The following is a 113,943-nucleotide window of genomic DNA, read 5'->3' as shown; positions in this document are numbered from 1 at the left end:
AGCGAGCCGCCGCCACCGACCAGCCACGGGTTGAACGCGCAGGTCAGCTGCGGGTTCTGCACCGGGTCGAGCGCGCGAAGCGCGATCGAGAGGGCACGCGGTGAGTACATCATCGTCAGGTGATCGGAGATGTCCTGCTCGCAGCCGTCCTGCAGGGTGATGTTGTGGACCGTCGCCCCCGGACCGGCCTTCATGAAGGTCAGTTCGTAGGGGTTGGTCACCTCGTCGTAGCGGGTGCCGACGATGGTGTAGTCGACACCGGCGACGGTGTCACCGCCGGCATTGAGGTTGTTGACGAAATCCGAGCCGATGGTCTGCTGGATACCCGCGTGCCCGACGAAGATCTCGATCGGACCCAGGATGTCGATGCCCAGGTTGTTGATCATGCGGCCCAGGGCGCCGATGCCGTCGAGGCTGGTGCCGTGGTGGGTGGCGCCGAAGGTGATCAGCTTGTTGACCTTGGCCGCGCCGCCCTCGAACTTCGTGTAGTAGTTCGCCATCGACCCACCTTGTGAGTGCGCGACGATGTCGACCTCGTCGGAACCGGTCGCGGCGAGCACGCGATCGACGAACGCCGCGGTCTGCTTGGCCGAATCCTCGATGTAGCCGGTGCCCATGACGCCGGGCAGGAATGAACCGAGGCCGCCGCCCTCCATGATGTTGGAGCGACCGTAGTTGAACGTGAACGTGCAGTAGCCGGCGTCCTTGATGGGCTGGCCCATGTAGGCGTAACCGTTGTAGGCGTTCATCCAGGTGCCGTGCAGCAGCACGACCGGGCGAGGGTGCTCGGCGGTCGGCTTGCAGTTCCAGTCGTTCGTCCCGGGCGCGGCCGCATCGGGGTTGCCAAGGCCGTAGGCGAACGCGGCGAGGAACGCCGTCGACTCCGGTCCGTACGCACCGGGATCGGAGGAATAGCCACCCGAGGAACCCGAGCTGGAGCCCGAACCGCCGTAGCAGTCACCGGACCCGTTACCGGATCCGGCGCCACTGCCGGAGGTGCACGCCGACCCGGAGCCGGCGACCTGCCGGCCTTCGGAGATGATGCCGGCAAGATCCTGCTCGGTCGGCGCCGAGGCGGGAGCCGCGCTCGCCCCCGGCCCGGTGAACACCATGGAGAGGGCGCCGACTCCGGCGAATACCGCCGTGTGCAGCGTGCGCCTGCGACTGGGAGATTTCATGTGTTGACTTGTCTTCCTGTGCGATTCGAATATTCGTCGCCCTTTTCTTCCGGGAGAACGAATGGCTTGTCGAAACCGCCCAAAACATAAGCCGCAGAATTACTTACGAGACGATTGTCACGCGTGGTCTGGGTAGGTCACCACAGCCCCTCGAAAAGTGCCATGACAGGGCACAGGAAAATGTTCAGCACTCGCTGCGCGCCGCGACTCCGAGAAGTCGCTCGTCGAGCCACAGCACCGCCTCCGGATAGCCGGTCGCCGCGCCGATGATGTGCTCACCGAGCACGCCGCGATACACCGCGTTCGCCCCGAGTTCGCACTGCTCATCGTAGAGATTGCGCGCACCCTCGGCGGGAATCCACCACTCTTGGTCACCGTTGTAGATGTAGAGCGGAGTCGACGACCGCATTCCTTGCATCCGGGTGATCTCGTAGATCTCGGTGGCCAGTTCCGAACGCAGCGGATCGGCGATGTTGGCGCCCACATCGATCGGCAGGTGCAAGATTCCCGGCACCGCGAACACGCTGGCGCACGTATCTTTCATGATCGAGGTGGTGACCCAGCGCCCGAGATTGTTCATCGCGGCGAGGATTTCGGGTCGCTCCCGGCCGATCGCGAAGGTCGCGGCCATAAATATTCCGGATGCGAGGTTGGCATTCATACTGCGCGAAAGGATTTCGAAGTCGGCGGGCACCCCGCCCAGCGCCGCGCCGACGATGACGTCGGCCAGTTCCGGTGCGTAGGAATCGATCAGCTTGGCCGCACCGTGGGTGGCGATGGCGCCACCGGAATAGCCGGTCATCGCGAATCGGCTGTCGCCGTAGGCCGCCGGGTCGACACCACGCACCGCCCGGATCGCGTCGAGCACCGCGTGCCCGGCGACATACGGTTCGGCGTACGCCATCCACGGGCCCTCGTGGTCGGGCACCAGGACCGCGTACCCGCGCAGGACCGCCAGTTGCGTCGTCGGCGGAATGAACTCTGTGGAGCTCGACTGCGATGTCAGGCCGTGCGCCAGCGAGTAGCCGGGAGTGCACTTGCGACCCAGCGCGTCGATGGGCAGGTTGTTCACCAGCACAGGGCGATCCCCCGGCCCGGTCCACTCGGTGGCGGGCACGATCAGGGTCGCGGTGGCGTAGGACGATCTGCCGTGGGCGTCGTCGGTGCGGAATTTCAGCAGCGTCGCCGAGCGGATGGGGACCAGGGTCAACCAGGCCGCGGTCGCGGTGACGTCGCGGGATTCGATCAGATCGCCGGGCGACAACTCGTCGAGCCCGGCAGGCCACTGGTCGAAGATCGGATCGCCGACCGCCGACGGGAGCACCGCCGCGTGCAGTGCCGCGAGTTCGGCCGCCGGATCGGCGGCGTTCGCCGGGATCGGCGACGGAATCACCTGGTCGATCCAGCGCTGCAGATCGGGCAGGAAACCGGGTGTCCCCACCTGCGGCACCGGGAATTCCTGGGTCGGTGGCGGCTCGGCGGCCGCCGTGCCTGCCGCGAAGGAGCCGAGCAGCAGCATCGAACCGACAAGTACTCGAACAGATCTCATGGCACACACGCCTTCGGGTGGCAACGGATTCGTCGATGACGTGCCACTATGCGGTGCTCCGACCCCCGCCGAAACTCCCCCACCGCGCCGTCGTCAGATCCTTCACGCTACGGGGCGCGGCGAACCGGCTTCGGCGTTGTGCCCGAGTCGTGTGCGCAATGCCGCTGTATCGCAACAAGAATCGTCCGTGACGACGCGAATCGGCCCGGATCCGCTTCGGGGCGAGCGGATCCGGGCCGATCGAACCGGCTCAGCAGGTGCTGGGCGCCGGTTCCCCCTGCAGCCGGGCATCGAGCCAACTCAGCGCGGAAGGCAGTCCGAGCACAGCTGCGGTCAGATGGTCCGGGGTCGGTGTCTGCTGACTGACAACCTTGGCGCCCGCGGCACACCAGCGATGGATGGTGGAGGTGATCGCGTCGACCGGGATGAGGCCGTCGATCGGCGAATGCCATTCGAAGACGGGCATTGTCGGCGCGCCCGGATACAGCTCGAGGCTGTTCTCCTCCACCACAGAGCGAGCTTCGGGATCCTCCACCAGTGAGGTGGTGGCCGCGAAGTCGAGGATGCCGCGCCCGGCTCCCGCCCCGAGGATGTCGTTGGTGCAGGCGTCACGGATCGACGCGCGGGCGGCCAGACCGCTGGCATTCATCTGATCGCTGATCGGGAACCGTTGGGGGTATTCCCGTTCGAGCCCGATCCCCGCAGCCAGCGCGAGACCGAACACCGGATGTGAACCGAAGCCGAGCCCCTCGAGCATCGACACCAGGTTCATCGGCACCCCGCCCATCGCCGCCCCCGCGATCTCGAGCTCGGGCGCGTACTCGGGCTGCAATGCCGCCGCCCACGCCGTCGCCATGCCGCCACCGGAGTACCCCGCCATCGCGACCCGGCTGCCGCCGACCCGCAACTGCTCGACCTGGCGCACCGCGCGGATACCGTCGAGGGTCACCTGGCCGCCCAATTTCGCTGCCCCGTAGGCGAAATTCGGTCCGAGGTGGTCGGGCACGGCCATCGTCCAGCCGCGCTTGAGCGCGTAGTTCCAGGCCACCGCCTCGCGCACCATCAGGTCCGGATCGTCGGTGTAGAGGACCTTGGAGACCGAGCAGCGCGTGCCGAGACCGTTGATGATGTGCTGGTAGGACAGCACGGGGGCGTCGGTGCGGTGATTGTTCGGCTGCAGCACCGTCGTCGTCGCGGCGATCGGGTCACCCGCGGAATTGGTGGACCGGAACTGGATCAGGGTGATGGTGGTGTCGGGGAACATGGCCAGCGCCGGCATCTGCCGTACGCCGAGTACGTCGCCGGGCTTGTGCTCGGCCAGGTCGGCCGGCTGGCTGTAGAAGGGGTCGGGGTCGGCAGTCGGGTACAGCGGTGTGGTGTGGCCTGCCGCGGCGGGGACCACGGTGAGCACCGCTGCCGCCAGGCAGACCAATAGTGTTCGGCCCGGCCTGCTGTGTCGTGCCGCGGCATCCCAGATCATGCGGCTGTCCCTCCCGTGTCGCTGCTGTCGAGACCGATCTTCGCCGGTACCGTGGCTCCTCGTCGACGGGTCGCCGCGAACATCGGCGGAGCTCACAACCTCACCTGTGTGCGGTTGTGACCGGAGGCAGGACGCCGATATGCGGGCGCACCGCCGCGGCGACAGGTGGATTGTGAGATCTCCAAGCGAAATCGGAACGTGTTCCTCTCGATGGTGCAAGACCTACCGTCGAGTAGGAAGGCGCTCACCAGTGCCGGGGCGAAAGGAGCACGCCATGATTCCCACCGACGAGAACATCGCCGCCACCCTCCACCGCATCGACCCGAACGAGATACCGACCCGGCGGATCACGGTCTACTTCGACGGCCCCACCCCCGAGGACGCACTGGTCCTGGAATACGCCGCGACCCAGGCCGAGGCGTGGGAGTTCACCTCGGCGGCCGTACATTCCGGCCTGCTGGTGACCGTCGACGGCAATGTCGGCCCCGGCCTGCGCCGGTTGCCCTGCCGGTCGCTGTGGCACTGACGCTCGCGGCGCGGCCTCGCCGGCCGCACTAAGCTGGCACGGCGGGCGCTGCTCGGCCCGCGGTGACAGAAAGGGCATTCGTGACACGGTGGCAGTTCCCGCTCGCACTGGCCGCGGCGGCCGTCCTCACCGGCTGCGGCTCGGCGGACACCACCGAGGTCGCCACCGCACCCAGCACCACCGCCCCGACGACGACCACCACGAAGCGGGTGCCCGCCACCATCGCGCCGCCCACCACCACTGTCGACCCCTACGCGGGCCTGCCCCTGATCGATCACGTGACCTGGACCGAGAACGTCGACGGCCCCCGTCTGCTCGTCTTCCCCACCCAGGCGGGCCGCAAAACCGCCGCGCCCGGCACCGACGAACTCGCGTGGCAGGAAGTACGTGCCCTCGACGCCGACGCCGACGCGCCGGGGATGCGCGACCAGTTCGTGTGTCACTGGGTCTGGGCCAGGATGGTAGCGCCCGACAAGCCGAGCTGGAATCTCGAACCGTGGCGCCCCGTAGTCGGATATCAGGCCACGGTGGCGGCGAACTGCAATCCCGGCGGCCCCGAACGCTGATAGGAGCATCCCATGCGCATCGTCATCGCCGGTGGACACGGCAAAATCGCTCTCCTGCTCGCCCAGGTACTCACCCGGCGCGGCGATCACGTCCACGCGCTCATCCGTGAACCCGGCCAAGCCGCCGATATCGCCGCGACCGGCGGCGTGCCGGTCATCTACGACATGGAACGCGACACCCCCGCCGACCTCGCGGCGGCGGTCGCAGGTTCGGACGCGGTGGTGTTCGCCGCGGGCGCGGGCGCGGGCAGCGGTGCCGCGCGCAAGTACACGGTCGACCTCAACGGTTCGGTACAGCTGGCCGACGCCGCCGAGCACACGGGCGTCGCGCGGTTCGTCCAGATCTCGACGATGGGCGCGGGCAGTCCGCCCGCCCCGGGGACCGATGAGGTGTGGGCCGCCTATATCGACGCCAAGACCCGCGCCGAGGAGGACCTGCGGACTCGCGCGCTGGCGTGGACGATCCTGCGACCGGGCCGGCTCACCGACACCGAAGGCAACGGTCTGATCACGCTCGGACCACCGCCTATTCCGCGCGATTCGGTGCCACGCGCCGATGTCGCCGCGACACTCGCGTCGATCTTGGTCGCGGACAACACTTTTCGGCGCACACTGGAGCTGGTCTCCGGATCGGAGACGATCGAGTCAGCCGTCGCGGCCATTTGATAGCCGCAAATTAACTATCACAACATATTTCGCCTGCTGAGCGCGATTGTCGTCAAGTCGTGCCGCATTGTCGCCACCTGATGAACACAACCAGCCGCCGGTCACGCCACTATTCGAGCGCCACATTTGACGGAGGTGGTGGCGCCACCCTGGATTCGCCGCTCAGAAGCCGGGAAATGCACCGCATCGAGACGGAATCGATCGTGCAGATGTGCTTGCATCTGAAAGTCTCTCCGTCCTAAACTCAGGGCCGCAACACAATTCAGGGGATAGTCAGGGGAGGCCGCGAGCGGCACACCCGGGGCCAAGATTGCCTTGGGTTTGCCACTGCCTGAGAAGCACAGGGGCATTCACATGAACAACACCACGAGCCGTTTCGGTTTCGCCGATCGCGCGGCGGCCGATCACCCCGGCTCCGCTCGATGGTCGAGGGAAAGCGCGGTCGCCTTCGTCATCGACGCCGTGGAATCCACCGGCGCGGCGACCCGCAACGATTTCGATATCGACCGGATCGTGACCACCGCGCACGAACTGGCCGATGACTGGGATCTGCAAACGCTGACTCCCGATACTTTCTGGCGTATCGCCGCCGGCTGTATCCGGTACTGACCGCGAATCGGTACCCGCCGATCGACTGCCCCGCCTCTCGCGCGCAGTCCGATCAGCTCTCCGTGTTCGAGTCCGCCCGACCGATCAACTCCGCTCGGCTGTCAGTCCCGCTCGGCTGTCAGTCCCGCTCGGCGTAGGACAGCAGTATCTCGCGTGAGCGATCCGGCCGTTCGGCTTGGACGCTGAGCTGATCCATCACCGACAGATACATCGCGAGGTCCTGGCGGCGCTCGAGGTAGAGCGCGCTGGTGAGTTGCTCGAGGTAGACGATATCGGGCAGTTCCGGCTCGCCGAAGCGCAGAATGCTGAACGAACTACCCGCCGCCGCGTGCCCGCCCGCCGAGTACGGCAGCACCTGCACCGTCACGTTCGGCAGTTCCGAGAGCTCGGCCAGGTAGCGAAGCTGGGCCCGGTGCACCTCACGCCCGCCGATCGGACGATGCAGCACGGCTTCGTCGATCACCGCCCACACCACCGGCGGGTCGACCCGGCGCAGGACATCCTGGCGTAACTGCCGAACCTGGACCCGGCGATCGGTTTCGGCGTCGTCGAAACCGAGGGTGACGATCGCCCTGGTGTACTCCGGCGTCTGTAGCAGGCCGGGTACCAGCTGTGCTTCGTAGGTGCGGATCTGGCTGGCCGCCTGCTCGAGCCCGAGGTAGGTGCTGAACCAGGACGGCAGCAGGTCGCTGTAGCGATGCCACCAGCCGGGTTCGCTTGCCTGCCTGGCCAACTCGAAGAACGAGGTGCGTTCCACCGGGTCGTGCACGCCGTAGAGCGTGAGCAGATCCCGGATGTCGCGTTCCTTGAAACCGGTGCGGCCCAGCTCGAGTCGGCTGATCTTGGCGTGCGAGCCGCGGATCGCGTCACCCGCGGCCTCGCGGGTGATGCCTTTGCCCTCGCGTAGCTTGCGCAACTGGCCACCGAGCGCGATACGCAACACGGTGGGGCCACGGTCGACAACAGGTTGTACGCGACCGATCTCGTCGGGTTCAGCCGTCATGGACCCAGATCCTACCGATTACCCGGTGAGGTAGTCGAACTCTCCGGCCTTCGCGCCGCGGATGAATGCGTCGATCTCGGGCCGGGTGTAGAAGATCACCGACCCCTGCGGGTCGCGCGAGTTGCGTACGGCGACCGAGCCGTCGGCGGCTTCGGCGACCTCGACACAGTTGCCGCTGGGGTTGCTGTAGGTGCTTTTGCGCCACGCGCCGTCTCCGGGGCGTTCACGCTGATCATGCTGCATTCCGGACATACCGCACTCCTCGTTGTCGAATGATGCCCACCGGTACGAAAATTGCAGATGCACGCACAAACGTTCTTGCATCTGCCTTGCGCGATGGGGACATTAACACGCGAAACGCCACCGCGCACCGGTCGGTACTTACCCGGCGTCATGACCGCGGCCAGGCGCCGACCGTCTCGTCCAGCCCCCTGAATTCGTAAGCGCCGCAACCCCATCGCGAGCCGACACGGCCGCAACGAGCGTGCAGATGTGCTTGCATTCGAAAATGAACCGCCCGTAGACTCAGGCCGCAAGATCACCGGGAGGTACCTCGGCTCCCCCAGCCGGGCGGGCCTCCCGTCGCCGAATGGGAGGGGACTCGATGAGCAGTCCGTTTCAGCGACACCTCAGTGCCGCAGGTGTACCGCCCACGGCGTGTAGCGACGAGCCGAACGGGCTCACCTACCGTCAGGCGCGCGAGATGCTGAGCCAACACGACATCCATGGTCCGCAGTGCCGTCAGTGGCTGGCCGCTGCCGCGTACCTGTCCGCGGGGCTGGACGACGAATAGTGCGGTCGTAACGTCTTCGTGCTGGTCAGACCGATTCCGACAGGTCATGCTGGTGGGCGACGATCGATCCGGACAGGTGGTGCGCGTATGCGGATAGCGGAGATCCTGCGCAACAAGGGCAGGGCGGTCACGACCGTGCCGCCGCAGACCACCGTGCGCGACCTGCTCGCGGCACTGGCCGACCACAATATCGGCGCGGTGGTCGTTTCCCCCGATGGCGCCGTGATCACGGGCATCGTCTCCGAACGCGATGTGGTGCGTCATCTGCACGTCCACGGCGCCGCGCTGCTGGACCGGCCGGTCACCGACATCATGACCGCCCGGGTTCGCACCTGTGGGCCCGATGAGGACGTGTCCTCGCTGCGCGATGTGATGACCGAGCACCGGATCCGGCACATGCCGGTGGTGAAGTCCGACCGGCTCGTCGGCATCGTCAGTATCGGTGACGTGGTGAAGAGCGAGATCACCGAACTGGCCGCCGAACGTGAACACCTCGTCGAGTACCTGCAGGGCAACTACTGAGCCCGATACCGACCGGCGACACCGAAAAGCCTTGCGCCTGAGAATTCTTCGCGAGCAGTACCAGAAACGTGCGTATCGTTGAGCGGGTGCACCCCGTCCGGCCCGAGCTCGCCGCCGCCTCGGTGATCCGGCACGCGCCCACCCCGGTGCCCGCCTCGATTCGCACGCGGTTTCCGGCCCTGGCCGATCCCGCGGTGGTCTACCTCGACAGTGCCGCGACGACGCAGAAGCCCGACACCGTCATCGCGGCTGTCACCGATTACCACCGCGAGCACACCGCCAACGCGGGCCGCGGCACCTACGGCTGGGCCACCGCGCTGTCGGCGCGGATCGCCGCCGCCCGGACCCGGGCGGCCGGTTTCCTCGGCGCGCACCACGTCGACGAGATCGTGTTCACCAGCGGAGCCACCGCCGCACTCGGCGCGATCGCGCACAGTTGGGGCCTGGCCGAGCTCGACGACGGCGACGAGATCCTCTACAACCCGGCCGATCACGCCGCCAATGTGCTGCCGTGGCACCACCTGCGCGACACCCTCGCCAGGTTCGGCCGCCGAATCGTGTTGCGGCCCTATCGCAGCACCGCGACCGGCGAAGCCGACATCGAGGACATCCTCGCGCGGGTCGGTCCGCGCACCCGTCTGATCACCACCAGCCACCTCCATCACGTGTACGGCGGGCTCACCACCCTCGAGGAACTGCACGGCCGGATCGACCCCGAGATCCTGCTGTGCTTCGACTGCTCGCAGAGCGGAGGGCACCTCCCGGTCGACGTGACCGCGCTGCGTGCCGATTTCGCGGTCTTCGCGGGACACAAGATGTTCGGTGCGCCCGGGATCGGCCTGCTGTACTGCCACCGCCGGGTGCACGACAGGCTGCGGCCCTTCCTGCCCGGCGGGAACACCGGGGTCAGGATCACCGAAACCGGTCTCGTCGGCACCGGAATGCCCGAGCTGCTCGAGGGCGGTACCCACAACATCCCCGGGATCCTGTCCCTGGCACCAGCTTTCGACCTCCTCGACGAGCTCGACCGATTCGCTGTCGCCGAGCACAACCGGGTGCTCACCCTGCGGCTCATCGACGGCCTGCGCGAGGTTCCCGGGCTCGACTTCCTTCCCGGGCCCGCCCACGCCACGTGCGCCGTCGGCTATGGGATCGTCTCGTTCACCCTCGACACGATCAGCGCGGCCGACCTCGGGTTCGTCCTGGCCGATGCCGGCTTCCTGGTGCGAACCGGAGCGCATTGCGTGCCCTCGGCCGATGCCGGGAACGGTTCGGTGCGGGTGAGTACCCACCTCTACAACACCCTCGACGAGATCGACCGATTCGTCGCCTGCGTGTCCGGCATCGCCGGCCACGGGCGCTGAACGACCTGTCCTTCAAGCCCCCGACGCCGAGGAGGAACGATGGGCTCGCCCACCGTGCAGCACTACGATCGTCGCGCCGCGTCGCGGGTACTGGCCCGCCTGGCCGCTCCCGGACTGTTCGCCGCCACCGAACCGGCGCCCGTGACCCGAATCACTTACCGCGCCAGGGCATTACAGCCTGAATCGGGTGCCGCGCTCACACAGTCCCAGCGGATGTACCTGGAACGGTTCATGCGCCCGTGCCGCCCGGATCAGGTGACCAGCGCGACCCACCGCCTCACGTGGACCGACAGCGCGGGCATTCCCAACACCGGGTACTTCCACACCGCGGGCGCGGGCCCCGAACTCGCGGTGCTCGCGCGGGAAACAGTCCTCGCGCTGTGGCATTCGCTGGCGGCATCCGGACTCCCGGCGCGCGCCGCGGCCCTCCCCGCCCACGATCACGGCGTTCTTTCCGCGACCACCACCGATCACGATCCGCACGAGATCTTCCGGGTCGGTATCGAGGCAACAGGGCGCGCACTGGTCCAGCACGGGCTGATCGCCGCCGACACCCCCTATCGCGGGCTCGTCGAATTCGCCACCGGGATGCGTGATTGCGGCATCTTCACCGCCGTCGCCACCCGCTGGTTCTGGGAATTGCAGGCATCGACCTTCCGGCGCGGCATGATCCCGGTGCGCTTTGCCACCCAGCCCGACGGGTCCGTGCGCTACACCGCCGACTCGATCGCCGTCCTGCGCGCGATGAAAGACGCCACCATCGCCGACGCGCACGCGGTGATGCTGCGCGCGACCAGCGAGGAGGGACTCGAGACCGAAGCGGCCGTCGCGAAATACCACGACGACCTCGACCTGATCTCACGGCAATACGCGCTGCTGCCCGCCGACACGCGACCCACCTGTCTCGCGGCAACCCAGCACGACGTCGACGGCGCCGGTGTGCACATTCTCGCCACGGTCGTCGATCAGTTCGTCGAGACGTTCGCCGCGCTGACAGGTTCGGTGGAAGTGCTCCAGGACCTGACCGAGGAACAGCCGGGCACCGCACCCAACGGCGACGACGGCGTCTTCTACGTTCCCGATATGAGCTGCCGACATTGTGTGCGCACGATCACCGCTCTGCTCGAGTCGATGGAGATCCCGGTCGTCGAGATCGATCTGGAGTCCAAGCGGGTGATCGCCCGGATCCGCAGTCCGCGCAACAGGTTCCGTGTCTTCGAGGCATTGCGCGATGGCGGCTACAACCCGGTCGACGACGTGCCGGCGCGGGTGCCCGGCGCGTCGGTGGGATGATCCCGCCCGCCGTTCCCGCCGCGCTGCATCCGCTCGTCGCCGCGTTCCTCACCGATCGCGACGGCGTGCGCGCCGCGCAGCGCCGCTACGGCTCCCCCGTGCATCTGGTGTTCCCGCAGATCTTCACCGCCAACCTCGCCGCACTGCGCGCCGTGCTCGACAACGCAGCGGTCCGGCATCGAATCTGCTATGCGCACAAAGTGAATCGCTCGGCGGCGTTCGCCCACACGGCCGCGCACGCGGGAATCGCCGTCGATGTGGCGTCCACGGGGGAACTGCGTTCCGCGCTGTCCGCCGGATTCCCCGCCGATCGCATCGAGGTGACCGGGCCCAAGGGCGCCACGCTGCTGCGGGCCGCGTTGACGGCCGCGGCGACGGTCAATGTCGACAACCTCTGGGAACTCGCGACCCTGGCCGAGCTGGCGTCCCCGGCGGCGGCTGTCCCGGTGTTGCTGCGTATTTCGGGATTCTCCGGCAGCTCACCGAGCCGGTTCGGTATCGACCTCGCCGACGTGGCCACGGCGCTGGAGCTGCTGGTACGCCACCGAGACCGGCTGCGGCTGCTGGGATTCGCCTTTCACCTCGATACCGCTGCCACCGCGGAACGGGTCAACGCCGTGGGCGACTGTCTGGAACTGATCGAACGGGCCTACGCGCACGGCCTGACGCCGACGGTGCTCGATATCGGCGGCGGCCTGCGCCAGGTCTTCACCGCCGATGCCGGGGGGTACGACGCCTACGACCACGCACTGCGGGCGGGCCTGCTCGGGCGTGGCCCCGCGATGCACTGGGGCAACAACACTTTCGGCTATCACGTCGCCGAGGGAATGGTGCACGGCGCACCGGTGTTCCACAAGTACGCCAATACCGAACCCGCCGCCGACATCCTCGCCGAACTGCTCGCCGCGCCGCTGCCCGGGCACGGTGGACGGGCGCTGGCGGCGGTCCTCACCGACAATCTCCTCCATCTGTGGCTCGAACCGGGCAAAGCGCTGGTCGACCAGGCAGGCATCACCGTGGCCCAGGTCGAGTTCGTCAAACAGGCAGGCAACGGCGCGACGCTGGTCCATCTGGATCTCAGCCGCGACACCGTCACCGCCGCCGACCAGGAGGTGCTCATCGATCCGATCGTGCTGGCCGACGTAGCCGAGCCGCGCCCGGCCGGGGTGTATTTCGCCGGGCACCTGTGTCTCGAGCGCGATCTGATCACCCAGCGGCAGGTGCGAGTTCAGCAGCTACCGTCCCCCGGCGATCCGGTGGTGTTCCCCAATACCGCCGCCTACCACACGGACCTGTCGGCCGCGCAGGCCGGCATGCACCCGACACCCGCGAAAGTCGCTGTGCTGCACCGAGAAGGACAGTTCGTGCTGTGCCCTGACGCCGACTATCGGCCCGGGGGCCGGTGATGGTCTACACCCACATCACCGAGCTGATCGGCAACACCCCCTTGCTGCGCCTGGACCCCGCCGTCCACGGGCTGCCCGAGGTCGAGCTGTACGCGAAACTGGAGTCGCACAACCCCTTCGGTTCGGTGAAGGACCGCGTCGCCTGGGCGATGATCCGCGACGACCTCGAGCGTGTGCGCGCGGGCGGGCAGTCGTTCATCGAGGCGTCGAGCGGCAACACCGCCAAAGCGCTACGGGTACTCGGCGCACTGCACGGCATCCCGTTGCGCGCGGTCACCAACCGGATCCGGGTGAGCGAGGTCCGCCAACTGCTGCAACTGCTCGGGACCGAGATCGTGGAACTTCCCGGCCTGTCCGAATGCCCTGATCCCCATGCCGCCGATGATGTTTCGGCGGTGATCGAGCAGACCATCGGTCAGGCGCCCGACCACTGGTATCACCCCTCGCAATACACGAACGAGCGCAATATCGCCGCCCATCACGACGGCACCGGCACCGAGATCGCCACCGACCTCGCGAACGCGAGCATCGACCACCTGGACTACCTGATCGGCGGACTCGGCACCACCGGCTCCACCCGAGGCACCGCCACCGCCCTGCTCGCCCACCATCCGGGCCTGCGCACCGTGGGGGTGGTGTCGGACCGCTTCGATTTCATCCCCGGTATCCGCTCCGAGCGCGAGATGTGGGACGTCGGCCTGTTCCGGCCCGATTTCTACGACGAGATCGTCACCGTCGACTCCGCCGCGGCCATCGAGTCGACCCTCGACCTGATGCGAGGCTACGGCGTGCTCGCCGGACCCACCAGCGGCGCGGGCTATTGCGCCGCCCTTCGCACCCTGGCCGCGGCACCACGCCCCGAGGGCAGAGCACTGGTGGCCGTGCTGATCGTGTGCGACCGGATCGAACCGTATCTGTCCTATCTCGCCAAACGCAGGCCGGAGCTGTTCGGCAAGCCCACCGGGCCCCCGCCCCCGAGCCCCGACGACACCACGCCGACGCTGTCCCCCGCCGAGCTGGCCGAACTCGACCGCACCGCCAGACCCACCGTCGTCGATACCCGCGGCGCGATGGCCTACCGCGTCGGGCATGTCCCGGGCGCGCTCAACATCCGCGACGACCAGCTCGACGAGATGCTCACCCAGGGCGTGCCGTTTCCGCGGTCCCGGCCGGTGGTGTTCGTGTGCCCGGTCGGGGAAACCTCGCTGCGTTTCGCCGCGGTGGCCCACCGCGCGGGTTACGAGGCGTTCAGCCTCGCGGGCGGCATCGTCGCGTGGCGCGACGCCGGATACGCGATGGAGCGCGGCGGCTGATCAGACGAGCACCCGGGTGGCGCGGCGCGCGGTGCTCAGCGCACAACCGCGCCCGGTGGTCGCCAGCAGCACTGTGAGCGGTCCGCGATACCCGTCGGCGAGCAGCCCGACGACCGCGCGGAAGCGCGCCACGAACTGCTGCGCGGTCGCCTCGTCGAACCGGGCGATCGGGTAGATGAACGACCCGTCGACCCCGGCGGGCGCTCCGAGCGGATCGTAGTGGTCGGTGAGCCCGAACTCGAGGTCGTGCTTGGCCCTGACCACCCCGGTCGGCACCTCGGTGATCGAAAGCCCCTGTGCGGGAGTGCTTTCGACGGGCGTGCGCGGCGCCCCCGCTCGCTGCAGGATGAGGGTGGCCTGGAACAGCGGCAGCGCTGCGTCCTGCGGCAGGCAGCGCTTGAGGCGTGGGTTGGGGGTATCGGGGTGGGCGTACGCGGCTAGCGCGACCCGGCGCACCTGATCGAGGAGTTCGCCGACATCGGCGGCACGGTCGAGGCGCACGCGCATCAGCACATCAGCGGAGAAGTTGCCGACGAGATCGTCGAGCAGGCGGTGATCGCGACCCGAAACCGCCGTGGCGACCGTGACATCGGCGCTGCGCGCGAACGCGCCGACGGTGAGCGCGAACGCGGTCTGTAACACCATGAACAGGCTCGCCCGCCCCTCCTGCGCCATCCGCAGCAGCCCGGCATGGGTCGAGGCGTCGAACGAAATCGGCAGCAGCGCACCGGCGACCGGGTCGATCGGGGCCGCGGGGAGCTCACGCACGGGCAGGTCGAGCAGGGCGGGGCGGCCGGCCAGCGCATTGGCCCAGTACCTCAGCTGATGGGTGGCCCGGCTCCACTCGTCGGTGAACTCGCCGAGCTGCTCGTGCTTCCACAGGGTGTAGTCGATGTAGCTGATCGGCAGCGGCGGCCAGTGCGGGGTGGTACCGGCGCGACAGGCCAGGTAGGCGGTGACGAGATCGCGGATCAGCGGGCCCATCGAGCGGCCGTCGACCGAGATGTGGTGCACGACAAGGGCGAGCACCACATCGTCGGGCCCGAGCACGAACAGCCGCGCCCGCACCGGCAGGTCGCGGGCGAGGTCGAAGGGCTGCCCGGCCAGCGCGGCGACGGCGGGGGCGAGTTCGGCTTCGCCGACGCCGCATTCGGCCACATCGAGGACGACATCGTCGGGGTCGACGACGCACTGAGCCGGGCCGAGCTCGGTCGCCGGAAACCGGGTGCGCAGCGGAACATGGCGACCGACAAGAAGTTTCAGCGCCGCCCGCAGTGCTGCCACGTCGACCGACGCGCCACGCAAGCGCATCGCCCGCGCGACATTCCAGTCCGCCGACCGGCCGAGTCGCGCGGCATGCCACATCCGCTCCTGCGCGGGCGCCAGCGGCACATGGGCCGGACACGGTCGCGGGCCGAGCACCGGTGACGCGGCGGGGCGCGCACACACCGGGTCGCTCCCGGTGCGCGCCGTCGCCGACAAAACGCCACTACCGGCGCCGTATCCCCCCGATCTGCTCCCCACACCGGGGTCCGACACGCGTCCACAACCTCCACACCGTTTCGACAGGTGAGCAACGCTAATGAGCCGATGTGAACACGCAGTTACCGGATCGTGACCATGCTCGGTCAGGCCGCCCGCATCGCGAATCCCAAGATTTCGCCGACTATCCACTTTCCGGGCGAAATCGCCCAAAAGCCGCGTTAGAGTAGCGACGGGAAGCGGAGCGAGGAGTCTGTTGGTGTCCATCGGGAAATTGGTGTCGTTCGACGGTTCACGGGGTTTCGGATTCATCCGGCCCGATGACGGCGGGCCCGATGTATTCGTCCACGTCAACGACATCGGTCTCGACGAGGACGAGCTGCGCCAGGGTCGCCTGTTCGAATTCGATGTGACCGAAGGCGATCGGGGTCCCAAGGCGATCAACCTGACCGGGGTCGGACAGCCCCCCGCCGCTCCCAAGACGCGCAAGGGCGGCGACCGGCTCGGTCCCGACGAACTGCGTCAGCAGATCACCGAATTGCTGCTGGAAGCGTCCCCCGCGCTCACCGCGGCCGAGATCATCACCATCCGCGACCGGTTCACCACCTTCGCCGACGAGCACGGCTGGCTCGACAGCTGATCTCGTTCCCGGGCCGCTGTCGCGCCCGCCGATGAACTCCGGCGCGGACTCGGCGAGCGCGACAGGCACACACTCGATGTCCGCGCACGTGTCGGTCCCCCGTCCTACGATCGCCTCACACACCGATGAATCGGGCGTGCTCGCATCGTCGACACGGGTGAACACACCCGCGAGGAGGATCGGATGGATCTACCGGTGATGCCGCCAGTGCGCCCCATGCTGGCCAAGTCGACGCCGTCGCTGCCGCGCGAACCAGGACTCAGCTATGAGCCGAAGTGGGACGGCTTCCGCTGCGTCGTGTTCCGCGACGGTGACGAGATCGAACTCGGCTCCCGCAACGACCGCCCGCTCACCCGGTACTTCCCCGAGCTGGCCGAGCTGCTGAAGGAGGCGCTGCCGCAACGCTGCGTCGTCGACGGGGAGATCGTGGTCGTCACCGATCACGGCCTCGATTTCGACACCTTGCAGCAGCGGTTGCATCCGGCCGCGTCGCGGGTCACCAAGCTCGCAGCGGAGACACCGGCCAGTTTCGTCGCCTTCGACCTGCTCGCCCTCGGCGATCGCGATCTCACCACCGCACCGTTCGCGCAGCGGCGCCGCGAGCTCGAGTCGTTGCTCGACGCCGCGCCCGGCCGGATCCATCTCACGCCGATCACCCAGGATCCCGACGTGGCTCAGGACTGGTTCACCCGCTTCGAAGGCGCGGGCTTCGACGGCGTGATGGCCAAGTCCGACGAGCTGGCCTACCTGCAGGACAAGCGCGTGATGCTCAAGATCAAGCACGAGCGCACCGCCGACTGCGTGGTCGCCGGTTACCGGATGCACAAGGACGGCGAAGGCGTCGGTTCGCTGCTGCTCGGCCTGTTCGACGACGAGGGCAATCTGCACCATGTCGGGGTGGCGTCGAGTTTCACCGCGGCCCGGCGCCGCGAATTGCTCGGCGAGCTGGCGCCGTTGCGCGAGAACGCGCTCGACGACCATCCGTGGCGCAACTGGGCCGACGCCGCCGCGCAGGCGAACGCCGACGGCAAGATGCCCGGCGGGCAGAGCCGCTGGAGCGGGGGCAAGGATCTGTCGTGGGAGCCGCTGCGGCCCGAGCTGGTCGCCGAAGTGCGCTACGAGCACGTGCAGTCGGGACGGTTCCGCCACGGCGGGCGGCTGGCGCGGTTCCGCGCCGACCGGACCCCCGATTCGTGCACTTACGCCCAGCTCGACGAAGTGGCGCCCGCCGAGCTCGACGCAATCTTCGGAGTCGGCCGATGAGCGCCGCGGTGGAACTCGACATCGACGGCCGGACGCTGACCATCAGCAATCCCGACAAGGTCTACTTCACCAAACGCGGCGAGACCAAGCTCGATCTGGTCAACTACTACCGCGCTGTGGCCGAACCGCTGCTCGGCGTGATCGGCGGCAGGCCGCTACTGCTGGAACGCTATCCCGACGGCGCGTCGGGCAAATCGTGGTTCCAGAAGCGGGTACCGAAGTCCGCGCCGGATTGGTTGCAGACCGTGGAGGTGTCGACCCCCAACGGCACCACCAGCGACGCGCTGGTGGCCCACGATCTCGCGCACATCCTGTGGGCGGTGAATCAGGGCTGTCTCGGTTTTCACGTGTGGCCCAATCACGTTCCGGATCTGCGGATCGCCGACGAACTACGCATCGACCTCGATCCCTCGCCCGGGATCGGTTTCGATGATCTGCGCCGGGCTGCGGTGCTCACCCGCGAACTGCTGGCCGAACTCGGCGTCGACTCGTCCATCAAGACCTCGGGATCACGCGGCCTGCACATCTACGCGGCGCTGGAACCGCGCTGGGACGGCTACGAGGTGCGGGCCGCCGCGGTGGCGCTGGCCAGGGAGCTCGAGCGCAGGCATCCCGAGCAGATCACCGCGCAGTGGTGGAAGGAGGAACGCGGCTCGCGGGTGTTCATCGATTTCAACCAGAACGCCCCGCACAAGACCGTGTTCGGCGCCTGGTCGGTGCGGCCGAAGGTCGGCGGTCAGGTGTCGACACCGATCACCTGGGCCGAACTCGACACCGTCGTCCCCGATGAGCTCACCCTGGCCACCGTGCCCGCCCGCCTCGCCGAGTCGGGTGATCCCTGGGCGAACCGGGCACCGCAATCGATCGAACCGCTGCTGACGATGTCGGAGCGCGATATGGCAGCGGGGCTGATGGACGCACCGTGGCCACCGCAGTATCCGAAGATGCCCAATGAGCCGCCGCGCGTGCAACCGAGCCGGGCCAAGAAGGAGTGAGAACCTATTCGGTGGTCCACGGCGACCAGACCGCGGCGCTGCCCTTGCCCTCGCACACGAGCGCGTGGTTGTCGGAGGTACGGCCCGATTTGTCCACCGAGGGATCGCATTTCGCCCCCGCGGTGTAGTAGGACCCCGATACCTTGAACGGCCCTGACCAGGTATGACCACTCGGTCCGCGCAGACACAGCAATGTCGCACCGTCTGCCGCGACGCCGAGCAGACCGGCCTTCTCCGCGGTGCACTCCGTGCCCTTCTCGACCACGCCGCTCTTCTCGCCGCCGCCCGCGGGGCTCGTCACCGGGACGGCCTCGGTCACCGTCGGTGCCGTGTGCGAGGTCACCGACACCGGCGTCGGCGTGGTGGTCGCCGCCGACTGGGCGAGTGCCGGCATCGACACGTCCAACCCACCGAATACGGCGAGCCCGATCGCTGCCGCGACCGCCACCTCGGAGATACCGAGCAGCAGTGCCAGCACCGCGATCCCCCGCCCGCGCGGATGCCCGAACGACAGCAGCCCGAACACGATCGCGATCGGGAACAGCAGCACCAGCGCGGCGGCCAGCGCCACCATCGAGTAAGGATTCACGCGCGGTTGGTCACCGCGGCGACCGCCGCTCGCACTGTCCGCGCTCACCTGCGGCCAGCGCTGGCCGTCCCAACGCCGATCGTCGGACTCCTGCTCGGGGTCGTCATCCCATTCCTCGTACCGTGCCATCAACCCCGGGTCCCTCTCCGATCTCCCCGGGCGCACAACGAAACAGGTGCGGCGCCGGGTTTGCGACGAGAATAAGGAGTAAAAGCCCGGTAGCACAGCTCAAACGCGAAATAGGGTCACAGTGACATAACGTGTCAACTCGCGCGAGCCCCCTGGTAACGAACCGGCTAACACCCTTACCCCGGCGGACGGAACAGGTTCATGCTGGTCATCAGGTACACCATTGCGCGCACCCCTGAGCTCGCGAGGAGGACTCATGTCCGACAGCACGCCGTCGGCAGACCGCGCCTGGCATGCCCAGGCCGGTGATCTGCTGGCCGACGATTACAACGTTCCCGGCATCATCATGTGCGCGATCGGGGTCGTCGGGCTCGCGTGCACCCTCGTCGCGGCGGGTACCGAGCACACCGGATGGGCCGTGCTGGCCGGGATCATGACGTTACTTTTCCTCGGCGGCGGTGTCGGTGCGCTGATGTTCGAGCATCACCGGGAGAAGAAGATCGAGCAGATGCTCGGCCGCACCGGGCACGCGCCCGGCCATGCCGGACCCCAGCGCTACAGTGCCGCCGCGATCGCGATGCGGCGCTCGGGTCGCGCGCTCGATTCCTAGCGCCCGCCCGATTCCCCGGTCGGTTCCGGCTCGGTGATCAGCACGCTGGGAATCGTCACGGTGATCATCGTGAGCAAGGTGTCGGCCAGCAGTTGATGCACCTGCGCTCTGGTGAGGGTGCCGCGGGTGATCCATTCGCGCCCGGCGACTTTCACCAGACCCGCGTAGGCCAGGACCAGTGCGCGCAAAGGCGCACTGTCTGCCAGATCGGCGCGCCCGATCATCACCAGCATGCGTTCGGCGGCGGCATCGTCGGCCTGATCGAGGATCTGCTGCACCTCGGGGTCGTCGCCGACACCCTCGTGGCTGGTCACCTTCACCCAGGTGGTGCCGTGCTCGGCGATGGTGTCGAGCAGCCAGCCCACGATCGCGTCGACCCGCTCACCCGGTGTGCCGTCGGGAATGGACACCTTGTCCTGACGCGGCAGGGTCACCATGCGACGCACCACCGCCAGATACAGGTCGCGCTTGTTGCCGAAGTAGTGGTTGATCAGGCCACGGGCCACCCCCGCGCGCTGGGCCAGTTCCGCGGTCGACACCGCCGCGTAGGGCCGCTCACCGAACATGTCGATGGCACACGCCAGGATCTGCGCTCGTCGCTCGTCGGGTTCGAGCCTGCGCCTGCGCGGCGCGTCTGCGGTGTCGGTGTCCAGCGGGGAAATCGCGGTTCTCCGTCGAGTTCGAGAGCCGTCGCGCGGTTGCGGCGACGGCCCATCACGATACCCAGCGGGTCGCTCGCGCGGCCAATGCGACAATAGATGTCGTCCACCGCTCCCGCACGAAGGAATGTCGCACTCCCCGATGACCGAGAACATGATCGATCCGGATGAGTTGGCGACCTGTCTGCGGGTACTGGAACGCGCCGGGCAGCTGGAGAAGGAACACCCCGACTCCATCGCCGTGCAGCGCGCCGTCGGGCACATGTTCAAAAAGCTCAAGCACCGCCGTCGCATCGAGGCCAGGGAGCAGATCTCCTCGAACGACCGCGCCGTCATCGCCGCGACCGCGACAGGGTCCCCGCAGCGCATCGACGACGAGACCGCGGGCATCCCGATCAGCTCGTCCACCTCGGGCGCCAGCGCGGGCACCCTGCTCAAGGCGCGTCCCTGCTACATCTGCAAGCAGAAGTACACCCAGGTCGACGCGTTCTACCATCAGCTGTGCCCCGAGTGCGCGGCCGCGAGCCACACCAAGCGCGACGCCCGCACCGACCTGTCCGGCAAACGCGCCCTGCTCACCGGCGGTCGCGCCAAGATCGGCATGTACATCGCGTTGCGGCTGCTGCGCGACGGTGCGCACACCACCATCACCACCCGATTCCCCAACGATGCGATCCGCCGCTTCGCCGCCATGGAGGACAGCGCCGACTGGCTGCACCGGCTGCGCATCGTCGGCATCGATCTGCGTGACCCCGCGCAGGTCGTGGCGCTGGCCGACGACGTCGCCGCCCAGGGCCCCCTCGACATCCTGATCAACAACGCGGCCCAGACGGTGCGTCGATCGGCCGGCGCCTACAGCGCCCTGGTCGACGCCGAGACCGCGCCGCTGCCCGCGGGCGTCCTGCCGGAGATGGTCACGTTCGGCAAGACCATGCAGGCCCACCCGACCGCACTCACCGCCTCGCTCACGCCGTCGCTGTCGGCCACCGATGTCGCCGAACTCGCGCTGGTCGCCGGTTCGGCCACCCCGGAGCGGATCGCGGCGGGCGTGGCCATCGACGCCGGTGGTCTGGTGCCCGATCTGGCGCACACCAACAGCTGGGTGCAGACCGTCGGCGAGGTGGAGGCCACCGAGCTGCTCGAGGTGCAGCTGTGCAATTCGGTCGCCCCGTTCATCCTGGTGTCACGGTTGCGGCCTGCCCTGGCCGCCGCGGCGGGCCGGCGCAAGTACGTGGTCAACGTCTCGGCGATGGAAGGCCAGTTCGGGCGCGGCTACAAGGGCCCGGGGCACCCGCACACGAACATGGCCAAGGCCGCGCTCAACATGCTCACCCGCACCAGCGCCCTCGAGATGTTCGAGGCCGACTCGATCCTGATGACCGCGGTCGACACCGGCTGGATCACCGACGAACGCCCGCACTTCACCAAGGTCCGCCTCGCCGAGGAGGGCTTCCACGCCCCGCTCGATCTCGTCGACGGCGCCGCACGCGTCTACGACCCGATTGTGCAGGGCGAGGACGGCGTGGACCTCTACGGCTGCTTCCTCAAGGATTACCGGCCTTCACCCTGGTGACGCAAGCGATGCCGAACCGGAATGATGATCATGATGCCGCCCGGGGAGCACGGTACATATCCTGAATAGGTGCCGTTCCGGGTGCTGGCCGACGTTCTCGCCGTCACCCACGTCGCGTTCATCGCGTACGTGGTCGCCGGCGGCTTCCTGGCGTGGCGATGGCCACGCACGATCGGCCTGCACGCACTCGCCGTGGCATGGGGCTTCGGCACCATCCTGATCGGCTTCGACTGCCCGCTCACCTACGCCGAGAACTGGGCGCGCAGGCAAGCGGGGGTGGGCGAGCTGCCCGCCGCCGGCTTCATCGACCACTACCTCACCGGGGTGATCTACCCCGACAGCGCGCTCGGCTTGGTGCGCGCACTGGCGGCACTGACGGTGCTCGTGTCGTGGCTCGGCTACGCGCGCCTGTACCAGCGCCGGCTCAGTTCACGTGCCGTGTGATCTCCTGCGCCACCGCGGCGTGCTGTTCGTCGAGGTAGAAGTGCCCGCCACCGAACGTGCGCAGGCTGAACGGCCCGTCGGTGACCGCACGCCACTGTTCGGCCTGGGCCACCGTGGTCGTCGGATCCTCGGTACTCACCAAGGCGACGACCGGGCAGCTCAGCTGTGCTCCCGGGCGACGCCGATAGGTCTCGACCGCCTGGTAGTCGGCGCGCACGGCGGGCAGCACGAGATCGGCCAGGCCCGGTTCGGTACGCAGCAGCCGCACCGGTGCGGGATCGTTCGCCAGCCGCTCCAGCTCGTCGATGAGCGCGGTGTCCGACCCGGTGTGTAGCTGTCCGGTTTCGACGAATTCCGGTGCGGGACGCCCGGAGACGATGAGGACGCGGGGCGGTTGTCCGGCGGCGGCGAGTCGCAGCGCGGTCTCGTAGGCCACGGTCGCGCCCATGCTGTGCCCGAACAGCGCGCGAGCCGGTCCCGCCTGACGCGCGATGTCCGCGGCGATCCGGTCGGCGAGCAGATGCAGGTCGGTGATCGTCGGATCGTCGAGCCGGTCCTGTCTGCCCGGATACTGCACCGCCGTCACTTCCACACCGGCGCCGACGTGTCGCGCCAACTCCCGATAGAAGGTCGCCGATCCCCCGCCGGGCGGAAAACACGTCAAACGCCCGCGTGCCACCGCGTCCGATCGCAGGATCCGAACCCACTCCGTCGCAGCTGTATTCACGCCCACATCACGCTCCTCACCCTCTTCACCGCAACTAGGCTGGTCGATGTGACCACCGCGCAGCAGCTCGTCCACGCCTACGAGGCGGGACTGGGACTCCCGCCGTCGAGCGATGCCGACGTGCCGGATCCCGGTGCGCGGTTGGCGGCCACCCTACCGGTATGGGCGCTCGCGGCGGGTTCGGTCGCGGCAGTGAGCGCGGCCGCCAACCGGGTCAGAGTCGCGCACGGCCTGCCCGCGCGCCCCGTTCGCCTCGATGCCGACCGGGTGACCGCGGCGTTCAGCAGTGAACGGCTGTTCCGGCGAGGCGGTAGCGCGCCCGCGTTCTTCGCCGAGCTGTCGGGCTTCTTTCCCACCGCCGACGGATGGGTGCGCACCCACGCGAACTACCCACACCACCGGCAACGATTGCTGCGCGCGCTCGACCTCCCGGACCCCGGAGACGCCACCCAGCTCACCGCCCGGTTTTCCGCGATGAAGGGCGCCGAGATCGAAGACGCCGCCGCTGCCGTGGGCGCCATCGCGGCACGAGTGCGCACCGAGGGCGAATGGGCCGACAGCCCGATGGGCCGCGCGGCCGCCCTCGGGCCCTTGGCCGCCGTCGATGCGCGCGACGCGCGCACGCCCACCACGCCGTGGCCAGGTGCGGGCGAGCGCATGGCGACCATCGAGCGACCACTGAGCGGCCTTCGCGTGCTCGACCTCACCCGCGTCCTCGCGGGCCCGGTGGCCACCCGGACGCTGGCCTTGCTCGGCGCCGACGTGCTGCGGATCGACCCACCGCACCTGCCCGAGATCGACTGGCAGTTCTCCGACAACGGCCAGGGCAAACGCTCTACCTTGCTCGACCTGCGCACCGACCTGGCGACCTTCGAGATCCTCCTCGACGAGGCCGATGTACTGGTCACCGGCTACCGCCCGGGTGCCCTCGCCGCGGCCGGTGTCCGCGCTGCCCGACGTCCCGGCTTGATCGAGGCCTCGGTCTCCGCCTGGGGTACGGGCGGACCGTGGGGCGCGCGTCGAGGTTTCGACAGCATCGTCCAAGCGGTGTCCGGCATTTCGTTGCTCGAGGGAACGCCGGATCGGCCCGGCGCACTGCCCGCGCAGGCACTCGACCACGGGTCGGGCTACCTGCTGGCCGCCGCCGTCATGGATGCCCTGCTGGCTCGCGCCGACGACGGGTTCGGCCGCAACGTCCGAGTTTCCCTGGCACGCACCGCATCCTGGCTCCTGGCCGCGGACGACCGCTGCCCCGACCACCCCGCACCGACCCCGCCGGAGCCGGCGTCGACCGTCACGCACAGCGAACTGATCACGGCCGCACCGGCATTCGCCGACTACGACGACTATCGCTGGCCCGCGCCACCCTACGGATCAGCGCAGCCGTTCTGGGTCGAAGCGCCCGATCACTACCACCGCCCGTGACCAGCCGGGTCACTTCCCGGCGAGCGCCCGGATCGCCACCGTGAGCTGATCACCATCGACAGCCACCTCACCCGGGTCCAGCAGCCACAGCATCCCGAGCCCCTGGGCGATCACGAAATACATCCGCCCGATCGCCGCGGCCTGTGCCGCGTCGAGCTCGGGGTGGGCCGCCTGCACATGGGCGCCGAGGTCGGCGAACGCCCCGGACAGCTGATCGCCCAGCTGCGCCCGCGCGTCGTCGGAGCGCACGATCCGCACGATGTTCTCCAGGCTGGCCAGCATCGCCTCGTGATTGCCTGCGAACACCTCGGGCATCCCGTTCCACAGCAGCGCGAGCCCCTCCAGCGGTGACTTTCCGGTGCCTGCGGCGATCAGCTCGTCCATCGCATCGCCCATCCCGGTGCCGAGCGCCTCACTCAATGCCTCGGTGACGAGGCGATCCTTCGACCCGAAGTGGTAGCCGATCGCGGCCAGGCTCACCCCCGCCGCGGCGGCGATATCACGTGCGGTCGCCTTCGCGACGCCGCGCTCGAGAATCACTTTGCGCGCCCCCGCCAGGAGATCTTCTCTGTTTCCCATGCTCAGCAGCCTACCCGATCGTCTCAGACGTTTGTTCTAGACAGACGTGCAAATCTCTGTTAGACATATGTCTAAGACATTCGTACATCAGACGGGAAACACATCATGAGCATCACCAGCACCCTCCACGTTCTCGTCTCCGGCGGCGGCATCGCCGGCAACGCGGTCGCACTCCAGTTGCTGCGCAACGGCATTCGCACCACCGTTGTCGAGCGCGCCGCGGTCCCCCGCCCCGGCGGCCAGGCCGTCGACCTGCGCGGCCCGAGCAAGGAAGCCGCGGAGCGGATGGGCCTGATGGAGGGCATCGCCAAGTACCAGCTCGACGAGCGCGGCATGTCCTACATCGACGGCGACGGCAAGATCTACGCCAGGATGGCGATGGAGGACTTCGACGGACAGGGCGCCGTCGCCGAAATCGAGATCACCCGGGGCGACCTCAATCACGTGCTCCTCGACGCGCTGGCCACCGCCGACAACGGTCAGCTGGACTACCGCTACGGCGAGTGGATCGACCAGGTCGCCCAGGACGACACCGGCGTGGACGTCACGTTCGCCTCCGGGGCCACCGAGCGGTTCGACCTGGTGATCGGCGCCGACGGCATCCACTCGGCGACGCGGCGACTGGTCTTCGGGCCCGAGGAGAAGTTCAGCACCAACCTCGGCGGCTACGGCGCCTTCTTCACCATGCCCAAGCCCGCCGATGTGGAGCCCGGCTGGTTCAGCATGCGCCTGGTGCCCGGCGCCATGCTCGGCATCCGTCCCGACGCCGACCCGAGCACCGCCAAGGCGATCATCACCATGCGCACCGAGCCGGACCCGGCGCTGCGCCGCGACGTCGACGCTCAGCGCGCGCTGATCAGGAAGACGATCGGCGACGCGGGCTGGCATGCCCCCGCCGTCCTCGCGGCGATGGAGTCCACCCCCGACTTCTACTTCGACGAAGTCGCCCGCGTCGACGTTCCCGAATTGTCCGTCGGCCGCGTGACACTGATCGGCGACGCGGGCTACTGCGGCTCACCGCTGACCGGCATGGGCACCGCGATGGCCATCGTGGGCGCCTACATCCTGGCCGCCGAGATCGCGGCCACCCCGGCCGATCTGGCCGCCGCGCAGCAGCGCTACCAGGACAAGATCTCGCCGTTCCTCGACAAGGCCAAGGAGATCCCCGGTGGCGGCATGGCGATGATGATCCCGAAGTCCCCGCTGTTGACGCGGCTCGCCAAGACGAACGTGCGGCTGATGATGTCGCGCCCGATGCGTCCGCTCACCAAGAAGATCTTCTTCGGCCACACCGAGGAATTCGCCCTCCCGACCTACTGACCCACCCGCAGACTGGCCGCGGACCTCGACAGGCCCGCGGCTACTCTCGATGACGTGCCGCAGAAGATCATCCTCGACGTCGATACCGGAATCGACGACTCCCTGGCCATCCTGTATCTGCTGGCCTGCGACGAGGCCGAGATCATCGGCATCGCGGCCACCGCGGGCAACGTGGACGGCGCCCAGGTCGCGGCGAACACCCTGGCGATGCTCGACCTGGGCCGGGCCCCCGAGATCGAGGTGGCGCTCGGTGCGGCCGAGCCGCTCGCCGTCCCCTTGCGTACCACCGAGGACACCCACGGTCCGCAGGGACTCGGCTACGCCGAGCTGCCCGTGTCCTCGCGGGCGCTGTCGTCCCGATCGGCGGCCCAGCTCTGGGTGGACCTGGTCCGTGCCGCTCCGGGCGAGGTGATCGGCCTGTGTACCGGTCCGCTGACCAATCTCGCACTGGCCCTGCGCATCGAACCCGAGCTGCCGCGTCTGCTGAACCGTCTCGTCATCATGGGCGGCGCGTTCAACCATCCCGGCAATACGACTCCGACCAACGAGTGGAACATCCACGTCGACCCCGAAGCGGCCAAGGAAGTGTTCGACGCCTTCTCGGCGGCGCCACCGGAGCGCAGGCCGCTGGTGTGCGCACTGGATATCACCGAGTCCATCGAGATGCTGCCCGAACATCTCGTTCTGCTCGCACAGGCGGCACACAGCGCTCCGATCGAGCATGTCGGTGCGGGTGATCCCCCCGAATTCCGTTCGGCGGCCGGCAATCCGATCATCCGCTATCTCACCGACGCGGTGCGGTTCTATTTCGACTTCCACCACCAGTACGACCTGGGATATCTGGCTCACATGCACGACCCGTTCGCGGCCGCGGTCGCGCTCGACCCGGCCTCGGTGACCACCCGCCCGGCCACCGTCGACGTGGAGCTGGCCGGCACCATCACCCGTGCCACCACGGTCGCCGACTGGGCGGGCATGTGGGGCCGGGAACCCAATGCCGACATCGTGATCGGCACCGACCCCGCCGTCTTCTTCGAACGCCTCGTCACCCGCGTCGGCGCCCTGGCCCGCCGCCTCTACCCGGAGCAGTCATGACCGTAGACACTGTCGCCTACCTCGCCGGCTTCCGCGCGCGCTACCAGCTGCCCGCGATCATCGACGTCCACACCCATTTCATGCCCGACCAGGTGATGCGCAAGGTCTGGGCCTACTTCGACACCGCGGGGCCACTGACGGGCCGTCCGTGGCCGATCACCTATCGCGACGACGAACAGGTGCGCCTGAAGACCCTGCGCGACTTCGGCATCCGGGCGTTCACCTCCCTGGTGTACCCGCACAAGCCGGAGATGGGCGCCTGGCTCAACGACTGGACCGCCGAGTTCGCCGCACGCACCCCCGATTGCCTGCACACCGCCACCTTCTACCCCGAGCCGGACGCGCCGCGCTACGTCCGCGAGGCCATCGACCGTGGCGCGCGAGTGTTCAAGGTGCACATCCAGGTCGGCGCGTTCTCGCCCTTGGATCCGCTGCTCGACCCGGTATGGGCGATCCTCGCCGAAACCGGCACGCCCGTTCTGATCCACTGCGGATCGGGCCCCGCCCCCGGCGAATTCACCGGGCCCGCGCCCATCGCCGAACTCCTGCGGCGCTTCCCGACCCTGCGCTTGATCATCGCGCACATGGGGACCCCCGAGTACAGCGAGTTCCTCGACCTGGCCGAGCAGTACCCGCGGCTCTACCTCGACACCACCATGGTGTGGACCGATTTCAGCGAAGGCGATGCGCCCTTCCCGCCCGCCGAACGAGAACGCCTGCGCCGCTTCGCCGATCGCATTCTGTTCGGCAGCGACTTCCCCAATATCCCGTATCCTTATGCCGAATCCGTCGCCGCACTGGAACGCCTGGACCTCGGTCCGGAGTGGCTGCGCAAGGTCTGCCACGACAACGCGGCGCGGTTGTTCGAGCTCGACTGATCAGGCGGGGATCTCCATCCCCTCGGCCAGCAGCGGCCAGGAGTTCTTGAAGGCCTTCTGCCAGTAGCCCCACGAGTGGGTGCCCTGGGTCGACAGGTCGAAGGTCGCGGGAATGTCCAGTTCTTCCAGGCGATTCTGCAGGTTCTTGGTGCACCAGCGGGTCGTGGCCTCGATGACGCCGCCGACGACGATCTGGTTGGCCAACCCGACCGGGCCCCAGGTCACCAGGTGCGAGTCGCCGAGCTTGTCGAACTCGCCGGGCAGGCCGTTGCCGTTCGAGACGTAGAGCTTGGTGCCGCGCAGCCCCTCGGCGTTCACGACGGGGTCGTTGGCCGCCCAGGCCGGATCACCGGGCGGACCGTACATGTTCGACGCGTCGCCGCCGCCGGTTCCGACCACGACATTGACGAACTGCCTGCCCACCGGGTCGCTGATCTGGGCGCAGCCGCTGTAGGCGGCGACCGAGCGGAACAGTCCCGGTTTCGCGATCGCCAGCTGTAGCACGGAGGTGGCCGTCATCGAGTTCGCCGCGATCGCGTTCCTGCCCGTCGTGGCGAACATCGTGTCGACGAGCGTGGGCAGTTCGTCGAGGAAGAAGGTCCGCCATTTGTTCACGCCCAGCATCGGATCCGGCTCGCGCCAGTCGGTGTAGTAGCTCCACGCGCCACCGATCGGCATGACGACGTTGACGTCCTTGCCCGCCAAGAAGCCGACGACGTCGGTGTTCTGTTCCCAGGTGGCAGTGTCCTCGCCGCCGCCCGCGCCGTTCAGCCCCACTCCCCTCGTGGTGTCCGGTAACCGAGCACGCACCGTCCACTTCGCGTCACCGTCCGCGCCCGTGCCGACAGCGAGGCTGCCCCCGGCGAGTTCGGCGCGCTCGCGCATCCCGACGATCCCGTGTCCCGGCGGCGCCGTCGCCCGCTCGCGACCGCTGTTGACGACTTCGAGGGTGATCGCGCCGTCGCGCCTGATGATCGCGAACCGCACCGGCACCGCACGATCCGCGTGCTTCATCACATTGGTCAGCGACTCCTGCACCAGACGCAACAGCGTGAGCCTGCTGATCGCGTCGAGCCCGCCGAGGTCGGTGTCGACCTCGGCCACGACAGTGAACCCGGCAGCACGAACCCGAGTGAGCGCCGCCTCGACCTCGGTCGTGACCGCGTCGGTGTCGACCAGGGCGACGGCGCCGAGGGCCGGATCGCGCAGAGCAGCGAGCAAGCGGCGAATGTCGGCGAGCGCATCGGCCGCGGTGACGCGCACATCGTCGAGCACCGCGGTCACGCGCGGATCGGCTTCGCGCACAACATGTCCCGCCACCGAGGTCCGCAGCACGATCGAGGCCATGTGGTGAGCGACCACATCGTGGAGTTCCCTGGCCAGCGCGGCGCGCTCGTCGAGGCGGGTACGCGCTTGCGCTTCCTCGGCGCGCAGGCGCAGATTCTGCGCCAGGTCACGCTGCCCACGCAGGTACAACCCGAGCAGCAACGGAAGTCCCACATAGGCCGCGGCCTCGACGAGGGTCGACGCCCGCCCGATCGAGCTGTCGTGTAAACCGACCCGCCCGAGCGTCACAGCCGCGGCCCAGCCCGCGGTCGCCACCGCGACGGTCGACCACCGGTGCGTGCGCGCCACCACATCGACCAGGGCCACCGCGCCGAGGTACGGCGCCAGCCCGGACACTCCCCAGGCGTCGGTGCGCAGCATCGGCACGGCCAGCGCCGACAGTGCGAGCGACACCGCGAGCGGCCACCGAGCGCCGGCCGGAAACACCACGGCCGCGGTCATCGCCAAAAGCCAGTAGTGCGGCGGCACGCGGTACTGGCCCGGGTAGGTGCTGGCCAGCAGCAACACCGGGATCAGCGCCAGCGGCAGCCACCGCAGCAGCCCTCGCCAGTCACGGTGGGCGCGGATGTCGATCACGCCCCCACGGTAAGCGACCGAGTGGTTCGGACCGCGCGAGCGGGCGGTCGGCGCGCCCGCGCGGGAACCGGCGGGAGCCGCGACGGAGCTCAGTCGGCGAGCCGTTCTGGATCGGCTCGGACTATCAGGCGACCCGCGTGTGCGCAAGGGCCGCGCGGGTGGAATCCGGCGGTCCGGGTCGGGCCGTTCGGCGGAGTCCCCGCCGCCGCCGCCGAACGAAGCTGGAGGTTCCCGCACAGAAGGAGCACACGTGGTCTCGCGACGAGGATTTCTCACCGGGCTCGCCCTCGCACCGGTGGCTTACGCGGCCGGGTGCTCGATCCGACCTTCGGCACCTGGTTCGGCAGCCGGGTCGACCCGGCCGCTACCGATCCCACCGCTGGCCGCGTCCACCGTCGGCGCGGACGGCATCCGCCGATTCACGCTGCGAGCCCAGCCGGGCACGACCGAGATGATCCGGGGCAAGCAGACCCCGACATGGGGGTACAGCGGTTCGGTCCTCGGCCCCACCGTGCGGGCTCGACGCGGCGAGAAAGTCGCCTTCACCATCACCAACGACCTGCCCGAACCCACTTCGGTGCACTGGCACGGCATGCACCTGCCCGCGAAGTTCGACGGTGGCCCCCATCAGATGATCGCGCCCGGTGCGCAGTGGGCGCCGCAGTGGACCGTGCAGCAGCAGGCCGCGACGCTCTGGTACCACCCACATCCGCACGGCGCGACCGAAAAGCATGTCCACCGCGGCCTTTCGGGCTTGTTCCTGATCGACGACGACGCGTCGGACGCCTTGGATCTGCCGAAAGACTATGGCGTCGACGACATTCCGCTGGTGATCCAGGATCGCCGGTTCACCGCCGACGGTGCCCTCGACGAATCCGACGCCACCGATGTCGGCCTGCTCGGCGACACGATCGTCACCAACGGCATCGCGAACGCCCACCTGCCCGTCACCACCGACCGGGTCCGGTTGCGGATCCTCAACGGCTCGTCGGGCCGGCTCTACCAGCTCGCCTTCGGCGACGGCAGGGCGTTCCAGCTCATCGCCACCGACGGCGGTCTGCTCTCGCAACCCGTTGCGCTGACCCGGATTCAGCTCAGCCCCGGCGAGCGGGTCGAGCTGGTGGTCGCCCTCGGTCCGGACGAGAACGTCACGTTACGGTCGCTGCCGATCACCGAGCGCGCGGGTATCGACCGCGCGGGCGAGTTCGGTTTCGACGACACCTTCGACATCCTGACACTGCGTGCCGCCGCCACCGTGCGACCCTCCGCGGCACTACCGACGACGCTGATCCCGATGCCCGCCCTCGCCGCCGCGACCACCCCACCGAGCCGTTCGTTCGACCTCCAATGGTTCATGATCAACAACCGCCGCATGGACATGAACCGCATCGACATGACCATCCCCGTCGACACCACCGAAGTCTGGACGGTCCGCAACAAGGACAACTGGCCCCACAACTTCCACGTCCACGATGTCCAATTCCAGATCGTCGCCGTCGACGGAACACCGCCTCCTCCAGCCCTTTCCGGCTGGAAGGACACCGTCTATACCGCACCGGGCGCCACCTACACCCTGGCCATGCATTTCGCCGACCACACCGACCCCACCTATCCCTACATGTACCACTGCCACCTGCTCCACCACGAAGACCAGGGCATGATGGGCCAGTTCCTGGTGCTGGCCCCCGGGCAGCAAGCCGCACCCGCGCGCATGGACATGGACACGGACATGGGAGCCATGGATCACGGCGGATCGTGACTACAGTCGAGGGATGGGCATCGAGTGTTCTGACATCGTTGCAACACCCAGGGCCGACGTTTTCGCCTGGTTCGCCCGTCGCGGTGCGTTCACGCGATTGGCGCCGCCGTGGCAGCCGGTCACCCTGATCTCCGAAGCCGATTCGCTGGCCACCGGGCGAGCGGTGCTCGGCCTGCCCGGCGGGCTGCGCTGGATCGCTCAACACGACCCCGAGCAGTACCGGCCGCCCGAGCGGTTCGCCGACGCCGTCGCGGCGGGTGGACCGGCCTCGCTGCCGGTCTCCCGGCTGTTGCCGTGGCAGCACGTCCACGAGTTCGCCGAGGTCGACGCCACGCACACCCGTGTCATCGATCGGGTGCGGACGCCGATTCCGGAGTCGGTGTTGCGGCCGATGTTCGATTACCGCTATCGCCAGCTCACCGACGATCTGGCGAGCCACCGCCGTGCGGCGCAGGCCGGCTTGGGGCCGACGACGATCGCGATGACCGGCGCGTCGGGGCTGGTCGGCTCCGCGCTGAGCGCCTTCCTCAGCACCGGCGGCCACCGCGTGGTGCGGTTGGTCCGCCATCCCGCACAGCATCCCGACGAACGACAGTGGGACCCCGACGCGCCCGCCGCCGACCTGCTCGCCGACATCGATGCCGTGGTGCATCTGGCCGGGGCATCGATCGCGGGCCGATTCACCGCCGCGCACCGGCGTGCGGTGGCCGACAGCCGCATCGAGCCGACCCGGCGGCTCGCCGAGCTGGCCGCGGCTTCGGGCGTCGAAACCTTCGTCAGCGCCTCCGCCATCGGTTATTACGGCTATGACCGTGGCGAGCAGGCGCTGACCGAGAAGTCCGAGCGCGGTGACGGATTCCTGGCCGATGTGGTCGAACAGTGGGAGGACGCGTGCGAGCCCGCCGCGGTGGGCGGAGTGCGGGTGGTGCGGGTGCGTACCGGCATCGTGCAGTCTCCGCGTGGGGGCACCCTGCGGTTGCTGCGGCCGTTGTTCAGCGCCGGTCTCGGCGGGCGGATCGGGGACGGCCGGCAGTGGTTGTCATGGATCGGCATCGACGATCTCGTCGATGTCTACCATCGCGCCCTCTGGGACGACACGCTGGCTGGTCCGGTCAATGCCGTTGCGCCACAGCCGGTTCGCAATAGTGAGTACACCCGCGTGCTGGCGCGAGTGCTGCATCGCCCGGCGCTGCTGCCGGTCCCGAGCTTCGGCCCGGCAGTACTGCTGGGCAAGCAGGGCGCGCGCGAACTCGCCGAGGCCAGTCAGCGGGTGACGCCGACCCAGCTGACGAAGGCCGGGCACGTCTTCCGGAGCGAGGATCTGGAGCAGACGCTGCGGCACCTGCTGGGGCGGACGGCGGGCTGACACGGTCCGGCACCGGTCCTCGCGAGCGGACGATCCGTGTCAGCGGGTTCGCCGACGTGGGATTCGACTATTTCCTGTATCGCATCGCCTGCGCATCGTTCGATGGCGGCCAGGTCAGATCGCGCGGTGGCGCCCAGCCAGGAACGCGGTTGATCGGCGACACCGAGGCGGAAACATGATGTACCCGAACGCATTCAGCGCAGCGCGTCGACCGCGGCCGCCAGGCTACCGATCCGCTCGACCGTGTCGGGCAACAGCGCGGCGTCCCAGCCCGGCCCCCCGACGAGCACCCGGGCACCGGACCCCGCACAGGCCAGCACCGCCGAGGTCAACGCGGTCGACTCACGTTGCGACCACAGCAGCACCGAGGCCTCGTTCGAATGCCGGGCGAGCGCATCGGACAACGCGACCGTCGGCACGTCGGCGCCCAGCATGCGCGCACCTACCCCGGCCTGCGCCAAGGCGGCACGCAGCACGTCGAGGGGCAGCGAATGCGTTTCGCCGCTCGTGCACGCGAGCAGCACGGGCGCGCTGCTCCGCGCCGGTTTCACCTGTTGCATGACCGCCGCGATGGACCATGACAGCAGGTGTTCGACGTCGATGCATCCCTCACCGCCGCCCTGGCGCGCGACGATATCGGTGAACGCGGGGCGGCACAGAGCCTCCCAGGTCTGCACGACGCCATGAGCCCGCACATGGGCGTCCAGATGGGCGCAGACGGTGGTGGTGTCCAGCGCGAACGCCGCGTCGAGCAGGCCGGCACGGTCACCGAGGGCCGGCGCTGGCCCACGGGCCGCCGCCGCGGCCCCGGCGGGACTCGCGCCCCCGCCGATCAGCTCGAGCATGTGCTCGAGCACGGCGATATCGGTGTCGGTGTAGAGCCGATGGCGGCCGGGCCGGTCCTGGGCGGGACCGATGCCGTAGCGGCGATTCCAGCTCCGCAGGGTCGCGGTCGGGATGCCGAGGCGGTCGGCCACCGCGCGAACCGTGAAACCGGCCGCGGCGGAGACAGGAGCAGAACCGGCGGGCATCGCCTCATTCTGCCCGGAACGCCTCGACGGGCGCGTCACGGCCCGGCCTCCGCGCGTCGGCGCCCGGTCGCGCCCGTCGAGCCGGCAACCCGCTGAACCGTCCGCATCATGCATCAATAGTGCATCAATTGCTGTTAGCATGGAAGAACACCGACTACGCGAGGAGTTTCCTGTGCGCACCCGATTCGGCCCGTGGAGCACCGCCTTGCTGATCGCCGCCGGCCTCACCGTGGCAGGCTCCGGCTCCGCGGCCGCCGCGCCACCCGCGCCGGTGCCGAGTCTGGACCTCGACCGCTATCTCGGCGATTGGCACCAGCTCGCGGCAGTACCGCAGGTGTTCAACCTCAATTGCGCGCGCGACACCTCCGCGAACTACAGCCTCGACGCGCGCGGCGACATCGCCGTCCACAATCGCTGCCACACCTGGAGTGGCGGCGTCGACGAGATCCGCGGCACCGCGACGGTGAACGACCCGGTCACGAACGCGCAACTGCACGTGAGCTTTCCGGGTGTCGCCGGCCAGGACGGGCGCGAGGGACCGACCAACTACCTGGTGACCGCACTCGGCCCGGACTACTCCTGGGCCCTGGTCACCTCGCCGAGCAGATTGTCGGGTTTCGTCCTCTCCCGCACCCCGGCCCTGGACGAGAGCACCTGGCAGCGGATCGACGAGGCGATCAGAATCGCGGGCCAGGACCCGTGCGTCTACCTCACCTCACCCACGACCGGCGGCCGCGAGGGTGTGCTGCCCCTCTGCGCACGATGAGCGTCGCGATCGCCCTGTTCACCCGTGACCTGCGCGTTCACGACAATCCGGTGCTCACCGCTGCGGCTCGCGAGGCCGACCGGGTGGTACCACTGTTCGTCGTCGACGAGGTACTGGTGCCCGATCGCTGCCCGCCCAATCGCGCGCACTTCCTCGCCGCCGCACTCGCCGAACTCGACAAGGAGCTGCGCGCGCTCGGCGGCACGCTCGTCGTGCGCCGCGGCGCGGTGGCCGATGTCCTCGACCAGGTGATCGAGGAGACCGGCGCCACGAGCGTGCACCTGGCCGAGGATGTCAGCCGCTACAGCAGGCAGCGCGAGCAGGCGTTGCGCCGCAACCCTGACACCGTCGTGCACTGCCATTCCGGTTCTGTCACAGCCACCTCCGCCGAACTCGTCCCGTCGACCGGACGCGATCACTTCGCCGTCTTCACCCCCTATTTCCGGCGCTGGAGCGCGGCCCACCGCCGCACTCCGCTACCCGCGCCCCGGTCGCTGTCGGTGCCACCGGTCCGGAGTGAGGCGCTGCCTCAGCCGGCGGATCTCGGTTCCGGGCGACCGTCGCCACAATTGCGGGTCGGCGGGGAATCCACCGGACGTGCGCTGCTGCACGACTGGCTCGACGGCCCGATCACCGACTATGCCCGCGACAACGACGACCTCGCCGCCGACGCGACCTCCAGGCTCTCGCCGTACCTCCACTTCGGATGCGTGTCCCCCACCGAGGTGGTGCGCCGGGTCGATACGGCGACCGACGGCGGACTCGCCTTCGTCCGCCAGCTGGCCTGGCGCGATTTCCATCATCAGGTGCTCGCCGCCCGTCCCGATGCCGCCTGGTCGGACTACCGCACGCGGGTGACCGCGGGCCCCGACGACGAACAGGCCGTCGCGGCCTGGCGAGACGGGCGCACCGGGTACCCGATCGTCGACGCGGGCATGCGGCAGCTCCGTGCGGAAGGCTGGATGCCGGGGCGAGCTCGGCTGATCGCGGCGAGCTTTCTCGCCAAGTCGCTGCGCCAGGACTGGCGGGTCGGCGCGGCCCACTTCCTGCGCTGGCTCGTCGACGCCGACCTCGCCAACAATCAGCTCAACTGGCAGTGGGTCGCGGGCACCGGCACCGACACCCGGCCCAACCGGGTCCTCAATCCGCTGCGCCAGGCCGAGCGCTACGACCCCGACGGCGTCTATGTGCGGCGGTGGCTGCCCGAACTGGCGCACCTGCCCGGCGCGAGCATTCACCGACCGTGGCGCGCGGCCGTCGAGCCGGCGGACTATCCCGCACCGATCATCGACTGCGTGGGCAGCTAGACCGATGAATTCCGGCTGCGGAGGTCGTCTTCTCCACAGACGCAACCGCAGAGGAGTCGCCATGCCGCTTCATGGTCAGGGATCGCCCGAGCGCAGGGTCGCCGTCGGTGACGTCGACCTGTGTGTGAGCACCTTCGGGGACCGGCGCCATCCGCCGGTGCTACTGCCGAGCACGTCGAGACTGTTCTGGGAGGACCGGTTCTGCGACCGGCTCGCCGGCGCGGGCCGGTTCGTGCTGCGCTACGACATTCGCGATACCGGCCGGTCGACCGCCTCCGCGCCGGGCGCTCCCGGCTACAGCCTCCGGGATCTGGGCGCGGATCTCGTCGGGCTGATGGATGTCTTCGAACTTCCGCGAGCCCACCTGGTGGGTTTCTCGGTGGCCGGATGGATCTGTCAGCTCGCTGCCCTCGACCACCCCGATCGGGTGTCCGCCCTGACTCTGATCAACACCCGTCCGACCGCCCCCGGCCCGGCGGACCCTGATCTGCCCGAGCACTCGGACCGGATCATGGCGTTCTTCACCGACAGACCCCACCCTGACTGGTCCGACCGGGCGGCGGTGATCGATTACGGCGTGGAACAGGCCCGGGTACGCGCGGGCACACACGGATTCGACGAACTGCGGGCGCGCCGGCACGCGACCCACATGGTCGACCGCACCACCGACATGGCCTCCAGCGTGCTCAACCTGGCATATGTCGAGGCCGGCGACCGGTGGCGGGAACGTCTGGGCGAGATCGCCGTGCCGACCCTGGTCGCGCACGGCACCGATGACCCGTTCTTTCCCTACGGCAACGGCGAGGCCATGGCTCGCGAGATCCCCGGCGCCGATCTGCTCGCGCTGACCGGCATCGGCCACGAACTTCCCGACGTCACGTGGGATCGACTGCTCGCCGCCATGCTGGTCCTCCACGCGAAACCGGTACCCGAGGACGGGTCGTCCGGTTCGACGCCCGGGCGCTAGCACCGTGTCGAAAATATCGACGGCCATGGTCGGCAATCCGAACTACCGAGCCAGCCGAACTCCGTTGCATCCAACATCTACGCGGCACCTCGCCGCCTCGACGGAAGTGACGGAAACACCATGCGATCCTTGCCGAAAACCCTCGTTGCGGCGTTGCTCCTCGGCTCGGCACTCGGCCTCTCGGCCTGTTCCGACGACGACTCGAGCACCACCGCCGCGACCTCCTCCGCGCCGATGACCACGGCGCCGATGACCACCGGCGCGTCCGCCGCCGCCGACCTCGTCGGGCCCGGCTGCGCGGAATACGCCGCCCAGGTGCCCAGTGGACCCGGCTCGGTCAGCGGGATGGCCCAGGAGCCGGTCGCCGTCGCCGCGTCCAACAACCCGATGCTCACCACGTTGACCTCGGCGGTCTCGGGCAAACTCAATCCCGACGTCAATCTCGTCGACACCCTCAACGGTGGCCAGTTCACCGTCTTCGCGCCCGTCGACTCGGCGTTCGCGAAGATCGATCCGGCCACGATCGACTCGTTGAAGACCGACTCGGCTACGCTCACCTCGATTCTCACCTATCACGTGGTGCCGGGCCAGATCTCGCCGCAGAGCATCGCGGGCACGCACAAGACAGTCCAGGGCGCCGACGTGACGGTCAGCGGCTCCGGTGACACGTTGAAGGTCGGCGCCGCGAACGTGATCTGCGGTGGCGTGCGCACCGCTAACGCCACCGTGTACATGATCGACAGCGTGCTCATGCCGCCCGCGGCGTGATGACGGCGACGGCGCTTTTTCCGGCGTCGCCGCGGAAATTTCTCGGCGGCGCCCATCCGAACCCGAAGGCAGGCCGAAATCCCTCTCATGCTGATGCAAGCAGGGACCATCCGATGACGGCCCGGCGCGGCTCCGCACCGATCAACCTGCGATCGGTCACCGAGCCCGCTCCGGCCTGCCCGACGGGCGACCGCCGCGACCATGCCGTCCAGGAGCGGCTGGTCGACCTGCTCGACGACGTCGCGGCAGGCGATCGGGCAGCGTTCGCCGAGTTCTACCGCGCCACCAGCCCGCGGGTGTTCGGTCTCGCGCTCCGCGTGGTGCGCAACCACGGCGCCGCCGAGGACATCACTCAGGAGGTGTTCCTTCAGGTCTGGTCGCTGGCGGGACAGTACGACGCGACCAAGGCCAGCCCGATCGGCTGGCTGATGATGCTGACCCATCGGCGCGCGGTCGACCGGGTACGGGCCGAGCAGTCGGCCACCCGCCGCGACATCGTGTTCGGCCACGCCCATCTCGGCCGCGACCACGACGTCGTGGCCGAGGAGGTCACCCAGCGACTCGACGAGCAGTCGGTGCTGGACTGTCTGCAGACCATGACCGAACTCCAGCGCCAAGCGGTGGCGCTGGCGTACTACGGCGGGCGCACCTATCTCGAGGTCTCCGAGACCTTGGCGGTGCCGTTGCCGACGGTGAAGAGCCGCATCAAAGACGGCCTGAAAAGGCTCGAGAACTGTTTGACCGGAGGGAATACCCGATGAGCGAGACCGATCGGCGGACCCCTTGGTCGTGGCTGGACGAGGCCTACCCCTACGCCATCGACGCCCTGGATCCACCCCAGCGACAGGCGCTCGAGGAGTGGCTCGACGCCGCAGGCCCCGACCGGGTGGCCGAGTTCCAGGCCGCCGTCCGCCGCATCCAGGAGACGATGGCGGACCTGACCGTGTTCGACTCGGTCCCGCCACCGGCACGCCTCGAATCCGCACTGATGCGAGCACTGGACCGATACGACACCCAGGCGTCTCCGCTCCTACGGCGCGGCGCGCCCGGCAGGAGATGGCACCTTCGATGGTTGACCGTCGCCGCCGCGGCGATCGTGGCGGTCGGCGCCGGTGTAGGTATCGGGGTGGTGATCGAACGCGCGAACGACGGTACGGGTGCGGTCACCGCGCAGCAGGTGCTCGACCAGCCCGACAGCCGGGAGTCCTCGGTGGCCGTCACCGGTGGCGGCGCGATGACGGTGTACGAGTCGAAGTCGCTGGGCGCGGCCGCGGTGTCGTTCCAGGACATGCCCGCGCTGCCTGCCGATCGCGCGTACCAGCTGTGGCTGATCCGCGCGGGCACCCCGACATCGGTGGCGGTGATGGACGGTCCGGCCTCGGTCGTGACCACGGTCGACGTCGCCGACACGCTCGCGGTGACGGTCGAACCCGCCGGTGGTTCGACCGGGCCGACCACCTCCCCGATCGTCAGCATGACAGTCGGCTGACCTGCTGCGGCGGGCCGTGCCGACACTCGAACCCCAGGAGTGACAGCATGGTCCGCCGTTTCAGCTTCACCCATCGCCATCCGGGCCGACTCGCGGCGGCAGCCGCGGCCGCGGCCGCCGCCGCGCTGGTCCTCGGGGTCGGACACTTCGTCGCCGTGTTCATCGATCCGGTGTCCTCCCCCTTCTTCGTCCTCGGTGCCACCGTTGTCGATCACACGCCGAAGTGGTTGAAGGACAGCGCGATCCGCTGGTTCGGCACCAACGACAAACTCGCACTGGCGGTCACTATGGCCGCCGTCATGGCCGTGGCTGCCGCGATGATCGGCTTGGTGGCCCGCCGCAGCCCGGCATGGGCGGCCGGGCTGCTCGGCGCTCTCGGCATCGCCGTGGGCGGCTTGGCGCTGCTCCGCCCAACGGCCACACCGCTGTTCGTCGTTCCGGCGGTGGTCGGATCGTTGGTGGGCATGGCCGCGCTGTGCGCGCTGTTCCTCGTGCCCGCCGAGGCCGACCGGCAAGCCGGGCCGACGCGGCGCGGGTTCCTGCTCGCTCTGACCGCGGTGGCGGCCGGCGCAGTGGCGGCCGGGGCGGCGGGCCGGGTCATCGGCAGCCGTCTGCGCGATATCGCCGCCGACCGGGCGGCTTTCGTGCTCCCTCGGGTCGCCGCGCCGGTGCCACCGGTCACCCCCGAGATGGACCGAGTCGTGCCCGGCCTCACCCGATTCATCACTCCCGCACCGGATTTCTATCGCGTCGACACCGCGCTTCAGCTTCCGTCGCTGACTCGCGCGCAGTGGCGATTGCGCATCCACGGGATGGTGGAGCGCGAGATCCGTCTCGACTTCGACGAATTGAGCGCCCGGCGTGCGGTCGAGTCACTCATCACGCTCACCTGTGTCTCGAACGAAGTCGGCGGGGATCTCGCCGGAACCGCACTGTGGACCGGATACCGCCTGGCCGATCTCCTGGCCGAGGCGGGCCCCTCCCCCGATGCCGACATGATCCTGTCGCGCAGCGTCGACGGATTCACCGCGAGCACGCCATCGGCCGCGGTGCTGGGCAACCCCGACGCTCTGCTCGCCGTCGCGATGAACGGCGAGCCGCTGCCCGTCGCTCACGGCTACCCGGCGCGGATGATCGTGCCCGGCCTCTATGGCTACGTCTCGGCCACCAAGTGGGTTGTCGATCTGGAACTCACCAGATTCGACCGAGCACAGGCCTACTGGACGCAACGCGGCTGGGCAACTCGGGCACCGATCAAAACCGCATCCCGGATCGACGTCCCGGCGGCGTTCGCGCACCTGGACGCCGGACCGGTGATCGTGGCAGGCGTGGCGTGGGCCCAGGGCCGCGGGATCGACGCCGTGGAAGTCCAGGTCGACGACGGACCGTGGCAACCGACCACACTCGCCGCCGCCTACTCCCTCGATACCTGGCGCCAGTGGACCTGGACGTGGGATGCCTCGCCCGGCACGCATTCCCTGCGGGTGCGCGCGGTCGACGCCACCGGATCGGTGCAGACCGACGCCAGGGCGACCCCGTTCCCCGACGGCGCGACGGGCAGGCACTCGCGCGTCGTCATGGTGCGCTGAGCGATTCGCTCAGGCCTGGCCGGCGAGATAGGTCACCAGCGCGTCGACGAGGCCGAGGGTGCCTTCCTCGCGCTGGTCACCGGTGTCGAAACCGTCCAGGTGGGCGCCGAATTCGACGAGGGTGAGCTTGGTTCCGGTGGTGGTGGGTTCGAATTCCCAGGTGGCCACCGAGGTGGAGATGTGGGAGCCGTTGAGCCACATGTCGTAGGTGTAGACGAGGCGTTCGTTGTCGATGATGTCGGTGTAGGTGGCGACGAAGCGGGAGGTCATCTTCTGCTGGAAGGTGCCTTCGTTGATCTCGCGGCCGCCGACCTGGAAGTCGATCGAGGACTCGCCCTGCTCCCAGCCTTCCTCGCCGCCGAACCACTTCGCCTTGACGGCGGGGTCTGCGAAGGCCTGGAAGACGACGGCGGGCGCGACGGGCACCTCGCGTTCGATGGTGAACTGGGCGTGGTTGATGGAGCGGGTCACCGTGTCGGTCATTGTTGTTCTCCCTCTGGGTTTCTGGTCGATTCCACGAGTAGTGCCGTGAGCCGGTCCACCTGACGTTGCGCCGGTGGACGTTGGTCGTGCAGCCAGTCGATCGCCGTTGCGAAGGCGTCCGGCACCAGTTGGTAGGTGCGCACACGGCCGATCTTCGCCGAACTGACGAGCCGACCGGCTTCGAGCGCTTTCAAGTGCTGCACGATCGTCGGGAGCGCGACTTCGAACGGTGCGGCGAGATCCGATACCGATGCGGGCCCGCGCGCCAGCCGTTCGACGATCGCGCGACGAGTCGGATCGGCCAATGCCCGAAAGACGCTGTCGAGTCCTCTGTCCGGTTCGCCGCTCGAATACTTAGGCACATACCTAAGTATTCACGGATGGGCCGGTCTGCGCAACCCCCCGCTTCGGTTGCGTCCGCGTCGGCCGCCGTGGGATGCTGCGGCACGATCGAAGAGAGCGAGGTGAACGATGGTCGACGGCCCTCGCGTCACACCCGCTCCCACCGCGACCCGGCGCGGTATCGGAGCCCGGGTAGCGAATTCCCCGTTCCTGTCGCGCAGCCGACGGCGAGTGGAAGTCGTCCACAAACCCTCGGTGCCGACCGCGCGCGCCATCATCGACTGCGCCGCCTATGTCGACGGCAAGCGTCTGCCCGGCCGCTTCACCCCCGACACAGCGCTGACCGAAATCCGCAGGCGTGGTACGGGTTTCGTGTGGATCGGGCTGTTCGAACCGGACCTGCACCAGATGGGCGAGATCGCCGCGACGTTCGGTCTGCACGAACTCGCCGTCGAGGACGCCGTCACCGGCAGACAGCGGCCGAAGTTCGAACGCTACGACGACACCATGGTCACCGTGATGCGGACCGTCGCCTACGTCGAGCACGATATGCACACCGTCAGTGAGATCGTGCAGACCGGCGAGATCATGGTCTTCCTCGGCGCCGATTTCGTGGTCGCGGTCCGCCACGGCGAACACAACGAACTCACCGCCGTGCGGCACCGGCTCGAAGCCGAACCCGATCGCCTGGCGCTCGGCCCCGGCGTCGTGCTGCACGCGATCGCCGACCACGTCGTCGACACCTACATCGACGTCACCCAGGCGACGGAGTTCGACGTCGAGTCGATGGAGGAAGAGCTCTTCAGCCCGCGGAGCAAGATCCCGATCGAGGCCATCTACCAGCTCAAACGCGAGATTGTCGAGCTACGCCGGGCCGTTCGCCCGCTCGCGGGCCCGCTGCAGACCCTCACCGCGCCGCGCACTCCCCTGCCCAAGGAGGTGCGCCGCTACCTGCGCGACGTCGCTGATCATCACAGCGGCGTCGCCGAGCGCATCAACGACCTGGACGAAACCCTCACCACGCTCGTGGGCGCCGCGGTGGCCAAGATCGCCGTCCAGCAGAACACGGACATGCGCAAGATCTCCGCCTACATCGCCATCCTGGCGGTCCCCACCATGATCGCCGGCATCTACGGCATGAATTTCGATCACATGCCCGAACTCCGGCAGACCTGGGGTTACCCCGCCACCCTGATCGTCATGGCCACCATCTGCGCCACCCTGATCGTCGCCTTCCGACGTATCCGCTGGTTGTGAAAGTCCGGCCGGGTCAGACAGGTCGACCCCATCGGGTCGCCACGAGCCCGCAGAGCGCGATGGCGGTGCTCATCCGCTTCCAGAGTCGCACCATCGCGAGCTCGAGGATGATGCCGATGCGGTCGGCACAGGTGGTGGCCTCTGCCAGCGCCATCCGGTCATAGACCAGGGCAGGGTCACTGAGGATTTCGTCCAGCCTCAGTCCTGATATCGCCTGATCGGACGTCAGGCCGAGTTCTGGCAGCCAGGTGAGCCGCCAACGACCGTCGCCCCCGAGAATCGCCCGCTCGGGCGTCCTGTCACTGCTCATGGTCCGATTCGTGCGGAAGATCGTCATCACTACCTCCTCGGCCGTCAGCTCTCGACGTCCACTTCCGAGGATCCTCGAAAATCGGCACAGACAACAGCTGGCAAAGCAGCCGGAATGGGAATATCATCCACAAACCCCGACGTGAAAGCCGAAAATTCCGGGCGATCACCCCGGACACGACTCGATGACGCCGTCAGCAGCTACCGGTGGGCACCGTGCGGGTGTCTCAACTCCGGTCGAAGGCCGTGAGGATCTGTTCGGCGGCCAGGGCGGGGGTGAGTGTTCCGGCGCGGACAGCCGATTCCACCTGCGCGCGAACATCTTTCACGTTCGGGCTATCGACAAGGCGGCGCAGGATCTGGTCGTGGACCATGGTCCAGGTCCAGTCGACCTGCTGGCGGCGACGCTTCTCGGCGAATTCGCCCGCCTCGGTGAGGACCCGGCGGTGGTCGAGGACGGTGCCCCAGAACTTGTCGAGGCCAACGCCTTCCAGACCGCTCATGGTGAGCACCGGCGGTTTCCACAGGGCGTCGTGCGGGTGGATCAGGCGCAGGGCGCCCGCCAGTTCGCGCGCGGCGGCCTTGGCTTCGATCTCGTGCTTACCGTCGGCCTTGTTGACCGCCACCAGCTCGGCGAGTTCCAGCACGCCCTTCTTGATGCCCTGCAACTGGTCTCCGGTGCGGGCCAGGGTGAGGAAGCAGAACACGTCGACCATGTTGGCGACGGTCACCTCGGACTGGCCGACGCCGACGGTCTCCACGAGGATCACGTCGTACCCGGCGGCCTCCAGGAGCACGATCGTCTCCCGGGTCGCCTTGGCCACGCCGCCGAGGGTGCCCGCCGTCGGGGACGGCCGGATGAACGCGTCCGCCTCCAGCGACAACCGCGCCATCCGCGTCTTGTCACCGAGGATCGAGCCACCGGTGCGGGTCGAGGACGGGTCGACCGCGAGAACCGCGACCCGATGTCCCTTGGCCAGCAAGTACATCCCGAGCGCGTCGATGAACGTGGACTTGCCGACGCCCGGAACACCGGTGATGCCGACCCGGTTCGAGACGACGCTGCCCGGTTCCGCCGCCACCCGCAGCAGCAACTGCTGCGCGAGTTCCCGGTGATCGGAGCGGGTGGATTCGACCAGCGTGATCGCGCGGGCCAGCGCCGAACGCTGCCCCGCTGTGACCTGCTCGGCGAGCGCGTCGACATCGATCGTCCGGCGAACGCCCACGGCGGTGCGCCCCTCGTTGCGTGGCGAGCCGACGCCCGCGGTGGTCCCGAGCCGAGGGTGCGCGTCAGCACCCCCGGCTACCTGTGCGGCGTCGCTCATACTGTTCCACTGCGGCATGCTGGGGCGCCCTCCGTGGTTACGCCGGCTACCGCCTCAGGGCGCTGACCGCTCATGCCTGTGCGCCGCCACCGATCTCGTGTCCGAGAGCCGCGCCCAGCTTCTTCAGCAGGTCGATGGCCGCATCGGCGATGACGGTGCCGGGCGGGAAGATCGCTGCCGCACCGGCCTCGTAGAGCTCGTCGAAATCGCCGGGCGGGATCACACCGCCGACGATGACCATGATGTCGGGACGACCGACATCGGCCAGCGCCTGCCGTAGGGCGGGCACCAGCGTGAGGTGACCAGCGGCCAGCGAGGACACACCGACGATGTGCACGTCGTTGTCGGCCGCCTGGCGCGCCACCTCTTCGGGCGTCTGGAACAGCGGGCCCACGTCGACGTCCATGCCGAGGTCGGCGAACGCGGTCGCGATCACCTTCTGGCCGCGGTCGTGTCCGTCCTGGCCCATCTTGGCGACCAGGATGCGGGGACGGCGCCCCTCGGCCTCGCCGAATTCCTCGACCAGCGCGATGGCGGCGCCGATGTTGGTGGCCTTGCCTGCTTCGTCACGGTACACACCGGACAGGGTACGGATTTCGGCCTGATGGCGGCCGTAGACCTTCTCCAGCGCGTCGGAGATCTCACCGACGGTGGCCTTGGCGCGCGCGGCGTCGATGGCGAGCGCGAGAAGGTTGTTCTCCATGCCGCCTTCGGACGACGCTGCCGCACGGGTCAATTCGGCCAGCGCCTGCTCCACCGTGACCGAATCACGGTCGGCGCGAAGCCGTTCCAGCTTCTCGATCTGCTCGGCCCGCACCCGCGAGTTCTCGACCTTGAGAACTTCGACGGCGTGGTCCTCTTCGACCTGGTACTTGTTGACGCCGATCACCGGCTGCTGGCCGGTGTCGATGCGCGCCTGGGTCCGCGCGGCGGCCTCTTCGATGCGCAGCTTCGGAATACCCTCCGAAATCGCCTGTGCCATACCGCCGTGCGCCTCGACCTCGGCGATGTGGGCGCGCGCCCGCTCGGCGAGCTGGTGGGTGAGCCACTCGACGTAGTACGAGCCACCCCACGGGTCGATCGGGCGGGTGGTGTTGGACTCCTGCTGGATGAGCAGCTGGGTGTTACGCGCGATACGGGCGGAGAAGTCCGTCGGCAGGGCCAGGGCTTCGTCGAGCGCGTTGGTGTGCAGCGACTGGGTGTGACCCTGGGTCGCGGCCATCGCCTCGATGCAGGTGCGCGCCACATTGTTGTAGGCGTCCTGCGCGGTCAGCGACCAGCCCGAGGTCTGCGAGTGGGTCCGCAGCGACAGCGATTTCGCGCTCTTGGGTTCGAACTTCGACACCAGCTCACTCCACAGCAGACGCCCCGCACGCAGCTTGGCGACCTCCATGAAGAAGTTCATGCCGATGGCCCAGAAGAACGACAGACGCGGTGCGAACTTGTCGACATCCATGCCCGCGGCGATGCCGGCGCGGATGTACTCCACACCGTCGGCGAGGGTGTAGGCCAGCTCCAGATCGGCGGTCGCACCGGCCTCTTGAATGTGGTAGCCGGAGATGGAGATCGAGTTGAACTTCGGCATCTTCGCGCTGGTGAAGGCGAAGATGTCGGAGATGATCCGCATCGAGGGCTTGGGCGGATAGATGTAGGTGTTGCGGACCATGAACTCTTTCAGAATGTCGTTCTGAATGGTTCCGGCCAGCTGCTCGGGCGTCACGCCCTGCTCTTCGGCGGCGACGACGTAGAGCGCCAGGATCGGCAGCACCGCGCCGTTCATGGTCATCGACACCGACACCTGGTCCAGGGGGATCTGGTCGAAGAGCTGGCGCATGTCCAGGATCGAGTCGATCGCGACACCGGCCATGCCGACGTCACCTTGGACGCGGGGGTGGTCGGAGTCGTAGCCACGGTGGGTGGCGAGGTCGAAGGCGACCGAGAGCCCCTTCTGGCCCGCCTGCAGGTTGCGGCGGTAGAAGGCGTTGGAATCGGCGGCGGTGGAGAAGCCCGCGTACTGGCGGATGGTCCACGGCTGATTCACGTACATGGTCGGGTACGGGCCACGCAGGAACGGCGCGACGCCGGGCACGGTGTCGAGCGGATAACCCTGCGCGACAACAGCATCCCGATCGGCCTTGGTGAACACCGGCGGAACGTCGATGCCCTCCGGGGTCGACCAGACCAGCTGCTCGGGCGTGGTGTGGTTCGCCGTCGCCGCGTCGGCCACGAAGGCGCGGACCTGCTCGGCGTCGACGTCGGCCGACGCGGGCGCGTGGTCGGTGAGCGGCACCTCGGCGAAGCTGCCGATGACGTGCTCGATATCGGACGTGGTCATCAGGCTCCCACCTTCTCCAGCAGCTGCGACAGGACCGCGACCGCGTCGATGCGCAGGGCCAGGTACCCGTCGGGACGCTGCGTCCCGCTGTATTGCTCGACCGACTTCTCCGCGCCGGCCAGCAGCACGGTCTCGATCCCGGCGGCGCGCAGGGCATCGGTGGCGGCCCCCGCCTGTTCGCCGTAGCGCTTGTCGGCACCGCACAGCACCGCGATACGCGCACCGGATTCCGTGGCGGCGGCGGCGATGGCGTCGATCGTGAGCGGGCCGGGGTTGACCGATTCGATACCGCCGGACGCCAGCACGTTCGCGGTGAAGATGGTGCGCGCGTTGTGTTCGGCCACCGGGCCGAGCGGCACGATCAGTGCCTTCGGGCGGGCGCCGTTGGCGGCCAGGTAGGCATCGGAGCGGTTGCGCAGCGCTTCGAAGGCAGCGCCGTAGCGCGCGTTCGGACCCGGTTCACGGGCCTGCTCCGACAGTGGGGTCTCGGCGAGGTTGGGGAACTCGTTGACGCCGGTGACCGCGGTCCGGCGGTGGGCGACGTCGGCCGCGCGCGCGGCGGCGGTCTCGGCGATCCGGGCCGCGAGCACACCGGTGTCGAGCGCGGCGAGGTAGCCGCCCGCCGACTCGAGCTCCTGCATGAACTCCCATGCCTTGGCGGCGAGTTCGTCGGTCAGCTTGTCGACGTACCAGGAACCGGCGGCCGGGTCCTGCACGTGCCCGAGACGGGATTCCTCGAGCAGCAGCAGCTGGGTGTTGCGAGCCAGGCGCTGGGAGAACGTCGTGGACACGCCGAGTTCGCCGGCCGGCAGGGCCGCGTCGAAGGGCAGTACGGTCACCGAATCGGCACCGCCGACGCCGGCGCCGAACGCGGCGAGTGTGGTGCGCAACAGGTTCACCCAGGGGTCGCGCTGGGTCATCATGGCGGCCGAGGTGATCGCGTGCTGCGGGGCGGCGCCGAAGGCAGGCGCACCGGAGACCTGGGCCACTCGGGCCCACAGGCGCCGGGCCGCCCGGAATTTCACGATCGTGGCGAATTGGTCGTCGGTCGCCGCGAAGCGGAACTCGAGCTGGCCGAACGCGTCGGCGATGTCGACTCCGGCACCGGTGAGCAGGCGCAGATAGGCCAGACCGGCTGCGACGGCGGCGCCCACTTCCTGTGCGTCGGCGGCACCGGCGTTGTGGAAGGCGATGCCGTCCACCGTGATGGCGCGGACCGTCTCGGGCCGGGCGATCGCGCGCACGGCCAGCGCCACGGTCTCGGCGTCGTCGAGGTCTTCGGCACCGGTGAAGGCGCTCGTCAGCGGGGCGGCGCCGAGGCCGACCCGGATCTGCGTGCGATCGGCGATCGAGTAGCCGTCGAGGACGTCGAACACCCGCTCGGCGGCCGTGCCGGTCGCCGCACCGGCCACCAGCGTCAGCGGGGCCAGCTCGAACAGCAGCCCACGCAGGGCAAGGGGGATGTCGTCGACGGCGACGCCGTAGGTGCCCACTCCGAGCGCGATCGCGCTCACGCCGTTCTCCAGACCGGTCAGGATCGCCCGGTTGGTGGCCTCGGCGTTGTTCTCACCGGCGAACGCGCCGACGAACCAGCCGCGCTGCGGGTCACGCGCGGCGTCGCCACCGCGCACGTAGGGGAAGGCGCCGGGCAGCGGCTGCTCGGGCAGCTCGTCGCGGCGGGTGTAGAGCGGGGCGATCGTGAGCCCGTCATAGGTGGTCTCGTCGAGCAGATGTTCCGGTTCGGCGGGGAGCTCGGAAGCCTCGACCCGTCGCGCTTTCGCCAGCACACCCGCCACGCCCTTGCGCCACGCGGCGTACTCGGGCACCGGATCCGGTGCGAGCCCCGCCCCGGACTCTGAACCAATCGGCATAGCTGCTGTTCTCTCTTCCATTCGACGACCGCACCCCGGTGTGCTGCCGGTCCGTGAAATCCCACAAACGGGCCCACAGCGAACCAGGATGTATCCGGTTCCCTCATGATGCTATCTGTGACAGGGTGTCCGGCCACCCGGGCCATCCCCTACCGGCCGGTACGCTTACCCGGGTGTCTCGACTGATCCGCTCCCCGCGCCTGCTCATCGCTCTGGCCGGGCTCGCCGCGCTGTTCGTGGTGGCGATGCTGGTTCCGTTGCCGGGCCCGCAGCAGATCAGGGACTGGGCAGGCGACGCCGGGCCGCTGTTGCCGTTGCTGTTCTTCCTCTTCTACGCGGTGGTCGCCGTCGCGCCCGTTCCGCGCACCGTACTCACCGTGACCAGCGGTGTTCTGTTCGGTCCGATCCTCGGTTCGGTCATCGCCATGGCCGCCACGGCGGTGAGCGCGACCGTGGCGCTGCTCGGGGTACGCAGGCTGGGCCGCGACCGGGTCGCCGAACACCTCACACACCCGGCGGTGCGGGCGGTCGACGACCGGCTGGCCCGCCGCGGCTGGCTCGCGGTGGCCGCGCTGCGGCTGATCCCCGTCGTCCCCTTCTCGATCCTCAACTACTGCTGCGGCCTGTCGTCGGTCCGCCTGGCCCCGTATCTCGCTGCGACAGTGGCCGGTTCGGCCCCCGGCACGATCTCGACGGTGGTACTGGCCGGTTCCCTGGCAGGCGACAGCCACCCGATCGCGATCACCGTGTCGGCCATCTGCCTGTCGGTCGGGCTGATCGGGCTGATCGTGGACCTGCGGCTACCGGTCGACGCGGCAGCCCCGGAGCCGGAGGCCGCCACCTCCTGACCGACGGCGCGCCTACCCCGAGCCGTCGCGATCCGCGCGGATAATCCCAGGTCATGGCGATCACAGTGGGACGCAGATCGGCACTCGCACTTCTGGCGGGACTCCCACTACTGGCAGCGGGCACGGCCCGCGCGCAGTCCTCGCTCGGCCCGGGGGTGGGCATCGACCCCCACCGCACTCCGGTCCGGTACACGATGACGGCCTTTCGTGCCGACAGCGATACCACCCTCGCGGTTTACGAGTCCGCGGACGGCACCGATTTCACCCCGGTCAGTGAGCATGCGTACACACCGCCGGCCGGCCTGGTCCGCGACCCGAGCGTGCTGCTGCACACCGACGGGCACTACTACCTCACATACACGATCGCCGGTGACGCCACCGCGATCGGCTTGGCGCGCAGCCGCGACCGGATCACCTGGACGTTCCTCGCCGCTGTGCCGATGCTGGTGGCGGGCAGGCTCGAAGGCGCGTGGGCACCGGAGTGGTACGCCGACGCGGCGGGGCGGGTCGGCATCATCGTGTCGCTGACCTGGGGGCACGGCTTCACCCCGCACCTGCTCATCCCGCTCGATGCCGGGCTCACCGTCTGGGCGCCGCCGGTGCCGATGCTCGGGCTCGGGCCCGCCGGGCCCGGCTCACTCGGCCATATCGACACCACCTTGGTCCGCCTGGACGGACGCCTGTTCGCGTTCGTGAAGAACGAGGACTCCAAGCTGATCGAGCTCGCCGTCGCCGACCGGCCGCTCGGGCCGTACAGCTTCGTCGCCACCGGCGACTGGGCCGGGTGGGGCGGGCCACGGGAGGGACAGTCGATCGTCCGGCTTCCCGACGGCGGGCACCGCATCTACCTGGACGCCTACACCGAGGGCCGGTACTACTTCAGCGACAGTTACGACGGCTTCCGCACGTGGTCGCCGCAGGTCGAACTGCCAGGGCTGTCGGGGCTCATCCGGCACGGCGCGGTCCTGACCGAGTTCAGCTCGGTGATCTGAACTAAAACCCCATTACTCCAGGGGCACCTGGTCTAGGTTGTGATTCGCAACAAATTTGAAAGTGAGCTTCTTCACACTGCCCAGTTGTGAAGAAGTAATATTTCAGAAAACTCTCAGAGTTATAGACTCGGGATAGCCCAGGGTTCGCCAGCTACATCCGGTGCGGGATCCAGAGCAACATCCGGTGACGCGCCCGCGATCACCGAATCCCCGTCGCGCCGTTCTCGGCTTGCACTCCCCATGAGGTGACCCGCCATGGAATACACCCATCTCTCCGAATTCCGGATCCGCTCCGGTGACCTGGTGATCTGGACCCCCGAACTCATTTCCGCCGACGCCTGGCGTGACGACGAGCGTCCCCTCGCCAGCGTCCACGAGCAGTACCTCGGGTTCCTCGACCCCGAAGACGCCCGTCCCGGCCGCGGCCGCTGGATCGGCACGATCTTCGAGATGGACGCCCCACTCGACGCCGACGCCTGGGCGACCACGCTGCGGCTGTGGCACGACCGCCACGAGGGCTTCCGCACCACCGTCGCCCCCACCGGCGACGGCGGCTACCACCGTGTGACCACCGCCCCCGGCACCGTTCGTGTCACCGGCGCCCCGGTCGCCGATCTCTCCGACGGCGACGAGATCAACGAATACCTCTGCGATGCACTGGAACTGCGTCTTTCCGCACTGATGTGGCCGCACCTGCTGGTGGCCACGGTGGCCCACGACACCGACGACTTCACCGTCCTGGTCGGCGCCGACCACTCGGTGCTCGACGCCTACTCCCAGGCCGTGCTCATCCTCGAGCTGCGCACCCTCTACACCGCGGTCACCACCGGCGGCGAGATCCGCGACTCGGCCACCTTCGGCAGCCCGGCCGACTACGCCGTCATCGAGCGCGCCGCCGCCGAGGAACTCGATCCCGACTCCCCCGCCGTCGCGGTGTGGCGCGAGTTCCTCGGCGCGCCGGGCTCGCCGATGCCCCGATTCGCCGCGGATCAGGTCGCCGTCCTCGACGGTGAACACGCCCAGCCCAGCGTCTCGCGCACCCTGCTCAGCATCGAACAGCTCGAGGAAGTCGAGGCGGCGCTCGATCGGCTCAAGCACCGGCTGTCGGTGACCGTGTTCGCCGCCCTGGCGATGGCCTCCCGGGAAACCTTTGGTGACGACCGGTTCCGCACCGTGATGCCGATCGCGACCAGGCCCGACCTCACCTGGCTCGAGTCGATGGGCTGGTTCGTCAATGTCGTCCCGGTCGACGTGACGCTGCCGCCGGGCGCGGACATGACCGTCGCGCTGGAGGCCACCCGCGCCTCGCTCAAGCGCGCCCACCTCTGCAATGACGCGTCCTGGGGCCGTTCCCTGGCGATGGTCGGCGCCGTGGAAGGTCCGACCTACGGTGCGTCCTTCCTCGACATCCGCATGCTTCCGGACTACGAATTGGTCGCCGACCTGCGCGGACGCACCCTGCGGGCGGTGTCGTACTCCACCGACGAGGTGTACTTCTGGGTCGTGCGCGGCCCCGACGGGCTCTATGTCTCCACCCGTCACCCCGCGGGCCTGCCCGGCGAGGTCATGGAACGCTTCCTCACCGAGTTCGCCAGGGCCATGTACGCGGTGACCATGGTGGCGCCCGCACCCGCACCGGTCACCGATGCCGCGGCAGCGCTGAGCGCGGGCTGAGAATGCGTGCACTGCTGGCCTTCACCGGGAGCCGGGGCGACGCCCAGCCCGGCATCCTCCTCGCCCGCGAGCTACTGGCTCGTGGGCACTCGGTGACGCTCGCACTGTCGCCCAATCTCGTCGACTTCGCCACCGCCCACGGCGTCGCCGCCGTGGGTTTCGGCCGCGACAGCGCCGAACTGCTGCGCACCCAGCACGACGATCACCGCTTTCGCAGCCCGAATCCGCGACAGCGGGTGCGCGCGGTGCTGGATCTGCAACGGCGCGGCGTCGTCGAGGCGGTGCGCGATCTGCTCGTTCTCGCCCCCGGTCACGATGTGCTCGTGACCGGGATGGCGGGCGAGGAGGCGGCCGAGAAGGCCGCGCGGCGCGTCGGGTTGCCGCTGGCCGCGGTGCACTTCTTTCCGATCCATCCGAATCGGTCGGTCCCGGTGGTCCCCACCGCGTGGGGCGCCCGGATTCCGAAGGCGCTCAACCGGCGGATCTGGTCGGCGCTGCGCTGGGCACGCGACGCCGCGCTGGAGCAGCCGCTCTCGGAGTTCGGGATCGTCGAACATCAACTGCCCGATCGGGTGTCGATCCAGGCCTATGACGTCGACCTGTTTCCCGGGCTGGCCGCCGAGCTGCCGGATCGGCACCCGGTGACCGGCTTCGCCGTCGATGCCGTCGGATTCCTCAGCGCCGCGGCCGATCCCGCGCTGACCGCGTGGCTCGACGCCGGTTCGGCGCCGATCTATGTCGGCTTCGGCTCGATGGCGGTCGACGACCCGGCCGCGCTGGTGGCGATGTTGCGCGCGGTCTGCGCCCGTCGTGGTCGCAGGCTGCTGCTGGCCGCGGGGTGGGCGGGCATCGCACCTGTGCTGTCGCCCGAGATGGCGATCGTCGAGCAGGTCGATCACGCGTCGGTGTTCCCGCGCTGTATCGCCGCCGTGCACCACGGCGGCGCGGGCACCACCGCGGCCGCGCTGAGAGCCGGTGTCCCGCAGGTGATCTGCGCGGTCCAAGCCGATCAGCCGTATTGGGGCCGGGCACTGGAACGGCTCGAGATGGCGGGCACCGTGCGCGCCGCCGAGCTCACCGAGGCCGAGCTCACCGCCCTGCTCGACCGCGTCGCGGACCCGAACGTGGTCTCGCGAGCGGCCGCGTACGCGAGCCGGTTCGCGGGCACCGGAGTCGCACGCGCTGCCGACGAGGTGGAATCCCTTGTCCCCCTGACATTCCCGAGTAGTTTGTCCATCCACGCCGGGAGGCCGCAGTGAGCACCGATATCGCCGTCCGCACCAGTGGCCTCGGTAAGTCCTACGGCGACTTCACCGCCGTCGGCGGCGTCGACCTCAGCATCGCGGCCGGATCGGTGTTCGCGATGCTCGGCCCCAACGGCGCCGGCAAGACCACCACCGTCCGCATGCTCGCCACATTGCTGCGACCCGACCGGGGCAGCGCCGAGGTATTCGGCTACGACGTGGTGCGCGAGGCGACCGCGGTGCGCTCGATGATCGGGCTCACCGGCCAGTACGCCTCCGTCGACGAAACCCTCACCGCCGGTGAGAATTTGCGATTGTTCGGACGGCTGCTCGGCCTGTCGCGGCGCGCTGCCGCCGGCCGGGCCGAGGAACTTCTCGAGGAATTCGAGCTCTCGGCCGTCGCGCGCCGCAGCGTCAGCGCGTTCTCCGGCGGCATGCGACGTCGACTCGATCTGGCCGCGACGCTGATCACGGTGCCCCCGCTGATCTTCCTCGACGAGCCGACCACCGGCCTCGACCCGCACACCCGCGACCGCATGTGGGGCATCGTGCGCGGACTGGTCGCCCGCGGAGCCACCGTGCTGCTCACCACCCAGTACCTGGAGGAGGCCGACGCACTCGCCGACCGGATCGCGGTCATCGACCGCGGCTCGCTCGTCGCCGACGGCACTCCCGCCGAACTCAAGTCCTCGATCGGTGAGCAGGTGCTGCGACTGGACATCCCCGACACCGCCGACCTGCGCCGGGCCGAGGCGCTGATCCAGGAGATCACCGGCGACGTCCCGGAAGGGTCGTCCACGGGGACGTTGACCGTGGCACTGCACGATGTCACGCGCGGCGCCGATATCGTCGCCGCCTGCCGCGCCGAGGGCATCACCCTGCGTGGATTCGCGGTGGACCGGCCCGATCTCAACGAGGTGTTCCTGTCGCTGACCGGGCACGCGCGCACCGTGGACGCGGCATGAGCACCCTTCGCGAAAGTTCGAGGACCACCATGACCCACACGGTCGAGAAACCGCTCCAGGTGGTGCGCGCGCCGCGCGTGACCCGAGTCGGTCCGCTTGCCGCCCTGCGTCATTCGCTGATGATGGCCTGGCGCGGACTGCTCACCTTCCGGCACAGCCCGCAACTGCTCTACGACGCCATTCTGCTGCCGATCGTCGGTCCGGTGCTGTTCGGCAGCATCTTCGGCACAGCCATCGCCGGCAGCATGGCGGCGTACCTGCCGATCATGATCCCGGGCGTGCTGGTCCAGATCGTGCTCACCTCCTCGGTCGCCACCGGTGTGCAGTTGTCCGAGGACATCCACTCCGGTGTCTTCGACCGTTTCGTCGCCATGCCGATCGCCCGGTCCGCCCCGGTTGCCGGGGCATTGCTGGCAGGGGCCGTGCGCTACCTGATCGCCGCGACCACCGTGGTGATCGTCGGCTTCTGCATGGGCTACCAACCCGCGCACACCGCCGGATTCCTGGCGGGCGCGGTGCTGGTCGTGTTCGCCACCACCGCCATCAGCTGGTTGTTCGCGTTCATCGGCGCCACCATCGCCCGCCCCGCCGCCGTGCAGGGCATGTCCATGCTGGTGCTCACCTTTCTCGGCTTCGCCTCCAATGCCCTGGTCCCCGAGGAATCCATGCCGACCTGGATGCGGCACGTCTCGGACCTGAATCCGGTGTCCTACCTGGTCTCCGCCGTGCGCACCCTCGCCGCGGAGGGCACCGTCGGCGCCGATGCCTGGTGGTCGCTGGTCGCCTCGGTGGTCGTGGTCGCCGTTTTCGCGCCGCTGACCGTGCGCACTCTCCGTTCCCGCTAGGAGTCTTTCGATGACTGTCATCGCCCCCGCTGTCGCGGTGTCCACCGACCTCAACCGGATCACCGCCGACGACGACCTGTTCTTCAAACTGCACAGCCTCTATCCGAACGCCCTGGTCAACCAGCTGGCGTACCGCTTCGACACCGCGTTGAGCCGGGACCTGCTCGCCGACTGGCACGCGCACCTGGCGACCGGGTTCATCGCGCGCCGGGTCCGCACCACGCGCTTCCCGATCGCGCGTGCGCACTGGGAGCCCGCCACCGAATCGCTGCCGCTGCGCTGGTCGGACACCCCGATTCCCGAGGAGCGGGTCCTCGACTGGTTCCTCGAGCAGGCCGCCGTCGAGTTCGACCCCGAGCGCGGGCTCGTGTGGCAGCTCGCGGGCGCGCCGCTCGCGTCCGGTGGCACCGTGGTCACCTTGGTCGCCTCGCATGTGGCGTGCGACGGCGGCGCCATGATGCACGCGATCGTCGATTCCCTGGACCGGCTCAACCGCGGCGAGACACCCGACCGCCGCACCAGCGCGGGCAGGCTCGTCGGTCCGGTGGCGGGCGCGGGCCGCTTCGCCGCCGATCTCGCCGACGCGCGTAGCCAACTCCGTGCCGTCGCCCGTGGGGTCCGTGCGGCACGCCGCGCCCGCGGTGTCAGCGAACCGGCCCGCAATCCGCGCCCGGCGGCGCCACGGCTGCCCCATGCCGACACCTGGCAGGCGGCCGAGGCCATCGTCCAGCTCGATCTCGCCGAATGGGACGCTGTGGCCGCCGCGCACGGCGGCACCACCAACGGCCTGCTGATCGGTGTCGCGGTCGGGCTGCTCGGTCGCAGTGGCCGCGTCGCCGACGGCGCCGAGGTGCGCGTCGACATTCCGCATTCGATGCGCGAGGCCGACGACCCCCGCGCCAACGCCACCACCGGGCTGCCGATCAGCGTCGGCTACCGGGCGGGCGAACGCGCCGATCTGCCCGCGGTGCGCGCCGCGCTCAAGGCGGCGGGCCTGGCCTATCGCGATCCGGCGACGATCCCACCCATCCAGCACCTGCAACCGGTGCAGATGCTGTTGCCCAAGGTGGTGCTGCACAAGTTCGCGCGCACCGCCAAGGCGCCGGAATGCCTGTGCACCAACATGGGCCGCACCGCGCAGAACATCGCGGTCCTCGGATCGCACCGCGCACGCGATGTCATCATGCGCCCGGTGGTCAATCCCGGCCCCGTGGAGTTGTTCCGCCAGGTGGAGGTCGGTGTCAATCTCGCGTTCTCCTGCGATGACGACACCGTGACACTCGTGGTGACCGGCGGCGACCCTGATCGTTTCCCCACCCGCGCGGCGCTGCGCGAGCTACTGGCCGCCGAGTTCGCGGACTGGGGCCTGACGCCGCGGTTCTGGTGACGGGTTAGGAGGCTTCCTCGGCGAAGTCGACGGCCGCTTCGGCCTTGTCGATCCGCAGCGCGAACCGGAATCCGCATGCCGCCTCCAGTGAGGCGGAGCCCGGCTGCGGACGGTTGCGCACCTCGATGCTGACATCGAGGTCGTCGAACCCGACGTGGAACCGGTCGGCCATCCACAGTTGGGTGTGCCACGCCGTCTGCCCGGCGAGGACATCGCCGGGCGCGGGCCGGAAGTCCCGCAGCCGCACACAGACCGGCGTGTACCCGTCGGTGTCGGGCGCGAGGTACAGCACCACCGGGCCGTGCATCTCGAGCAGCAGCCGCAACACACGCAGCGCATCATCGCTGGCCTCGACCGCACGGTGGCGATGATCTACCTTGCGGCCGTTGGGATGTCGAACCATAGTGCGCTCCTCGCAGTTTCTCGCCGGTGATCGTGCTCGGGGCACACTATCGTTGCGAAAGGTTGGTCCAGGGTTGGTACCGGTCCAAACCTGTGAAGATCACCCGCGCGTGTCACCGCCACGGAATCGCCCCGCTGCTGCGACGTTGACTACTGATATGGCACTCGAATCGGTTCGCTTCTCGATCCTGGACCGCTCACGCGTGCGGCGCGGGCAGGACCACGCCGACGCCCTGCGGGAGACGGTCGCGTTCGCGGTCCTCGCCGAGCAGTGGGGCTACCACCGGTTCTGGGTCGCCGAGCATCACAGCGTTCCCGGTGTCGCCGGAACCGCGCCGACCGTGCTGGCGGCGGCGGTCGCGGCGGCCACCACGCGCATCCGCGTCGGCACGGGTGGAGTGATGCTGCCCAACCATCAGCCACTCGTCGTCGCCGAGCAGTTCGGCGTGCTCGGATCGCTGTTCCCCGGACGAATCGACATGGGCCTCGGCCGTTCGGTCGGATTCACCGACGGCGTCCGCCGCGCGCTCGGTCACGGCCTCGACGACGCCGACGATATCGACGCACGCCTCACCGAGGTTCTCGACTACTTCGCGGTGGGCAGGCAGGGTGTGCACGCCGGCTCCGCGGAGGGCGCGGAGGTCCCGGCGTTCCTGCTCGCCACCGGTTCCGGGGCCGAGCGCGCCGCACGATTCGGACTGCCCCTGGTGATCGCCCCGATCGCGGGCACGCAGGCGATGGTGGACGCGATCGAGCGGTACCGCACCCTGTTCCAGCCCTCGGCCCGAGTCCCCCGACCGTATGTCGTGGTCTCCGCGACGGCGATGATCGCCGACTCGGCCGAGCAGGCGCACCGACTACTGCTCCCGGAGGCCTGGTCGAGCGCCTACTCGCGCACGCGCGGCGAGTTTCCCGCGCTGATCCCACCCGAGGAGATCGACCCGGCGACGATGACCGACCGCCAGCGCCACCTGTTCGAGCAGGCGCTCGGCCACCAGATCCACGGCACCGAGGATCAGGTCGCCGAAGCATTGGAAAAGCTGGTGAGCCGCACCGAGGCCGATGAAATCCTGGTCCACACCAGCACTTTCGATCGAGCGGCGCGTCTGGAATCACATCGGCGGCTGGCCCGCGTCGTGGGCCTGGGCGGCTAGTTCTCGCCGACAAAATTCGCGAGACCAGTTGTACTCCGAAAACAAGCCCGTTCGGCTCGCAATTTATTCGACGGTGTAAACAATCGTGAAGTGACTCACTGCGCGAGCACCGTTCTGCAGGACCACATCACCGCGGCGAGGCAGATCTGTCCGATAGCCGTACCATTGCCCACAGTCGGACAAACACCCTGGTCCAGGTGATCTATGAGATTCGAGTGGATTGCCGAAGTTTCCGCAACACCGTGTCGCACAAACGATCTCGCACCGGCCGGTGCGCTGGATCACCGCACCCGATGCCGGCCGATGACCGGTATGGTTCGAGTCCACCGGCGCTCGAGATTCGTCCGGTAAACCATTCTTTCGACCGCATCCGGGAGCTCACGTGTCACAATCGCGTTTCGAATCCATCGGGGCATATCTTCCGTCGAACATCTTGTCCACCACCGAATTGATCTCCCGGTTGAAAACGCCACCGTCGTTCGATCTGGAGCGCATCACCGGTGTGAAAGAACGCCGTGTGCGCGACACCCGCCCGGAGTCGGTCGAGGACTCGTTCACCCTCGCCGTGAACGCCGCGCGCGACTGCCTGTCGCGGTCGAGCTACGCGCCGGGCGAGCTGGACGTGATCATCTCGTGTTCGATCACCCGCAGCAACGACGGCACCCGCATGTACATGGAGCCCTCGTTCGCGTCGACGATCGCCAAGACCCTCGGCGCCGAACGGGCCATCACCTTCGACGTCTCCAACGCCTGTGCCGGAATGCTCACCGGCACCTACATTCTGGACCGGATGATCCGCTCGGGCGTGGTGCGCAACGGCATGGTGGTCAGCGGCGAGGCGATCACCCCCATCGCCGAGACCGCGGTGAACGAGATCACCGAGAAATACGATCTGCAGTTCGCCTCGCTGTCGGTGGGCGACTCCGGGTGCGCGGTCGTGCTGGACCGCGCGGTCGACGACGCCGACAAGATCCACTACATCGAATTGCTCACCGCCGCAGAACATTCACACCTGTGCCTCGGCATGCCCAGCGACAAGTCGTCGGGCGTCGCCCTCTACACCGACAACCGCAAGATGCACAACGAAGCGCGGTTCCTGCTCTGGCCCGACGCCCAGGGCAGTTTTCTCGAGCAACAGGGCCGCGACTTCGCCGGCGAGCAGTTCGACTACATCATCCATCACCAGTTCGGCGCTGCCGCGGTGCCCTACATCAACGCGGTGGCCGCGCGCGAGTTCGGCGCCGAGATGCCGCCGGACCTCAATGTGATCGAGAAGTACGGAAATACTTCGACCACGTCACATTTCATCGTTCTGCACGATCAGCTCGCCGACGACAACATCGCGGCGGGATCGAAACTGCTCATGGTGCCCGCCGCGTCCGGTGTCGTCGCGGGATTCCTGTCCGCCACCATCTCCTCCCTGAAGGTCTGAGGTCAACAATGGGCATTCGCATCCGAGCCACGGGCACGAGCAGGTCGACCGACACCCACAGCGTCGTCACCCACAGCGGGCGTGCCGCCGCGCAATGTCTGGAGCGGGCCGGTGTCCGCCCCGACCAGGTCGGCGTGCTGATCAACACCGGTGTCTTCCGCGACTCGAACACCGTGGAACCGGCGGTGGCCGCGCTGATCCAGAAAGCGGCGGGTATCGGGCTCGACTACACCAGGACCGATCCGCGGACCTTCTCCTTCGATCTGATGAACGGCGCGGTCGGCGTCGTCAACGCCGTCCAGGTGGCGGGCTCGGTCCTGGCGACGGGCAGTACCGAGCACGTCCTGATCGTCGCGGGCGACACTCACCCGTCGATGACCCGGTCGAGCGCCGACGCCGAATTCCCCTACGCCACCTCGGGTGCCGCGCTGCTGCTCGAGCAGGTCGACGACCCCGAGGGCTTCGGCCCGGTGTACACCGCGACCGCACCCGGCACTGCCGCGGGACAGGCCTACGTCGACACGGCCACCATGGGCACCGTCGGGCGCACGCTGATGACGATCGAACGCGAACCCGACTTCGAGGAGCGCATCCTCGCGGTGGCCACCGAGGTCGCGCACTCCGCGCTCGCCGACTTCGAGGGCGCCTTCGTCGCGTTGATCGCGTCCACTCCGAGCCCGCACTTTCCCGGGCGCCTGGCCGACGCCCTCGGCATCGACCAGGACGCGGTACGGGTGCCCGACCTGTCCGACGGCGACCCACACACCGCCGCACTGCCGTTGGCCTACGCCCGCGCGAGCGCCGAGGGCACCCTCACCGGCTACACCCACGTGCTGTTCGTCGCCGCGGGCGCGGGCCCGTCCGCCGCCGCGACGCTGTACCGGCTCCCCGCGGAGACCACCGCGTGACGACGGCGACCTACTGGGCCACGATCGACCGGTTCCGGGAGCTCGCCCGCGAGCAGCCCGATCGCGAGGCGGTCATCTATCCCGACGGCACGACCGCCGACGGGCTGCCCGATTACCGCGACATCACCTATCGCGACCTCGATCGCTGGTCCGACACCATCGCCGAACATCTCACCGATTCCGGGGTGGGCAGCGGCACCCGCACCATCGTGCTCGTGCTGCCGAGCCCGGAGCTGTACGCGATCCTGTTCGCGCTGTTGAAGATCGGCGCCGTTCCGGTCGTCATCGATCCGGGCATGGGTGTGCGCCGCATGGTGCACTGCCTGCGCGCGGTCGAAGCGCAGGCGTTCATCGGGATCCCGCAGGCGCATGCCCTGCGGGTGCTGTTCCCGCGCAGTTTCCGGCGCGTGCGCACCACACTCACCGTGGGGCGCCGCTGGTTCTGGGGTGGGCCGACGCTGGATTCGTGGACGCGCACCCCCGCCGGTGCGCCGCCCGAGCGGGTGCCCGCCGATCCGGACGAGCTGCTGATCATCGGATTCACCACGGGCAGTACCGGTCCCGCCAAAGCCGTGGAGCTGACGCACGGCAATCTCGCGGCGATGGTGGAGCAGGTGCACGCCGCTCGCGGGCACACACCACCCGGCACTTCCCTGGTGACACTGCCGCTGGTGGGCGTCCTCGACCTGCTGCTCGGGTCGCGGTGTGTGTTGCCACCGCTGATTCCGAGCAAGGTCGGCTCGACCGATCCGGCGCACGTGGTCGACGCGATCAGGCGTTTCGGTGTGCGCACGATGTTCGCCTCGCCCGCGGTCCTCATCCCGCTGCTGGAACGGTTGCGCGCGCAGCCGGTCGACATACCGTCGCTGGCCAGTATCTTCTCCGGTGGCGCACCTGTTCCGCACTGGTGCGTCGCCGGGTTGCGCGAGGTCTTGCGGCCCGATGTGGAGATCTACGCCGGATACGGCTCGACCGAGGCGCTGCCCATGTCGACGATCGAATCGCGGGAATTGCTCGCGGGTCTGGTCGAGCGCGCCAAGAACGGCGAGGGCACCTGCATCGGCCGGCCCACCGATCGAGTGCGTGTCCGGCTGCTCGCCATCACCGATGACCCCGTCGCGACCTGGGACGACAGCGACGAACTCGGCGCACGCGAGGTCGGCGAGATCGTGGTCGCAGGCCCGAATGTGAGTACGCGCTACTACTGGCCCGCGCAGGCCAACGCGGCGGGCAAGATCAGCGATGGCGAGCAGGTCTGGCACCGCACCGGTGATCTGGGATGGCTCGACGAACAGGGCCGGATCTGGTTCTGCGGGCGCAAGAGTCAACGGATCACGACCGCGCGGGGTCCGATGTTCACCGTGCAGATCGAACAGGTCTTCAACGCGGTTGCCGGACTTACGCGCACGGCGCTGGTCGGTGTCGGTACCCCCGGGGCACAGCGTCCGGTCCTGTGTGTGGAGCTCGAACCCGGCGCGGACGCGGTGGCCGCACTCACGCGATTGCGTACGCGCGCCACCGAATTCGACACGCTCGCCCCGATCGCCGAATTTCTCGTACACCCGCGCTTCCCGGTCGATATCCGGCACAACGCCAAGATCGGCCGTGAACAACTCGCCCGCTGGGCCACGAAGAAACTGGACTCGCGACGATGAAGATCCTGGTCACCGGCGCGTCCGGATTCCTCGGCGGCGCCATCGTGCGCGCGCTGGTCGCGCAGGGCTGCCACGATGTCTCGATCCTGGTGCGGCGCACCAGCGTTCTCGACGATCTGGGCCCAGCCGTGGAGCACGTCACGCTCGTCTACGGCGACCTCGCCGACGCGGCGTCGCTGAGCCGGGCCACCAGCGGCATGGACGCGGTGATCCACAGCGCCGCGCGGGTCGACGAACGCGGTACCAGGGACCGCTTCTGGACCGAGAACGTGCGGGCCACCGAGCTGCTCCTCGACGCGGCGCGGCGCGGGGGCGCGGGCCGGTTCGTCTTCATCTCGAGTCCGAGCGCTCTGATGGAGCGAGACGGTGGCGATCAGGTCGACGTCGACGAGTCGCTGCCGTATCCGAGCCGGTACCTCAATCACTACTCCGAGACCAAGGCCGCGGCCGAACGCGCCGTACTCTGCGCTGACACACCGGAATTCACGACCGTGGCGCTGCGACCGCGAGCGATCTGGGGCGCCGGCGACCGATCGGGCCCGATCGTCAGGTTGCTCGATCGCACGGCCGCGGGCTCGCTGCCCGACCTGTCCTACGGTCGCGCCGTCGAGGCCTCGCTGTGCCACGTGGACAACATCGTGCACGCCTGCCTGCTGGCGGTGCGCTCGGACGCGGTGGGCGGCAAGGCGTATTTCATCGCCGATGCCGAGAAGACCGATGTCTGGGGGTTCCTCGGCGAGGTCGCCACCCGACTGGGGTTCCAGGCCCCGGCGCGCCGGCCGAACCCGCGGGTGCTCGCCGCCGTCGTCGCGACCATCGAAACGATCTGGCGGATACCGGCGGTGGCCGATCGCTGGTCGCCGCCGCTGTCACGCTATGCCGTCGCGCTGATGACACGCACCGCCACCTATGACACCGGTGCGGCTCGCCGCGATCTCGGCTACGTGCCTGTTGTGGATCGCGATACCGGTCTGGCCGGATTCCTGGCGTGGCTCGACGAGCAGGGCGGCATCGAAGTGCTCGCCGAGAACCTTCGGTAGTTCGCGGCCACCGTCACACTCGCCACGACACCTTCGGCACGGCCCGCGCGGCAACGACGACGCCCCAGGAGGCAATCATGAACGGCAACAAGATTTTCCGTCGTCCGGTGACGACCACCGAGCGCATGTATTTCCCCATGCGCGAGCTGGCCCCACCCTTCCTCATGCAACTGGTGGTTCCCGGTGAGGGCAACATCGACCCGGATGCATTGCGCACAGCGGTAACCACCGCCGCGGCGGCCACCCCCGGCGCGCGACTGCGGCGGCGCGGCAACGAGTGGGTCGACAGTGACATCGCCCCGGCCGTGCGCGTTCTCGACCACCGGCTGAGCTACCCCGCCCTCGAGACCGATCCGGTCCTCACCGGCGCGATCGGACCGACCCCTGATGCCACCGTCGAGGTGCTGCTGCTCACCGGCGCGCCGACCACGCTGATCTTCCGCGTCTTCCACGGCGTGATGGACGGCATCGGCATGGTGGCGTGGGTGACGAATGTGCTGCGCGCACTGCGCGGCGAAGACCCGGTCCCCCAGCCCGATCCGATCGCCGACCAGGAACTCGTCGCGAGAATCGGCGCTCCCGGCAGGCCGACTCCGATGGTTCCGCGCTACCGCACCGCCGTCGGCCGAGGCCGGCAGCGCCGCGATCTCGCGCCGCATCTCCTGCGTCATCGCCGGATCGCGGCCGCTGGTTCCGGCGCGTTGGCCCGCGTCTGTGCCTTGCTGGCCGCCGAGACTCCCGGCACCTCGCGCATCATGATGCCCGTGGACCTCCGTCGCCACGACCCGGCGCTGCGCTCCACCGCCAACCTCGCACTACCGCTGTTCCTCGACATCGAACCCGGCCGCGACTGGACCTCGATCAAGGACCAGATCAAGGCCGGACTGCACGAACGGCGCGAACTGAATCAGCTGGCCAGCACCCGCATCACCCTGGTCCCGGACCCGATCAACCGCGGCGTGCTGCGCACCACGAACTGGCTCGGCGCCCGCCTCGGCCGAAACCTCGCCTCGGCCACCGTCTCCCACATGGGCCGCTTCACCGCCGACGAACTCGCCGTCCCCGGATTCCGCCCGACCGGACTGTTCGTCCTGCCCCAGCACAGCATCGCCATGCCCCTGCTGTTCGGGCTGACCGAGTTCGACGGCCACACCGACCTGACCGTGTCGGCACGCAACGGCGCGGGCATCGAGTCCCGCCTCGAAGCCCTGCTCGATCGCATCGTCTCCATGCTCGAAGCCGACCTTCCCGCACCGAGCCCGGCAGACCGGCAGCGGTAGCCGCCCGCCCGGCCCCGGCGACCAGGTCGCGACCGCGACTATCCTGGACACCGTGGGCATCATCGGTGAACTCTTCCCAGGCAAGAAGCTGCAGAACGAGGGCAGCGGTGACTCCAACGGCCAACCCCACCTCGACTTGGACCTCGAAGCAGGCGTCATCCGGGTCTCCGGCGCCACCACCGCGCCCCCGACCGACGACGAACCCGACGCCTGACCTGCCGCCGTCGACCCCGTCGGTCCGCGCGACCGGCTCGGCAGTGCGCTGTCGTTCGCGGGCCACTCGATCGGCGCGACCGTTCCGACATGCCGTCTATGGGCCGGGCCGGCGCTTGCATGCGCCGCGATCGCCTCGCGAGTGACTAACCACCGAGGAAGGCCGTCCAAGCGAGCATCGAAGCGGCGAGCGCGTTCTCCCATTCCGGTTCCCGCTCCTGTGGTTCGTCGCGCGATCCCGAAGGCGGAATCGCCCGCCGATCCGGTGTCGAGGCGGCGACCGGATCCCTCCATCGGCGCACACCCCAGCGGGGGTGTTCGCCGCCCATCGCTACCGTCGCCATCACTGCGCCGAGGAAGCGTCGGCGGCCGGATGCGCGCGCCGGACACGGACGGAGGCCACCGCGGACACACCGAGCGCCCCCAGTGCGGCCCATGTCGTGCGTCTCACGACGCCTCCGCACGCACGAGTGCGGCGACGAACGCAGCAGCGTCGACCCCACCGACCACGCGGCCCTCGTGCACGATCAGCACCTCACCGTGATAGTCGGCGAGCCGTGTCACCGCGGCACCCACCGGCTCGGTGGTGCCGGTGAACGCCGGCGGCGGGTCCAGGTGCGCGCCGATCGGATCCTCGTCCGCAGCGCCGATGAGGCGCGCCTGCGTTGCGGTACCCAGCACCTCGGCGACCACCACCGGCCCCGCGGTCTGCCTGGCGAGGACGACCGGAACAGACCGTCGCGAAGACAGTTCTCGGCGGACCGACGCCACGGTCGTTGTCGACGGGAGCAACCGCGCCTCAGCGAGCACCGACGAACCCGGCCCGACCGACCGGGCTCCCTCGACCACACCGAGCGCCGAACCGACCGTCAGCTCATCATGGGCTGCGAGCAACGGAAATCCGTACTGCCCGAGCCAACCGTCGTCGAAGTACTTCGACAGATATCCGCGTCCCGAGTCCGGCGCGATCACCACCACCACATCCTCGGGCCCGAGCGCGCGGGCCACCCGCAGCGCCGCGGCGATCGACGTGCCGGAGGAACCACCGAGCAGCAGGCCTTCCTCCTTGGCCAACCGGTGCAGCACTCGTAGCGATTCCCCATCGGAGATCCGCTCGATCCGGTCGATCACCTCGGTGTGGTAGGACTGCGGCCATTCGTCGAGCTCGGTGTCGGGATGCCGGTAGTGGCCCACCGACTCGACGTACCAGGCACGACCGTCACCGCCGCCGTACACCGATGTCTCGGGATCGGCGCCGACGACCTGGACCCGGCCTCCCGAGGCCAGCTTCAGGAATTCCCCTGTGCCACTGACGGTTCCGCCGGTGCCGATGCCCGCGACATAGTGGGTGACGCCGCCGCCGGTCTGCGCCCAGATCTCGGGACCGGTGGTTTCACGGTGAGCGGTGGGGTTGGCCGGGTTGTCGTACTGGCCCGCGAACCAGGCACCCGGGATTTCCTCCGCGAGCCGCAGCGCGACACTGCGCAGGTGCTCGGGGTGCCCGACCGGACGGCCGCCGGGTGTCACATGCACCTCGGCGCCGTAGGCCCGTAGCAGCGCGATCTTGTCGCGGCTCGACTTGTCCGGCACGACCACCACCGTGCGGTAGCCGCGTGCCGCCGCGATGGCGGCCAACCCGATGCCGGTGTTGCCGGAAGTCGCCTCCACCACGACCCCACCGGGCCGCAACTCCCCCGCGGCCTCGGCCGCGTCGAGCATGAACAGCGCCGCCCGATCCTTCACGCTCCCCGCGGGATTGAGGTATTCGAGCTTCACATACACCGTGGCGGCGATGTCGTCGGTGATCCGGTTCAACCGGACCAGCGGGGTGTGCCCGATGGCCTGGTCGATGGAATCGAACACCGTGGCGGTGCGCACGGTGTGCTCGATGTCGATGGTCATGTGTCCGAACTTCCTGTTTCGCCGAGCGACCGCGGCACTTCACGCCGCCGTCGCAGAGAATCGGGGTCGAAACCTCTTTCTCCGAGCACAATTCGGCGCGAACCCTCAGCCGCGCGTGCACGTTCCAGATTCCTCGCCACCGCACCGTGTCGACAGGTTTGTTCTCACCCGGATTCGATCGGCGCCTCGTGAATTACTCGCACCGGTGCGCCGAATCATTGCGCCTGGACAGCGCGGTGGCGATAGTTCTCGGCACGTCGTCGACCAGGAGGCCGCCATGACCGCGACCGAACCACCCCGTTCCGGCGCACAAGCCGTCGACCGAGCCGTGTACGTGTTGAACTGCTTTCAGGGCGGGGACCCCGAATTGTCGCTGAGCGAATTGGCGCAGCGGGCCGGGTTCCCGGTGAGCACCACCTTCCGGCTGGCGCAGGCGTTGGTGCGCGGCAGGCTGCTGGAGCAGGACCCGGCAACCGACCGCTACCGGATCGGGCACGGACTGGCGTGCCTGGCCCGCCCCGCGCTGTCACGGCTCGGGCTCGACGACGCGGCGCCGCACCTGTACGCGCTGGCCGCCGGCATCAAGATCACCGTCAGTCTCAGTGTCGCCGATGCCGACGAAGCCCTCACGGTGTTCCAGGCCAGGCCACCGATCCACTTCTGCCACAACCAGATTCCGCAGGAGCGGCGACCGTTGAGCACCAGCGCCGTCGGTCACGCGCTGCTCGCGCATGCCTCGGTGGGACTCGACCGCGGCAACGGCGAACTCTTCGACACCATTCGCCGACGCGGGTTCGCCATGGAGGAGATCGACAGCGACGAACCGATCCGCGCGATCGCCGTGCCGGTCCTCGGTCCGGATCGGCAGGTGTGGGGCGCGCTCGGTGTGCAGGCGCGCGCGGTACGTCTGGATCGCGATCTCGTTCGTGCCGTACTGCCCGCCATGCACCAGATCGCGGTGCGTATCGGTCCCTATTTCCATACCGCGGCCGCAGGTGAGGGATTCGACGCACCATGATTTTCACGATGTGGAAACAGTATTGCCGAGTCGTTATCTGTTGACGCACTATTGAATACAGGCGGCGTCCCCTACGCCGATCCCGCTCACGAAAGTCTCATCATGATCGAATCCCCCGCGCTCGTCCGCCGTCGTACGGTGGACTTGATGCGCCTGTCCCCCGGATTCTGTCGCAGCTGAAACAGCGGCGGCATTCCTCCGTCGCCGATCTCCACTTTCTCTCATACCCCGTTGATCCGCCCTTCGTGTGCGGATCGTCGCGGCGTGCGCCCCTGGTGGCCCGCCGCGTGGTCCTCCCACGCCGTAGAAAGAATTCGCGAACCATGTTGTCCACTACCTTCCGACGACGTCCGCTGCGTGCGCTCGCCGCCGCGCTCGTCGCACCCGCCGTCCTCGCGGTCGTCACCGCGTGCGGCGGCACCGATGCGGTGACGACCGCCGACGGCAAGACCGTGCTGCGCTATCAGGGACAGACCGGACAGGTCACGCCGTACGAGCTCGCCGACAACCTGGGCTACTTCACCAAGATCAGCTTTCAGTGGGAGGGCGACACCACCAGTGGCCCGGCCAACATCCAGGCGGCCGCCACCAAGCAGGTCGAATTCGGTAGCGCGTTCAACGGCGCGGTGGTCAAGCTCGCCGCGGGCGGCGCGCCGGTGCAGGCCGTGCTCAGCTCCTACGGCTCCGATGCCAAGTCGTTCACCGGTTATTTCGTGCGCGACAACGCCGGCATCACCAACGCCCGTGACCTGATCGGCAAGAAGGTCGGCGTCAACACCCTCGGCGCGCACCACGAGTTCGTCACCCGCGAATGGCTGCACCAGCAGGGCCTGAGCGAGGCCGAGATCAAGCAGGTCCAGCTGATCGTGGTGCCGCCGGTCAACACCGAGGAGGCGCTGCGCAGCGGTCAGATCGACGTCGGCGCCCTCGGCAGCGTATTCCGCGAGACCGCCGTCGAGCGCGGAGGCCTGCACCCGCTGTTCACCGACAAGGACATATTCGGCGAATTCGATTACGGCACCTACGTTTTCCGCAAGGACTACATCGCGCAGAATCCCGAGGCCGTCAAGGACTTCGTGCAGGGCACCGCGCGTGCCACCCGCTGGCTGCAGCTCACCCCGCGTGATCAGGTCGTCGCCAAGTTCACCGAGATCATCAACAAGCGCGGCCGCAACGAGAACCTCAAGTTGCTCGACTACTGGCGCAGCCCCGGCCTGCCGGTGCCCGGCGCGGTGATCGCGGACAAGGAGATCCAGATCTGGATCGACTGGCTCGAGCGCAACGGGGAACTGCCCAAGGGCAAGATCGTCGCCAAGGACCTGTTCACCAACAAGGACAACCCTTACGCCAACGGCACCTACCAGCCGACGAGCGGCCCGACCGGAGAGGCGGTGGCCGCGAAATGACCGGCACCCCAGCCAAACTCGCGTTGCGATCGGTGGGCAAACAGTTCGCTGTGCGCGGCACCGACGAGAAGTTCACCGCCATCGACGACATCTCCATCGAGGTCGAAGCAGGCGAGTTCCTCGTCCTGGTCGGGCCCAGCGGCTCCGGCAAATCCACGCTGCTCGATCTGCTCGGCGGGCTGAGCAAGCCCAGCTCCGGACAGATCCTCCTGGACGGGGCCCCGATCACCGGTCCCGGCCTCGACCGCGGTGTGGTGTTCCAGCAGTACGCGTTGCTGCCGTGGCGCACCGCCCGCGCCAATATCCAGTTCGGCCTCGAAGCCAAGGGCGTCGCTCGCAAGGAACGTAAGGCGATCGCCGAGCACTACCTGGAGCTGGTCGGCCTGGCCGGCTTCGGTGACCGGTACCCGCACGAATTGTCCGGCGGCATGAAGCAGCGAGTGGCGATCGCCCGCAGCCTGGCCTTCGATCCCGAGGTGCTGCTGATGGATGAACCATTCGCCGCACTCGACGCGCAGACCAGAGAGTCGCTGCAGGACGAACTGCTGCGGATCTGGCGTACGACCGGCAAGACGATCCTGTTCATCACCCACGGCATCGACGAGGCGGTGTACCTGGGCCAGCGCGTCGCGGTACTCACCTCGCGTCCCGGCCGGGTGAAGGCCGTGATCGATATCGACATCGACCGCAGCGGCGATATCGATGTCCGCTCCAGCGAACAGTTCCGCGACTACCGCCATCGGATCTGGACGGAACTGCAAAGCGAGGTGAGCCGGGCCCAGCGCCTCGAACTCGCCGCCGACGACAGCACGGCCGCCGCGTCGGTCGCGTCCACCGACAGGAGTCCCGCCCATGTCTAGCGCCGTCCCTCTGCTCGTCCGCCCCGTCGAAGTCGCCGCCGCCGAACCCGCCGCACCGCCGGTTACCCCCGTCGCGGCGCCCGCTGCCCGTTCCGCGCTCACCCGGGCGGTCGGCTCGGCGGGTAACGCGCTGCTCCGCATCGCCAAACCACTGCTCGCTTTCGCGCTGCTGCTCGGCGTGTGGGAGTTGGCGCCACGGTTCGGCCTGGTCGACGAGGTTTTCCTGCCGCCGTTCTCCACGGTGGTGCAGGCCTTCTTCGAGTTGGCGGGCAACGGCCAGCTGGCCGAACACACCTCGGCGAGCCTCACCCGCTCGGTCACCGGCTTCTCCTTCGCCCTGGTGATCGCCGTTCCGGTCGGCATCGCCATCGCCTGGTACAAGCCGGTATCGGATTTCCTCAATCCGGTGCTCGAACTGTTCCGCAACACCGCCGCGCTCGCGCTGCTGCCGGTGTTCGTGCTGATCCTCGGGATCGGCGAGACGTCGAAGATCGCCTTGATCGGCTACGCCACGTTCTTCCCGATCCTGCTCAACACGATCACCGGCGTGCGCACCGTCGACCCGCTGCTCGTGAAATCGGCGGTATCGCTGGGCTTCTCGCCCCTGCGGTTGTTCCAGAAGGTGATCCTGCCCGCGGCGATCCCGTCCATCTTCACCGGCATCCGGATGGCCGCGGCGGGCTCGATCCTGGTCCTCATCGCCGCCGAGATGATCGGCGCGCGAGCCGGTTTGGGCTATCTCATCACCGCCGCACAGCAGAACTTCCAGATTCCGCAGATGTACGCGGGGATCGTCGCGATCTCGCTGATCGGTCTCGGTTTCAACTTCGCCCTCGTCGCTCTGGAACGCCGGCTCTCGCGCTGGCGCACCTCACCGACCAACGCCTGATCAGGAGATCACCATGGCTCGCAAGACCTTCCACCTGAACGCCTTCCTGATGGGCGTCGGCCACCACGAGGCCGCGTGGCGCCATCCCCGCACCGACGAACAGCGCGTCCTCGATGTGCGCCACTTCCAGGAGCTGGCCCGCATCGCCGAGCGCGGCAAGCTCGACTCGGTGTTCTTCGCCGACACCCTCGCCGTGGGCCCGCGCATCGAACGCAACACCCTCACCGTGTTCGAACCGATCACCTTGCTCTCGGCGATCGCCGCGGTCACCGAGCGGATCGGCCTGATTGCCACCGCGTCCACCAGCTACAACGAACCGTTCAACCTGGCGCGCAAGTTCGCCTCGCTCGACCACATCAGCGCGGGCCGGGCCGGGTGGAACATCGTCACCTCCGGCAATGTCGACGAGGCCTACAACTTCGGGCTCGACGCGATACCCGAGCACGCCCGCCGCTACGAACGCGCCGAGGAGTTCGTCGACGTGGCGCTGGCGCTGTGGGACAGCTGGGAAGCCGAGGCGATCGTGCTCGACACCGAGACCGGCGTCTTCGCCGACCCGAGCCGGGTGCACACCCTCGACTACGCCGGCGAACGCTTCCGTGTGCGCGGGCCACTGAACTCCCCCCGTGGACCGCAGGGCCGTCCGCTGCTGGTGCAGGCCGGGTCCTCGGAATCGGGCAAGGAGTTCGCCGCGCATCGCGCCGAAGCCGTGTTCACCGCCCAGCGCACCCTCGACGAGGGCGTGCGGTTCTACCGCGATCTCAAGTCGCGTCTGGCGAAATACGGTCGCGCACACGACGACTTGAAGGTACTGCCGGGCCTGGTGCCGTTCATCGCCGACACTGTCGAGGAGGCCAGGGCGCTCGAGCAGGAGTTCACCGAACTGATCTCGCCCGATTACGCACTGCGCCAACTCTCCTCGATGCTCGGCGTCGACCTCACCGAACACGCGCTGGACGCACCACTGCCGCCGCTGCCCGCCGAGAGCGAGATCGAGGGCGGCAAGAGCCGGTTCACGCTGGTCAAGCAGCTCGCCGAGAACGAGGACCTCACGGTGCGTCAGCTCATCGGCAAGCTGGGCGGCGGTCGCGGTCACCGCACCTTCGCCGGCACCCCCGAACAGGTAGCCGATGAACTACAGAGCTGGTTCGACGCGGGCGCGGCCGACGGGTTCAACATCATGGCGCCCTACCTGCCCGGCGGCCTGGCGGAATTCGTGGACCGCGTGGTGCCGATCCTGCAGGAACGCGGACTGTTCCGCACCGACTACGAATCCACCACGCTGCGTGGTCATTACGGCCTCGCCCCGGTGCAGAACCAGTTCGCCGAGCAGGACTCACGGGTGAGCGCCTGATGCGCGCCCGCCGGCTCGATATCGAGTTCATGCGGGTGGTGAGCAGTTCCTGTCGGGGATGAGGACTCCCGCATCCCGACACCAGACTTCCCACGAAGGACCACCGACATGACCACCATCGAAAACCCCAGCGTCGTCACCGCTCTCGAGATCACCCCGGTCGCGGGCCACATCGGCGCCGAGGTGACCGGCGTCGACCTGCGCGAGGAACTCGCCGACTTCCAGGTCGACGAGCTCACCGCGGCGCTGCACCGGCACAAGGTGCTGTTCTTCCGCGACCAGCAGATCGGCCACACCGAACAGATCGCGTTCTCCCGCCGCTTCGGCGCGGTCACCCCGTCGCACCCCTACGACGACGACGCGCCCACCGAGCACCCGGAGATCCTCGCTGTCGACAGTCGCCTCTACGAGAAGAAGTTCGGTCGCAAGAAGTTCAGCTACACCAACCAGTGGCACACCGACGTCTCGCCGCTGATCAACCCGCCCGCGGCCTCGATCCTGCGTGCCGAGATCGCACCGGAGACCGGCGGCGACACCCAGTGGACCAACCTGGCCGCGGCCTACGCCGGGCTGCCGGAATCGCTGCGCACCTTCCTCGACGGACTGCGCGCCGAACACCGCTTCGGCGGCCGGATCCCGCCGTGGGAGGCGGGCAGCGAGTACGCCCGCAAGATCGCCGCCGCGCCGCTGGTGACCGAACACCCCGTCGTGCGGGTCCACCCGGTGACCGGTGAGCGCGTGCTGTTCGTCAACCCCGGCTTCACCACCAGGATCCTGGGGCTCACCCCGCCGCAGAGCGATGCCCTGTTGCAGCTGCTGTTCGACGAGATCTCCCATCCCGCCTACACCGTCCGCTTCCGCTGGACCAAGGGCTCCATCGCGTTCTGGGACAACCGCGCCACCGCGCATCTGGCCCCCAGCGACCTCGACCACCTCGACGTCACCCGGGTCCTCTACCGCACCACCCTCGAGGGCGACATCCCGGTCGGCGTCGACGGCCGGTCGTCCACCCCGATCGCCGGCGCGAAGTTCACCGGCGCCTGAGAACCGTTGCGGTGCCCGCGTCTTCGATACGGGCACCGCATCCCCGGCCCTCGGTGGCCATCACCTCCCCGCGCGACACACACAGGAGCACACAATGACCGAACCGTGGCACACCAGGACCGACGTGCTCGTCATCGGCGGCGGTCCCGCGGCATCCTGGGCCGCGATCCACGCCCGCGAGGCAGGCGCCGAGGTGATCCTGGTCGACAAGGGCTACTGCGGAACCAGTGGCGCCACAGCACCTTCCGGCACCGGCGTCTGGTACGTCGCACCCGAGGCCGAGGCCCGCGCCAACGCGAAAGCGAGCAGGGAAGCCCTCGGTGGCTACCTCGCCGACCACTACTGGATGGATCGCGTCCTCGATCAGACCTACGTCAACATGAACCGGCTCGCCGTCGAGGGCCGCTACCCGTTCCCGGTCGACCCGGCCACCGGTGCGCAGTTGCGGACGGGCGTCCAGGGGCCGGAGTACATGCGCCGGATGCGCGCGTGGCTCACCCGGCTCGGCGTTCAGGTCCACGACCACTCCCCCGCGCTGGAACTGCTGGTCGACGAAGCAGGCGCGGTGCGCGGTGCGGCGGGCTACCAGCGTCAACTCGACCGGGATTACCGGATCACCGCGGGAGCGGTCGTCCTCGCGACCGGTGGTTGCGCGTTCCTCTCGCGTGCGCTCGGCACCAACGTCGACACCGGTGACGGCGCGCTGATGGCGGCCGAGGCCGGCGCGCGATTCTCCGGCATGGAGTTCTCCAATGCCTATGCCATCGTGCCCAAGGGTTCCACCATCACCAAGACCGCCTACTACGGCTATGCCACCTTCTTCGGCGAGGACGGCAGGGTGCTCGAGGAGGCGGGGTCGACGAAAGGCCGCTCGGTGATCGCCCGAACCCTCCTGCAGGAGAAGGTGTTCGCCCAGCTGGACCGCGCGGACGAGACCGTGCAGGCGCAGATGCGGGTCGGTCAGCCGAACTTCTTCCTGCAGTTCGACCGGCGCGGGATCGATCCGTTCACCGACCGCTTCGAGATCGACCTGCTCGCCGAGGGCACGGTGCGCGGCACCGGCGGCATCGACGTGGTCGACGACGACTGCGCGACAACGGTTCCCGGCCTCTACGTCGCCGGGGACGCGGCCACCCGCGAACGCATCTGCGGTGGTTTCACCGGGGGTGGCAGCCACAACGCCGCGTGGGCGATGTCGTCGGGAAGCTGGGCCGGCACGGGCGCCGCCGAACACGCTGTGACAGCGGCCCGATCCACCGGTGCGGTGCACGGCATCGGCGGAGTCGGCCTGCGCCCCGGCGACGCACCGTCGGTGACCGCGGCGGAAGTCGTCGCCGCCGCGCAGGACGAACTGATCCCCTTCGAGAAGAACTACCTGCGCCACGGTGACCGGATGCGCCCCGCGCTGGCTCGCCTCGACGAACTGTGGGACGCCGCGGCAGCCGGTCTCGGCGGCGGAACCGGCGACGAGCGGGTCAGGGCTCGGCAGGCGGCGGCGATCACCGCGGTCGGACGTCTCATGTACCGATCCGCGCTGGCGCGCACCGAGACTCGCGGCATGAGCAAGCGCGCCGATCATCCCGACCTCGACGCGGCCCAGCATCATCATCTGCACTCGGGTGGTCTCGACCGGCCGTGGGTCGATCCATCGGACGCCCGCAACTCGGGTCTGGCGGTGGCGTCGTGATCGAACTACTGCGCGCGCAGGACTGCATCGGCTGCGACAAGTGCGTGAGCGCCTGCCCCACCAACGTCTTCGACCGCGTCGACGGCGGGATCCCGGTTATCGCACGGCAATCCGATTGCCAGACCTGCTTCATGTGCGAGGCGTACTGCCCCACCGACGCGCTCTACGTCGCGCCCGAGGTGACCCCGCTGCCGCCGGACGCGGCGGTCCCCACCGAGCACGTCGGTCGATATCGGGAGAAGCTCGGATGGGGACACGGCCGCATCGCCGGGGCCCAGCTCGCGGTGGGGCCGCGGCTCCCGCACGGCGCGCCGCCGCCGCGGCTCAGCTCCTGAACGCGGCCGCTGTCGGCTGCCGCAGCGGACCGAACAGCGGGTCGTCGAACACGCTCCGCTCGACGACCGGGTCCGGCTCACGCAACAGCTCGGCCGTGCTGATGTCGGACCAGTCGTATCGTCCGTCCTCGCACTGCATTTCGACCATCGAGACCGCCGAGACGGTGTCGTCGAGGGCGAAGTCGGCGAACCCGTCCTCGGCGAGCGCGGTGCGGATCTGGTGCACCGGTGACGGGTGGGTCACGTGGGCCAGTGCCAGGTAGGGACGCAGCGGCTCCCCGAAATCGGGGATCCGCTCGCGGATCCACACATCGGTCAGCGCGTCGGTCAGATCCGCGCGCACCCGCAGCAGTTCCTCCGACACGGTGACCGGCAAGCGGATCGTCTCGGCGGTGACCTCGGGCGGCCCGAAGGCGAGCTGGAACGGCGCGAGCTCGGCGAGCAGGTCGCGGGCACCCGCCACCAGCGCCGCCAGGTGCACCCCTTTGACCCCGTCGGCGAACCCGATGCCCTGCACGCCGATCCGCAGCCGGGCGGCGTCGACCTGTTCGAGTCCGGGCAGGCGTGACATCGTGGGCGCGAAGATCTCGACCAGCTTGTCGGCGACCGGCTGGGTCGGCATGATCTGCCAGTTGTAGAACGAACGACCCGGCGTCCACCCCGGACGCCACCACCAGCGACTGGCAACAGTCATTTCGCTCACGATCATCGTGCGCCACCTCCCGATCTCGGCCGACCCGCGGGGTGAACACCCGGCTGGCCGGTCGTCCGCCCGACACGATCGGCACCGATGCTGCGATGCCAGCTACCTCACAGCGACGGTATTCCCGGTGTGATCGGCGGGCAACCTGGTGAGACCGTTCCGTTGTGTCTTCGACGCACTACACTGACGCCATGCCTGTTCGACGGCTGATCACGCTCTCCGCGTTCGCCCTCCTGCTTCCCCTCGCTGTTTCCGCGTGCACGATGACCGGACCCGGTACCACCTCCGAATGCAGTGTGAGCGGGTGCACCGTCACCTTCGATCGTGGAGTGAGCGCCAAAGCCTCGGTTCTCGGTATCGACGTAGAGCTCGTCGCGGTGAACGGTGACATGGTCACCTTGAGCGTCGGCGGTCAGCAGATCACGGTTCCGGTCGGCCAGTCGCAGGCCAGCAACGGCACCGATGTGCGGGTCAGCGAGGTGACCGACGACAAGGTCGTCGTCGTCTTCGCGACCGGCCTGAACCCGAACTGATCATCCGGGCACGTTCGCCCGTTCTCCCGGTTCGCTGACCACCCAGGGCGCGTTCGGTTGATCCAGAATCCACCGCCAGCTCCCGTCGGGTTGTCTGCGCGCCACCTCGACGGTCGCGCCGGTGCCTCCCGGCAACCGCGACGACGTCAGCGCCAGATCGCCCGCGAGCAAGGCGGGCGCCTGGTGCCCGGGCTGGAACACCGGTCGATCGGCGACCAGTCGCGCGTACGCCGCCCGTATCTCGTCCACGCCCGTCGCGACGACACCGTCGGGCAGTGCGAGCACCGCGTCGGACTCGTACAGCTCGACGAGTCCGTCCACATCACCGGCGTTCAATCGCTCGACCACCAGCCGACTCAGATCCTCCGGGCGCTGCGCACGTTCGCGCATCTTCTCGGCCATCGCCACCCTCCCTCGACTCGGGTTGTGCGACAACGGTAACGCCGGGGTCCGACATGAATCGGACACTCGGCACGGGGGTCAGGGGTGGTCGTGCATCGTCACCTCGAATCGGTGCCAATTCCCGTCATAGGGGGTGTAGACGGGCTGATATCCCGCACCGCCGTGATCCGGCGGCGGAGTTCCCGGCGGGAAGTAGGCCAGACCGCCCACGATCGCCATGTCATCGATAGTGAACTGGCACCCGCCGTCACTGGACCTGACCCGGTCGGTCCGAATGACACCGAACCACTCTTCCTCGGATTCGCGGCAACTCTGCGCGGCATCGGTCATCGCGCCGGCCGATATCCACCACCCGACTTTCTCCGGCACCCCGAACCACACCAGACCCAGCCCGGCGATCACCACTACCGGCGCGACAGCGACGGCTCGATACTCCCGATACCGAGCACACCCGATCGGCGCCAGAATCATCCAGGACAGCCCGCAGGCCAGCAGCATCACTACCGCGAGAACCCAGCCGAGAACGTCGATGTGCGTGGCATCGACCACGAGCATCACCACAATCGCGACCATCGCGGCCCCGGTGGTGACCCGCATCGCCACCGACCATCGCCGCGGCACCTGAACCGTCCCCACCGTCGTCATCAGCCCACTCTACGATCGACCCGCACCCGCAGGAACGGCGAAACCCCCGAAGGCCAACGGCCTCCAGGGGTTTCACACAGACACCACGTGATGTCAGCCGATCACAGCGGCGGGAATCCCGACGATCCGGTCGCCATCCAGTTCCAGAACTCGGTGACGCGGTTGAGGACCAACGCCATGATGTCGAGGGCAGTGCTTCCCATTGTCTTCCTTCACATCCGAACGAACACTTCGCGCGTTCACCATAGCAACCGGCATCGAGTGAGCAACGTTGTGATAACGGACAGATGACAGCGCCCATGATGGTCTCCGATGACGAGCCCGACCGCCGTGACCGGATAAATCCGGCAGGCGATCACCGGATGCACCGGTCGCCATATAGCGAAATGCCCATATGAATCGCGCCAGGTGAACGCCAGGGAAACGCACCTGCACAGACGGCTGCCAAGAGTGTGATGGTGCCTACAAACATCATCCCATCCGGAATGAACAAAATATCTACAGACAATCACGTACCCGAATACGCACTTTTCCAACCCTGATGCAGGACAGGTGAATCCATGCCTCGATCGCGAATAGCAGCAGGCGGCAGAGTTTTGTTCAGCTAAACCGTGATGCCCATCACGATGCTGCTCTCAGCGGATTCACATATACGATCAATCTCGCCGAGGCTTCACGGAAATGTTTTCACCGCCGAAGTTCAACGCATCAGGTGACACAGTGCGGTGTTCTCCTCCCCCATCCTTCCGCCGCTTCGGCATGCATTCGTCACGAGGTGAACCGGTCATGGAATACACCCACCTGTCCGAATTCGAAATCCGTTCAGGCGCTTTGTCGATGTGGACGCCCGAGCTCGCCACCGACGCGTGGCAGCCCGATGATCGCCCGCTCACCAGCGTGCACGCCGATTACTGCGCGAGCGTCGATCCCACCGATCCGCTGCCCGGTCGCGGGCGCTGGATCGGCACCGTCTTCGAGATGGACGCCCCGCTCGACGGTCCCACCTGGCGTGAGACGCTGCGGCGCTGGCATGCCAGGCACGAGGGTCTGCGCACCACGGTGACCACCGCATCGGCGGGCGAGCCGCGCAGACTCGTCGCCGCGCCCACCGCCGTCGACATCGCCGAACAGCCCGTCGCCGGATGCACCGACGGTACCCGGATCAACGAATTCCTCCGCGGCACACTGGAAGAGCGCCTGTCGCCACTGGTGTGGCCGCACTGCCTGGCCGCCACGGTCGAGCACACCGCCACCGCAGACTTCACGGTCCTCGTCGCGGCCGATCACTCCGTGATGGACGCCTACGCACAGGCCATCCTGATCCTCGAACTGCGCACGCTCTACCGCGAGGTCATGGCGGGCCAGGAGCCGCGCGAGTCGGTCACCTTCGGTAGCGCGGCCGACTTCGCCGTCCTGGAGCGCGCGAGCGCGGCCGAACTCGGTCCGGATTCGCCCGCGGTCGCGACGTGGCGCGAATTCTTGGCCGACGGTGCCATGCCGCGCTTCGCCCCGCAGGCCCAGCGGCCCGCGCGCGCGGATCTGCCCCAGCCCAGTGTGTCGCGACGGCTGCTCGATCTCCCCGAACTCGAGCAGGTCGAAGCAGTCCTCGACCAGGTACGGCACCGGATGTCGGTGGCGGTGTTCGCCGCGCTGGCGGTGGCCAATCAGCAGCGGTTCGGCGCGGACCGGATGCGGACCGCGATGCCGATCGCGACCCGCCCCGATCTGCGCTGGCTGGAGTCGATGGGCTGGTTCGTCAATGTGGTCCCGGTCGATATCGCGCTCACCCCCGGTGTCGGCATCGCCGGAGCCATGGATCTGGCGCGGGCCGCGCTGCGTCGTTCGCGCACCGCCAACGACGCCTCCTGGTCGCGCGTTCTCGACCTGCTCGATGTCGCCGAGACGCCGCGTTTCGGCATCTCCTTCCTCGACATCCGCGCACTGCCCGGCTATGAATTGGTCGCCGACCTGCGCGGACGGACCTTGCGGGCCGAGTCGTACTCGGCCGACGAGGTGTTCCTGTGGGTTGTGCGCGCCGCCGACGGCCTGTACGTGTCGACGCGGTATCCCGCCGGCTTCCCCGCCGAGGTCATGGACGAGTTCCTGACCGCGTTCGGTCAGGAACTGTCGTCGATCACGGCCGCGGTGCACGCGGATCCGGCGGTCGACCAGGGTGGCGCCGGACAGCCCTCCGCAGCGGTTCCTGCGGGTGCGGTGGCCGACGGACTGTCGGCGTCGGCCGTGGTGGAAGCACCGCTGCCGAGCGATGCGCGAGCACTGCGAGCCGACACGCTGCGTGTCGCCGTGCAGGCGGGGTGAGCGGATGCGCCCACTGTTGGCCTTCACCGGCAGCCGAGGAGACGCCCAACCCGGCATCCTGCTGGCTCGTGCGCTGCGCGAGCGCGGTCACGACGTGACCCTGGCGCTCGCACCGAACCTCGTCTCCTTCGCCCATGACCATGGGATTCCGGCGGTGCCGTTCGGCTGCGATACCGCCGACCTCTTGGTGGCGCAGCGCACCGATCGACGGTTCACCAGCCACGATCCGCGCGCCCGGCTACGGGCGCTGTTCGATCTGCAACGGCGTGGCGTGCCCGAGCAGCTTCACGACCTGCGCGCACTGGCACCCGGACATGATCTGGTGGTCGCGGGGATGGCAGGCGAGGAAGTGGCCGAGTCGGTGGCGCGGGCACACGGACTGCCGTTCGCGGCGGTGCACTTCTTCCCGATCCAGCCGAACACTGCGGTCCCGGTCGCGCCGGTGCGCTGGACGGACCGACTTCCCGGGTTCGTGCACCGATGGGGGTGGTCGCTCCTGGCCCGGGCGCGTGCGGCCGCGTTGGCTCCCGTTCTGCCGAGCGGGCCGCCGCCCGCTCGGGCGGCGACAGCGTCCTCGGGAGCGTCCACCGAAGGTGGGGTGACTGCACGAATCCAGGCCTATGACCCGCGGCTGTTCCCTGGTGTGCGGCAGCAGATGCCGGGCCCGTTCACGGGATTCCTGACCGATGTGGACGGATTCCTCACCGGTGTAGCAGGTTTCGCGAGCCACACACCTGCCGCCACCGCGGCCGGGGCCGGGGCCGGGGATCTCGATTCGTGGCTCGATGCGGGAACCGCGCCGATCTATGTCGGGTTCGGTTCCATGGATGTCGGCGATCCGGCTGCCTTCGTCGCGATGGTGCGCGAGGTGTGCGCCCGGCGGGGCCGTCGGCTGCTGCTGGCGACTGGCTGGGCGACGATCGATCCGGGATTCGAGGATGCCGTCGCGATCGTCGGTCAGGTCGATCACGCTCGGGTACTGCCTCGTTGCGTCGTGGCCGTGCACCACGGCGGCGCCGGGACGACAGCGGCCGCACTGAGAGCGGGTGTGCCGCAGGTGATCTGCTCGGTCCAGGCCGACCAGCCCTACTGGGGCCAGGCGTTGCAGCGACTCGGTCTCGCGGCCACGATTCCCGCGAAGAAACTCACCGCCGAACGCCTCGACGCACTACTCGATCAGGTCTCGCGTCCCGACGTGGTCGGGCGCGCGGCGTCCTGGGCCGCCGGTTTCCCCACCGACGGTGTCGAGCGAGCCGCCGATGCCGTCGAGGCGCTGCTGGGTTCGCCGGACGCCCCTGAACTGCTCCATTCCGCCGGGAGGCAACTGTGAGTACCGACATCGCCATCCGCACCACCGGTCTCGGCAAGTCCTACGGCGATTTCACCGCCGTCGGCAGCGTCGACCTCACCATCGCGGCGGGGACCGTTTTCGCCCTGCTCGGCCCCAACGGCGCGGGTAAGACCACCACCGTGCGCATGCTCGCGACGCTGGTCCGTCCCGATCGCGGCTCCGCCGAGATCTTCGGCTACGACATCGCACGCGACGCGACCGCCGTGCGCTCGATGATCGGGCTCACCGGCCAGTACGCCTCGGTCGACGAAACCCTCACCGCCGGTGAGAATTTGCGGCTGTTCGGGCGCTTGCTCGGGCTGTCCCGCCGTGATGCCGCACGCCGCAGTGTCGAACTGCTCGAGGAGTTCGAGCTGTCGAAGGTCACCGACCGGCCGGTGAACCAGTTCTCCGGCGGTATGCGGCGGCGGCTCGATCTGGCGGCGACACTGATCACCGATCCGCCGCTGATCTTCCTCGACGAGCCGACCACCGGCCTGGACCCACACACCCGCGACAAGATGTGGGGTGTGATCCGGCGTCTGGTCGCCCGCGGCGCGACCGTTCTGCTCACCACGCAGTACCTCGAAGAGGCCGACGCGCTGGCCGACCGGATCGCCGTCATCGACCGCGGGACGATCGTCGCCGAGGGCACCGCGGCCGAACTGAAGTCCTCCATCGGCGATCAGGTGTTGCGCCTGGAACTCGCCGACCCCACCCAGTCCGCCCACGCGGAGGCCATCATCGTCGAGCTCACCGGCGAGGCGCCCGAAGGGTCGTCGGCGGGCAGGCTCACCGTCGCGCTCACCGACGCGGGCGCCGCCGCCGATATCGTCGCCGCCTGCCGTGGCGCGGGTATCGCACTGCGCGGGTTCGCTGTCGACCGTCCCGATCTCAACGAGGTCTTCCTCGCGCTGACCGGCACCGACCGCGTCGCCGCCTGATCCGAAAGACCGAGGCCACCATGACTGCCACCATCGCCGTGATCACCGTCGAGCCCACCGCGGCACCGACGATCGACCGCCGCCCCCGGATCACCCATGTCAGCCTGCGCGCCTCGCTGTTCCAGTCGCTGATGATGGCGTGGCGCGGTCTGCTCACCTTCCGGCACAGCCCGCAGTTGCTCTACGACGCGCTGCTGCTGCCCATCGTGGGGCCGTTGCTGTTCGGCAGCATCTTCGGCACCGCCATCGCGGGCAGCATGCAGGCCTACCTGCCGATTCTGATTCCCGGCGTGCTGGTGCAGATCGTGCTGACATCGTCGGTCGCGACCGGGGTGCAACTGTCCGAAGACATTCGGTCCGGGGTCTTCGATCGGTTCGTCGCCATGCCGATCGCCCGGTCCGCACCGGTCGCCGGAGCCCTGCTGGCCGGGGCGACCCGGTATGTCATCGCCGCGACCACGGTGGTGATCGTGGGGTTCGCGATGGGGTATCGGCCCGATCATCCGGTCGGGTTCGTCGCCGGTGCGGTGCTCGTGGTCCTGGCCACCACCGCGATCAGCTGGCTGTTCGCGTTCATCGGCGTCACCGTGTCGAGACCCGCCGCGGTCCAAGGTATGTCGATGCTGGTGCTCACCTTCCTGAGCTTCGCCTCCAACGCCCTGGTGCCCGAGTCGGCGATGCCGACCTGGCTCCGCTACGTCTCCGACTACAACCCGGTGTCCTACCTGGTGTCCGCGGTGCGCGGGCTCGCCGAGAACGGCGTCGTCGGCACCGACGCCCTGTGGTCGGTGGTGGCCTCGCTCGTGATCGCCGCCGTCTTCGCGCCCCTGACCGTCCGCACCCTGCGTGCTCGCTGAGGAGTTCTGATGACACTCACCATGTCGACCCCGCCCGTCATCTCCCGGGTCGGTGTCAACCGGCTCACCGCCGATGACGACCTGTTCCTCAAGCTGCACAGCCTCTACGGCAACGCCCTGGTCAATCAGCTTGCGTGGCGGTTCGACGAGCCCCTCGACCCTGAACTGCTCGCCCGATTCCACGCCCGGTTGGCCCAGGGTTTCCTGGCCCGGCGTGTGCAACCGGCCCGGGTACCGTTCGCCCGCCCCTACTGGCTGCCCGCGACGGAATCGCTTCCGCTGGGCTGGGATTCGGTGCCCGTCGCCGACGAGGAGATCCTCGACTGGTACTTCGCGCAGAGCCGGGTCGACTTCGATCCCGAGACCGGTCAGGTGTGGCGACTGTCCGCGGCACCGACCACGGCGGGCGGGACGCTGGTGTCGCTGGTCACCTCGCATGTGGCATCCGACGGCGGCGCGGTGCTGTTCGCCGTGGGCGACGCACTGGCGCGGCTCGGTGAGACTCCGGACGTGACCACGGGTTCGGGACTGCTTGTCGGGACGCAGCCGCGAAACACCCTGGGTGCGAATGTCATCGACGCCGGTCGACAGCTACGCGCGGTCGCACACGGGATTCGCGCGGCGATCGCCACCCGTGGCGTGATCGAGCCGGACCGCAACAACCGCCCCGTCCTCCCCGAGCTTCCCCTCCCGACCCGGTGGTCACCGGCCGATCTGGTGGTCCAGCTCGATCTCGCGGAGTGGAACGTCGCCGCCGCACGGCATTCCGGCACCACGAACGGGCTCCTGATCGCGCTGGGCGCCGGTGTCCTCGGCCGCAGCGGGCGCGTGGGCGACACCGCCGACATCCGCGTCGACATCCCCCATTCGATGCGCACCCCTGACGACCCCCGCGCCAACGCCACCACCGGCCTGCCGATCTCGGTGACCTACCGCACCGGCGAACGCATCGACCTCGCCGCCGTTCGCTCCGCCGTGAAGCGCGCCGCCACCGCCTACCGAGACCCGGCCACCACTCCCGCCCTGCAACACCTCCAGCCGTTGCAGATGATCCTGCCCCGGTTCGTCCTCCGCCATTTCGCCCGCACCGCCAAGGCACCGGAATGCCTGTGCACCAACCTCGGCGAAACCGCGAGTGCCGTAGCCGATTTCGCGGGACACCACGCCTCTGCGGTCCTCATGCGCCCTGTCGTCTGCACCAACGACACCGCCATGTTCCGCCGAGTGGAGGTAGGAGTGAATCTCTCCTTCTGCACCGATGGCCACACGGTCACCTTGGCGATCACCGGCGCCGACCCCGACAGATTCCCCAGCCGCAGCGCCCTGCGCGAGTTGCTGACGGCAGAATTCGAGTCGTGGGGCCTCATCCCCCGCTTCTGGTGACTCCCACGCGGTCAGTGACCCGTTGCCACCGCACGCACAGCCGCGCGAGCGGCGACGAGGACGGGGTCCCACACCGGTGAGAACGGTGGTGCGTAGCCGAGGTCGAGCGCGGTCACCTGCTCCACGGTCATTCTCGCGGTGAGCGCCACCGCCGCGATGTCGATTCGCTTGGCGGCGCCGGTGTAGCCGACGATCTGCACGCCGAGCAGCCGGCCGGTGCGGCGTTCGGCGAGCATTTTCACCGTCATGGGTTCCGCGCCGGGGAAATACCCTGCGCGGCCGGTGGATTCGATGGTGACGGTGTGGAACTGCAGACCCGCGCGCCGCGCGTCGTCCTCTCCGAGGCCGGTTCGTGCCACCTCGAGGTCGCACACTTTGCTCATCGCGGTGCCGACCACGCCGGGGAAGGTAGCGTATCCGCCGCCGACACCCGATCCGATCACTTGCCCGTGTTTGTTGGCGTGGGTGCCGAGTGGAATGTGACGCAGCGTGCCCGACACCAGGTCCAGCACCTCCACGCAGTCGCCGCCTGCCCAGATGTCGTCGTATCCGCGCACGCGCTGGGCGAGGTCGGTGAGCAGACCACCGCTCTCCCCCAGGGGAAGCCCGGCTCGACGCGCCAGCTCGGTAGCCGGTTGCACGCCGATCCCGAGCACGACCACGTCGGCCGGGTATTCGGTGTCGGCGGTCGTCACGGCGCGGATCTTGCCGTCCTCCGATGTCCGCATGCCGGTGACCTCGGTACCGCGAACGACCCGTATTCCCATCCCCTCCATGGCTTTTCGCACCCGCGCACCCATATCCGGATCCAGGGTGGACATGGGTTCAGCGCCCCGAGTGACCATGGTGACCTCGAACGTCCGACGCACCAACGCCTCAGCCATCTCGACACCGATGTATCCCGCACCCACCACGACGGCTCTGCGCCCGCCGGCAGACTCCAGACCTTCGATCAGTGCCTGCCCGTCGTCGAGGGTCTGCACCCCGTAGACGCCCTCGGCGTCGATACCGGGCAGTGGCGGCCGGATCGGTGTCGCCCCCGTGGCCAACACGAGCTGGTCGTAACCCGTCCATGCCTGGGCCCCGGTGTCGAGATCCCGAGAAAGGACCCGTCGCCCGACCGGATCGATCTCGATAGCCTCGGTCCGCATCCGCAGGTCGATGTCACGAGCGCGATGTTCGGCCACCGAGCGCGCGATCAGATCGTCGGCATCGGCAACATCACCGGCCACCCAGTACGGAATCCCGCACGCCGAATACGAGGAATGCTGCCCCTTCTCGAACACCACGATCTCGAGCTCACCGGCGTCGCGCAATCTCCGCGCCTGCGAGGCCGCCGCCATCCCCGTCGCATCCGCCCCGACAACCACCATCCGTGCGCCCATGTCACCACCGTACGAGAGCTGGTCGTGGTTGCGGCCACCAGCACCGCGAGTCGCCGGTTCCGCGAGTTCCACGGACCAGGGCCGTCGAAGATCCTATGAGTTGCCGGATCCACCTGCGCCCAGGCGGGTTCCCTGGCGTTCCAGCCACTCCCAGATCAGCTCAGCGGCCGATTCACCGTCGCGCAACGTTGTCGATGCCAGTTCGTCGCGGGAATCGGGTGAGCGGATCTCGAGGTAGTAGTCGGTGTCGCTGTGGCGGTAGGTCTGGATGAATTCCGGGTGGTCGGGGCGGGATACCGTCATGAACGGGCCGCCGCGACTGTATTTCAGTTTGCTGATCCAATAGCTCAGCTGGGTGCGGGTGAGCGTGGTCAGGGTGCGCCCGCCGACCGTCACGTCCAGATTTCTGTGTATCGTCGGCGCTGTTTCCGGTAGTACATCGACCCACTCGTGGCCGGTTTCGTCATTCTTCATCCGGATACCCCCAGTCGAAAGCCACGCGGGCCTGCGGGACGAGCGCTGTCACCCGACGGGTGAGGCGATCTTCGAAAGCCTCACTCCAGCGGAAGAATCCGCTGAAGATCACCGGGTAGTCCGAGTCCGCGCGGACGAACAGACCGTCTTCGGTCTCCCCCATCCAGACGAACACCTCGTCTTCCAGCCGCTCGTCCTTGAAAACCTCCACGAGCAAGTCGGTCGTTCCCACCCACTCGCGTTCGTTCGCGAGCCCCCGAACAGTCAGGGCGACATCGATATTCACTGACACCGGACGAGACTATCGCCCGCCACCGACAACGTTTCTCGCGCTGAGCGCTCAGGATTCGCGCGCGGCGATCGCGGCTTGGATTCGGCGTAGCGTGCGCAGGCCCTTCTTCGCGGCGACGCTCACCATGCCGTCGAAGACGGTCGAGCCGCGATCGTTGGCCATCAGTCGTTCCAGGGTCGGCACGGCGCGGTCGTCGCCGGTCGAACCGAGCGCGACGGCCGCCCAGTACCGCTTGTCGGGATCGTCGCCGGCGGCCGCCTCGATCAGTCTCGGGATGATGCCGGGAGCGAACTCCGACAACGCGCTGGCGATGTAGCCGATGCGGTAGTAGCGGCGGTTCTCGAATTCATCCCAGAGCGCTGCCAGTGCCGCGTCGCCACCGATCATGCCGAGGGCTTCGGCGGTGCGTTCGCGCATTCCGCTGATCGAGTCCTGCAGCAGGGGCGCCAGCACCGGGACAACCGATTCGTCGCCAAGGGCGCCGAGGGCGATCACCGCTTGGTCGCGGGCGATGTCCTGTGGGTGGTCCAGCATCGCGACCAAGCCGGGAACCGCCTCACGGATGCCGAGCGCCGCGCAGCCCATCGCCGCCCATGCCTGGCAGTTGTAGCGGGTGTCGGCAAGCGACGCGAGCAGCGGCTCGCGCAGGGTGTCGTCACCGAAGACCTCCGCCCGGTTCAATGCCCTGCTGTAGAGCGACCGGTGGTAGTCGGGATAGTCGCGCACGAGCGCGCGCAGTGTCTCCTTGGCGGACGTATCGCCGTCCTCAGCCCGCGCGAGCAGGTGGCGCAAGTTTTCCTCGCGGGTCTCGAGGTCGCCATCTTTGAGTAGTCGCACGTCAGCTGGGTTCACCGCCCAACGGTACCTGGCAACTCGCCGGATCCTCGACACACCGCAGGTCACGGTGCCTGGCCTCGACACCGACCCCTTCACGAGGTCACTGGGTGCAGTAGATGAGCACCACCGTGGAGACGACCAGAAGCAACACGGCCCAGGCGACTTGCGACAGCACCGCGATCGTCCAACCGACAGCGCGACGGTTCCCGCAGGGCGCGACATCGTCGCACACCACTCACGGGCGTTGTCGAGCGCGACGCATCGCTTCGAGGCGGTCGAGCAATGCCTCGAGGGATTCTTCGAACTCATCGGCCGCACGATTGGCTGCCAGGTGGCTCTGCAGGCGATAAACGTTGGGGTAGTCGGCCAGCTCCGATGATTCGTGCTGTCCGGGCTCGGCAGTGGTGATCGGGCTCAGCTCGACCCCCATGGTCGCCACTTCGAGGAGGAGGTGGCCGAGCAGGAAGGTCGCGAAAGACCGATATACCTGGACTGCCTGACGGTCGTCGAAGCCATAGTGAAGCATCGTATCGAGGAAGGATTCCATCCAGTTCAGGCTGCGCAACGGCGGGCAGAGCCAGGGCGCCTGCGGCGGGCTCGAGGCCATCAACGGGAAGACCTCCGGATGCTCGATCGCGACACGGCGCACGCCGTGCGCGAGGCGCTGCAGGTACCCCTGCCAGCTGCCGCCCTCTTCGTCGGGCTCCATCAGGTTCTGCTCGTAGAGCTGGTCGACGAGGTGATCGATCACACCTGCCAGCAGGTCGTTACGCCCGGAAACGTACCGGTACAGGGCCATGGCTTCGACGCCCAGCCACGAGCCCAGACGGCGCATCGTGAGATGTCCCAGGCCTTCCTCATCGATCAGCGCAATCGCTGATTCCAGGATCAGGACCCGGTCCAGCCGTGTGGGCCGAGTGCCCGCGTCGGATGGACGGTTGTCGCGCAGCTCGGCTCCCGAGTCGATCGTGTCTTCGCTCAGGGCAGAGCTCCTGTCAAAATCTTCGGGCCCTGGTCTTCCAGCACGCCACCACAACCCCAGAATACCGGGAATGTCACAGCTGGTTTCAGCACACCCTGGCAGGCCGCGATCGAAACGAAGGTTTACAAGGTAAACAGACATATGTTTATCTTGTAAACGGCAGCCGTGGAGCTGTCACACCCCGAGTTGCGCTCGCGTCACACGGGGAAACATTGGGCCTACGGAAGGGACAGTCGTGTCTGACAACGACAGTGGAGTAGAGGCCGGAGTCAAGGGCGTCGTCGAGGGCGTGAAGGGCAAAGCCAAGGAGGTCGCCGGCGCCGTAGTGGGCAACGACTCCTTACAGCGCGAAGGCCGTGCACAGCAGGACAAGGCCGAATCCCAGCGCGAGGTCGCGGAGAAGGAAGCCGAGGCTGAGAAGGCACGGCTCGAAGCATCGGCCAACGAAGCACGTCAGCGCGCCGCCGAGCAGGACTGACAGCTCGTGGTAGCGGGCTCGGCCGGTTGAACCCGCCGAGCCCGTCGGCCCAGCAATAGGAGTCGTGGTGGCACGAGCCACTCGGTCGGAAATGAGGAGTGACACCATGGAAAGGCCTGCGATGCTGCGGTTGGACAGCGCTGCGAGAACGACGCCCGGCTACTCCGACCGACAATGGGCTGTGCGCGAGGCAGTACTGAAATGGGCACACAACGAAGACCTCCTCGACAACCCGCTGCCGGTGCTCGGCGCCTTCGTCGTCGGGGCGTCGGTCTGCTGGCCGGGTGAATCGCTCACCGAGGACGAGGTAGTTCGCGCCTCGCTGTGGTTGACGAGGATGGGGCTGTTCAACTCCATCGATCTCGACCCGGCATTCGGTCACCGCGCAACCATCTACCGCCCGCGGATCACCGCTGAAGGAATCCGCGTCGCTCGCGGCCCCGGTGGAGTTCGCGGCATTTCCTGGCCAGGCACCACGACTCGCCCGCCCGGTCGGCCGATACCGCCGCCGCGCGACCTCACTCCTCCCCCGCAACAGATCGGGTCGACGACCGCGCATCAGCGGATGGGCCCCGATCCCGACGGCAGCGACCATCCGGGACATGTCGTTGTCGCGCCCGCAGACCCGCACCGGCTCAGCAACGATGGCGACGGGATCGGATGCGACGCCGGGTGATCTCCGGTGACGACAGAGGCCCCGCATCGGATGTCTCCGACGCGGGGCCTCGAACGAAAAGAGCTGCTACGAGCTACTTTTCAAGAACTCGACAGCACTACTTCTGCGCGGCCTTGAACTCGCGGCGACGCCGGTGCAGGATCGGCTCGGTGTAGCCGTTGGGCTGCGTGCAGCCTTCCAGGACCAGTTCCTTGGCGGCCTGGAACGCGATGTTGTCATCGAAGTTCGGGGCCAGCGGGCGGTAGGTCTTGTCGTTCGCGTTCTGGCGGTCGACGACCGGGGCCATCCGCTCGAGGCTGGCGATCACGTCGGCCTCGGTGACGATGCCGTGGCGCAGCCAGTTGGCGACCAGCTGGCTCGAGATGCGCAGGGTGGCACGGTCTTCCATCAGGCCGATGTCGTTGATGTCGGGCACCTTGGAGCAGCCGACACCGTGATCGATCCAGCGGACCACGTAGCCCAGGATGCCCTGGGAGTTGTTGTCCAGTTCCTGACGCTTCTCCTCGTCGGTCCAGTCGGTGGACTGGGCCAGCGGGATCTCGAGGATCTGGTCGACGGTGGCGCGCGGGCCGCCCTTGGCGATCTGCGACTGCTGCTTGAACACGTCCACCAGGTGGTAGTGGGTGGCGTGCAGGGTGGCAGCGGTCGGCGAGGGCACCCAGGCAGTGTTGGCGCCGGCCTTGGGGTGGCCGATCTTCTGCTCGAGCATGCCCGCCATCAGGTCGGGCATGGCCCACATGCCCTTGCCGATCTGCGCCTTGCCGGGCAGGCCCTTGGCCAGGCCGGTGTCGACGTTCCAGTCCTCGTAGGAGGTGATCCAGGTCTGGGCCTTCATCTCGGCCTTGCGGACCATCGGCCCGGCCACCATGGAGGTGTGGATCTCGTCGCCGGTGCGGTCGAGGAAGCCGGTGTTGATGAACACCACGCGATCCTTGGCGGCCTCGATCGACGCGGCGAGGTTGACCGTGGTGCGGCGCTCCTCGTCCATGATGCCGACCTTGAGGGTGTTGCGGGTCAGGCCGAGGACGTCCTCGATCCGGCCGAACAGCTCGTTGGTGAACGCGGCCTCGTCGGGGCCGTGCATCTTCGGCTTCACGATGTAGACCGAACCGGTGCGCGAGTTGAGGCGGGTGTTGTCACCGTTGAGCGAGTGCACGGCGATCAGCGAGGTGATCAGGCCGTCCATGATGCCCTCGGGCACCTCGTTGCCCTGCGCGTCGATGATCGCGTCGGAGGTCATCAGGTGGCCCACGTTGCGCACGAACAGCAGCGAACGACCGTGCAGCACCAGCTCGGAACCGTCGAGCGCGGTGAACACGCGGTCGGGGTTCATGGTGCGGGTGAAGGTCTTGCCGCCCTTGGAGACTTCCTCGGCCAGGTCGCCCTTCATCAGGCCGAGCCAGTTGCGGTAACAGACGACCTTGTCGTCGGCGTCGACCGCGGCGACCGAGTCCTCGAAGTCCATGATCGTGGTGAGCGCCGACTCGAGGACGATGTCCTTGACACCGGCGGTGTCGGTGGAGCCGATCGGCGAGGTGGCGTCGACCTGGATCTCGATGTGCAGCCCGTTGTGCTTGAGCAGGATCGAGGTGGGGGCCTCGGGGTCGCCGAGGTAGCCGACGAGCTGCGACGGGTCGGCCAGGCCGATGTCGGTGCCGTCTTCCAGACCGATCTCGAGCTCGCCGTCGACGATCTTGTAGTACGCCGAGCCGAGGTGCGAACCGGTGATCAGGGTGACGGCGTCGTCGAGGAAGTTACGGCCCCACTCGATGACCTTGTCGCCGCGCACGCGGTTGTAGCCGCTGCCCTTCTCCGCGCCGTTGGCCTCGGGGATGGCGTCGGTGCCGTAGAGCGCGTCGTAGAGCGAACCCCACCGCGCGTTGGCGGCGTTGATCGCGAAGCGCGCGTTCATCACCGGCACCACGAGCTGCGGACCCGCGGTGGTGGCGATCTCGGTGTCGACGTTGCCGGTGCCGATCTGGAACGGCGCGGGCTCGGGCCGCAGGTAACCGATCTCGGTCAGGAACTGCTTGTAGGCGGCCTTGTCGTAGCCGGTGCCCGGGTTCTCGCCGTGCCAAGCGTCGAGCTTGCCCTGGAACTCGTCGCGCTCAGCGAGCAGAGCGCGGTTACGCGGGGCGAGGTCGTTGATGATCTGCTCGGCACCGGCCCAGAACGCGGCGGAATCTACGCCGGTACCGGGGAGCGCCTCGTTCTCGATGAAATCGTGAAGAACGCTCGCCACCTGGAGCCCGCCGACCTGAATCCGCTCTGTCATCTACTGCCTCACTTTGGTGAAAACCGGGTGGGAAAAGTCGATGTCATGTTACCCGTGGGTAGAGGTGACACCTCGTGTGGGTTCGAACGCCCTGCGGCCTCCGCCCATTCCGCCACGCCGAGCCACCGAGGTCGGAGGCGTGGGCGCGGCGGGACACCCCTTGATTGTAGGTGCGCGGGCAATTAATGTACTGACTGGAACATTAAGTCGCGTGCCGGACCGAACGGAGGCGCCGTGACCACCGAACCGGTATCCCCCGTGCGCCGTCGCGGACGCCCCCGCGCCACCGAGCGCGCCGACACCCGCGAGCGGATCCACCATGCCGCGCTCGAGCTGTTCGCCGAACGCGGATTCCACGCCACCGGCGTCGCCGAGATCGGCGCGAAAGCCGACGTCCAGCGGGGTGCGCTGTACTACCACATCGGATCCAAGGAAGACCTGCTGTGGGCGATCCTGCGCGACTACACCCGGCTGCTGCTCGCCGATGCCGAACGCATCATCGAGACCGATGCCGAACCCGTCGAGACGCTGCGCCGGCTGATTCGCAGTCACGTCGAGCTGATCGTCACCCATCGACGCGCGGTGGCCGTGCACCTGCGTGACGCCGACGCACTCACTCACGAACACGCGGTCGTGCTCCAGCAGCTGCGCGACCGCCTGCAGCGCCACTGGCAAGACGTGATCGACGCGGGCCACGCGGCCGGCCAACTACGCACGGCCGACCACATCGTCACCAACGGCATGCTCGGCATGCTCAATTCCCTCGGCTACTGGTACCGCGAGCGCGGCACCCACTCCCCCGCCGCGATCGCCGACATCCTCACCGACACCGTCCTGTCCGGGCTGCGCGCCACGGGCGACAACACGAAAGGCTGACCATGGCTTGGGATTTCGAGACCGATCCGGAGTACCAGCGCAAGCTCGACTGGGTGGCGGAGTTCGTTCGCACCGAGGTCGAGCCCCTGGATCTGCTCTACCCCAATCCCTACGACCGCGCCGACCCCGAGATCCGGGCGCTGATGCGGCCGCTGCAGCAGCAGGTCAAGGATCAGGGCCTGTGGGCCTGCCATCTCGGTCCCGAGCTCGGCGGTCCCGGTTTCGGCCAGCTCAAGCTGGCGCTGCTCAACGAAGTGCTCGGTACCTCGATGTGGGCGCCGCTCGTCTTCGGTTGTCAGGCACCGGATTCCGGCAATGCCGAGATCCTGGCGCACTTCGGCACCGCGGAGCAGAAGGCGAAGTACCTGCAGCCGTTGCTCGACGGCGAGATCGGCTCCTGCTACGCGATGACCGAGCCCACCGGCGGCTCGGACCCGACCGCGTTCCGCACCACCGCGGTGCGCGACGGCGACGAGTGGGTCATCAACGGCGAGAAGTGGTTCAACTCCGCCGCCGAATTCGCCACCTTCCACATCGTGATGGTCGTGACCGACCCCGAAGCCGAACCGCACCAGCGGTTGTCGATGTTCATCGTGCCGGCCGACGCGCCCGGGCTCGAGCTGGTGCGCAACTTCACCGTGCCCGGGTTCAGCGAACACGAAGGGCATCTGCGATTCACCGATGTCCGGGTGCCCGCCGATCATCTGCTCGGCGCGGAAGGCGCGGGGTTCATCGTCGCGCAGACCAGGCTCGGCGGCGGCCGCGTGCATCACGCGATGCGCACGGTCGCGTTGGTGCGCAAGGCTTTCGACATGATGTGCGAGCGCGCGGTGTCGCGCCCGGCCCGCAAAGGTGTCGTCGGCGGTTTCCAGATGACCCAGGAGCGCATCGCCGACAGCTGGATCCAGATGGAACAGTTCCGCCTGCTGGTCCTGCGCACCGCGTGGCGCATCGACCAGGCCCAGGACTATCGCGCCGTCCGCAAGGACATCGCCGCCATCAAGATCGCCATGCCGACCGTCATGAACGACATCGCCCGCCGCGCACTGCATCTGCACGGCGCGATGGGCGTGAGCACCGACCTGCCGTTCCTCGACATGACCACCTACGCCGAGGTCATGGCCATCGCCGACGGCCCCACCGAGGTGCACAAGATCACTCTCGCCAAGGAAGTGCTCAAGAACTACGCGCCGGGAGACCCGGTGTATCCGAGTGGCTACCGGCCGGCACTGCGCGAACAAGCCCGCGATCTGGTGGCGCGCAGGCTCGAACACGAGGTCGGCAACCACTGAAGGTCCCCGATCGCGGGGTAGGCACGAACTAGCCTGCCTCGCATGGGTGGTGTCAGCAATCCCGGGGACAACGGCACGCAACGATCACCTGCCGGGACCGAGGACGAAGCGGTCCCGGCACATCCGGTCGCCGGGCGTCGTTCGGTCAACAAGCCGGTGTTCCTCATCGCGGCGGGCACCGTGCTCGCGTTCGGGATCTGGGCACTGGCCGCACCGTCGAGCGCCGAGACCATCGTCGGCGAGGTCAAGACCTTCACCACCACCTGGTTCGGCTGGTGGTACTTCGTGCTCGCCACGGCCATCCTCGGCCTGGTCGTTTTCCTCGGCGCCAGCCGGTACGGCCGCTACCGGCTGGGGCCGGAGGAGTCACGGCCGGAATACAGCCTGTTCTCCTGGACATCGATGCTGTTCGCGGCGGGTATCGGCATCGACCTGATGTTCTTCTCGGTCGCCGAGCCCGTCTACAACTACCTGCATCCCCCGCTCGGCGAGCCGGGCACCAACGAAACGGCCCGCAACGCGGTGGCCTGGACGATCTTCCACTACGGCATCACCGGCTGGGCGATGTACGCGCTGATGGGCGGCGCACTCGCCTATTTCGCGTTCCGGCACAACCTGCCCCTGACGATCCGGGCCGCGCTCTATCCGATCTTCGGCAAGCGCGTACACGGCCGGTGGGGCGACGCGATCGACGTGGCCGCGGTGCTGGGCACCATCTTCGGCATCGCCACCTCGCTCGGCATCGGCATCGTCCAGCTCAACTACGGTCTGCATCAGCTGTTCGGGATCCCGCAGGGCAAAGCCGCCCAGATCGGGCTGATCGCACTGTCGGTCGCCATCACCACGATCTCGGCGACCACCGGTGTCGACAAGGGCATCCGGCGATTGTCCGAACTCAATGTCATCATGGCGATCGCGTTGCTGGTCTACATCCTGGTGACCGGTCACACCGACTTCCTGCTCAACGGTTTGGCCCAGAATGCGGGCGACTACCTCTCGACCTTCCCCGACCGGACCCTCGACACCTTCGCCTGGGAGCGCAATCCCGAGACGGCGAACGCGCCGTCGACCTGGCTGGACAGCTGGACGCTGTTCTTCTGGGCGTGGTGGGTGGCCTGGGCGCCGTTCGTCGGCCTGTTCCTCGCGCGCATCTCGCGCGGACGCACGCTGCGCCAGTTCATCTTCGGCGTGCTGGTCGTGCCGTTCAGCTTCACCCTGATGTGGATCTCGATCTTCGGCAACAGCGCGCTCGAGGTCGCCAGGGACGACCGAGCCTTCGCCGAGAAGACCGCGGACCGAGCCGAACTCGGCTTCTACTCGCTGCTCGAGAAATATCCCGGCGCGACACTGTTGCTCGGCGTCGCGACCATCACCGGGCTGCTCTTCTATGTGACCACCGCCGATTCGGGGTCGCTGGTCATGGGCAATTTCACCTCGAAGCTGCCCGATCCGATGGCCGACTGCGCCACCGGCACCCGCATCTTCTGGTCGGCCGCGATCGGCGTGCTCACCCTGTCGATGCTGTTCGCGGGTGCGGGTGGGTCCATCACGACCCTGCAGAACGCCACCATCATCATGGGGCTGCCGTTCTCGTTCGTGTTGGCGCTGATCGGCATCGCGCTGCTGCGCGCCGTGCACAGCGAGTCGTTCAAACTCGACAGCTACCGCACCTCGCTGCCCAAAGCTTTCGCCGCAGGCCGTGGACCGGCCGAACTCAGCAGTTGGCGTCGCCGGTTGCTCTCGACCGTCAACTACCCGGGTGCCGCGGCCACCCGCAAATTCATCAGCGGCACCGTCGATCCGGCGATGCACGATGTCGCCGCGGAGTTCGAGCACATGGGTATGACGGCGACCATCGACGATTCCCAGTCCAACGAGGGTCTGCCGTCGCCGCGTCTGCTGGTCGATCAGGCCAGTGAGCCCCGGTTCGAGTACGGCATCTGGCCGGTCTCGGCGCCGGCCCCGACCTATGCCGTGCTCGCGCAACGGTCCGGAGACCGCTACTTCCGCTGCGAGGTCTACCTGGCCGAGGGATCGCAGGGCTACTCGCTCAACGGCTACAGCCGCGAGCAGATCATCGGCGACATTCTCGACCAGTACGAACGCCACCTCGGCTATCTGCACCTGCGCCGCGCGGCGAGCGATCACCACGAGCCCGAATCCGGCGACGTCGACAGCACCGACCGCGAACTGTGAAGGGATCCAGCATGAGCGACACTCTCTATATCGACGGTTCCTGGCGACCGTCAGCGTCCGGGCAGACGCGCGAGATCCGCTGCCCGGCAGACGATTCCCTCGTCGGGGTCGTCGCCGAGGCGGGCCAGGACGACACGGTCGCCGCGATCACCGCGGCCCGCCGCGCCTTCGACGAAGGCCCGTGGCGCCGCACCGGCGCCGCCGAGCGCGGCGACCTGCTGCTGCGGGTCGCCGACGCGATCGACGCGCGACGAGACGAGTTCGCGCGCGCCGAAACCCTCGACACCGGCAAGCGCCCCTACGAGTCCGACATCGACATGTCCGACATCGCGAACTGCTTCCGGTATTTCGGCAAACTCGCCGCCGACGACGCGGGCCGGGTCGTCGACGCGGGCTCCCCCGACATCGATTCCCGCATCGTCTACGAACCGGTCGGTGTCTGCGGGTTGATCACGCCGTGGAACTACCCGCTGTTGCAGGCGGCCTGGAAAGTCGCTCCGGCGTTGGCGGCAGGCAATACGTTCGTTCTCAAGCCGGCCGAACTGACGCCCCACACCGCGATTCTGCTGATGTCGGTGCTCGATGACCTCGGCGTGCCTGCCGGGGTGGCCAATCTCGTGCTCGGCGCGGGCGCCACCGCGGGTGCGCCGCTGTCCGAACATCCCGATGTCGACCTGGTCTCGTTCACCGGCGGGCTCGCCACCGGCAAGATCATCGCGCGCGAGGCGGCCGCCACGGTCAAGAAGGTGGCGCTCGAGCTGGGCGGCAAGAACCCGAATGTCGTCTTCGCCGACGCCTGCGACACCGACGAACGGCTGGCCGCGAGCGTCGACAACGCACTGAACGCGGCGTTCCTGCACTCCGGTCAAGTGTGTTCGGCGGGCGCGCGCCTGGTCGTCGAGGAATCGGCACACGACCGTTTCGTCGACGAGCTGGTGCGCCGCGCCGAGCAGATCCGGCTCGGCTTGCCCTTCGCCGAGGGGACCGAAACCGGGCCGCTGATCTCGGCCGCCCACCGCGACAAGGTGAACGCCTATGTCGAGCAGGCCCGCGCCGAGGGTGCCGCCATCCGCACCGGTGGCGCGTTCGCCACCGGTGACCGGGGCTCTGGGAACCTCGACAACGGATGGTTCTACCTGCCGACCGTCATCGACGGCGCCACCCGCGCGATGGCGTGCGTGCACGACGAGGCGTTCGGGCCCACCGTGACCGTGGAGACCTTCACCACCGAAGACGAGGCCGTCGCCATCGCCAACGACACCGAATACGGTCTCGCGGGCGCGGTGTGGTCCGGTGACGCCGCACGCGCCCGCCGCGTCGCCGCCCGGCTGCGGCACGGCACGGTGTGGGTCAACGACTTCGGGCCGTACCTGCCGCAGGCCGAGTGGGGTGGTTTCGGCCGCTCGGGTGTCGGGCGCGAGCTCGGTCCCTCCGGGCTGCACGAGTATCGCGAGGCCAAGCACGTCTACGAGAATCTCCGGCCGGGCGTCACCGGCTGGTTCGCCGATCGGGAGGAACAGCGGTGACCACATACGATTACGTGATCGTCGGCGGCGGTTCCGCGGGAGCGGCCGTCGCGGCACGGTTGTCGGAGGACCCGTCGGTGACGGTCTGCTTGCTCGAGGCGGGCCCCTCCGACGTCGACGACCCGGCCGTCCTGCGACTCGACCGCTGGATGGAACTGCTGGAATCGGGCTACGACTGGGACTACCCGATCGAGCCGCAGGAGAACGGCAATTCGTTCATGCGCCACGCCCGCGCCAAGGTGCTCGGTGGTTGCTCCTCGCACAACAGCTGCATCGCGTTCTGGGCTCCGCGCGAGGACCTGGATTCCTGGGAACGCGAGCACGGCGCCACCGGGTGGGGTGCGGACTCGGTGTATCGGCTGTATCCGCGGATCGAGACCAACGACGCCCCCGGCGAGCATCACGGCCGCGGTGGCCCGGTGCACATCATGACGGTGCCGCCGAACGATCCGTGCGGTGTGGCCTTGCTCGACGCCTGCGAGGCGGTCGGTATCCCGCGCGCCGAGTTCAACGCGGGACGCACAGTCGTCAACGGCGCCAACTTCTTTCAGATCAACCGGCGCACCGACGGGACGCGCTCGTCGTCGTCGGTCAGCTATCTGCACCCTCATCTCGACCGGCCGAACCTCACCATCCGCACCGGCGCGTGGGCCAAGAAGATCGTGATCGAGAACGGGCGGGCGGTCGGGGTCGACATCACCGACAACGCGTTCGGCCGCACCACCCGGATCACGGCCAACCGTGAGGTGATCGTCTCCGCCGGCGCCATCGACTCACCGAAGCTGCTCATGCTCTCGGGCATCGGGCCGACGGTTCACCTGCGCGAGAACGGCATCGAGGTGATCGTCGACTCGCCCGGTGTCGGCGCGAACCTGCAGGACCACCCGGAGGGCGTGATCGGTTTCGAGACGACGCGACCGATGGTGGACAGCTCCACCCAGTGGTGGGAAGCGGGCATCTTCACCCCGACCGATGACGGACTCGACCGGCCGGACCTGATGATGCACTACGGCAGCGTGCCTTTCGACATGCACACACTGCGGCAGGGGTATCCGACCGCCGAGAACACCTTCTGTCTGACACCGAACGTCACCCATGCCCGCTCGCGCGGCACGGTGCGATTGCGCTCGCGCGATTTCCGGGACAAGCCGAAGGTCGACCCGCGCTACTTCACCGACCCCGAGGGTCACGATATGCGCGTGATGATCGCCGGTCTGCGCAAGGCACGCGAGATCGCCGCGACCGCACCTCTGTCGGACTGGGTGGCGCGTGAGCTGTATCCGGGGCCGGACGCGCAGACCGACGCCGAGCTGGCCGACTACGTCCGCCGGACCCACAACACCGTCTATCACCCGGTGGGCACGGTCCGCATGGGCGCGGTCGACGACCCGATGAGTCCCCTCGACCCCGAGCTGCGGGTCAAGGGCGTCGAGGGTCTGCGGGTCGCCGACGCTTCGGTGTTCCCCGCGCACACCACGGTCAACCCGAACATCACGGTGATGCTCGTCGGCGAACGCTGCGCCGAACTCGTCGCCGCCGATCGGACGTAGGTCAGCCGAGGACCGGGGCCCGCCTCCGCGCAACAGAACGCGTGGACCGGCGGGCTCTCAGTCCACTCGTCGCACGGCCGTGGTCTCGGCCGTGACCTCTGTTCCGGACTGACTGCGGGGGTGTAGCGCGGCGAGGGGTCGGCCGTCGTGGTCCACAAGCGCCGAACGGGGCTCGTGGTCGGTGAAGGCGTGCCTTTCGCCCCATTGACGCAGCGCGACGATGGTGGTGAACAGATCCTGCCCGGCACGGGTCAGCTCGTAGACGTGCCGTTTGCCGCTCGCAGTGGCGCTGGTGGTGAGGATGCCGTCCTCGACGAGGCGGCGCAGACGATCGGCGAGGATGTTGCGCGCGATCCCGAGCCGCTGCCGGAACTCGGTGAACGACGCCGGTCCGTCCATGGCGTCTCGCACGATGAGCAGGCTCCACCGGTCCCCGACCAGGTCGACCGTGCGAGCGACCGGGCAGGTCGGGTCGGTCCATGCGCGGTCGGAGCCGGGCGCTGGTGCCATGAGCCACCTCCTGATGGGTTGCAATTCGAAACCATTATTGCCTACGGTGAGAATTGGTTTCGTTTTGCTACTCTTTGGAGGTCTGGTGGCGACAGGAGTCACGCGAGCACAGCGATGGGTGCTGGCGACGGTGTGCGCCGCGGCGGTGTCCACGATCTACGCGATTCAGCCGGTCCTTGCCGTCGCCGGCGCCGAGCTCGGTGTGTCACCGGAGTCGTCGGGCGTGCTGATCGCCGCCGGGCAGATCGGCTACTTCGCCGGGCTGATCCTGCTGGTGCCACTCGGCGATCTGCTGAACCGACGTCGGCTCATCGGCGGACTGCTGGCACTCACCTCGATCGGGGCCGCGATCACGGCCGCCGCGCCCAGCGGTGGGGTCGCGGTGGCCGGACTCGCGTTCGCCGGAGTGTTCGCGGTCGTGGTGCAGGTGACGGTCGCCTATGTCGCCGCTGTTTCCGCGCCCGGCGAGCGTGGTCGCAACATCGGTGCGGTGACCTCGGGTGTCGTGATCGGGATCCTCGGCGTGCGGGTGGTCGCGGGGCTGCTGGGCGACACGCTCGGCTGGCGTGCGGTCTATGCCCTGCTGGCCGTGCTGTGCGCGGGGCTCGCCGTCGTCACCCGAGCAGGTCTGGACCCGGACATCAGAGCCTCCCGTGATCGATACACGCAGATTCTGCGGTCGATGCGACATCTCGTCACCACGGATCGACTGTTCCTGAGCCGGGGCCTGATCGCCTTCTTCGTCTTCGCGTCCTTCGGCTCGCTCTGGAGTGGCCTCGCGCTCCCACTCGGCGCGCGACCCTGGAACTTCGGCACCACCGAGATCGGACTGTTCGGGCTGGTGGGGCTCGCGGGAGCCCTCGGCGCGGGCCGCGCGGGCCGGTGGGCCGATGCCGGTCACGCGCAGCGGATCACCGGGTGGTCGCTGGCGCTGCTCGCCGCGTCCTGGCTGCTCATCGCGCGAGCCGGGTCATCCCTGGCGCTGCTCGTCGTCGGTGTCGTGGTGCTCGACTTCGCCGTCCAAGCCGTGCACGTGAGCAGCCAGCATCTACTGACTACCGCATACCCTGACCGCGCCGGCAGCGTCATCGGCGCGTACATGACCTTCTACTCGCTGGGCTCGGCTCTCGGCGCGGTCACCACGACCTGGGCGTACATCACGTGGGGATGGTGGGCCGCCAGCTTGTTCGGCGCCCTCTATGCCTCGGCGGGGTTCGCCGTGTGGGGGTCGGCCCGGCTCTCGGGCAGCTCACGCGCTGACGTCACCGTGCCGAACTCACGCCGGTCGCCGGTGGGATGCGCCCCGAAATAAATCAGCCGACATTTCGGACAGGGTATGCCACCATGATTTCACGCAGGTGATCCGCAGCGGGCGAGGAACCGACGAGCAGCATCGAGAGGAGGAGACGGCCGTGAAACAGCAAGCGCCACAGCGAGAATCGGGCAAGACCTATCGCCGCGCGAATTCGGTCCATCGCGCGATGCGCCTGGATATCGATGGCTCCGGCCGTTTCCTGACCGCGGCCTGACCGGCCCACCCACCTCCGCTCCTGACGTTCACTCCTCTCGAAACATGGTGATTCCCATGATGATTCGTCATGCCGTCGACCCGACGGCACCCGCTTCCGACACCTGGATACACACGAGGGTGCTCGTGCTGAATGCCAGCTACGAGGCTCTCGACGAGATCACCGCCGATCGGGCCGTGACCTTGCTGCTCAGCGGCGCCGCCGAGACCGTGATCGAGCGGGCACCGCGGTTCCCGATCCGCTCGCAGCATCTGGTCATCGCGTTGCCCGAGACGATCCGGCTGGTGCGCTACGTCTACCTGGCGCACCTCACGCCGATCGGTGACGACAGCCGCGCCACCCTGGCCGGGGTGTTGCGTCGGGACAAGCACCGGTGCGGCTACTGCGCGGATTGGGCGCACACCGTCGACCACATCCGCCCCCGCAGCCGGGGCGGACCGAACACCTGGAGCAATCTCGTCGCCTGTTGCGCACCGTGCAATACAGGCAAGGCCGACCGCACCCCGGAAGAGGCGGGAATGCGGCTGCTGTGGGAGCCCAAGGCTCCCGACCCGCTCGCTCGCAAGCAGCGCCGGATCTGGAAGGAGTACGCGCCGTGACCACCACCGACCTCGCACTGACCGAACTGCTGACCCTGTCCGATTCGGGGCAATGGCACCGCGCCGCCTGCCGTGGTGACCCCAACCACGAGGCGTGGTTTCCCTACCCGTCGCAGGACTTCGACTACGCCCGCAAGATCTGCGCCGGGTGCCCGTTGCTCGCGGGGTGCGCCGAGTACGCGGCACAGACGGGTCAGTCCGGGGTGTGGGGTGGTCGTGAATTCGATCGCGGCCGCGTGATTCGCGCGTGACCGGCCGAGCCGGGTGTCCGCTGTGGCACCCGGCTCTGCGTATCCGGCACGCACTGCATGGTTGCACGCACTGCCTCGACCGAGACCGACCACTCGTGCCGCATGCTGTGACCTGCGGCGATGCGCACCGGTATGCGCTGTGCTGCGGTTGCGCGCGGTGTCCTTAAACTTGCCGCGTGGGTACGCATCGCAACGGGACCAGTTCTCGAAGTATCAGCAAGGGTCCGGTTATCGCGGCATCGGCAATCGTGCTGGTGATCGTCGCCGTCGTCGCCTGGGTCCAGCTCAGTGATCGTGCCGCGACCACCGATGTCGCGGCCGCCGCCGAGTGCGTCGAGGGGGCCTCACAGCTCGACGTCACCGTCGATCCGGCGATCTCGGGCCCGGTGCGTGCCGCGGCCGACCGGTTCAACGCGACCAAGCCTCGGGTGCGTGACCACTGCGCGCAGGTGAAGGTGTCGGCCCGCCCGTCGAGCGCGCTGGTCGCCGGTCTCGCCGACACCACGAAATGGGATCCGGGTCTCGGTCCGCAGCCGGGGCTGTGGATCGCCGATTCGAGCCGGTCGATCGAGCTGGTTCGGGTGCCGGGTCTGATCGAGGGCACGCCCGCCTCGATCGCCACCAGCCCGATCGTGCTCGCCGTGCCCGATGCCCTGCGTCAAGCGCTCGAACAGCACCAGATCTCCTGGGCCGACCTGCCACGACTGCAGCAGGGCTCACTCGACGAGGTCGGCCTGTCCGGCTGGGGTGGGCTGCACATGGCACTGCCCGCCGGTGACGCCACGACCGCCGCCGCCGCGTCCATCGGCGCGGCGATCTCGGGGACCGAACCGTTGACCGAGCAGGCCGCCAAGTCGGGTCAGGTCGTCGCCGCGATCTCCGGGCTCGCCGCCGGCGCGCAGGCACCGGCCGATCTGATGACCGCCATGTCGGAGATCAGCGCGAATCCCCTCGATGACGATGTGCACGCGGTCGCCGCGACCCAGCAGCAGCTCGGCACCGGCGGTCTCACCGCGTTCCGGCCGGTCGGCAGCGCGCCGCTGGCCGATTATCCCGCCGCACTGGTGTCGGGTCCCTGGGTCGACAAGACCCAGAATCTGATCGCGTCACGATTCATCGACTTCCTGCGGGCACCGGAGCAGGCGGGTGCGCTCGCCGCCGAGGGCTTCGGGCCCGCCATCGGGTCGGCACCGGCGAATCCGCCGCGCGCGGCACTGGAGAAGGTGCAGTCGACGCTGGCCAACCCGGTGCTCGGGGTGAACGCGACGGTCCTGCTCGACGTGTCGTCGTCGATGGGTACCGCCGAGGGCTCGACCACCCGGCTGTCGAACGCGATTGCCGCGGTCGCCTCCACACTGCAGGTGATGCCGCCCGACTTCGGGCTCGGCCTGTGGACGTTCGGCAAGAACCTCGACGGCACCACCCCGTACAAGGTGCAGGCGGCCACCGAGCTGCTCACCGACTCCCAGCGCAACGCGGTCGGCTCGGCGGTCACCGCCGTGAAACCGAGCCAGCTCACCGCGGATCAGGCGTACCCGAGCCTGCTCGCCGCCTACCGCGCCGCGGTGGCCGGTTACTCCCCTGGCCGCACGAATTCGATTCTGCTGATCACCGACGGTCCCGACGACGATTCGACGCTGACCGGTACCGCGCTGGTCGACGAGATCACCGCGGCGGCCAAGTCGGGCAAGCCCATTCGCATCGACATCGTCGTGGTCGGTGGCCAGGGCACCCAGACCCTGCAGACCCTCGCCGACCAGACCGGCGGCACCTACACCCGCATGCCGGCGAGCAACGACCTCGGCTTCGGCACCGCGGTCGTCAAGGCGCTGACCACGCCCTAGGTCACCGGCACGGACGCCGTTACAGAGAAACCCGCACCAGCGCACCGGATTCCATCGCTACCCAGAGGTCCCCGGCAGCGTCGACGGTGAGTCCGTGTGGTTCGGCGCCCGGTAGGTCGAGATGCGTGATCGTGCCGTCGATGGTGATCCGGCCGAGACGGCAGCTCGCCCACTCGGTGAACCACAGCGCACCGTCGGGGCCCGCCACGATCGCGTGCGGGCGGGCCTCGGTCGCCGGGAGCGCGAATTCGGCGATGGTGCCGTCGAGGTCGATGCGCCCGATCGCACCCGCGCCGATTTCGGTGAACCACAGTGCGTCGTCGGGGCCCGCGGTGATGCCGACCGGCGCGGCCGCGGCCGTGGGGATCGGGTGGACGCGCAGCGTGAGGTCGGCGTCGACGCGGGCGATCGCGTTGCCCTGGTTCACCGTGAGCCACAGCGCTCCATCGGGCCCGGGTGTGATCATCGAGGGCATACCGTCGACCTCGACGCGGCTGAGGTTGCCGTCCGCGGTCAGTCGCGCGACCCGCCCCGCCTGTAATTCGGTGAACCAGAGCGCACCGTCCGGCCCGACGCACGCACCGTAGGGACCTTCCATGGACCTGCTCGTCACCGCACCGTCGACGGTGATCCGCCCGAGCCGACCACCTTGGAACTCGGTGAACCACAGGTCATGGTCGGAACCGGCGACGATCACCGTCGGTTGCCCGTCGGACTGCTCGAGCGGATAGGACCGCACGATCCCCTCCGCGCAACGTCCGATCACACCCTGCGTCACCAGCGTGAACCACAGCGCCCCGTCGGGCCCGACGGTGATCCCGTACGGGGCGCCGGGCACGTCGATCACTTGCACGATCTCAGCCAAAGTCCTCAATTCCCTTCTGTGTTCCGCGGAAACGACGGCGCAGCGCCCGGTCGTGCGACACCACGACCACCGCACCCCGATACTCGCTCAGCGCGCGTTCGACTTCCTCGACCACGGTGAGTGACAGGTGGTTGGTCGGCTCGTCCAACAGCAGCAGGTCGTGTTCACCGGCGAGCACACGGGCCAGCGCGAGCCTGCGCCGCTGACCTTCCGAGAGGGTACCGACCTCACGATCGAGCAGTTCGGGAGCGAACAGCCCGGTCGCGAGCAGTAGTTCGCGCCCGAATCCGTAAGTGTCGGTGACACTTCGGGCCGGATCGAAGCGCTCGTCCTGGCGCAGGTAGCCGATGCGTCCCGGTGCTGCCGCGTGGATCGTGTCGAGCAGTGTCGATTTGCCCGAACCATTGGGTCCGTGGATCAGCAGCCGCTCGCGCGGGCCGAGCGTCAGCTCGCCGAGGTGGAACTCCACGCCGGTCCCTGCCGTGAATCGGCCGCGGAACCGCAACGGTTCGGGCGGTCGCGGCACCGGATCCTCGCGCAGCCGGCGCAAGCGCTCGGCCGTATTGCGCACCCGCGACGCGACCGAGCTCTGCACCCGCCCGGCATTGCGGTCGTAGGCCATCTTGTTGTTGTCGGTCATCGCGCGACCCGGCGCGACCTGCTGGGCAGTGCTCGTGGCGAACTCCTCGAGCCGCCCGATCTCGCTGCGCCACTGCGCATACGCCTGTTCCCAGCGCATTCGCGCGGCCGCCTTCGCCGTCAGGAATCCGGTGTAGCCGCCGCCGAAGCGGGTCAACGCGCCGTCGGCGACCTCGAGCACCGCGGTGACAACGCGATCGAGGAAGATCCGGTCGTGCGAGACCAGCACGACCGTGCCCTGATGGGTGCGCAGGCGGTGTTCCAGCCAGGTCAGCGCGGCGTCGTCGAGGTGGTTGGTCGGTTCGTCGAGCAGGAGCACCTCCGGCGAGGCAGCGAGCAGGCAGGCCAGCCCGAGGCGGGCCCGTTCTCCGCCGGACAGGCTGTCGAGCGGGCGGTCACGGCCGATACCCGCCACTCCGAGTCCGTGCATCGACGCGTCCACCCTGGCGTCGGCGGCGTAGCCGTCGCGCGCCTCGAAACGGGCGAGCAACGCGCCGTAGCGGTCCATGTCCTGCGCTTCGGCGGCGGCTTGCATGCCCGCCTCGAGTTCGCGCAGTTCGGCCAGCGCCAGTTCGATGGCCGCACCGACGGTGTCGCCGGGCAGTGTTTGCGCGAGGTGGCCGATCCCGCCCTCGGCGGTGACGGTGATCGTGCCCGCGTCGGGTCGAGCGATCCCGGCGAGCAGGTGGAGCAGGGTCGATTTGCCTGCGCCGTTCTCGCCGACGATGCCGACGCGTTCACCGGGCCGGATCGAGGCCGAGACGGTGTCGAGCACGGGCTGGTCCGCATAGGACTTCGATACTCCGCGCAGGGACAGTTGAGTGGTCAAACAGTGCTCCAATCGCAACTCGTGTAGCTTTAACAGTACAAAACCATGACGACTAACGCAACAGGAGTTGTTTTTGGAACCGCAACGACGTCCCGGCGGACGCAGCGCCCGAGTCAGGGAAGCCGTTCTCGACGCGACGACGGACGAACTCGCCGAGCGGGGCTACCAGGGCCTGAGCGTGGAAGCCGTCGCCGCGCGAGCCGGGGTACACAAGACCACCGTCTATCGGCGCTGGCGCGGCCCGGAGGGGCTCGTGGCCGACGCGCTCGAACGCGCCTCGCAACAGCCATGGCCGATCCCCGATACGGGCACCCTCACCGGCGATCTCCGCGGCCTGACCGAGTTGCTCCGACAGGGCTTCACCGATCCCGAATCAGGTTCGGTGGCAACGGCTTTCATCGGCGCGGGGATGCAACATCCCGAGGCCGCCGACGCGCTGCGCGACTTCTACGCGGCACGGCACCGTGAGGCGGCGGCGATCGTGGCAAGGGCGGTCGCGCGCGGTGAGGTCGCCCCGGAGGTCGACGCCGCCGAGATCATCCGGCTCGCGGTCGCACCGCTGTTCCACCGGCTGTTCGTCACCCACGAACCCGTCACCGCCGACCAGGCGCGCCGAGCCGCCGACGTGGCCGCCGCGCTGGCGAGAACACCGATCGGCACCTGAATCAGCCCGCGCGCCAGTACGACCCGTGCCATCAGGCCCGCACGGCATACACCTCGTGCAGTTCGGTGCCGGCCAGCGACGGGTCCTGCCTGGTACGCGAGGTGAGTCCGTGGAGATTGAGGACCTCGCAGAATTCGGCGAGGCGGCCGTCGTGGTCGTGCACCTCGGCGACGACGGCGCGGATGCGGGGCCAGTCGGATTCGGTGATGCCGAGCAGGACATCGAATTCGGCGCGCTCGACGTCGATCTTCAGCACGCCGATCTCGGCGACCGGATCTTCCTGCGCGAGGATCGCCGACACCGTCGTGACCTCGACATCGATCTGCTCGCCGTCGTGCAGGCCGCGGGTGATGAGGCTGATCGCGTCGTCGGGCAGGCCACTGTTGCGCAGGAACGTCTTCGTCGCATCGTCATCGGCTTCACGGTCGGCATACAGACTCGAGTTCGCGGTGGCGCGGGGGTACCAGGTGAACGGCAGCACACCGGATGCGGCGCCCACTGCGACCTCGAGGGCAACACCGCCCGGCACATGGGCTTCCATATTGCGGTGCAGACAGTCGAAGGTGGCGGGAGCGGGTTCGGCGGCGATCACGCGGACACCGGGGCGCGTTTCGGCGAACATCATCGCGCTGAGCCCGATATTGGCGCCGATGTCGACCGCGAGGTCACCGGGACGCAGGGTGGCGGCAGCCTGGCGGTAGTACCCGTCGGCGATCATCTCGTTCCAGAGCATGCGCGCTTCGGCGGGGCTGGTGCAGGTGACGGTACGGCCGTCGTCGAGGCGCAGTTGCTGCTGTGTCGTCATCAGTTCATGAATCCTTCGAGGATCGGGCCGATCACGGCCAGCGCGGACGGGTGAGTCAGCTCGAGATGGCGAGCGTCGAGAACAGTGTTGTGGATACGGCCAGTGACGTGCGGTTGCCACGTCCGCGCGACGGCCTCGGTGTCATCGCGGTCTTTGCCCGCGGTGAAGAAGATCAGGTCGCCGTCGAAGATCCGTGGGTGATAGTCGTCGGCGAGTTCGCCCGCGGTGGCGAAACTCTCCATCACCCGGTCGACCTGGTCGGCACCGAACAGGCCGGTACCGGTGATCTGATCGCGGATCACCTGCCAGGCCTGCTCGGTGGTGCTCGCGGCGACGGTGTCGCCGAGGTCGAACAGTTCCCGCCAGCCACCGAGCAGATCGGCCATCAGCTCACCCGGCGCGGCATCGGTGTCGGGAGTGATCGGTGGCGCACCGACCGCGCTGTCCATCATGGCCAGCAGCGCGACCTGTTCGCCCTGTTCCTGCAGCTGTGTCGCCACCGCGTGGGCGATCTCACCGCCCAGCGACCAGCCGAGCAGGTGGTACGGCCCGGTGGCCTGGGTCCGGCGGATCTCGTCGACGTAGCGGTGCGCGAGCTCCTCGATCGACGTGGCCGAGGGCTCGGCGGCGACGACATGCGGGTCCTGCAGGCCGAACACCGGCCGATCACCGCGCAGATGTCCGACGAGTCCGCCGTAGAACCACGCCAGTCCGCCCGCCGGGTGGATCGCGAACAGCGGTGTGGCTTCGCCCGCGGGCCGCAAGGGCAGCAGCACCCCCATGCCCGAACCGCCCTCGGCCTCGTCGACCCGGCGCGCCAGTGCCCGCGGTGTCGCGTCGTCGAACATCCACGGCAGTTCGAGTTGCACGCCGCGGCCCTGCAGTTCGGCCACCGCCATGGTCGCGAGCAGTGAGTTGCCGCCCAGATCGAAGAAGCCGGCACCGGCGCTCACCCTGGCCACGTTCAGGGTGCGTGCGAAGACTTCGGCGATAGCGATCTCGGACGGTGATCGCGGCGCGTCGTATTCGTCCTCGACGCGGTCGAAGTCGGGTGCGGGCAGGGCTTTTCGGTCGAGCTTGCCGTTCACCGTCACCGGCAGCGCCGAGAGCACCACGACGGCCGAGGGCACCATATAACCGGTGAGCAAGTCGGCGGCGGTGTCACGGACCCGCGCCGGGTCGATTTCCTGCCCGTCGGCGGGGACGACATAACCGATCAGCTGGTCGACGTCCTTGGCGTGGCGATGCACCGCGGCTGCCGCCTGGGCGACACCGGGATGACGGAGCAGCGCCGATTCCACCTCACCCAATTCGATACGGAACCCACGCAATTGGATCTGCGCGTCGGCGCGCCCGAGGTAGTCCAGTTCGAGGCCGTACCCGCCGCGACGCCACCGGCCGACATCGCCGGTCCGGTACAGGCGGCTACCCGGGGTGCCGAACGGATCAGCCACGAACCGGCCCGACGTCAGCGCGCCCGCCCCGTGATAGCCGCGCGAGAGCTGGCCGCCGCCGACGTAGAGGTCACCGGCGACGCCGACCGGAACCGGCCGCAGCCGCTCGTCGAGCACGTACACCGTCAGACCGGGCAAGGCGCGACCGATCCCGCCGCCGCCCGACTGATCGATCTCGGCGTAGCTGACATGCACGGTCGTCTCGGTGATGCCGTACATGTTGACCAGTGTCGGCGTGCCCGCCGGGTGGGCGAGGAACCAGCCGGTCAGCCGGGACGGGTCGAGCGCTTCACCGCCGAACACGATGTAGCGCAACGCGAGGTCGGCGCCGCCCGCCCCACGGTAGCGGCGCTCCGCGTCGACGAATCCGTAGAACGCCGACGGCGTTTGGCTGAGCACGGTGACCTGCTCGCGCGCCACGAGCTCGACGAAGGCGTCGGGCGTGCGCGTGGTGTCGTAGTCGACGATCACCAGGCGACCGCCCGAGAGCAGGGCGCCCCACATCTCCCAGACCGCGAAATCGAAAGCGTAGGAATGGAACAGTGTCCAGACGTCGTCGGGGCCGACGTCGAACTTCTCCGCGGTATGGGTGAGCAGGGTGACCACATCGCGGTGGGTGACCGCGACACCCTTCGGCCGACCGGTGGAGCCCGAGGTGTAGATCATGTAGGCGACGTTGTCCGGCAGCGCGGCAGATTTCTGTGCGCTGTCGACGACGTTGTCGTCATCCACAAGGACTGTCGGCCCGGCGAATTCGGGTGTCCGCGACGCCATCGCCGACGTGGTCAGCATCGCTACCGGTCGTGCGTCGTCGAGCACGAACCGGAGCCGCTCGGCCGGGTACGCCACATCGACGGGCAGATAGCCCGCACCCGACATGACCACAGCCAGCAGCCCGACCGCCAACTCGGCCGAGCGCGGCATCGCGACGGCGACCAGTGTTTCGGGGCCCGCACCGGAGGCGATCAGTCGGGCGGCGACAGACTTCGCGCGCCGATCCAGTTCCGCGTAGGTCAGGACCGTCGTCCCGTCGGTCACCGCGACCGAATCCGGGGCCACAGCCACGCGCCGGGCGAACAATCCACCGATCGTTTCCTCGGGAACGTGCGCGCCCGCCACGCCTGCCGCATCGAGAACTTCGAGGCGCTGCCTCGGTTGCATGAACTCGATGTCACCGATGATCGCCCGCGGATTCGCGGTCACCGCCTCCAGGATGCGCAGATACCACTGCGCGAACCGCTCCATCGACTCCTCGACGAAAAGGTCTGTGGCGTAGGTCAATCGGCCGAGCGTACCCAGCGGGAGACCGTCGGCGGCGAACCGCTCGACCAGCTTCACATTGAGATCCGACTGCGCCTGATCGACATAGTCCTCGACCGGTTCCACCGAGATCCCCGGTAGTTCGAGCACCACCTCGTCGAGATTCTGGTAGTCGATCGTCACCTGGTACAGCGGCAGATGCGCGGTCGAACGCGGCGGATTGAGCGCCTCGACGACCTGCTCGAAGGAAACCTCCGCATGTGCGAGGGCCGCCAGGTCGGCTGCCCGGACGTCGGCCAGAAGTACGTCGAACGGCTGATCGGCAGAGACCTCGGTGCGCAGGACGACAGTGTTGACGAACATGCCGATCAGGTCGTCGAGTTCACGTTCCCCGCGCCCGGAGACCGGTGTACCGACCGCGATGTCGCGGATGTTCGCCAGCCGTGCCAGCAGGACAGCCAGCGCGGCGTGAGCCACCATGAACGGCGTCGCACCCGCGGCCCGCGCGACCGCGGCGATCCGCTCCTGCAGCGGTGCCTCGATGTCGAAGTCGATGGTCCGGCCGCGCATCGACGCGACCGGCGGACGCGGCATGTCGGTCGGCAGTTCGAGGAGTTCGGGCAGCCCGGTGAGGGTAGCGCGCCAGTAGTCCAGCTGACGCGACAGCAGCGACTCCGGATCGTGCTCGTCGCCGAGCAGATCGTGTTGCCACAGCGCGTAGTCCGGATACTGGACCGTGAGTTGCGGCCACGAGGGCACGCTCGCGGTGATCACCGCGTGATAGGCGGCCGCGACGTCGCGGGCCAACGGGATCATCGAGAGCCCGTCCGCGCAGATGTGGTGCACGGCGATCACCAGCACGTGATCATCCGGGCCGAGATCGAACAGTTCGGCCCGCACCGGCGGTGCCTCGGAGAACTGGAAGCTCCTCGACAGCACCGCCGCTGCCGCCTTCGGCAGCACCGATTCCTCGATCGCAATCGGGATCAGGTCGGGCACGACCTCGTCGACGTCGACGATCACCTGCCACGGGATACCGTCGATCACCGGGAATTTCGTCCGCAACGATTCGTGGCGGCCGATCACCATCGCGCAGGCTGTCCGCAACGCGGGGATTTCCAGCTCGCCGGTCAGCCGGATCACCAGCGGCACGTTGTAGGCGCCGACGGAGGCGTCGAGTTGGTTGAGGAACCACATCCGCTGCTGGGCGGGCGAGAGCGGGATAGGGCCGGTGTCGGGCCGCCGGGTCAGTGCCGGGCGTTCGACCCGGTCATGGCCGGTGAGCCGGGCGGCGAGGTCGGCCATGCGCGGGTACTCGAACAGGTCGCGCACCGACACCCGGATGCCCAGCGTGGAGCTCAGGCGAGCGGTCAGCCTCGTCGCGGTCAGCGAATTGCCACCGAGGTCGAAGAAGTTGTCGCGCATGCCGACTCGGGGCAGGTCCAGCACTTCGGCGCAGATGTCGGCGACGAGGCACTCGGTCGGATCGCTCGGCGCCAGATATCCGGCAGCGGCGAAACTCGGCATCGGCAGTGCGCCGCGGTCGAGTTTTCCGGTGGTGGTCAGCGGAAGTTGCTCCAGCACAACGCAGATGTCGGGAACCATGTGGGCCGGTAGCCGGCGGCGTGCCGATGCCCGCACGTGCTCGGGGTCGATCGTGTCGCCGATGAGGTAGCCCACGAGCCGGTCCGCGCCGTTGTCGTCGGTGCGCAGCACCGCTACCGCATGGGTGACCGATCGATGTTCGGCGAGGACGGCCTCGATCTCGCCGAGTTCGATCCGCTGGCCACGGATCTTGACCTGATGGTCGGTACGGCCGACGTAGTCGAGTGTGTGGTCGGCGGTCCATCGGACCCGGTCGCCGGTGCGGTACATCCGGGCGCCCGGATCGTAGGGGTTGGCGAGGAAGGTGGCGGCGGTCGCGCCGGGACGGCCGAGGTATCCGCGGGCGAGCTGGATGCCGCTGACATACAGTTCGCCGGTCACCCCGATCGGCACGGGCCGCAGGTGCGAGTCCAGCACCACTGCGGATGTTCCGCGAATCGGACCACCCAGGGTGATCGGTTCGGGCGGTGCGAGGGGATCGCTGATGGCGACCATGATCGTGGTCTCGGTGGGTCCGTAGCCGTTGAACAACCGGCGTCGCGGCGCCCAGAGCGCGGCGAGTTCGGCGGGCACGGCCTCGCCGCCGGCGACCAGAACCCTGAGGCTGTCCAGCCCGTCGGGTGACATGGTCGCCAGCACGGTCGGGGTGAGGAAGGCGTGGGTGACCGCGTTGTCGCGGATGAGCCCGGCCAGCTCCGCGCCCGCGTAGGTGTCGGGCGGCGCGATGACCAGCGCCGCACCGTGCGGATGCGCCATCAGGACTTCGAGCATGACGGCATCGAATCCTGGTGCGGCACACTGCAGCACCCGTGAATCCGGGCCGACCTGGTACCGGTCCCGTTGCTCGGCGGCGAAGTTCGCCATTCCCGCCTGGGTCACCGCGACGCCCTTGGGGGTGCCGGTGGTTCCGGAAGTGTAGATGACATAGGCCAGGTCGGTGTCGCGGACGGTCCGTGTCACCGCGCGCGAAGGTCGGCTCGCGATCTCGCGCTCGGCCGACGGATCGTCGACGGCCAGGCGTGCCCACTCCCCTTCCG

General features: G+C 68.5%; 105 protein-coding genes (2 of these 105 running past the window's edge). 70 read left to right on the top strand and 35 right to left on the bottom strand.

Annotation, left to right across the window (positions count from 1 at the left end):
- The 3 genes from ACFTS5_RS15855 to ACFTS5_RS15845 form a co-directional block, all read right to left on the bottom strand.
- Nucleotides 1-1,178, bottom strand: the 5' portion of a protein-coding gene (locus ACFTS5_RS15855; RefSeq protein WP_378631368.1) for an esterase/lipase family protein. 4 nt of this gene lie to the left of the window's left edge; only the first 1,178 of its 1,182 coding nucleotides appear in the window; it begins with the start codon at nucleotides 1,176-1,178; its stop codon lies beyond the left edge, outside the window.
- A 184-nt stretch (nucleotides 1,179-1,362) separates the two neighbouring features.
- Nucleotides 1,363-2,727, bottom strand: a complete 1,365-nt coding sequence (locus ACFTS5_RS15850; RefSeq protein WP_378631367.1) for a lipase family protein — start codon at nucleotides 2,725-2,727, stop codon at nucleotides 1,363-1,365.
- 250 nt (nucleotides 2,728-2,977) lie between these two features.
- A complete protein-coding gene (locus tag ACFTS5_RS15845; RefSeq protein WP_378631366.1) occupies nucleotides 2,978-4,207 on the bottom strand; it encodes a lipase family protein in 1,230 nt (409 codons plus the stop codon).
- 274 nt (nucleotides 4,208-4,481) lie between these two features.
- Here ACFTS5_RS15845 and ACFTS5_RS15840 point away from each other — a divergent pair, with 274 nt between their 5' ends.
- The 4 genes from ACFTS5_RS15840 (at nucleotide 4,482) to ACFTS5_RS15825 (ending at nucleotide 6,574) form a co-directional block, all read left to right on the top strand.
- Entirely contained in the window at nucleotides 4,482-4,733 is a 252-nt protein-coding gene (locus tag ACFTS5_RS15840; RefSeq protein ID WP_378631365.1) for a hypothetical protein, read from the top strand.
- Between the two features lie 80 nt (nucleotides 4,734-4,813).
- Nucleotides 4,814-5,299, top strand: a complete 486-nt coding sequence (locus ACFTS5_RS15835; RefSeq protein WP_378631364.1) for a DUF2599 domain-containing protein — start codon at nucleotides 4,814-4,816, stop codon at nucleotides 5,297-5,299.
- Between the two features lie 12 nt (nucleotides 5,300-5,311).
- The gene (locus tag ACFTS5_RS15830) at nucleotides 5,312-5,965 is read left to right on the top strand and encodes an NAD(P)H-binding protein (protein ID WP_378631363.1); all 654 of its coding nucleotides are present in this window, start codon (nucleotides 5,312-5,314) and stop codon (nucleotides 5,963-5,965) included.
- Between the two features lie 354 nt (nucleotides 5,966-6,319).
- Complete coding sequence (locus tag ACFTS5_RS15825; protein WP_378631362.1) at nucleotides 6,320-6,574, top strand: hypothetical protein; 255 nt, start codon at nucleotides 6,320-6,322, stop codon at nucleotides 6,572-6,574.
- Nucleotides 6,575-6,692: 118 nt separating this feature from the next.
- On the opposite strand, the gene ACFTS5_RS15820 is transcribed toward ACFTS5_RS15825, so the two are convergent.
- Together ACFTS5_RS15820 and ACFTS5_RS15815 are read right to left on the bottom strand one after the other, a co-directional pair.
- Nucleotides 6,693-7,577, bottom strand: a complete 885-nt coding sequence (locus ACFTS5_RS15820) for a helix-turn-helix domain-containing protein (RefSeq protein ID WP_378631360.1) — start codon at nucleotides 7,575-7,577, stop codon at nucleotides 6,693-6,695.
- Between the two features lie 18 nt (nucleotides 7,578-7,595).
- Nucleotides 7,596-7,829 (bottom strand): DUF397 domain-containing protein, encoded by a 234-nt coding sequence (locus ACFTS5_RS15815; protein ID WP_056817490.1) that lies wholly within the window; start codon nucleotides 7,827-7,829, stop codon nucleotides 7,596-7,598.
- Nucleotides 7,830-8,181: 352 nt separating this feature from the next.
- On the opposite strand from ACFTS5_RS15815, the gene ACFTS5_RS15810 reads away from it, so the two are divergent.
- The 6 genes from ACFTS5_RS15810 to ACFTS5_RS15785 all read left to right on the top strand — a co-directional run bounded on the left by ACFTS5_RS15810 (nucleotide 8,182) and on the right by ACFTS5_RS15785 (nucleotide 14,268).
- Nucleotides 8,182-8,370: a hypothetical protein gene (locus ACFTS5_RS15810; RefSeq protein WP_378631358.1), complete on the top strand. Its 189-nt coding sequence runs from the start codon at nucleotides 8,182-8,184 to the stop codon at nucleotides 8,368-8,370.
- A gap of 87 nt (nucleotides 8,371-8,457) precedes the next feature.
- Nucleotides 8,458-8,892 (top strand): CBS domain-containing protein, encoded by a 435-nt coding sequence (locus ACFTS5_RS15805; RefSeq protein WP_378631357.1) that lies wholly within the window; start codon nucleotides 8,458-8,460, stop codon nucleotides 8,890-8,892.
- Nucleotides 8,893-8,960: 68 nt separating this feature from the next.
- On the top strand, nucleotides 8,961-10,256 hold the full coding sequence (locus tag ACFTS5_RS15800) for an aminotransferase class V-fold PLP-dependent enzyme (protein ID WP_378631355.1): 1,296 nt from the start codon (nucleotides 8,961-8,963) through the stop codon (nucleotides 10,254-10,256).
- A 39-nt stretch (nucleotides 10,257-10,295) separates the two neighbouring features.
- Complete coding sequence (locus ACFTS5_RS15795; RefSeq protein WP_378631353.1) at nucleotides 10,296-11,549, top strand: heavy-metal-associated domain-containing protein; 1,254 nt, start codon at nucleotides 10,296-10,298, stop codon at nucleotides 11,547-11,549.
- Nucleotides 11,546-12,955, top strand: coding sequence for a decarboxylase (locus ACFTS5_RS15790; protein WP_378631352.1), 1,410 nt, complete (start codon nucleotides 11,546-11,548; stop codon nucleotides 12,953-12,955). The genes ACFTS5_RS15795 and ACFTS5_RS15790 overlap by 4 nt, the downstream gene beginning before the upstream one ends.
- Nucleotides 12,955-14,268 carry a pyridoxal-phosphate dependent enzyme gene (locus ACFTS5_RS15785; RefSeq protein WP_378631350.1) on the top strand — a complete coding sequence of 438 codons (1,314 nt, stop codon included), beginning with the start codon at nucleotides 12,955-12,957 and terminating at the stop codon, nucleotides 14,266-14,268. Before ACFTS5_RS15790 ends, ACFTS5_RS15785 begins: the two co-directional genes overlap by 1 nt.
- Here ACFTS5_RS15785 and ACFTS5_RS15780 read toward each other — a convergent pair whose 3' ends face one another.
- Nucleotides 14,269-15,717, bottom strand: a complete 1,449-nt coding sequence (locus ACFTS5_RS15780; protein ID WP_378631349.1) for a condensation domain-containing protein — start codon at nucleotides 15,715-15,717, stop codon at nucleotides 14,269-14,271.
- 286 nt (nucleotides 15,718-16,003) lie between these two features.
- Here ACFTS5_RS15780 and ACFTS5_RS15775 point away from each other — a divergent pair, with 286 nt between their 5' ends.
- From ACFTS5_RS15775 to ligD, 3 genes are all read left to right on the top strand, one after another.
- Complete coding sequence (locus tag ACFTS5_RS15775; RefSeq protein ID WP_378631467.1) at nucleotides 16,004-16,390, top strand: cold shock domain-containing protein; 387 nt, start codon at nucleotides 16,004-16,006, stop codon at nucleotides 16,388-16,390.
- Between the two features lie 183 nt (nucleotides 16,391-16,573).
- Nucleotides 16,574-17,653: an ATP-dependent DNA ligase gene (locus tag ACFTS5_RS15770; RefSeq protein WP_378631347.1), complete on the top strand. Its 1,080-nt coding sequence runs from the start codon at nucleotides 16,574-16,576 to the stop codon at nucleotides 17,651-17,653.
- Nucleotides 17,650-18,648, top strand: a complete 999-nt coding sequence (ligD, locus tag ACFTS5_RS15765; protein WP_378631346.1) for a non-homologous end-joining DNA ligase — start codon at nucleotides 17,650-17,652, stop codon at nucleotides 18,646-18,648. The genes ACFTS5_RS15770 and ligD overlap by 4 nt, the downstream gene beginning before the upstream one ends.
- A gap of 4 nt (nucleotides 18,649-18,652) precedes the next feature.
- On the opposite strand, the gene ACFTS5_RS15760 is transcribed toward ligD, so the two are convergent.
- On the bottom strand, nucleotides 18,653-19,366 hold the full coding sequence (locus tag ACFTS5_RS15760; protein ID WP_378631345.1) for a hypothetical protein: 714 nt from the start codon (nucleotides 19,364-19,366) through the stop codon (nucleotides 18,653-18,655).
- 256 nt (nucleotides 19,367-19,622) lie between these two features.
- Here ACFTS5_RS15760 and ACFTS5_RS15755 point away from each other — a divergent pair, with 256 nt between their 5' ends.
- Nucleotides 19,623-19,976, top strand: coding sequence for a hypothetical protein (locus ACFTS5_RS15755; RefSeq protein WP_378631344.1), 354 nt, complete (start codon nucleotides 19,623-19,625; stop codon nucleotides 19,974-19,976).
- Here ACFTS5_RS15755 and ACFTS5_RS15750 read toward each other — a convergent pair.
- A complete protein-coding gene (locus tag ACFTS5_RS15750; protein WP_378631343.1) occupies nucleotides 19,973-20,542 on the bottom strand; it encodes a TetR/AcrR family transcriptional regulator in 570 nt (189 codons plus the stop codon). The two genes, ACFTS5_RS15755 and ACFTS5_RS15750, sit on opposite strands and share 4 nt — an antisense overlap.
- Before the next feature lie 235 nt (nucleotides 20,543-20,777).
- Here ACFTS5_RS15750 and ACFTS5_RS15745 point away from each other — a divergent pair, with 235 nt between their 5' ends.
- Entirely contained in the window at nucleotides 20,778-22,208 is a 1,431-nt protein-coding gene (locus ACFTS5_RS15745; protein WP_378631341.1) for an SDR family NAD(P)-dependent oxidoreductase, read from the top strand.
- A gap of 69 nt (nucleotides 22,209-22,277) precedes the next feature.
- A complete protein-coding gene (locus ACFTS5_RS15740) occupies nucleotides 22,278-22,652 on the top strand; it encodes a DUF2784 domain-containing protein (protein WP_378631339.1) in 375 nt (124 codons plus the stop codon).
- Here the strand turns inward: ACFTS5_RS15740 and ACFTS5_RS15735 are convergent.
- A complete protein-coding gene (locus ACFTS5_RS15735; RefSeq protein WP_378631466.1) occupies nucleotides 22,633-23,331 on the bottom strand; it encodes a thioesterase II family protein in 699 nt (232 codons plus the stop codon). The genes ACFTS5_RS15740 and ACFTS5_RS15735 overlap by 20 nt on opposite strands.
- Nucleotides 23,332-23,427: 96 nt before the next feature.
- On the opposite strand from ACFTS5_RS15735, the gene ACFTS5_RS15730 reads away from it, so the two are divergent.
- Nucleotides 23,428-24,804, top strand: coding sequence for a CoA transferase (locus ACFTS5_RS15730; protein WP_378631338.1), 1,377 nt, complete (start codon nucleotides 23,428-23,430; stop codon nucleotides 24,802-24,804).
- A gap of 9 nt (nucleotides 24,805-24,813) precedes the next feature.
- Here ACFTS5_RS15730 and ACFTS5_RS15725 read toward each other — a convergent pair whose 3' ends face one another.
- Entirely contained in the window at nucleotides 24,814-25,383 is a 570-nt protein-coding gene (locus tag ACFTS5_RS15725; RefSeq protein ID WP_378631336.1) for a TetR family transcriptional regulator, read from the bottom strand.
- Between the two features lie 105 nt (nucleotides 25,384-25,488).
- Here ACFTS5_RS15725 and ACFTS5_RS15720 point away from each other — a divergent pair, with 105 nt between their 5' ends.
- Genes ACFTS5_RS15720 through ACFTS5_RS15710 form a run of 3 tightly spaced genes read left to right on the top strand, consistent with a single transcriptional unit; the run spans nucleotide 25,489 to nucleotide 28,676 of the window.
- Nucleotides 25,489-26,703: an FAD-dependent monooxygenase gene (locus ACFTS5_RS15720; protein ID WP_378631334.1), complete on the top strand. Its 1,215-nt coding sequence runs from the start codon at nucleotides 25,489-25,491 to the stop codon at nucleotides 26,701-26,703.
- 54 nt (nucleotides 26,704-26,757) lie between these two features.
- Entirely contained in the window at nucleotides 26,758-27,798 is a 1,041-nt protein-coding gene (locus ACFTS5_RS15715) for a nucleoside hydrolase (RefSeq protein ID WP_378631333.1), read from the top strand.
- Nucleotides 27,795-28,676 (top strand): amidohydrolase family protein, encoded by an 882-nt coding sequence (locus ACFTS5_RS15710; protein WP_378631331.1) that lies wholly within the window; start codon nucleotides 27,795-27,797, stop codon nucleotides 28,674-28,676. Before ACFTS5_RS15715 ends, ACFTS5_RS15710 begins: the two co-directional genes overlap by 4 nt.
- Here the strand turns inward: ACFTS5_RS15710 and ACFTS5_RS15705 are convergent, their stop codons facing one another.
- Entirely contained in the window at nucleotides 28,677-30,599 is a 1,923-nt protein-coding gene (locus ACFTS5_RS15705; protein WP_378631330.1) for an alpha/beta hydrolase-fold protein, read from the bottom strand. It abuts the gene before it with no gap.
- Between the two features lie 250 nt (nucleotides 30,600-30,849).
- On the opposite strand from ACFTS5_RS15705, the gene ACFTS5_RS15700 reads away from it, so the two are divergent.
- On the top strand, nucleotides 30,850-32,358 hold the full coding sequence (locus ACFTS5_RS15700; RefSeq protein ID WP_378631328.1) for a multicopper oxidase family protein: 1,509 nt from the start codon (nucleotides 30,850-30,852) through the stop codon (nucleotides 32,356-32,358).
- A gap of 13 nt (nucleotides 32,359-32,371) precedes the next feature.
- Nucleotides 32,372-33,724: a TIGR01777 family oxidoreductase gene (locus ACFTS5_RS15695; protein ID WP_378631326.1), complete on the top strand. Its 1,353-nt coding sequence runs from the start codon at nucleotides 32,372-32,374 to the stop codon at nucleotides 33,722-33,724.
- Between the two features lie 194 nt (nucleotides 33,725-33,918).
- Here the strand turns inward: ACFTS5_RS15695 and ACFTS5_RS15690 are convergent, their stop codons facing one another.
- Nucleotides 33,919-34,755, bottom strand: a complete 837-nt coding sequence (locus ACFTS5_RS15690) for a MerR family transcriptional regulator (protein ID WP_378631325.1) — start codon at nucleotides 34,753-34,755, stop codon at nucleotides 33,919-33,921.
- Nucleotides 34,756-34,927: 172 nt separating this feature from the next.
- On the opposite strand from ACFTS5_RS15690, the gene ACFTS5_RS15685 reads away from it, so the two are divergent.
- The 7 genes from ACFTS5_RS15685 (at nucleotide 34,928) to ACFTS5_RS15655 (ending at nucleotide 41,641) form a co-directional block, all read left to right on the top strand.
- The gene (locus tag ACFTS5_RS15685) at nucleotides 34,928-35,521 is read left to right on the top strand and encodes a lipocalin family protein (protein ID WP_378631324.1); all 594 of its coding nucleotides are present in this window, start codon (nucleotides 34,928-34,930) and stop codon (nucleotides 35,519-35,521) included.
- Nucleotides 35,518-36,828, top strand: coding sequence for a cryptochrome/photolyase family protein (locus ACFTS5_RS15680; protein ID WP_378631322.1), 1,311 nt, complete (start codon nucleotides 35,518-35,520; stop codon nucleotides 36,826-36,828). The genes ACFTS5_RS15685 and ACFTS5_RS15680 overlap by 4 nt, the downstream gene beginning before the upstream one ends.
- A gap of 61 nt (nucleotides 36,829-36,889) precedes the next feature.
- Complete coding sequence (locus tag ACFTS5_RS15675) at nucleotides 36,890-37,795, top strand: alpha/beta fold hydrolase (RefSeq protein WP_378631321.1); 906 nt, start codon at nucleotides 36,890-36,892, stop codon at nucleotides 37,793-37,795.
- A 120-nt stretch (nucleotides 37,796-37,915) separates the two neighbouring features.
- Complete coding sequence (locus ACFTS5_RS15670; RefSeq protein ID WP_378631319.1) at nucleotides 37,916-38,563, top strand: fasciclin domain-containing protein; 648 nt, start codon at nucleotides 37,916-37,918, stop codon at nucleotides 38,561-38,563.
- A 113-nt stretch (nucleotides 38,564-38,676) separates the two neighbouring features.
- Complete coding sequence (sigK, locus tag ACFTS5_RS15665) at nucleotides 38,677-39,324, top strand: ECF RNA polymerase sigma factor SigK (RefSeq protein ID WP_378631317.1); 648 nt, start codon at nucleotides 38,677-38,679, stop codon at nucleotides 39,322-39,324.
- On the top strand, nucleotides 39,321-40,052 hold the full coding sequence (locus ACFTS5_RS15660; RefSeq protein ID WP_378631316.1) for an anti-sigma factor domain-containing protein: 732 nt from the start codon (nucleotides 39,321-39,323) through the stop codon (nucleotides 40,050-40,052). The genes sigK and ACFTS5_RS15660 overlap by 4 nt, the downstream gene beginning before the upstream one ends.
- Nucleotides 40,053-40,099: 47 nt before the next feature.
- The gene (locus ACFTS5_RS15655; RefSeq protein ID WP_378631314.1) at nucleotides 40,100-41,641 is read left to right on the top strand and encodes a molybdopterin-dependent oxidoreductase; all 1,542 of its coding nucleotides are present in this window, start codon (nucleotides 40,100-40,102) and stop codon (nucleotides 41,639-41,641) included.
- Between the two features lie 9 nt (nucleotides 41,642-41,650).
- On the opposite strand, the gene ACFTS5_RS15650 is transcribed toward ACFTS5_RS15655, so the two are convergent.
- Both ACFTS5_RS15650 and ACFTS5_RS15645 read right to left on the bottom strand, forming a co-directional pair.
- Entirely contained in the window at nucleotides 41,651-42,124 is a 474-nt protein-coding gene (locus ACFTS5_RS15650; protein WP_378631312.1) for an SRPBCC domain-containing protein, read from the bottom strand.
- Nucleotides 42,121-42,486, bottom strand: coding sequence for an ArsR/SmtB family transcription factor (locus ACFTS5_RS15645; protein WP_378631311.1), 366 nt, complete (start codon nucleotides 42,484-42,486; stop codon nucleotides 42,121-42,123). Before ACFTS5_RS15645 ends, ACFTS5_RS15650 begins: the two co-directional genes overlap by 4 nt.
- A 109-nt stretch (nucleotides 42,487-42,595) precedes the next feature.
- Here ACFTS5_RS15645 and ACFTS5_RS15640 point away from each other — a divergent pair, with 109 nt between their 5' ends.
- Nucleotides 42,596-43,723: a magnesium and cobalt transport protein CorA gene (locus tag ACFTS5_RS15640; protein WP_378631309.1), complete on the top strand. Its 1,128-nt coding sequence runs from the start codon at nucleotides 42,596-42,598 to the stop codon at nucleotides 43,721-43,723.
- 13 nt (nucleotides 43,724-43,736) lie between these two features.
- On the opposite strand, the gene ACFTS5_RS15635 is transcribed toward ACFTS5_RS15640, so the two are convergent.
- The 4 genes from ACFTS5_RS15635 to ACFTS5_RS15620 form a co-directional block, all read right to left on the bottom strand.
- Nucleotides 43,737-44,033, bottom strand: a complete 297-nt coding sequence (locus tag ACFTS5_RS15635) for a hypothetical protein (protein ID WP_378631308.1) — start codon at nucleotides 44,031-44,033, stop codon at nucleotides 43,737-43,739.
- A gap of 226 nt (nucleotides 44,034-44,259) precedes the next feature.
- A complete protein-coding gene (meaB, locus tag ACFTS5_RS15630) occupies nucleotides 44,260-45,357 on the bottom strand; it encodes a methylmalonyl Co-A mutase-associated GTPase MeaB (RefSeq protein WP_378631306.1) in 1,098 nt (365 codons plus the stop codon).
- 70 nt (nucleotides 45,358-45,427) lie between these two features.
- On the bottom strand, nucleotides 45,428-47,692 hold the full coding sequence (gene scpA, locus ACFTS5_RS15625) for a methylmalonyl-CoA mutase (RefSeq protein ID WP_378631305.1): 2,265 nt from the start codon (nucleotides 47,690-47,692) through the stop codon (nucleotides 45,428-45,430).
- Nucleotides 47,692-49,563 carry a methylmalonyl-CoA mutase family protein gene (locus tag ACFTS5_RS15620; RefSeq protein ID WP_378631303.1) on the bottom strand — a complete coding sequence of 624 codons (1,872 nt, stop codon included), beginning with the start codon at nucleotides 49,561-49,563 and terminating at the stop codon, nucleotides 47,692-47,694. Before ACFTS5_RS15620 ends, scpA begins: the two co-directional genes overlap by 1 nt.
- Before the next feature lie 173 nt (nucleotides 49,564-49,736).
- Here ACFTS5_RS15620 and ACFTS5_RS15615 point away from each other — a divergent pair, with 173 nt between their 5' ends.
- The 7 genes from ACFTS5_RS15615 (at nucleotide 49,737) to ACFTS5_RS15585 (ending at nucleotide 57,518) form a co-directional block, all read left to right on the top strand.
- Complete coding sequence (locus ACFTS5_RS15615; RefSeq protein WP_378631301.1) at nucleotides 49,737-50,411, top strand: TVP38/TMEM64 family protein; 675 nt, start codon at nucleotides 49,737-49,739, stop codon at nucleotides 50,409-50,411.
- Nucleotides 50,412-50,464: 53 nt separating this feature from the next.
- Nucleotides 50,465-51,403 carry a hypothetical protein gene (locus ACFTS5_RS15610; protein ID WP_378631300.1) on the top strand — a complete coding sequence of 313 codons (939 nt, stop codon included), beginning with the start codon at nucleotides 50,465-50,467 and terminating at the stop codon, nucleotides 51,401-51,403.
- 255 nt (nucleotides 51,404-51,658) lie between these two features.
- The gene (locus tag ACFTS5_RS15605; RefSeq protein WP_378631298.1) at nucleotides 51,659-53,077 is read left to right on the top strand and encodes a condensation domain-containing protein; all 1,419 of its coding nucleotides are present in this window, start codon (nucleotides 51,659-51,661) and stop codon (nucleotides 53,075-53,077) included.
- 2 nt (nucleotides 53,078-53,079) lie between these two features.
- Entirely contained in the window at nucleotides 53,080-54,336 is a 1,257-nt protein-coding gene (locus ACFTS5_RS15600; protein ID WP_378631296.1) for a glycosyltransferase, read from the top strand.
- Nucleotides 54,333-55,286, top strand: a complete 954-nt coding sequence (locus tag ACFTS5_RS15595) for an ATP-binding cassette domain-containing protein (RefSeq protein ID WP_378631295.1) — start codon at nucleotides 54,333-54,335, stop codon at nucleotides 55,284-55,286. Before ACFTS5_RS15600 ends, ACFTS5_RS15595 begins: the two co-directional genes overlap by 4 nt.
- A 29-nt stretch (nucleotides 55,287-55,315) precedes the next feature.
- Nucleotides 55,316-56,131 carry an ABC transporter permease gene (locus ACFTS5_RS15590; protein ID WP_378631293.1) on the top strand — a complete coding sequence of 272 codons (816 nt, stop codon included), beginning with the start codon at nucleotides 55,316-55,318 and terminating at the stop codon, nucleotides 56,129-56,131.
- Nucleotides 56,132-56,141: 10 nt separating this feature from the next.
- A complete protein-coding gene (locus tag ACFTS5_RS15585; protein ID WP_378631292.1) occupies nucleotides 56,142-57,518 on the top strand; it encodes a hypothetical protein in 1,377 nt (458 codons plus the stop codon).
- Between the two features lie 4 nt (nucleotides 57,519-57,522).
- Here ACFTS5_RS15585 and ACFTS5_RS15580 read toward each other — a convergent pair whose 3' ends face one another.
- On the bottom strand, nucleotides 57,523-57,921 hold the full coding sequence (locus ACFTS5_RS15580; protein WP_378631290.1) for a DUF779 domain-containing protein: 399 nt from the start codon (nucleotides 57,919-57,921) through the stop codon (nucleotides 57,523-57,525).
- 157 nt (nucleotides 57,922-58,078) lie between these two features.
- On the opposite strand from ACFTS5_RS15580, the gene ACFTS5_RS15575 reads away from it, so the two are divergent.
- From ACFTS5_RS15575 to ACFTS5_RS15545, 7 genes are all read left to right on the top strand, one after another.
- A complete protein-coding gene (locus ACFTS5_RS15575) occupies nucleotides 58,079-59,074 on the top strand; it encodes an MsnO8 family LLM class oxidoreductase (RefSeq protein ID WP_378631288.1) in 996 nt (331 codons plus the stop codon).
- A 382-nt stretch (nucleotides 59,075-59,456) separates the two neighbouring features.
- Nucleotides 59,457-60,506 carry a 3-oxoacyl-ACP synthase III family protein gene (locus tag ACFTS5_RS15570; protein WP_378631287.1) on the top strand — a complete coding sequence of 350 codons (1,050 nt, stop codon included), beginning with the start codon at nucleotides 59,457-59,459 and terminating at the stop codon, nucleotides 60,504-60,506.
- A gap of 8 nt (nucleotides 60,507-60,514) precedes the next feature.
- Nucleotides 60,515-61,414, top strand: coding sequence for a hypothetical protein (locus ACFTS5_RS15565; RefSeq protein ID WP_378631285.1), 900 nt, complete (start codon nucleotides 60,515-60,517; stop codon nucleotides 61,412-61,414).
- On the top strand, nucleotides 61,411-63,069 hold the full coding sequence (locus ACFTS5_RS15560; protein WP_378631284.1) for a fatty acid CoA ligase family protein: 1,659 nt from the start codon (nucleotides 61,411-61,413) through the stop codon (nucleotides 63,067-63,069). The genes ACFTS5_RS15565 and ACFTS5_RS15560 overlap by 4 nt, the downstream gene beginning before the upstream one ends.
- Nucleotides 63,066-64,109 carry an NAD-dependent epimerase/dehydratase family protein gene (locus ACFTS5_RS15555; RefSeq protein ID WP_378631282.1) on the top strand — a complete coding sequence of 348 codons (1,044 nt, stop codon included), beginning with the start codon at nucleotides 63,066-63,068 and terminating at the stop codon, nucleotides 64,107-64,109. Before ACFTS5_RS15560 ends, ACFTS5_RS15555 begins: the two co-directional genes overlap by 4 nt.
- A 77-nt stretch (nucleotides 64,110-64,186) precedes the next feature.
- Nucleotides 64,187-65,389 (top strand): peptide synthetase, encoded by a 1,203-nt coding sequence (locus tag ACFTS5_RS15550; RefSeq protein ID WP_378631281.1) that lies wholly within the window; start codon nucleotides 64,187-64,189, stop codon nucleotides 65,387-65,389.
- 52 nt (nucleotides 65,390-65,441) lie between these two features.
- Nucleotides 65,442-65,603: a hypothetical protein gene (locus ACFTS5_RS15545; protein ID WP_378631280.1), complete on the top strand. Its 162-nt coding sequence runs from the start codon at nucleotides 65,442-65,444 to the stop codon at nucleotides 65,601-65,603.
- Between the two features lie 145 nt (nucleotides 65,604-65,748).
- Here the strand turns inward: ACFTS5_RS15545 and ACFTS5_RS15540 are convergent, their stop codons facing one another.
- Nucleotides 65,749-65,946, bottom strand: coding sequence for a hypothetical protein (locus ACFTS5_RS15540; RefSeq protein ID WP_378631278.1), 198 nt, complete (start codon nucleotides 65,944-65,946; stop codon nucleotides 65,749-65,751).
- A gap of 103 nt (nucleotides 65,947-66,049) precedes the next feature.
- Entirely contained in the window at nucleotides 66,050-67,504 is a 1,455-nt protein-coding gene (locus ACFTS5_RS15535) for a PLP-dependent cysteine synthase family protein (protein ID WP_378631277.1), read from the bottom strand.
- Between the two features lie 277 nt (nucleotides 67,505-67,781).
- Between ACFTS5_RS15535 and ACFTS5_RS15530 the strand changes: the two genes are divergently transcribed.
- From ACFTS5_RS15530 to ACFTS5_RS15495, 8 genes are all read left to right on the top strand, one after another.
- On the top strand, nucleotides 67,782-68,522 hold the full coding sequence (locus ACFTS5_RS15530) for an IclR family transcriptional regulator (protein ID WP_378631275.1): 741 nt from the start codon (nucleotides 67,782-67,784) through the stop codon (nucleotides 68,520-68,522).
- A gap of 323 nt (nucleotides 68,523-68,845) precedes the next feature.
- On the top strand, nucleotides 68,846-69,928 hold the full coding sequence (locus ACFTS5_RS15525; protein WP_378631274.1) for an ABC transporter substrate-binding protein: 1,083 nt from the start codon (nucleotides 68,846-68,848) through the stop codon (nucleotides 69,926-69,928).
- A complete protein-coding gene (locus tag ACFTS5_RS15520; protein WP_378631272.1) occupies nucleotides 69,925-70,788 on the top strand; it encodes an ABC transporter ATP-binding protein in 864 nt (287 codons plus the stop codon). The genes ACFTS5_RS15525 and ACFTS5_RS15520 overlap by 4 nt, the downstream gene beginning before the upstream one ends.
- Nucleotides 70,781-71,677, top strand: coding sequence for an ABC transporter permease (locus ACFTS5_RS15515; protein WP_378631271.1), 897 nt, complete (start codon nucleotides 70,781-70,783; stop codon nucleotides 71,675-71,677). The genes ACFTS5_RS15520 and ACFTS5_RS15515 overlap by 8 nt, the downstream gene beginning before the upstream one ends.
- 13 nt (nucleotides 71,678-71,690) lie before the next feature.
- Nucleotides 71,691-73,031 (top strand): LLM class flavin-dependent oxidoreductase, encoded by a 1,341-nt coding sequence (locus ACFTS5_RS15510; RefSeq protein WP_378631269.1) that lies wholly within the window; start codon nucleotides 71,691-71,693, stop codon nucleotides 73,029-73,031.
- Between the two features lie 108 nt (nucleotides 73,032-73,139).
- A complete protein-coding gene (locus ACFTS5_RS15505; RefSeq protein ID WP_378631267.1) occupies nucleotides 73,140-74,075 on the top strand; it encodes a TauD/TfdA dioxygenase family protein in 936 nt (311 codons plus the stop codon).
- Nucleotides 74,076-74,169: 94 nt separating this feature from the next.
- Nucleotides 74,170-75,762 (top strand): FAD-binding protein, encoded by a 1,593-nt coding sequence (locus ACFTS5_RS15500; protein WP_378631266.1) that lies wholly within the window; start codon nucleotides 74,170-74,172, stop codon nucleotides 75,760-75,762.
- Nucleotides 75,759-76,097: a 4Fe-4S dicluster domain-containing protein gene (locus ACFTS5_RS15495; RefSeq protein WP_378631264.1), complete on the top strand. Its 339-nt coding sequence runs from the start codon at nucleotides 75,759-75,761 to the stop codon at nucleotides 76,095-76,097. Before ACFTS5_RS15500 ends, ACFTS5_RS15495 begins: the two co-directional genes overlap by 4 nt.
- Here ACFTS5_RS15495 and ACFTS5_RS15490 read toward each other — a convergent pair.
- Nucleotides 76,087-76,791 carry a 2'-5' RNA ligase family protein gene (locus ACFTS5_RS15490; protein WP_378631263.1) on the bottom strand — a complete coding sequence of 235 codons (705 nt, stop codon included), beginning with the start codon at nucleotides 76,789-76,791 and terminating at the stop codon, nucleotides 76,087-76,089. The genes ACFTS5_RS15495 and ACFTS5_RS15490 overlap by 11 nt on opposite strands.
- 200 nt (nucleotides 76,792-76,991) lie before the next feature.
- Between ACFTS5_RS15490 and ACFTS5_RS15485 the strand changes: the two genes are divergently transcribed.
- Complete coding sequence (locus ACFTS5_RS15485) at nucleotides 76,992-77,333, top strand: hypothetical protein (protein ID WP_378631261.1); 342 nt, start codon at nucleotides 76,992-76,994, stop codon at nucleotides 77,331-77,333.
- Here the strand turns inward: ACFTS5_RS15485 and ACFTS5_RS15480 are convergent, their stop codons facing one another.
- Both ACFTS5_RS15480 and ACFTS5_RS15475 read right to left on the bottom strand, forming a co-directional pair.
- The gene (locus ACFTS5_RS15480; RefSeq protein WP_378631260.1) at nucleotides 77,334-77,735 is read right to left on the bottom strand and encodes a YybH family protein; all 402 of its coding nucleotides are present in this window, start codon (nucleotides 77,733-77,735) and stop codon (nucleotides 77,334-77,336) included. It lies immediately after the preceding gene.
- Between the two features lie 78 nt (nucleotides 77,736-77,813).
- A complete protein-coding gene (locus ACFTS5_RS15475; protein ID WP_378631258.1) occupies nucleotides 77,814-78,380 on the bottom strand; it encodes a hypothetical protein in 567 nt (188 codons plus the stop codon).
- Nucleotides 78,381-79,166: 786 nt separating this feature from the next.
- Here ACFTS5_RS15475 and ACFTS5_RS15470 point away from each other — a divergent pair.
- From ACFTS5_RS15470 to ACFTS5_RS15450, 5 genes are read left to right on the top strand one after another with little or no spacing between them, the layout of a single operon-like run.
- Nucleotides 79,167-80,699 (top strand): condensation domain-containing protein, encoded by a 1,533-nt coding sequence (locus tag ACFTS5_RS15470; RefSeq protein ID WP_378631257.1) that lies wholly within the window; start codon nucleotides 79,167-79,169, stop codon nucleotides 80,697-80,699.
- A gap of 4 nt (nucleotides 80,700-80,703) precedes the next feature.
- A complete protein-coding gene (locus ACFTS5_RS15465) occupies nucleotides 80,704-82,029 on the top strand; it encodes a glycosyltransferase (RefSeq protein ID WP_378631255.1) in 1,326 nt (441 codons plus the stop codon).
- Nucleotides 82,026-82,973: an ATP-binding cassette domain-containing protein gene (locus ACFTS5_RS15460; RefSeq protein WP_378631254.1), complete on the top strand. Its 948-nt coding sequence runs from the start codon at nucleotides 82,026-82,028 to the stop codon at nucleotides 82,971-82,973. Before ACFTS5_RS15465 ends, ACFTS5_RS15460 begins: the two co-directional genes overlap by 4 nt.
- Nucleotides 82,974-82,993: 20 nt before the next feature.
- Entirely contained in the window at nucleotides 82,994-83,830 is an 837-nt protein-coding gene (locus ACFTS5_RS15455; protein ID WP_378631252.1) for an ABC transporter permease, read from the top strand.
- 9 nt (nucleotides 83,831-83,839) lie between these two features.
- The gene (locus tag ACFTS5_RS15450; RefSeq protein ID WP_378631251.1) at nucleotides 83,840-85,213 is read left to right on the top strand and encodes a hypothetical protein; all 1,374 of its coding nucleotides are present in this window, start codon (nucleotides 83,840-83,842) and stop codon (nucleotides 85,211-85,213) included.
- An 11-nt stretch (nucleotides 85,214-85,224) separates the two neighbouring features.
- On the opposite strand, the gene ACFTS5_RS15445 is transcribed toward ACFTS5_RS15450, so the two are convergent.
- The 5 genes from ACFTS5_RS15445 to ACFTS5_RS15425 all read right to left on the bottom strand — a co-directional run bounded on the left by ACFTS5_RS15445 (nucleotide 85,225) and on the right by ACFTS5_RS15425 (nucleotide 89,324).
- Nucleotides 85,225-86,598, bottom strand: a complete 1,374-nt coding sequence (locus ACFTS5_RS15445; RefSeq protein ID WP_378631249.1) for an FAD-dependent oxidoreductase — start codon at nucleotides 86,596-86,598, stop codon at nucleotides 85,225-85,227.
- A 93-nt stretch (nucleotides 86,599-86,691) separates the two neighbouring features.
- Complete coding sequence (locus ACFTS5_RS15440; RefSeq protein ID WP_378631248.1) at nucleotides 86,692-87,072, bottom strand: hypothetical protein; 381 nt, start codon at nucleotides 87,070-87,072, stop codon at nucleotides 86,692-86,694.
- Nucleotides 87,062-87,364 (bottom strand): hypothetical protein, encoded by a 303-nt coding sequence (locus ACFTS5_RS15435; protein ID WP_378631247.1) that lies wholly within the window; start codon nucleotides 87,362-87,364, stop codon nucleotides 87,062-87,064. The genes ACFTS5_RS15440 and ACFTS5_RS15435 overlap by 11 nt, the downstream gene beginning before the upstream one ends.
- Before the next feature lie 48 nt (nucleotides 87,365-87,412).
- Nucleotides 87,413-88,216 (bottom strand): HEAT repeat domain-containing protein, encoded by an 804-nt coding sequence (locus ACFTS5_RS15430; RefSeq protein WP_378631245.1) that lies wholly within the window; start codon nucleotides 88,214-88,216, stop codon nucleotides 87,413-87,415.
- Between the two features lie 220 nt (nucleotides 88,217-88,436).
- Entirely contained in the window at nucleotides 88,437-89,324 is an 888-nt protein-coding gene (locus ACFTS5_RS15425) for a TetR/AcrR family transcriptional regulator (RefSeq protein ID WP_378631243.1), read from the bottom strand.
- Nucleotides 89,325-89,418: 94 nt separating this feature from the next.
- Between ACFTS5_RS15425 and ACFTS5_RS15420 the strand changes: the two genes are divergently transcribed.
- Complete coding sequence (locus ACFTS5_RS15420; RefSeq protein ID WP_378631242.1) at nucleotides 89,419-89,661, top strand: CsbD family protein; 243 nt, start codon at nucleotides 89,419-89,421, stop codon at nucleotides 89,659-89,661.
- A 106-nt stretch (nucleotides 89,662-89,767) separates the two neighbouring features.
- Nucleotides 89,768-90,337, top strand: a complete 570-nt coding sequence (locus ACFTS5_RS15415) for a hypothetical protein (protein WP_378631240.1) — start codon at nucleotides 89,768-89,770, stop codon at nucleotides 90,335-90,337.
- Nucleotides 90,338-90,434: 97 nt separating this feature from the next.
- On the opposite strand, the gene ACFTS5_RS15410 is transcribed toward ACFTS5_RS15415, so the two are convergent.
- On the bottom strand, nucleotides 90,435-92,612 hold the full coding sequence (locus ACFTS5_RS15410; RefSeq protein ID WP_378631239.1) for a malate synthase G: 2,178 nt from the start codon (nucleotides 92,610-92,612) through the stop codon (nucleotides 90,435-90,437).
- 234 nt (nucleotides 92,613-92,846) lie between these two features.
- Between ACFTS5_RS15410 and ACFTS5_RS15405 the strand changes: the two genes are divergently transcribed.
- Genes ACFTS5_RS15405 through ACFTS5_RS15385 form a run of 5 tightly spaced genes read left to right on the top strand, consistent with a single transcriptional unit; the run spans nucleotide 92,847 to nucleotide 100,052 of the window.
- Nucleotides 92,847-93,488 (top strand): TetR/AcrR family transcriptional regulator, encoded by a 642-nt coding sequence (locus ACFTS5_RS15405; RefSeq protein ID WP_378631237.1) that lies wholly within the window; start codon nucleotides 92,847-92,849, stop codon nucleotides 93,486-93,488.
- A gap of 2 nt (nucleotides 93,489-93,490) precedes the next feature.
- Nucleotides 93,491-94,780, top strand: a complete 1,290-nt coding sequence (locus ACFTS5_RS15400; RefSeq protein WP_378631235.1) for an acyl-CoA dehydrogenase family protein — start codon at nucleotides 93,491-93,493, stop codon at nucleotides 94,778-94,780.
- 42 nt (nucleotides 94,781-94,822) lie between these two features.
- Nucleotides 94,823-96,976, top strand: a complete 2,154-nt coding sequence (gene betT / locus ACFTS5_RS15395; protein ID WP_378631234.1) for a choline BCCT transporter BetT — start codon at nucleotides 94,823-94,825, stop codon at nucleotides 96,974-96,976.
- 11 nt (nucleotides 96,977-96,987) lie between these two features.
- The gene (locus ACFTS5_RS15390; RefSeq protein ID WP_378631232.1) at nucleotides 96,988-98,502 is read left to right on the top strand and encodes an aldehyde dehydrogenase family protein; all 1,515 of its coding nucleotides are present in this window, start codon (nucleotides 96,988-96,990) and stop codon (nucleotides 98,500-98,502) included.
- Nucleotides 98,499-100,052 (top strand): GMC family oxidoreductase, encoded by a 1,554-nt coding sequence (locus ACFTS5_RS15385; RefSeq protein ID WP_378631230.1) that lies wholly within the window; start codon nucleotides 98,499-98,501, stop codon nucleotides 100,050-100,052. Before ACFTS5_RS15390 ends, ACFTS5_RS15385 begins: the two co-directional genes overlap by 4 nt.
- 57 nt (nucleotides 100,053-100,109) lie before the next feature.
- Here the strand turns inward: ACFTS5_RS15385 and ACFTS5_RS15380 are convergent, their stop codons facing one another.
- Nucleotides 100,110-100,562, bottom strand: a complete 453-nt coding sequence (locus ACFTS5_RS15380) for a winged helix-turn-helix transcriptional regulator (RefSeq protein ID WP_378631229.1) — start codon at nucleotides 100,560-100,562, stop codon at nucleotides 100,110-100,112.
- Nucleotides 100,563-100,647: 85 nt separating this feature from the next.
- Here ACFTS5_RS15380 and ACFTS5_RS15375 point away from each other — a divergent pair, with 85 nt between their 5' ends.
- From ACFTS5_RS15375 to ACFTS5_RS15360, 4 genes are all read left to right on the top strand, one after another.
- Nucleotides 100,648-101,874, top strand: coding sequence for an MFS transporter (locus tag ACFTS5_RS15375; RefSeq protein ID WP_378631227.1), 1,227 nt, complete (start codon nucleotides 100,648-100,650; stop codon nucleotides 101,872-101,874).
- Nucleotides 101,875-102,147: 273 nt separating this feature from the next.
- A complete protein-coding gene (locus tag ACFTS5_RS15370; protein ID WP_378631226.1) occupies nucleotides 102,148-102,690 on the top strand; it encodes an HNH endonuclease in 543 nt (180 codons plus the stop codon).
- Nucleotides 102,687-102,941, top strand: coding sequence for a WhiB family transcriptional regulator (locus tag ACFTS5_RS15365; protein WP_378631224.1), 255 nt, complete (start codon nucleotides 102,687-102,689; stop codon nucleotides 102,939-102,941). Before ACFTS5_RS15370 ends, ACFTS5_RS15365 begins: the two co-directional genes overlap by 4 nt.
- A gap of 176 nt (nucleotides 102,942-103,117) precedes the next feature.
- Nucleotides 103,118-104,785, top strand: a complete 1,668-nt coding sequence (locus tag ACFTS5_RS15360; protein WP_378631222.1) for a VWA domain-containing protein — start codon at nucleotides 103,118-103,120, stop codon at nucleotides 104,783-104,785.
- Between the two features lie 19 nt (nucleotides 104,786-104,804).
- On the opposite strand, the gene ACFTS5_RS15355 is transcribed toward ACFTS5_RS15360, so the two are convergent.
- Nucleotides 104,805-105,650 (bottom strand): virginiamycin B lyase, encoded by an 846-nt coding sequence (locus ACFTS5_RS15355; protein ID WP_378631220.1) that lies wholly within the window; start codon nucleotides 105,648-105,650, stop codon nucleotides 104,805-104,807.
- Nucleotides 105,643-107,130, bottom strand: coding sequence for an ABC-F family ATP-binding cassette domain-containing protein (locus tag ACFTS5_RS15350; protein ID WP_378631219.1), 1,488 nt, complete (start codon nucleotides 107,128-107,130; stop codon nucleotides 105,643-105,645). The genes ACFTS5_RS15355 and ACFTS5_RS15350 overlap by 8 nt, the downstream gene beginning before the upstream one ends.
- A gap of 61 nt (nucleotides 107,131-107,191) precedes the next feature.
- Here ACFTS5_RS15350 and ACFTS5_RS15345 point away from each other — a divergent pair, with 61 nt between their 5' ends.
- Nucleotides 107,192-107,782 carry a TetR/AcrR family transcriptional regulator gene (locus ACFTS5_RS15345; protein ID WP_378631218.1) on the top strand — a complete coding sequence of 197 codons (591 nt, stop codon included), beginning with the start codon at nucleotides 107,192-107,194 and terminating at the stop codon, nucleotides 107,780-107,782.
- A gap of 31 nt (nucleotides 107,783-107,813) precedes the next feature.
- Here the strand turns inward: ACFTS5_RS15345 and ACFTS5_RS15340 are convergent, their stop codons facing one another.
- The gene (locus tag ACFTS5_RS15340; protein WP_378631216.1) at nucleotides 107,814-108,587 is read right to left on the bottom strand and encodes an FkbM family methyltransferase; all 774 of its coding nucleotides are present in this window, start codon (nucleotides 108,585-108,587) and stop codon (nucleotides 107,814-107,816) included.
- Nucleotides 108,587-113,943, bottom strand: the 3' portion of a protein-coding gene (locus ACFTS5_RS15335) for a non-ribosomal peptide synthase/polyketide synthase (protein ID WP_378631214.1). 19,018 nt of this gene lie beyond the right edge of the window; the window shows 5,357 of its 24,375 coding nt (coding positions 19,019-24,375); the start codon falls outside the window, past its right edge — the gene reads right to left on this strand; the stop codon is at nucleotides 108,587-108,589. The genes ACFTS5_RS15340 and ACFTS5_RS15335 overlap by 1 nt, the downstream gene beginning before the upstream one ends.

Origin of the sequence: Nocardia sp. NPDC056952 (assembly GCF_042674185.1) — a bacterium.
Lineage (GTDB): Bacteria > Actinomycetota > Actinomycetes > Mycobacteriales > Mycobacteriaceae > Nocardia.
This window is presented reverse-complemented; position numbering and strand designations above follow the sequence as displayed.

Excerpts from the sequence above, each read along its gene's own strand:
- ACFTS5_RS15850 (WP_378631367.1), bottom strand. The coding sequence starts at position 2,727 with ATGAGATCTGTTCGAGTACTTGTCGGTTCGATGCTGCTGCTCGGCTCC.
- ACFTS5_RS15845 (WP_378631366.1), bottom strand. The coding sequence starts at position 4,207 with ATGATCTGGGATGCCGCGGCACGACACAGCAGGCCGGGCCGAACACTA.
- ACFTS5_RS15840 (WP_378631365.1), top strand. The coding sequence starts at position 4,482 with ATGATTCCCACCGACGAGAACATCGCCGCCACCCTCCACCGCATCGAC.
- ACFTS5_RS15830 (WP_378631363.1), top strand. The coding sequence starts at position 5,312 with ATGCGCATCGTCATCGCCGGTGGACACGGCAAAATCGCTCTCCTGCTC.
- ACFTS5_RS15825 (WP_378631362.1), top strand. The coding sequence starts at position 6,320 with ATGAACAACACCACGAGCCGTTTCGGTTTCGCCGATCGCGCGGCGGCC.
- ACFTS5_RS15820 (WP_378631360.1), bottom strand. The coding sequence starts at position 7,577 with ATGACGGCTGAACCCGACGAGATCGGTCGCGTACAACCTGTTGTCGAC.
- ACFTS5_RS15815 (WP_056817490.1), bottom strand. The coding sequence starts at position 7,829 with ATGTCCGGAATGCAGCATGATCAGCGTGAACGCCCCGGAGACGGCGCG.
- ACFTS5_RS15810 (WP_378631358.1), top strand. The coding sequence starts at position 8,182 with ATGAGCAGTCCGTTTCAGCGACACCTCAGTGCCGCAGGTGTACCGCCC.
- ACFTS5_RS15805 (WP_378631357.1), top strand. The coding sequence starts at position 8,458 with ATGCGGATAGCGGAGATCCTGCGCAACAAGGGCAGGGCGGTCACGACC.
- ACFTS5_RS15795 (WP_378631353.1), top strand. The coding sequence starts at position 10,296 with ATGGGCTCGCCCACCGTGCAGCACTACGATCGTCGCGCCGCGTCGCGG.
- ACFTS5_RS15790 (WP_378631352.1), top strand. The coding sequence starts at position 11,546 with ATGATCCCGCCCGCCGTTCCCGCCGCGCTGCATCCGCTCGTCGCCGCG.
- ACFTS5_RS15785 (WP_378631350.1), top strand. The coding sequence starts at position 12,955 with ATGGTCTACACCCACATCACCGAGCTGATCGGCAACACCCCCTTGCTG.
- ACFTS5_RS15770 (WP_378631347.1), top strand. The coding sequence starts at position 16,574 with ATGGATCTACCGGTGATGCCGCCAGTGCGCCCCATGCTGGCCAAGTCG.
- ligD (WP_378631346.1), top strand. The coding sequence starts at position 17,650 with ATGAGCGCCGCGGTGGAACTCGACATCGACGGCCGGACGCTGACCATC.
- ACFTS5_RS15760 (WP_378631345.1), bottom strand. The coding sequence starts at position 19,366 with ATGGCACGGTACGAGGAATGGGATGACGACCCCGAGCAGGAGTCCGAC.
- ACFTS5_RS15755 (WP_378631344.1), top strand. The coding sequence starts at position 19,623 with ATGTCCGACAGCACGCCGTCGGCAGACCGCGCCTGGCATGCCCAGGCC.
- ACFTS5_RS15750 (WP_378631343.1), bottom strand. The coding sequence starts at position 20,542 with ATGTTCGGTGAGCGGCCCTACGCGGCGGTGTCGACCGCGGAACTGGCC.
- ACFTS5_RS15745 (WP_378631341.1), top strand. The coding sequence starts at position 20,778 with ATGACCGAGAACATGATCGATCCGGATGAGTTGGCGACCTGTCTGCGG.
- ACFTS5_RS15725 (WP_378631336.1), bottom strand. The coding sequence starts at position 25,383 with ATGGGAAACAGAGAAGATCTCCTGGCGGGGGCGCGCAAAGTGATTCTC.
- ACFTS5_RS15720 (WP_378631334.1), top strand. The coding sequence starts at position 25,489 with ATGAGCATCACCAGCACCCTCCACGTTCTCGTCTCCGGCGGCGGCATC.
- ACFTS5_RS15710 (WP_378631331.1), top strand. The coding sequence starts at position 27,795 with ATGACCGTAGACACTGTCGCCTACCTCGCCGGCTTCCGCGCGCGCTAC.
- ACFTS5_RS15695 (WP_378631326.1), top strand. The coding sequence starts at position 32,372 with ATGGGCATCGAGTGTTCTGACATCGTTGCAACACCCAGGGCCGACGTT.
- ACFTS5_RS15690 (WP_378631325.1), bottom strand. The coding sequence starts at position 34,755 with ATGCCCGCCGGTTCTGCTCCTGTCTCCGCCGCGGCCGGTTTCACGGTT.
- ACFTS5_RS15680 (WP_378631322.1), top strand. The coding sequence starts at position 35,518 with ATGAGCGTCGCGATCGCCCTGTTCACCCGTGACCTGCGCGTTCACGAC.
- ACFTS5_RS15675 (WP_378631321.1), top strand. The coding sequence starts at position 36,890 with ATGCCGCTTCATGGTCAGGGATCGCCCGAGCGCAGGGTCGCCGTCGGT.
- ACFTS5_RS15670 (WP_378631319.1), top strand. The coding sequence starts at position 37,916 with ATGCGATCCTTGCCGAAAACCCTCGTTGCGGCGTTGCTCCTCGGCTCG.
- sigK (WP_378631317.1), top strand. The coding sequence starts at position 38,677 with ATGACGGCCCGGCGCGGCTCCGCACCGATCAACCTGCGATCGGTCACC.
- ACFTS5_RS15660 (WP_378631316.1), top strand. The coding sequence starts at position 39,321 with ATGAGCGAGACCGATCGGCGGACCCCTTGGTCGTGGCTGGACGAGGCC.
- ACFTS5_RS15655 (WP_378631314.1), top strand. The coding sequence starts at position 40,100 with ATGGTCCGCCGTTTCAGCTTCACCCATCGCCATCCGGGCCGACTCGCG.
- ACFTS5_RS15650 (WP_378631312.1), bottom strand. The coding sequence starts at position 42,124 with ATGACCGACACGGTGACCCGCTCCATCAACCACGCCCAGTTCACCATC.
- ACFTS5_RS15640 (WP_378631309.1), top strand. The coding sequence starts at position 42,596 with ATGGTCGACGGCCCTCGCGTCACACCCGCTCCCACCGCGACCCGGCGC.
- ACFTS5_RS15635 (WP_378631308.1), bottom strand. The coding sequence starts at position 44,033 with ATGAGCAGTGACAGGACGCCCGAGCGGGCGATTCTCGGGGGCGACGGT.
- meaB (WP_378631306.1), bottom strand. The coding sequence starts at position 45,357 with ATGAGCGACGCCGCACAGGTAGCCGGGGGTGCTGACGCGCACCCTCGG.
- scpA (WP_378631305.1), bottom strand. The coding sequence starts at position 47,692 with ATGACCACGTCCGATATCGAGCACGTCATCGGCAGCTTCGCCGAGGTG.
- ACFTS5_RS15620 (WP_378631303.1), bottom strand. The coding sequence starts at position 49,563 with ATGCCGATTGGTTCAGAGTCCGGGGCGGGGCTCGCACCGGATCCGGTG.
- ACFTS5_RS15610 (WP_378631300.1), top strand. The coding sequence starts at position 50,465 with ATGGCGATCACAGTGGGACGCAGATCGGCACTCGCACTTCTGGCGGGA.
- ACFTS5_RS15605 (WP_378631298.1), top strand. The coding sequence starts at position 51,659 with ATGGAATACACCCATCTCTCCGAATTCCGGATCCGCTCCGGTGACCTG.
- ACFTS5_RS15600 (WP_378631296.1), top strand. The coding sequence starts at position 53,080 with ATGCGTGCACTGCTGGCCTTCACCGGGAGCCGGGGCGACGCCCAGCCC.
- ACFTS5_RS15590 (WP_378631293.1), top strand. The coding sequence starts at position 55,316 with ATGACCCACACGGTCGAGAAACCGCTCCAGGTGGTGCGCGCGCCGCGC.
- ACFTS5_RS15585 (WP_378631292.1), top strand. The coding sequence starts at position 56,142 with ATGACTGTCATCGCCCCCGCTGTCGCGGTGTCCACCGACCTCAACCGG.
- ACFTS5_RS15580 (WP_378631290.1), bottom strand. The coding sequence starts at position 57,921 with ATGGTTCGACATCCCAACGGCCGCAAGGTAGATCATCGCCACCGTGCG.
- ACFTS5_RS15575 (WP_378631288.1), top strand. The coding sequence starts at position 58,079 with ATGGCACTCGAATCGGTTCGCTTCTCGATCCTGGACCGCTCACGCGTG.
- ACFTS5_RS15565 (WP_378631285.1), top strand. The coding sequence starts at position 60,515 with ATGGGCATTCGCATCCGAGCCACGGGCACGAGCAGGTCGACCGACACC.
- ACFTS5_RS15555 (WP_378631282.1), top strand. The coding sequence starts at position 63,066 with ATGAAGATCCTGGTCACCGGCGCGTCCGGATTCCTCGGCGGCGCCATC.
- ACFTS5_RS15550 (WP_378631281.1), top strand. The coding sequence starts at position 64,187 with ATGAACGGCAACAAGATTTTCCGTCGTCCGGTGACGACCACCGAGCGC.
- ACFTS5_RS15540 (WP_378631278.1), bottom strand. The coding sequence starts at position 65,946 with ATGGCGACGGTAGCGATGGGCGGCGAACACCCCCGCTGGGGTGTGCGC.
- ACFTS5_RS15535 (WP_378631277.1), bottom strand. The coding sequence starts at position 67,504 with ATGACCATCGACATCGAGCACACCGTGCGCACCGCCACGGTGTTCGAT.
- ACFTS5_RS15530 (WP_378631275.1), top strand. The coding sequence starts at position 67,782 with ATGACCGCGACCGAACCACCCCGTTCCGGCGCACAAGCCGTCGACCGA.
- ACFTS5_RS15525 (WP_378631274.1), top strand. The coding sequence starts at position 68,846 with ATGTTGTCCACTACCTTCCGACGACGTCCGCTGCGTGCGCTCGCCGCC.
- ACFTS5_RS15520 (WP_378631272.1), top strand. The coding sequence starts at position 69,925 with ATGACCGGCACCCCAGCCAAACTCGCGTTGCGATCGGTGGGCAAACAG.
- ACFTS5_RS15515 (WP_378631271.1), top strand. The coding sequence starts at position 70,781 with ATGTCTAGCGCCGTCCCTCTGCTCGTCCGCCCCGTCGAAGTCGCCGCC.
- ACFTS5_RS15510 (WP_378631269.1), top strand. The coding sequence starts at position 71,691 with ATGGCTCGCAAGACCTTCCACCTGAACGCCTTCCTGATGGGCGTCGGC.
- ACFTS5_RS15505 (WP_378631267.1), top strand. The coding sequence starts at position 73,140 with ATGACCACCATCGAAAACCCCAGCGTCGTCACCGCTCTCGAGATCACC.
- ACFTS5_RS15500 (WP_378631266.1), top strand. The coding sequence starts at position 74,170 with ATGACCGAACCGTGGCACACCAGGACCGACGTGCTCGTCATCGGCGGC.
- ACFTS5_RS15490 (WP_378631263.1), bottom strand. The coding sequence starts at position 76,791 with ATGACTGTTGCCAGTCGCTGGTGGTGGCGTCCGGGGTGGACGCCGGGT.
- ACFTS5_RS15485 (WP_378631261.1), top strand. The coding sequence starts at position 76,992 with ATGCCTGTTCGACGGCTGATCACGCTCTCCGCGTTCGCCCTCCTGCTT.
- ACFTS5_RS15480 (WP_378631260.1), bottom strand. The coding sequence starts at position 77,735 with ATGGCCGAGAAGATGCGCGAACGTGCGCAGCGCCCGGAGGATCTGAGT.
- ACFTS5_RS15475 (WP_378631258.1), bottom strand. The coding sequence starts at position 78,380 with ATGACGACGGTGGGGACGGTTCAGGTGCCGCGGCGATGGTCGGTGGCG.
- ACFTS5_RS15470 (WP_378631257.1), top strand. The coding sequence starts at position 79,167 with ATGGAATACACCCACCTGTCCGAATTCGAAATCCGTTCAGGCGCTTTG.
- ACFTS5_RS15465 (WP_378631255.1), top strand. The coding sequence starts at position 80,704 with ATGCGCCCACTGTTGGCCTTCACCGGCAGCCGAGGAGACGCCCAACCC.
- ACFTS5_RS15455 (WP_378631252.1), top strand. The coding sequence starts at position 82,994 with ATGACTGCCACCATCGCCGTGATCACCGTCGAGCCCACCGCGGCACCG.
- ACFTS5_RS15450 (WP_378631251.1), top strand. The coding sequence starts at position 83,840 with ATGACACTCACCATGTCGACCCCGCCCGTCATCTCCCGGGTCGGTGTC.
- ACFTS5_RS15445 (WP_378631249.1), bottom strand. The coding sequence starts at position 86,598 with ATGGGCGCACGGATGGTGGTTGTCGGGGCGGATGCGACGGGGATGGCG.
- ACFTS5_RS15440 (WP_378631248.1), bottom strand. The coding sequence starts at position 87,072 with ATGAAGAATGACGAAACCGGCCACGAGTGGGTCGATGTACTACCGGAA.
- ACFTS5_RS15425 (WP_378631243.1), bottom strand. The coding sequence starts at position 89,324 with ATGTCTGTTTACCTTGTAAACCTTCGTTTCGATCGCGGCCTGCCAGGG.
- ACFTS5_RS15415 (WP_378631240.1), top strand. The coding sequence starts at position 89,768 with ATGGAAAGGCCTGCGATGCTGCGGTTGGACAGCGCTGCGAGAACGACG.
- ACFTS5_RS15410 (WP_378631239.1), bottom strand. The coding sequence starts at position 92,612 with ATGACAGAGCGGATTCAGGTCGGCGGGCTCCAGGTGGCGAGCGTTCTT.
- ACFTS5_RS15400 (WP_378631235.1), top strand. The coding sequence starts at position 93,491 with ATGGCTTGGGATTTCGAGACCGATCCGGAGTACCAGCGCAAGCTCGAC.
- betT (WP_378631234.1), top strand. The coding sequence starts at position 94,823 with ATGGGTGGTGTCAGCAATCCCGGGGACAACGGCACGCAACGATCACCT.
- ACFTS5_RS15390 (WP_378631232.1), top strand. The coding sequence starts at position 96,988 with ATGAGCGACACTCTCTATATCGACGGTTCCTGGCGACCGTCAGCGTCC.
- ACFTS5_RS15380 (WP_378631229.1), bottom strand. The coding sequence starts at position 100,562 with ATGGCACCAGCGCCCGGCTCCGACCGCGCATGGACCGACCCGACCTGC.
- ACFTS5_RS15370 (WP_378631226.1), top strand. The coding sequence starts at position 102,148 with ATGATGATTCGTCATGCCGTCGACCCGACGGCACCCGCTTCCGACACC.
- ACFTS5_RS15340 (WP_378631216.1), bottom strand. The coding sequence starts at position 108,587 with ATGACGACACAGCAGCAACTGCGCCTCGACGACGGCCGTACCGTCACC.